Origin of the sequence: Leptospira kirschneri serovar Cynopteri str. 3522 CT, from assembly GCF_000243695.2 — a bacterium.
GTDB classification, from domain to species: Bacteria; Spirochaetota; Leptospiria; order Leptospirales; family Leptospiraceae; genus Leptospira; species Leptospira kirschneri.
Map to the genome: position 1 here is coordinate 1 of NZ_AHMN02000007.1, position 115,343 is coordinate 115,343.

General features: G+C 35.9%; 90 protein-coding genes, 5 pseudogenes and 1 riboswitch. Of the genes and pseudogenes, 58 read left to right on the top strand and 37 right to left on the bottom strand.

The features are described 5' to 3' along the window. A partial coding sequence (locus tag LEP1GSC049_RS217235) for a DUF1564 domain-containing protein (RefSeq protein ID WP_016560696.1) occupies positions 1 to 561 on the top strand: 561 nt, incomplete at its 5' end. Between the two features lie 190 nt (positions 562 to 751). Here LEP1GSC049_RS217235 and LEP1GSC049_RS217230 read toward each other — a convergent pair. Together LEP1GSC049_RS217230 and LEP1GSC049_RS217225 are read right to left on the bottom strand one after the other, a co-directional pair. Further along, positions 752 to 1,969, bottom strand: coding sequence for an MFS transporter (locus LEP1GSC049_RS217230; RefSeq protein ID WP_004750222.1), 1,218 nt, complete (start codon positions 1,967 to 1,969; stop codon positions 752 to 754). Then, entirely contained in the window at positions 1,944 to 2,621 is a 678-nt protein-coding gene (locus LEP1GSC049_RS217225; RefSeq protein WP_004750214.1) for a biliverdin-producing heme oxygenase, read from the bottom strand. Before LEP1GSC049_RS217225 ends, LEP1GSC049_RS217230 begins: the two co-directional genes overlap by 26 nt. Positions 2,622 to 3,623: 1,002 nt before the next feature. Here LEP1GSC049_RS217225 and LEP1GSC049_RS2000000227870 point away from each other — a divergent pair. The 3 genes from LEP1GSC049_RS2000000227870 to LEP1GSC049_RS217210 are packed head-to-tail and all read left to right on the top strand — an operon-like array spanning position 3,624 to position 6,819. Next, entirely contained in the window at positions 3,624 to 4,016 is a 393-nt protein-coding gene (locus LEP1GSC049_RS2000000227870) for a Fur family transcriptional regulator (RefSeq protein WP_004750161.1), read from the top strand. Next, positions 4,013 to 5,590, top strand: a complete 1,578-nt coding sequence (locus LEP1GSC049_RS217215; protein ID WP_016747936.1) for a hypothetical protein — start codon at positions 4,013 to 4,015, stop codon at positions 5,588 to 5,590. The genes LEP1GSC049_RS2000000227870 and LEP1GSC049_RS217215 overlap by 4 nt, the downstream gene beginning before the upstream one ends. Beyond that, positions 5,587 to 6,819, top strand: coding sequence for an AZOBR_p60025 family cell surface glycopolymer formation protein (locus tag LEP1GSC049_RS217210; RefSeq protein ID WP_004750174.1), 1,233 nt, complete (start codon positions 5,587 to 5,589; stop codon positions 6,817 to 6,819). The genes LEP1GSC049_RS217215 and LEP1GSC049_RS217210 overlap by 4 nt, the downstream gene beginning before the upstream one ends. A gap of 685 nt (positions 6,820 to 7,504) precedes the next feature. Here LEP1GSC049_RS217210 and LEP1GSC049_RS217205 read toward each other — a convergent pair. The 7 genes from LEP1GSC049_RS217205 to LEP1GSC049_RS217175 form a co-directional block, all read right to left on the bottom strand. Next, the gene (locus tag LEP1GSC049_RS217205; protein ID WP_004762765.1) at positions 7,505 to 9,088 is read right to left on the bottom strand and encodes a PDZ domain-containing protein; all 1,584 of its coding nucleotides are present in this window, start codon (positions 9,086 to 9,088) and stop codon (positions 7,505 to 7,507) included. Positions 9,089 to 9,102: 14 nt separating this feature from the next. Next, positions 9,103 to 10,617, bottom strand: coding sequence for a S1C family serine protease (locus LEP1GSC049_RS217200; RefSeq protein WP_004750207.1), 1,515 nt, complete (start codon positions 10,615 to 10,617; stop codon positions 9,103 to 9,105). Between the two features lie 38 nt (positions 10,618 to 10,655). Continuing rightward, on the bottom strand, positions 10,656 to 11,189 hold the full coding sequence (locus LEP1GSC049_RS217195) for an adenine phosphoribosyltransferase (protein ID WP_004759988.1): 534 nt from the start codon (positions 11,187 to 11,189) through the stop codon (positions 10,656 to 10,658). Between the two features lie 290 nt (positions 11,190 to 11,479). Beyond that, entirely contained in the window at positions 11,480 to 12,367 is an 888-nt protein-coding gene (gene htpX / locus LEP1GSC049_RS217190; protein WP_004750096.1) for a protease HtpX, read from the bottom strand. 416 nt (positions 12,368 to 12,783) lie between these two features. Next, positions 12,784 to 14,394, bottom strand: a complete 1,611-nt coding sequence (locus LEP1GSC049_RS217185) for a membrane protein (RefSeq protein ID WP_004768927.1) — start codon at positions 14,392 to 14,394, stop codon at positions 12,784 to 12,786. Continuing rightward, a complete protein-coding gene (locus LEP1GSC049_RS217180) occupies positions 14,391 to 14,861 on the bottom strand; it encodes a hypothetical protein (protein WP_004759846.1) in 471 nt (156 codons plus the stop codon). Before LEP1GSC049_RS217180 ends, LEP1GSC049_RS217185 begins: the two co-directional genes overlap by 4 nt. Continuing rightward, complete coding sequence (locus LEP1GSC049_RS217175; protein ID WP_004750263.1) at positions 14,854 to 16,743, bottom strand: polysaccharide biosynthesis protein; 1,890 nt, start codon at positions 16,741 to 16,743, stop codon at positions 14,854 to 14,856. The genes LEP1GSC049_RS217180 and LEP1GSC049_RS217175 overlap by 8 nt, the downstream gene beginning before the upstream one ends. A 141-nt stretch (positions 16,744 to 16,884) precedes the next feature. On the opposite strand from LEP1GSC049_RS217175, the gene LEP1GSC049_RS217170 reads away from it, so the two are divergent. Further along, positions 16,885 to 17,352: a hypothetical protein gene (locus LEP1GSC049_RS217170; protein WP_016747941.1), complete on the top strand. Its 468-nt coding sequence runs from the start codon at positions 16,885 to 16,887 to the stop codon at positions 17,350 to 17,352. 5 nt (positions 17,353 to 17,357) lie between these two features. On the opposite strand, the gene LEP1GSC049_RS217165 is transcribed toward LEP1GSC049_RS217170, so the two are convergent. After that, positions 17,358 to 19,481, bottom strand: a complete 2,124-nt coding sequence (locus LEP1GSC049_RS217165) for a hypothetical protein (protein ID WP_016560715.1) — start codon at positions 19,479 to 19,481, stop codon at positions 17,358 to 17,360. Between the two features lie 1,322 nt (positions 19,482 to 20,803). After that, positions 20,804 to 20,987, top strand: a riboswitch (cobalamin riboswitch). A gap of 266 nt (positions 20,988 to 21,253) precedes the next feature. On the opposite strand from LEP1GSC049_RS217165, the gene LEP1GSC049_RS217160 reads away from it, so the two are divergent. The 18 genes from LEP1GSC049_RS217160 to LEP1GSC049_RS217075 all read left to right on the top strand — a co-directional run bounded on the left by LEP1GSC049_RS217160 (position 21,254) and on the right by LEP1GSC049_RS217075 (position 38,863). Next, positions 21,254 to 22,432: a CbiX/SirB N-terminal domain-containing protein gene (locus LEP1GSC049_RS217160; protein ID WP_016560693.1), complete on the top strand. Its 1,179-nt coding sequence runs from the start codon at positions 21,254 to 21,256 to the stop codon at positions 22,430 to 22,432. Between the two features lie 18 nt (positions 22,433 to 22,450). Continuing rightward, complete coding sequence (locus tag LEP1GSC049_RS217155; protein ID WP_004762781.1) at positions 22,451 to 22,822, top strand: DUF3209 family protein; 372 nt, start codon at positions 22,451 to 22,453, stop codon at positions 22,820 to 22,822. Between the two features lie 5 nt (positions 22,823 to 22,827). After that, entirely contained in the window at positions 22,828 to 23,577 is a 750-nt protein-coding gene (locus LEP1GSC049_RS217150; RefSeq protein ID WP_004757394.1) for an FAD-dependent oxidoreductase, read from the top strand. Between the two features lie 3 nt (positions 23,578 to 23,580). Further along, positions 23,581 to 24,684 carry a cobalt-precorrin-5B (C(1))-methyltransferase gene (locus tag LEP1GSC049_RS217145; protein ID WP_004750179.1) on the top strand — a complete coding sequence of 368 codons (1,104 nt, stop codon included), beginning with the start codon at positions 23,581 to 23,583 and terminating at the stop codon, positions 24,682 to 24,684. Continuing rightward, complete coding sequence (gene cbiC, locus LEP1GSC049_RS217140; RefSeq protein WP_004762693.1) at positions 24,681 to 25,352, top strand: cobalt-precorrin-8 methylmutase; 672 nt, start codon at positions 24,681 to 24,683, stop codon at positions 25,350 to 25,352. Before LEP1GSC049_RS217145 ends, cbiC begins: the two co-directional genes overlap by 4 nt. Continuing rightward, complete coding sequence (locus tag LEP1GSC049_RS217135) at positions 25,349 to 26,584, top strand: bifunctional cobalt-precorrin-7 (C(5))-methyltransferase/cobalt-precorrin-6B (C(15))-methyltransferase (RefSeq protein WP_004762660.1); 1,236 nt, start codon at positions 25,349 to 25,351, stop codon at positions 26,582 to 26,584. Before cbiC ends, LEP1GSC049_RS217135 begins: the two co-directional genes overlap by 4 nt. 2 nt (positions 26,585 to 26,586) lie before the next feature. Beyond that, positions 26,587 to 27,345, top strand: coding sequence for a precorrin-2 C(20)-methyltransferase (gene cobI / locus LEP1GSC049_RS217130; protein WP_016560699.1), 759 nt, complete (start codon positions 26,587 to 26,589; stop codon positions 27,343 to 27,345). Further along, positions 27,332 to 28,489 carry a cobalt-precorrin 5A hydrolase gene (locus LEP1GSC049_RS217125; protein WP_004757445.1) on the top strand — a complete coding sequence of 386 codons (1,158 nt, stop codon included), beginning with the start codon at positions 27,332 to 27,334 and terminating at the stop codon, positions 28,487 to 28,489. The genes cobI and LEP1GSC049_RS217125 overlap by 14 nt, the downstream gene beginning before the upstream one ends. Next, entirely contained in the window at positions 28,486 to 30,003 is a 1,518-nt protein-coding gene (gene cobJ, locus LEP1GSC049_RS217120) for a precorrin-3B C(17)-methyltransferase (RefSeq protein WP_004757585.1), read from the top strand. The genes LEP1GSC049_RS217125 and cobJ overlap by 4 nt, the downstream gene beginning before the upstream one ends. Before the next feature lie 13 nt (positions 30,004 to 30,016). After that, a complete protein-coding gene (gene cobM / locus LEP1GSC049_RS217115; protein ID WP_004750132.1) occupies positions 30,017 to 30,781 on the top strand; it encodes a precorrin-4 C(11)-methyltransferase in 765 nt (254 codons plus the stop codon). Beyond that, the gene (gene cobO / locus LEP1GSC049_RS217110) at positions 30,778 to 31,314 is read left to right on the top strand and encodes a cob(I)yrinic acid a,c-diamide adenosyltransferase (RefSeq protein WP_004757409.1); all 537 of its coding nucleotides are present in this window, start codon (positions 30,778 to 30,780) and stop codon (positions 31,312 to 31,314) included. The genes cobM and cobO overlap by 4 nt, the downstream gene beginning before the upstream one ends. After that, on the top strand, positions 31,314 to 32,678 hold the full coding sequence (locus tag LEP1GSC049_RS217105) for a cobyrinic acid a,c-diamide synthase CobB (RefSeq protein WP_004762775.1): 1,365 nt from the start codon (positions 31,314 to 31,316) through the stop codon (positions 32,676 to 32,678). The genes cobO and LEP1GSC049_RS217105 overlap by 1 nt, the downstream gene beginning before the upstream one ends. Beyond that, positions 32,675 to 33,358, top strand: a complete 684-nt coding sequence (locus LEP1GSC049_RS217100) for an adenosylcobinamide amidohydrolase (RefSeq protein WP_004750203.1) — start codon at positions 32,675 to 32,677, stop codon at positions 33,356 to 33,358. The genes LEP1GSC049_RS217105 and LEP1GSC049_RS217100 overlap by 4 nt, the downstream gene beginning before the upstream one ends. Further along, positions 33,340 to 33,921, top strand: coding sequence for a bifunctional adenosylcobinamide kinase/adenosylcobinamide-phosphate guanylyltransferase (gene cobU / locus LEP1GSC049_RS217095; protein WP_004750248.1), 582 nt, complete (start codon positions 33,340 to 33,342; stop codon positions 33,919 to 33,921). The genes LEP1GSC049_RS217100 and cobU overlap by 19 nt, the downstream gene beginning before the upstream one ends. Further along, positions 33,918 to 36,509, top strand: coding sequence for a cobyric acid synthase (locus tag LEP1GSC049_RS217090; protein WP_016560744.1), 2,592 nt, complete (start codon positions 33,918 to 33,920; stop codon positions 36,507 to 36,509). The genes cobU and LEP1GSC049_RS217090 overlap by 4 nt, the downstream gene beginning before the upstream one ends. A 2-nt stretch (positions 36,510 to 36,511) precedes the next feature. Further along, positions 36,512 to 37,459, top strand: coding sequence for an adenosylcobinamide-phosphate synthase CbiB (gene cbiB / locus LEP1GSC049_RS217085; protein WP_016560759.1), 948 nt, complete (start codon positions 36,512 to 36,514; stop codon positions 37,457 to 37,459). 16 nt (positions 37,460 to 37,475) lie between these two features. Then, a complete protein-coding gene (locus LEP1GSC049_RS217080) occupies positions 37,476 to 38,087 on the top strand; it encodes a histidine phosphatase family protein (RefSeq protein ID WP_004750080.1) in 612 nt (203 codons plus the stop codon). Positions 38,088 to 38,521: 434 nt separating this feature from the next. After that, a complete protein-coding gene (locus LEP1GSC049_RS217075) occupies positions 38,522 to 38,863 on the top strand; it encodes a hypothetical protein (RefSeq protein ID WP_004757583.1) in 342 nt (113 codons plus the stop codon). 586 nt (positions 38,864 to 39,449) lie between these two features. On the opposite strand, the pseudogene LEP1GSC049_RS2000000227460 reads toward LEP1GSC049_RS217075, so the two are convergent. Both LEP1GSC049_RS2000000227460 and LEP1GSC049_RS2000000229250 read right to left on the bottom strand, forming a co-directional pair. Beyond that, positions 39,450 to 39,565 (bottom strand): annotated as a pseudogene (locus LEP1GSC049_RS2000000227460) (alpha/beta hydrolase); the annotation flags it as partial. A gap of 375 nt (positions 39,566 to 39,940) precedes the next feature. Continuing rightward, positions 39,941 to 40,742: pseudogene (locus tag LEP1GSC049_RS2000000229250) on the bottom strand (integrase core domain-containing protein); the annotation flags it as partial. Positions 40,743 to 41,013: 271 nt separating this feature from the next. On the opposite strand from LEP1GSC049_RS2000000229250, the gene LEP1GSC049_RS217070 reads away from it, so the two are divergent. The 12 genes and pseudogenes from LEP1GSC049_RS217070 to LEP1GSC049_RS217020 form a co-directional block, all read left to right on the top strand. Beyond that, the gene (locus tag LEP1GSC049_RS217070) at positions 41,014 to 41,514 is read left to right on the top strand and encodes an RNA polymerase sigma factor (protein ID WP_004750127.1); all 501 of its coding nucleotides are present in this window, start codon (positions 41,014 to 41,016) and stop codon (positions 41,512 to 41,514) included. Positions 41,515 to 41,532: 18 nt separating this feature from the next. Continuing rightward, positions 41,533 to 42,624 (top strand): FecR family protein, encoded by a 1,092-nt coding sequence (locus LEP1GSC049_RS217065; RefSeq protein WP_004750246.1) that lies wholly within the window; start codon positions 41,533 to 41,535, stop codon positions 42,622 to 42,624. Between the two features lie 64 nt (positions 42,625 to 42,688). Further along, a complete protein-coding gene (locus tag LEP1GSC049_RS217060; RefSeq protein ID WP_004750211.1) occupies positions 42,689 to 43,240 on the top strand; it encodes a HAMP domain-containing protein in 552 nt (183 codons plus the stop codon). A gap of 268 nt (positions 43,241 to 43,508) precedes the next feature. After that, positions 43,509 to 44,216, top strand: coding sequence for a FecR family protein (locus LEP1GSC049_RS217055; RefSeq protein ID WP_004750231.1), 708 nt, complete (start codon positions 43,509 to 43,511; stop codon positions 44,214 to 44,216). Positions 44,217 to 45,591: 1,375 nt separating this feature from the next. After that, positions 45,592 to 47,076, top strand: coding sequence for a SpoIIE family protein phosphatase (locus tag LEP1GSC049_RS217050; protein ID WP_016560732.1), 1,485 nt, complete (start codon positions 45,592 to 45,594; stop codon positions 47,074 to 47,076). Between the two features lie 2 nt (positions 47,077 to 47,078). After that, positions 47,079 to 48,536 (top strand): hypothetical protein, encoded by a 1,458-nt coding sequence (locus LEP1GSC049_RS217045; RefSeq protein ID WP_004759864.1) that lies wholly within the window; start codon positions 47,079 to 47,081, stop codon positions 48,534 to 48,536. Continuing rightward, positions 48,533 to 49,534, top strand: coding sequence for an LB_137 family protein (locus LEP1GSC049_RS217040; protein WP_004750251.1), 1,002 nt, complete (start codon positions 48,533 to 48,535; stop codon positions 49,532 to 49,534). Before LEP1GSC049_RS217045 ends, LEP1GSC049_RS217040 begins: the two co-directional genes overlap by 4 nt. A 10-nt stretch (positions 49,535 to 49,544) precedes the next feature. Then, positions 49,545 to 49,943: an STAS domain-containing protein gene (locus LEP1GSC049_RS217035; protein ID WP_004750244.1), complete on the top strand. Its 399-nt coding sequence runs from the start codon at positions 49,545 to 49,547 to the stop codon at positions 49,941 to 49,943. A 781-nt stretch (positions 49,944 to 50,724) separates the two neighbouring features. After that, the gene (locus LEP1GSC049_RS2000000228735) at positions 50,725 to 50,904 is read left to right on the top strand and encodes a transposase (protein ID WP_004750162.1); all 180 of its coding nucleotides are present in this window, start codon (positions 50,725 to 50,727) and stop codon (positions 50,902 to 50,904) included. After that, the gene (locus LEP1GSC049_RS217030) at positions 50,901 to 51,095 is read left to right on the top strand and encodes a hypothetical protein (RefSeq protein WP_004757356.1); all 195 of its coding nucleotides are present in this window, start codon (positions 50,901 to 50,903) and stop codon (positions 51,093 to 51,095) included. Before LEP1GSC049_RS2000000228735 ends, LEP1GSC049_RS217030 begins: the two co-directional genes overlap by 4 nt. A 544-nt stretch (positions 51,096 to 51,639) precedes the next feature. Further along, positions 51,640 to 52,881, top strand: coding sequence for a sigma factor sigX-regulated lipoprotein SrpA (srpA, locus tag LEP1GSC049_RS217025; RefSeq protein WP_004757695.1), 1,242 nt, complete (start codon positions 51,640 to 51,642; stop codon positions 52,879 to 52,881). 503 nt (positions 52,882 to 53,384) lie between these two features. After that, positions 53,385 to 53,513 (top strand): annotated as a pseudogene (locus LEP1GSC049_RS217020) (IS5 family transposase); the annotation flags it as partial. A gap of 162 nt (positions 53,514 to 53,675) precedes the next feature. On the opposite strand, the gene LEP1GSC049_RS217015 reads toward LEP1GSC049_RS217020, so the two are convergent. Next, complete coding sequence (locus tag LEP1GSC049_RS217015) at positions 53,676 to 54,068, bottom strand: hypothetical protein (protein ID WP_004750078.1); 393 nt, start codon at positions 54,066 to 54,068, stop codon at positions 53,676 to 53,678. 1,421 nt (positions 54,069 to 55,489) lie between these two features. After that, positions 55,490 to 57,085, bottom strand: a complete 1,596-nt coding sequence (locus LEP1GSC049_RS217010; protein WP_004757413.1) for an EAL domain-containing protein — start codon at positions 57,083 to 57,085, stop codon at positions 55,490 to 55,492. A gap of 1,275 nt (positions 57,086 to 58,360) precedes the next feature. On the opposite strand from LEP1GSC049_RS217010, the gene LEP1GSC049_RS217005 reads away from it, so the two are divergent. Both LEP1GSC049_RS217005 and LEP1GSC049_RS217000 read left to right on the top strand, forming a co-directional pair. Next, complete coding sequence (locus tag LEP1GSC049_RS217005; RefSeq protein WP_004750195.1) at positions 58,361 to 59,467, top strand: AraC family transcriptional regulator; 1,107 nt, start codon at positions 58,361 to 58,363, stop codon at positions 59,465 to 59,467. 284 nt (positions 59,468 to 59,751) lie between these two features. Then, complete coding sequence (locus LEP1GSC049_RS217000; protein ID WP_016560752.1) at positions 59,752 to 60,897, top strand: helix-turn-helix domain-containing protein; 1,146 nt, start codon at positions 59,752 to 59,754, stop codon at positions 60,895 to 60,897. A 1,249-nt stretch (positions 60,898 to 62,146) separates the two neighbouring features. Here LEP1GSC049_RS217000 and LEP1GSC049_RS216995 read toward each other — a convergent pair. Then, positions 62,147 to 62,710, bottom strand: a complete 564-nt coding sequence (locus LEP1GSC049_RS216995; RefSeq protein WP_004756506.1) for a FlgO family outer membrane protein — start codon at positions 62,708 to 62,710, stop codon at positions 62,147 to 62,149. Between the two features lie 79 nt (positions 62,711 to 62,789). After that, positions 62,790 to 64,016 (bottom strand): TraB/GumN family protein, encoded by a 1,227-nt coding sequence (locus LEP1GSC049_RS216990; RefSeq protein WP_004757417.1) that lies wholly within the window; start codon positions 64,014 to 64,016, stop codon positions 62,790 to 62,792. 171 nt (positions 64,017 to 64,187) lie between these two features. Here LEP1GSC049_RS216990 and LEP1GSC049_RS216985 point away from each other — a divergent pair, with 171 nt between their 5' ends. The 4 genes from LEP1GSC049_RS216985 to LEP1GSC049_RS216970 all read left to right on the top strand — a co-directional run bounded on the left by LEP1GSC049_RS216985 (position 64,188) and on the right by LEP1GSC049_RS216970 (position 67,101). After that, positions 64,188 to 64,694, top strand: coding sequence for a chemotaxis protein CheD (locus LEP1GSC049_RS216985; protein WP_000956231.1), 507 nt, complete (start codon positions 64,188 to 64,190; stop codon positions 64,692 to 64,694). Between the two features lie 5 nt (positions 64,695 to 64,699). Further along, entirely contained in the window at positions 64,700 to 65,551 is an 852-nt protein-coding gene (locus tag LEP1GSC049_RS216980) for an HDOD domain-containing protein (protein ID WP_004756443.1), read from the top strand. Then, complete coding sequence (locus LEP1GSC049_RS216975; protein ID WP_004757521.1) at positions 65,548 to 66,087, top strand: shikimate kinase; 540 nt, start codon at positions 65,548 to 65,550, stop codon at positions 66,085 to 66,087. The genes LEP1GSC049_RS216980 and LEP1GSC049_RS216975 overlap by 4 nt, the downstream gene beginning before the upstream one ends. Positions 66,088 to 66,201: 114 nt before the next feature. Then, the gene (locus LEP1GSC049_RS216970; RefSeq protein WP_004757493.1) at positions 66,202 to 67,101 is read left to right on the top strand and encodes a tyrosine-type recombinase/integrase; all 900 of its coding nucleotides are present in this window, start codon (positions 66,202 to 66,204) and stop codon (positions 67,099 to 67,101) included. 34 nt (positions 67,102 to 67,135) lie between these two features. Here the strand turns inward: LEP1GSC049_RS216970 and LEP1GSC049_RS216965 are convergent, their stop codons facing one another. From LEP1GSC049_RS216965 to LEP1GSC049_RS216950, 4 genes are all read right to left on the bottom strand, one after another. After that, positions 67,136 to 67,948, bottom strand: coding sequence for an SDR family NAD(P)-dependent oxidoreductase (locus tag LEP1GSC049_RS216965; RefSeq protein ID WP_004757391.1), 813 nt, complete (start codon positions 67,946 to 67,948; stop codon positions 67,136 to 67,138). 16 nt (positions 67,949 to 67,964) lie between these two features. Further along, positions 67,965 to 69,062: an MBL fold metallo-hydrolase gene (locus LEP1GSC049_RS216960; RefSeq protein ID WP_004756455.1), complete on the bottom strand. Its 1,098-nt coding sequence runs from the start codon at positions 69,060 to 69,062 to the stop codon at positions 67,965 to 67,967. 46 nt (positions 69,063 to 69,108) lie between these two features. Further along, positions 69,109 to 69,477: a SirB2 family protein gene (locus LEP1GSC049_RS216955; protein ID WP_004756275.1), complete on the bottom strand. Its 369-nt coding sequence runs from the start codon at positions 69,475 to 69,477 to the stop codon at positions 69,109 to 69,111. Between the two features lie 1,104 nt (positions 69,478 to 70,581). Then, positions 70,582 to 72,735, bottom strand: a complete 2,154-nt coding sequence (locus LEP1GSC049_RS216950; protein ID WP_016560750.1) for an adenylate/guanylate cyclase domain-containing protein — start codon at positions 72,733 to 72,735, stop codon at positions 70,582 to 70,584. Positions 72,736 to 72,893: 158 nt separating this feature from the next. Here LEP1GSC049_RS216950 and bcp point away from each other — a divergent pair, with 158 nt between their 5' ends. Further along, the gene (bcp, locus tag LEP1GSC049_RS216945) at positions 72,894 to 73,370 is read left to right on the top strand and encodes a thioredoxin-dependent thiol peroxidase (RefSeq protein WP_001283178.1); all 477 of its coding nucleotides are present in this window, start codon (positions 72,894 to 72,896) and stop codon (positions 73,368 to 73,370) included. Next, entirely contained in the window at positions 73,363 to 75,096 is a 1,734-nt protein-coding gene (locus LEP1GSC049_RS216940) for a M61 family metallopeptidase (RefSeq protein WP_016560735.1), read from the top strand. Before bcp ends, LEP1GSC049_RS216940 begins: the two co-directional genes overlap by 8 nt. 264 nt (positions 75,097 to 75,360) lie before the next feature. On the opposite strand, the gene LEP1GSC049_RS216935 is transcribed toward LEP1GSC049_RS216940, so the two are convergent. Further along, positions 75,361 to 76,110: an SDR family NAD(P)-dependent oxidoreductase gene (locus tag LEP1GSC049_RS216935; RefSeq protein ID WP_004767413.1), complete on the bottom strand. Its 750-nt coding sequence runs from the start codon at positions 76,108 to 76,110 to the stop codon at positions 75,361 to 75,363. A 68-nt stretch (positions 76,111 to 76,178) separates the two neighbouring features. On the opposite strand from LEP1GSC049_RS216935, the gene argB reads away from it, so the two are divergent. From argB to LEP1GSC049_RS2000000229355, 3 genes and pseudogenes are all read left to right on the top strand, one after another. Beyond that, positions 76,179 to 77,054 (top strand): acetylglutamate kinase, encoded by an 876-nt coding sequence (gene argB / locus LEP1GSC049_RS216930; RefSeq protein WP_004756398.1) that lies wholly within the window; start codon positions 76,179 to 76,181, stop codon positions 77,052 to 77,054. Between the two features lie 176 nt (positions 77,055 to 77,230). Then, the gene (locus tag LEP1GSC049_RS216925) at positions 77,231 to 78,976 is read left to right on the top strand and encodes a GAF domain-containing SpoIIE family protein phosphatase (protein ID WP_004783147.1); all 1,746 of its coding nucleotides are present in this window, start codon (positions 77,231 to 77,233) and stop codon (positions 78,974 to 78,976) included. Positions 78,977 to 79,165: 189 nt separating this feature from the next. Then, positions 79,166 to 79,240: pseudogene (locus LEP1GSC049_RS2000000229355) on the top strand (Imm7 family immunity protein); the annotation flags it as partial. A gap of 579 nt (positions 79,241 to 79,819) precedes the next feature. Here LEP1GSC049_RS2000000229355 and LEP1GSC049_RS216920 read toward each other — a convergent pair. Continuing rightward, positions 79,820 to 81,115 (bottom strand): ATP-dependent 6-phosphofructokinase, encoded by a 1,296-nt coding sequence (locus LEP1GSC049_RS216920; protein WP_004757673.1) that lies wholly within the window; start codon positions 81,113 to 81,115, stop codon positions 79,820 to 79,822. 111 nt (positions 81,116 to 81,226) lie between these two features. Between LEP1GSC049_RS216920 and LEP1GSC049_RS216915 the strand changes: the two genes are divergently transcribed. Beyond that, positions 81,227 to 82,159 (top strand): LIC_20087 family outer membrane protein, encoded by a 933-nt coding sequence (locus tag LEP1GSC049_RS216915; RefSeq protein ID WP_004756342.1) that lies wholly within the window; start codon positions 81,227 to 81,229, stop codon positions 82,157 to 82,159. Positions 82,160 to 82,779: 620 nt separating this feature from the next. On the opposite strand, the gene LEP1GSC049_RS216910 is transcribed toward LEP1GSC049_RS216915, so the two are convergent. The 6 genes and pseudogenes from LEP1GSC049_RS216910 to LEP1GSC049_RS216890 all read right to left on the bottom strand — a co-directional run. Next, positions 82,780 to 83,106, bottom strand: coding sequence for a hypothetical protein (locus LEP1GSC049_RS216910; RefSeq protein WP_004757542.1), 327 nt, complete (start codon positions 83,104 to 83,106; stop codon positions 82,780 to 82,782). Between the two features lie 108 nt (positions 83,107 to 83,214). After that, on the bottom strand, positions 83,215 to 86,958 hold the full coding sequence (metH, locus tag LEP1GSC049_RS216905) for a methionine synthase (protein WP_016560748.1): 3,744 nt from the start codon (positions 86,956 to 86,958) through the stop codon (positions 83,215 to 83,217). Positions 86,959 to 87,004: 46 nt separating this feature from the next. Continuing rightward, positions 87,005 to 87,304, bottom strand: a complete 300-nt coding sequence (locus LEP1GSC049_RS0205750; RefSeq protein WP_004759892.1) for an indolepyruvate ferredoxin oxidoreductase subunit alpha — start codon at positions 87,302 to 87,304, stop codon at positions 87,005 to 87,007. Positions 87,305 to 87,375: 71 nt separating this feature from the next. Next, a complete protein-coding gene (gene ahcY / locus LEP1GSC049_RS216900; protein ID WP_004756351.1) occupies positions 87,376 to 88,686 on the bottom strand; it encodes an adenosylhomocysteinase in 1,311 nt (436 codons plus the stop codon). A 1-nt stretch (position 88,687) separates the two neighbouring features. Next, on the bottom strand, positions 88,688 to 89,671 hold the full coding sequence (locus tag LEP1GSC049_RS216895; protein ID WP_016560749.1) for an ArsR/SmtB family transcription factor: 984 nt from the start codon (positions 89,669 to 89,671) through the stop codon (positions 88,688 to 88,690). Positions 89,672 to 90,047: 376 nt separating this feature from the next. Next, a pseudogene (locus LEP1GSC049_RS216890) lies at positions 90,048 to 90,925 on the bottom strand (IS4 family transposase); the annotation flags it as partial. Positions 90,926 to 91,487: 562 nt separating this feature from the next. On the opposite strand from LEP1GSC049_RS216890, the gene LEP1GSC049_RS216885 reads away from it, so the two are divergent. Continuing rightward, entirely contained in the window at positions 91,488 to 92,066 is a 579-nt protein-coding gene (locus tag LEP1GSC049_RS216885) for a TetR/AcrR family transcriptional regulator (RefSeq protein ID WP_016560721.1), read from the top strand. A gap of 342 nt (positions 92,067 to 92,408) precedes the next feature. Further along, a complete protein-coding gene (locus LEP1GSC049_RS216880; RefSeq protein WP_004757625.1) occupies positions 92,409 to 92,837 on the top strand; it encodes an acyl-CoA thioesterase in 429 nt (142 codons plus the stop codon). Between the two features lie 4 nt (positions 92,838 to 92,841). On the opposite strand, the gene LEP1GSC049_RS216875 is transcribed toward LEP1GSC049_RS216880, so the two are convergent. Further along, a complete protein-coding gene (locus tag LEP1GSC049_RS216875) occupies positions 92,842 to 93,651 on the bottom strand; it encodes a TIGR01458 family HAD-type hydrolase (RefSeq protein WP_004756306.1) in 810 nt (269 codons plus the stop codon). 742 nt (positions 93,652 to 94,393) lie between these two features. Between LEP1GSC049_RS216875 and LEP1GSC049_RS216870 the strand changes: the two genes are divergently transcribed. From LEP1GSC049_RS216870 to chrA, 4 genes are all read left to right on the top strand, one after another. After that, a complete protein-coding gene (locus tag LEP1GSC049_RS216870; RefSeq protein WP_000409183.1) occupies positions 94,394 to 94,909 on the top strand; it encodes an LB099 family protein in 516 nt (171 codons plus the stop codon). Between the two features lie 195 nt (positions 94,910 to 95,104). Further along, entirely contained in the window at positions 95,105 to 96,535 is a 1,431-nt protein-coding gene (locus LEP1GSC049_RS216865) for a polysaccharide deacetylase family protein (RefSeq protein ID WP_004756227.1), read from the top strand. 45 nt (positions 96,536 to 96,580) lie between these two features. Next, on the top strand, positions 96,581 to 97,327 hold the full coding sequence (locus LEP1GSC049_RS216860) for a class I SAM-dependent methyltransferase (protein WP_004757699.1): 747 nt from the start codon (positions 96,581 to 96,583) through the stop codon (positions 97,325 to 97,327). Beyond that, positions 97,324 to 98,697 (top strand): chromate efflux transporter, encoded by a 1,374-nt coding sequence (gene chrA / locus LEP1GSC049_RS216855; protein ID WP_004762668.1) that lies wholly within the window; start codon positions 97,324 to 97,326, stop codon positions 98,695 to 98,697. Before LEP1GSC049_RS216860 ends, chrA begins: the two co-directional genes overlap by 4 nt. Here chrA and LEP1GSC049_RS216850 read toward each other — a convergent pair. Continuing rightward, positions 98,688 to 101,627: an adenylate/guanylate cyclase domain-containing protein gene (locus LEP1GSC049_RS216850; RefSeq protein WP_016560731.1), complete on the bottom strand. Its 2,940-nt coding sequence runs from the start codon at positions 101,625 to 101,627 to the stop codon at positions 98,688 to 98,690. The genes chrA and LEP1GSC049_RS216850 overlap by 10 nt on opposite strands. Positions 101,628 to 101,789: 162 nt before the next feature. Between LEP1GSC049_RS216850 and LEP1GSC049_RS216845 the strand changes: the two genes are divergently transcribed. Genes LEP1GSC049_RS216845 through LEP1GSC049_RS216835 form a run of 3 tightly spaced genes read left to right on the top strand, consistent with a single transcriptional unit; the run spans position 101,790 to position 104,490 of the window. Then, positions 101,790 to 103,727 carry a long-chain fatty acid--CoA ligase gene (locus tag LEP1GSC049_RS216845; RefSeq protein WP_004756476.1) on the top strand — a complete coding sequence of 646 codons (1,938 nt, stop codon included), beginning with the start codon at positions 101,790 to 101,792 and terminating at the stop codon, positions 103,725 to 103,727. Positions 103,728 to 103,783: 56 nt separating this feature from the next. Further along, positions 103,784 to 104,197 carry a DoxX family membrane protein gene (locus LEP1GSC049_RS216840; RefSeq protein ID WP_004756268.1) on the top strand — a complete coding sequence of 138 codons (414 nt, stop codon included), beginning with the start codon at positions 103,784 to 103,786 and terminating at the stop codon, positions 104,195 to 104,197. A 53-nt stretch (positions 104,198 to 104,250) separates the two neighbouring features. Then, positions 104,251 to 104,490, top strand: coding sequence for a hypothetical protein (locus tag LEP1GSC049_RS216835; protein ID WP_002179960.1), 240 nt, complete (start codon positions 104,251 to 104,253; stop codon positions 104,488 to 104,490). Between the two features lie 787 nt (positions 104,491 to 105,277). On the opposite strand, the gene LEP1GSC049_RS216830 is transcribed toward LEP1GSC049_RS216835, so the two are convergent. The 7 genes from LEP1GSC049_RS216830 to LEP1GSC049_RS216800 form a co-directional block, all read right to left on the bottom strand. Next, a complete protein-coding gene (locus tag LEP1GSC049_RS216830) occupies positions 105,278 to 106,834 on the bottom strand; it encodes an NAD(P)/FAD-dependent oxidoreductase (RefSeq protein ID WP_004756473.1) in 1,557 nt (518 codons plus the stop codon). Positions 106,835 to 107,496: 662 nt separating this feature from the next. Then, complete coding sequence (locus LEP1GSC049_RS216825; RefSeq protein WP_025179116.1) at positions 107,497 to 107,976, bottom strand: hypothetical protein; 480 nt, start codon at positions 107,974 to 107,976, stop codon at positions 107,497 to 107,499. Between the two features lie 182 nt (positions 107,977 to 108,158). Next, a complete protein-coding gene (locus LEP1GSC049_RS216820) occupies positions 108,159 to 109,040 on the bottom strand; it encodes a mechanosensitive ion channel family protein (RefSeq protein ID WP_004756299.1) in 882 nt (293 codons plus the stop codon). Continuing rightward, positions 109,040 to 110,125: a 3-dehydroquinate synthase gene (aroB, locus tag LEP1GSC049_RS216815; RefSeq protein ID WP_016560690.1), complete on the bottom strand. Its 1,086-nt coding sequence runs from the start codon at positions 110,123 to 110,125 to the stop codon at positions 109,040 to 109,042. Before aroB ends, LEP1GSC049_RS216820 begins: the two co-directional genes overlap by 1 nt. Beyond that, positions 110,122 to 110,586 carry an NUDIX domain-containing protein gene (locus tag LEP1GSC049_RS216810; protein WP_004756253.1) on the bottom strand — a complete coding sequence of 155 codons (465 nt, stop codon included), beginning with the start codon at positions 110,584 to 110,586 and terminating at the stop codon, positions 110,122 to 110,124. The genes aroB and LEP1GSC049_RS216810 overlap by 4 nt, the downstream gene beginning before the upstream one ends. A gap of 288 nt (positions 110,587 to 110,874) precedes the next feature. Then, positions 110,875 to 111,288: an ExbD/TolR family protein gene (locus LEP1GSC049_RS216805; RefSeq protein ID WP_004756461.1), complete on the bottom strand. Its 414-nt coding sequence runs from the start codon at positions 111,286 to 111,288 to the stop codon at positions 110,875 to 110,877. Further along, positions 111,285 to 111,809 carry a MotA/TolQ/ExbB proton channel family protein gene (locus LEP1GSC049_RS216800; RefSeq protein WP_004757556.1) on the bottom strand — a complete coding sequence of 175 codons (525 nt, stop codon included), beginning with the start codon at positions 111,807 to 111,809 and terminating at the stop codon, positions 111,285 to 111,287. Before LEP1GSC049_RS216800 ends, LEP1GSC049_RS216805 begins: the two co-directional genes overlap by 4 nt. A gap of 626 nt (positions 111,810 to 112,435) precedes the next feature. On the opposite strand from LEP1GSC049_RS216800, the gene ubiE reads away from it, so the two are divergent. After that, positions 112,436 to 113,185 carry a bifunctional demethylmenaquinone methyltransferase/2-methoxy-6-polyprenyl-1,4-benzoquinol methylase UbiE gene (gene ubiE, locus LEP1GSC049_RS216795; RefSeq protein WP_016747955.1) on the top strand — a complete coding sequence of 250 codons (750 nt, stop codon included), beginning with the start codon at positions 112,436 to 112,438 and terminating at the stop codon, positions 113,183 to 113,185. 139 nt (positions 113,186 to 113,324) lie between these two features. Beyond that, positions 113,325 to 115,304: an LruC domain-containing protein gene (locus LEP1GSC049_RS216790; RefSeq protein WP_016560714.1), complete on the top strand. Its 1,980-nt coding sequence runs from the start codon at positions 113,325 to 113,327 to the stop codon at positions 115,302 to 115,304. Positions 115,305 to 115,343 lie beyond the last annotated feature (39 nt).

The window sequence follows — 115,343 nt, forward strand, 5'->3', positions numbered from 1 at the left end:
GTTGGAAAGTTCGAAGAACCGTTTTCTAGTATGGATATTCTTTTGTTGGATGACGGTCAAAAAATTGAATCTGCTTTGGTAGAAGATTCGTTTGGAACGGATTCTCTTTTGGTTCCAGATGTTTATTGGAATCGTTTGAATTTTCCAGAAAGAAAAGCTCTTCGGGGTAAACTTCCTTTTTTATTGAGGAAATATTCGAAGCAGATCGCTTCTATGAAACGCCTTCATGATCGGGCGGGTAAAATCAAATACAATCGGTGCGTTGGTAAAATGAAAAAGTTTAGTATTCGGGTTCATACTGGTGTTTGGGCGACTTTAGGTGTTTTAGCGGCGGCTCATGGTGTTTCGAGATGTTATCTTTTTAATTATATGCTTTGGTTGGAGGACCTGGGTGGAAAGGAGGATCTTTTTGTGAAAAGTTTAAACCTAGGAGTTCCTAGCTTTCACTGGACTTACAAAATGATCTGGAAAATTGACAGGAGACAAAATCTCATTTCGAGAGAATTACAATTTGAACCAAACCCAATGACGAATAAATATCCATATGATTTAACGTCGTGAAGTAATCAATGAAAAGCAATTGAAATTGAAACATTATGTTGCGATCTATCGAGAGTGAATTGGATTTTTTGTGTCTAAAGTTTAGAAATATGAAAATACCCTCTTACTAGAAAAATCAGCTTTTATTCAAAAACCAAATTTTCTGAGGATGAATGAAAAAAATGCACAATATTTTTAGAATATTCTAAAGTTATTTTTGATTAAGAATTTTATAGAATGGAATACTTATTAGAACGATTAAAATTTGAGCAGTTCCAAATACAAATGCGGTAGGGGAAGCTCCTATAAAAGGAGTCCAAGTGGTTGAAATCCGATCTAATCCTACCGAAGAAATCGGACCTAAAAAGAATCCGAGAGAACCAAATCCGGTTAAACTCGCCATTACGATTCCGTTATTCTCCCGATTACAAAGAGAAGAAGCAAGTCGTAGAGAAGTAGCAAACATCAAACCCGCTCCCAATCCGCAAAATAAAAGTGAAATTTCAATCCAAATGACGGATTGAAAAAAACCGGAAAGTGTTAGAGAAACACCGTAGATCAAAGACCCTATGGCGACTGGAAAATACTTACCGGTTTTTTGGGAAAGACGAATCGCAGGATAAGATAATAAAGCCATGGGTAAAAAAACTAAGGATAACATCTTTCCGGTTTCGGAAGGGTTGAGTGAAAATTCTTCTCGAAGGCGTAGATTGAGCGAACTCATAAAATATCCGGATGTAAAACGATCTAAAAATTGGAATGCAAGAGGAAACAAAAGAAGAGGGTGTGTTAAAAATAGAATCAAAGATTTTTTCCAAGAATGTTTTTCGGAAACTCTGAGCTTTTCGTCGGGAACAAATTGATATACAATCCAGCCAAGAAACAATAAAATTATTGAACCAAATTGAAACGGTAAAATTGGATTCAATTTTCCTAAAAAACCAAATGAAAGACCTACGGCTCCTCCAAAAGAAAGAAGCATTCCGGACAAGCCCATCAAGACTCCATTTCCGAATTTACTTTTAGAATTACCGTGTTCAAAATCTGCAACGGATGCGAGAAGCAATCCGATCACGAATACGTGCGCTCCTCCTTCCAAGAAACGTAGAAATAAAAGAGTAAAAAGAGTATCTGCATAAGGCAGAAGATTTAAAAGTAAGGCATCGAATCCGCAAAAAAGTATAATAATTTTTTTACGAGTCCCAAAAGAATCCGAAAGAAAACCGGCCACCGGGGAAAAAACAAAAGAGCCAAGCATCGCTATACTCAAAAACCAAGCAACTTCTTCGTTACCGGATTGAAATCTGTCCTTTACAATTTCCTTAAATACAGGAACAATCATAGTTACCGGAAGCATTGCCAAAAAAATCGCCACCGGTAAAAAATATGCGGACTTTTTAAAATCAACCTTTCCCAAGAACGGAGTCATACGTTTCCTTACCAATTGCGGAGATTAAGTCTTGTTCCAGTTCGGAAAAAATTCCCTGATTTAAAAGAAATACCTGTTTTGATTCGGCTAGAATAGATTGTTTTTCAGAATCGTCTATTGGTAGAGAGTCCAATGCGGCACGATAGTTTTGTTTGAATCCATTGATGTCTTGAATGGCAGGAAATTCGTAAAAAGAAATTCCTTTTCCTTCTGGAAGATTTAAGGCTCTGGCCGCTACTTTTTTTAAGATTTGTCCGCCGGAAAGATCTCCCAAATAACGAACGTAAGAATGAGCCGCTAAAAGTTCCGGTTGAGTTTCAGAAATTTTGCGAATTCTTTTCACATAATCTTGAGTTGCTGCACTTGGTTGACTATCGTTAGGTTTCCAAGTTCCATAAAAAAATTGAAGGTCTTCTAAAAGAGCATTTTTACGGTAGAGTTCTGGAAAATAAATCGACTTTAAAACCAGATTGTTCTTATTACGTTCTAACTCTTCTTCCATAGATTCATAAACATAATAGAACGCTTCTAGATGTCTTGCATAGGTTCCTTTTTCTAATATTCCTTTCATAAAACAACGAATGAAAGCAGAACTTTCTGCGGCTTTGTGTTCTTCGGATGTTCCTTCTCGTAAAATAACTGCTAAACTCATTTTGATTCTCCTGACAATACTGTGACAATTCTTATAAATTGATATTGAGAATCAAACTTATTTTTGGGAAAATATACCAGTTTTCTAAAAATGTGGGAACTCTTACAAATTGGGATTAGCGATTCTATATTCAATTTTAATGATGTGTGAAAAAACAAACTTTTGTGAAATGGACTGTTGAGCCTATGTCAGTTATTCACTTAAAAATTACGATAGAGTTTTGATCAGAATTTTGCTTTTGAAATGGGAATTTGTTTCAAAATTTAACGATACCATAAGTCTTATTCGAAGAATTAGATTGTAGGAATTCATATTTTCTTTTTTACAAGAGATTTTTTCCATTGGGAAAAATGTTAGAGGCTCAAATGATTCATAAAATAATTACTCAGAATTATAATCATAAATATCTAATATTTTGCACTGAAACAGTGTTTTAGATAAAAATTAAAGATACACAATTTTATGAGATCTTTAAGTGGCTCTATGCCTTCCTGGAATTTTTAGTCATTTTTCAGTAAAAATTTTTCCAGTGTAGGACCCATTTTCTTACAGCAAAAGTTTTACAAAGATTATACGCTATAGTTGTAACTCAAAAAAATCGTCTTCTTTCTTTAAAAGTTTATTCTAAAATTTAAAAGAAATCATTTTACTGGTTCCTCGAAAATTGAGTACCCATAAATATTGGGGCAATATCGGTTAACGTGTTTTCGGTCTGATCCAATGCGAACGCTATTCCAAACTAAAGCGTCTCGGGTCGCTCTGTAAATGTTCTATAACAAGTTAAATCCAGGAAAAAATTTTGTTTCTCAATATAAAACGTAATAGTTCCCACTATTAATGGTTTATGGATGTTACAATTGATAGAAACAAGTTACACCATAACTTCATTTCCAATTAAAAAAGTTCGTATCCTTAAAATAAAGAAGTTCCTACAAGGAAATGTTAATAGATTGACAGAAAAAACAAAAAGATCTGAAAATTTATAATAGTCGGTCGTATAACGTGGAAAATAAAAAGACAGTTCTTAGAAATACGAAACAGAAAGGAGAAATTCTGAAAGTTCTAGAAATGGCAAAAGGTCCACTTTCTATCAAAGAAATTTACGAACTTTCCCGAAAAAATCTAGACAATTTAGGAATCGCAACGGTTTACAGGACAGTCAACCATTTGATGGAAAATGGAAGCATTCATGAGATTCATCTTCCGGGAGAATCTTCCCGTTTCGAGGCGAGTAATCATCATCACCATCATTTTCATTGTAAACAATGTGACCGTGTATTTGACATTGAAATCTGCCCGATTCCTCTGGACAAAAGTCCAAAAGGTTTTACCGTGGACACCCATGAGATCATTCTCTATGGAACCTGTTCCGATTGCAATTCCAAGGCACGATGAATTCTGAAACCCGAATCAAAATTAGAATAATCTGGATCTTTTTACTCCTTTTACTTGGATTTTTATTTTTAGACCGAGTTCTATTCCCGATTGCACTTTTCGAATTTCCAAATGAACTCGAATGGGATACTTCTCCTTGGTACAACTTCCTTCATAAACGAAAAAACATTCATTTTGAAAAAGACGAAAAGGGAATCCTTATAACTGGAAGTAGTGTAGCTCTTTATTCTTCTTATCCGAAACAGATAACCGAAGAAATAAGAAACTCTAACCTAAAAGACGGAAAAAAATTTAGGGCTGAATTTTATTCTCATCCGGCCCTATCTCCTACGGATCTTTATTATTATTCGGACGATATTTTATCTAAAAAACCGGAATTGGTGGTCTACATACTCAATCCGGCAGATTTACAATTGGATTATATTCAAAAATTAGAATCTTCTGAAGTCCATTTCGACGAGCGGGCAAGAATAAAAGATTACAAAGTTCGCCACCAGAATCGTTTCATTTTTCCGGGAGAGTTCCTTGCAGATCATTGGAGAGATTATACAAAAGCGGAAATTTTTGCTCAGTTGACGAAAACATTTATACTGTTAAATCGGTTTAGAAATTTCTTATACGATCCTTGGACAGAATACATAGAACATCATACCAGAACCATGCGTTCTTATCATTACTACACAGGTTCCATACCTAAAGAAGGGATTTTTCTCCGAGGATGGACCCCACCTTCGTTTACGATTGAATGTGAACTCAAAGATGGAAAGTTGTCGGAAGATATTTTCACTCAGAAGCCGGGAATTCGAGTTCAAATCGAAGAAATAAATCCAAGTGAAAAACATCTAAACAGAGAACCGATTTTTTATGATCAAACCTTTTCTAAACCCGGATGGAAACCGCTTTTTCTCGATTTTAAAAAGAATTCATCCGTAGAGAATCTTAAATCGGTCATCTTAAAATTTACAGTTTCTCCTACTACAAGTTCCGACGAAGTAGACGCTAGAATTTTCGGAATTCCTGTTCACTACGGGATTCGTCTTCCTCAAAATTTTTGTAGAAAGGAAATTAGAACCGATATTTCTTATGATAGAATTCACGGTTTAGACGATGATCGAATCGAAACCATGTCTGATGAAGATTATCGGAAAGACTATGAAAAACGTCTTTATTTCAATCCAGAAAACGAAGGTGCCCTCAATCGTTTGAAAAAAATTCAAAAAAACAAAGAGATTTTAGGAAACGTAACTTACTTTACTTGGTCCGAAATTCAATTTTTGGAAAAGACAATTTCTAAATTTCGAACAAATGGTCAAAAATGGATCATCATCAATTCTCCCGAAAATCCGATCGAAAGTAAATATTATAAAAATGGAAACTGGTATCGTGGTTATCTTGAATTTTTAAATTCTTATAAAAACGATACGTACGGTTTTTACGATCTCAAAGATTCGATTCCGGATAAAAGATCGTTTTTAGATCCGCACCACCTAACATTTAACGCTGCAAAACGTAGCTCTTCTTTATATACAAACGTCATTTTGGATTTTTTAAACGTTTCGGAGCGGAAAAAATGATTCTGTTTTTTTCAAAAATGCGCGCTTTTTTTGAAAATCCTTTTTGGATTCTTCCTTTATTTATTACGTTATACGTTATTTGTTCCCTGTTGATTTGGAAAAAATACAATTGGAATCCAAGTTCGCAAATTAATTTTGGAAAACAATTCGTGGTTCAAAATACAGAAGAAACTCCGAAAGGTGCGGTTATTTTTTTAGGTCGTCCAGGTGATTTAGGAGCCGGTTATGACGGACAAATCTTTTATTATTATTCTAGAATGTTGAGCGGATTCCATTTAAATTGGCCCAAAGGTTTTGAAGAAAATATTCGAGCTCCTAGAATCGGTTATCCCCTTTTAGTTTCTGTTTTCGGTTGGTTCGGAACCTGGGGAACCGTATTTGGAATGTATTTCTTAAATTTATTTCTGATTTTGTTTTCCTGGTTCTTAGTCAGAGATTTATGCGGAGTAAAATATCGTGTCTATTCTAGTTTTTATTTATTTTCTCCTTTTCTTTTAGGAAGTTATACTCTTTTAGTCAGCGACGCAGTACTAACTGGACTTTTAGTAATTACGTTTTGGTTCTACAAAAAGGAAAAATGGATTTGGTTCTTTTTATTTGGTGGGCTTTCGATTTTGACAAAAGAACAGGCGTTTTTTTTACTCTTTCCTCTCGGTGTCCAATCTCTTTTGGAAAAAAAATGGAAAAACTCTATTCTGATCGTTTCTACTTTGTTATTACCGTTTTTTTGGGCTGCTTTTTTAAGAATTCAATTTCCGAATTGGTCTCCAACACGATTTACCGATTTTTTTACTCCGTTAGACGGGTTTGTAGGTTACTGGAAAGAAATCAACGAACCTTCTTTATTATCTTTTTTGCAAGTTCCAAATTTAAAAACGGGTCTTGTTCTTTTTGCTAAAAAGTTTTCTAGACTTCCTCTTTTTCTTTTATTTCTTGCGGGTTTGTTCGTATTTTGCAGTGGAAATTGGAAAAAGGGAATCGCAGGAAGACTTTCTTTTTTTCTGGTGATCTTTTCCGTTTTTTCCGCGGGTTATGTGTTGTATTGGTCTTCCTATGAAAACGTTTCTAGAATGTTTACGGTTTCGATCGCATTTTTGATTTTTTGGAAATTAGAAGACGATTCCATTGCGGATCTTTTCTATTGGATAGTTACAGGAAGTATTCTTTTGATTTTTTTGTTTAAACTTGCGTTTGTTTCTTCTATTCTTCCTTATGAAATCTGGAATTGACAGTATTTCATAAGGAAGTTTCTAAACAAATTTGATCAATAAAAAAACAAGTTTAAGAGCAGCTCATCTTTCATTTCAAATTAACGTGAAAGTTCGGTTATATGTTTATTACTCAGAGTTATATAATAAAGTACCCGATCTTTTACACTTCAGTAGTGTGAAATTCAGAGAAAGAAAACCGGGGCGAATCCGGCATTGCCGGACCGCGCTTTCAGCTCCGATCAACAAATTGAGGGTTTGTTTGAAAACAAAATCTTTTCCTGAATTCAATTTGTTGATCCCGCCTCAATCGCTTTCGCATTTGTTATGCCCTGCTCACGTTAAAATACGACCCATAATGCGCTTACATTTTTTGATTTTTTACACGAATTCAGAATTAGTATATTCAAATATTTTACTTTTTTAAAGCGATATTGTAGTGATGATCTTATTGTGTATTGGCGACAAGTAATAAATCAGACATTTCGGATTATTCTCTCAGAGAAATTTTAAATAACGCGAAAGGGAATCGGTGCGGAGGACTCAAGCAGAAGGCTGCCCGTAGCAAGCTAGATTTCGCTCCGGTTTTCTTACATAGAACTTACATTAAATATTTCATTATGAAATATAGATTTGTGATAGTTCTCACAACTTTGCGGAAAAATTCGGCGGAGTTAACATTAACCGAAATTTATATTTTCTAAAATCAATCTCCATTTTCCGAAAAGCGGATTTTATAACTTTTATAAATTCTTTCATTGATTTCCGGAAGTTTTTTTCGATTTAAAGCGATTTCGGTTCCATCATCCAAAGAGATCAAAGCGTATTCCGATTTACCATGTTTTATACTTTGTCTTAAATCTTGAACGGATTTTACGTTTTGACCGTCTATCTTTTCTACGATTTTAAAACTCAGATCGTGAAAACCGTTATTGGATTCGTCCGGAAGAACCTGAGATAGAAGAACGATCTTTCCTATATCATTCTCCTTTTCGTGAAACTTGTAGTAGTCGTAGAGATAAAGAAGTTTGCGATCCACTCTCGATCTCCAATCTTTTCCCCATTCTTCTAAAAGTGCTTCGGAAAGTTCTAGAAAAACAAAACCACCTTCTACAGCAAAATCGTTAGAAGCGGGAATATTTTTAAACGGAATTCGAACCGCAGAATAAGGAAATGGTTTCAATTTCATATTCAAACGAATCTTTTTCTTATCTCGTAATACTAAAATAGGAATTTCTTTGCCTAAAGAATATCCGAATGAATCACCTGTATGTGCTAAAAAGGAAAGAACTTGTTTCCCATATAAAGGATGTTCTATATATCCTTTGGAATCTACGTTTTTACCACCAAATTCTAAAATGATATCTTCTAATTTAAGTACACCACTTGCCGATGACCCTGGAATCACATCTGCTATTAAAATTCCAGAATCGGATTTTTCCATTCCATAATATTTTTTTACGGAACCGTCCGTAATCGGACGAAAACGAAATCCTTTATAACCGAAAATATCAGGACCGGAAGTAGTTAAGAATTTTTGAATGATAAAAGAAGGAATCATTCTGCCTGAATTTTTACCGGAAGTAAATTCGTACAAAATACCTGAAACCTTTCCGTTTTCGATCACTACTTCTCCGAAACCGTTCAAACCTTCGCTGGAACTTACATCTACAACCGGAAGTTCGACCTGACCCAGAGGCATTTGATCCATGTCCATACTCAAAAGTGAAACACTTGTAGTTTGGATTGAACCCGAATTATCGAGTTGATAAACGTTTGCTTGTTTTGGAAATACTACAATCGGAGAAAATTTAAGAGGAACTAAATCCTGGAAAAAATCCTTTTTTTCTACAAGAAGAAGTGCCAAGTTAGATTCCGGGTCAGTACGAAACACGGTCGCTTTTATTTCGGAATAGGAAGAATATTTTTTTACTTCTATTAAAGTTGCATTCGGCAAAAGAGAGTAGGGAATCAGGATTTGATTTTCCTCCGTAACGATTCCTACTCCTCTGCGAACCCTAGGATTTTTTTTCTTCCAAGGTTGATGATACTCCGGTTCTTGAAATGTAACTTTAATTTGAACGATACTTCTATGATATGTTTCCTGAACGGATAAAATCGAATTTTCTTTGGCGGATAGAAATTCTTTTTTTTTATCTGAACCAATTTCCTTCGTTTTAGAAGGATTTTTTTTAATGAGAATAAAATCAGATTCTTTTTTTGAAGAAGTTTCCGCCAAAATTCCGAAAGAAAAACAAACTAATATCGTTATGATCCAGATTCGTAACATTATAATTTCCTTAACTATTCGAGACCGTAAATTTTACGGATTTTTTCGTCCGCTTTTTCCGCTTCTTCACGATTTAGAATTAGAGGAACTTGAATATCTAAAAATTTCAAACGTAGATATTTGTCTTTGGATTCTTTTAGAATTTTTTTCAGATCTTTTAACTCTCCGACGGGTATTCCATTCACGGATTCTAAAATCATATTTACAAAATAATCTGAGGAAGAATTTACCGGATGAGAAAGTTTTCTATATAAAACCACGTCCGTTTTTTTAGTTCGATTGAGTCCATCTTCTATAAAATAAAAAAATCTATATAATAACTGACTTCCTCCAGAAGTGTTTCCGCTTCGACCCCAACTAGTGATCAAGTCTCGAGACATCTCTTGAAATAATAGCCCACCGATCATTTCGAAGTCATACGATCGATCGTATTGATTTCTCATAAAATCAAAATCGAACATACGACGAGCCGGAAAAGACACCGACATTTCTTTTCCTTCTCGATACAACTTAAAAGAAATTTTATCTCCCGCGTGTTTGTTATCTACGATTTCTACAAAGTCCACTCTTGCATCCTTGTCCTGCATAACGGTTCCGTTTTTACCAATTGGTTGTCCGTCAATTTCTAAAAGGAAATCTCCTTCTTTTAAATGATTTTCAGCGGAACCATTTTTTAAAACTCTAGAAACAAAAACACCTTCCAAGTGATCCGGAATTCCCTTTGCTTTTCTAAGAAATACGTTAAATGAATTGAGAGTTCTCACCCCTAATTCCACATATCCGTCGTATTTTCCGTCTTCAATATCCGTGAGAAAATGACGTATAACGTTCGTAGGAATGAGATAACCTATATTTTCTCCTTTGGTCGCTACTTGAAACGCAACTCCTACTACCTTGTCGTCTTGAATTGCGGGGCCTCCGGAATTTCCGGGATTGATCGCTGCGTCTACTTGCAGAACCAAATGACTATCCACCGCGGAATGAGAATAAACCGATTGATCTTTTCTAGATACGATTCCGCGAGTAACCGAAACTTTATTACCTCCGATCGGATAACCTACCACGATCAAAGGAGAATTGAGTTCCGGAATTTCTCCGAGTTGTAGATCTCTGGAATCTTTATAGAAATCCGGATTTTCCGCTTCTAAAACTGCCAAGTCACAATCGTGGGCTAAATGAAGAATTTTTACTCCGTACCATTCTGTTTGATTGTATCTCTGAACCTGAACGAATTTGGCGTTAGAAACTACGTGCGCGTTGGTTAGGATTCTTTTATTTCCGATTAAAAAACCAGTTCCAGAACCAGCCCGGACCGTGTCTGTCGTCCAAGGGGTAAACGGATTGACCGCTTGCGAATAAACTCGAATTTGTACGACTCCTTTTCTAAGTTCGTCGAAGGGTAATGGATTTTCAACGGCATAAATCCCCGACTGTATAAAAAGTACTAATCCAAACGAAAAAAATCGATCTGTATTTTTAAATAGGATTTTATTCCAAATTCTAAAAGAAAATGATAATATTGCCGTCAATGAAAATCTCCTTAATAACATTCGAATTTTAGAATTTTCTAATGACCTTCAAACTCACAAATCGAAAAAACCGGAATCTTGAGTTCTTCTTGAAGTTTTCTACGTCCTCCTAAATCAGGAAGATCTATAATTACTCCGGCTTCGTAAATTTCCGCTCCTAATTTTTTAAGAAGTTTCACCGCGGCAATCATGGTTCCACCGGTCGCGATCAAATCATCCATTAGAAGAATTTTATCTCCCGGCTGGACAGAATCTTTATGAATTTCGATCACGTCTTTTCCGTATTCTAAATCGTATTCTTCCGATACGGTTTCAGAAGGTAATTTTCCTTTTTTGCGTATGGGAATAAAACCTACTCCAAGTTGAAAGGCTAACGGAGCGCCTGTGAGAAAACCTCTGGCTTCGATTCCAGCTACTTTTGTAATTCCTTTCCCTTGATAACGGTTTACAAAGGTGCCAATAGTGAGCGCAAGCCCTTCTGGATCGAGTAAAAGAGAGGTTATATCACGAAATAAGATTCCGGGTTTTGGATAGTCAGGTATGGTTCTGATTTTGGATTTAACGATAGACATTTAAATTTTACGTCTCAAGATTTTTAATTTATACGGGTTCTATTCAAAAAATCCAATCCATTTCAAACAATTCTTTTTTGTCTTAAATACAAAAAAGCCCGGTGGATACCGGGCCCGTTTTATGTCTTTCGACTCACTTACAAAATCTTTTAGTACTTTAATTTGGAAAATTTCTATCAAATCCAATTACGTTTGGCGAAGAATTTCAACGTAAAACAAGCATTTGACGACATCTTTACTTTTGAATACTCACTGATAGAGGTTCCCTTAAGATTTTGTAATAAACGTATTCAATATCCCGAATTCTTCAAAGCGGCAATTCTTGCTTCTAAAGGAGGATGAGTAGAGAATAAGGCCATCCACTTGTTATGTCCGGATATTTTCATTGTAGCAAGAGCTTCTTTTCCCCTTTCGTCTTCTGGCGCGTCGAATGTGCGTTTTAGTTTTTCTAACGCGGCGATCATATTCTGGCGTCCTGCAAGTTTCGCTCCGCCTGCATCTGCACGATATTCTCTAGTTCTAGAAAAGTATGCTACTATAATCGATCCTAAAATACTGAATAAAATACTCAATACTATATTTGCAATCAAACGGACCGTATATTGAAGTTCATCTTTGACCATCGTACTGAGAGCGTAGCTGATAATTCTAGAGAAGAACATTACAAAAGCGTTAACAACTCCTTGGATTAGAGTCATAGTCACCATGTCTCCGTTCGCTACGTGTGCTAACTCATGTGCGAGTACTCCTTCCACTTCCGCGTTATCCATCGTTTGAAGTAGGCCGCTGGATACCGCTACTAAAGAACTAGATTTAGAAGGTCCAGTCGCAAACGCGTTTACTTCTGGAGAATGATAAATTCCTACTTCGGGCATCGGAAGATTGGCCGCTCTTGCAAGCCTTTCGACTCTGGAATACAATTCTCTTTCTGCTCCGGAAGCAGATCTAGGATCTATCACCTGCACTCCCATCATCATCTTCGCCATAAATTTGGACAGAAGCAATGATACGAACGCACCTCCCATTCCCCAAAGGAAACAGAATACGAGCAAAGAACTCAGATTGATTCCATTTGCATCCAGATACGGACCGATTCCAAGTACACTCGTTACGATTGAAATCGTAACGACCACGAGTATGTTGGTTAGTAAAAACAACCCAATTCGTTTAAACCACATTTAGGTTTCTCCTTATAATTCTATAAATACTATCTAAAGTTCTTTTTCTTTTAGATCTCACAATACAACTCATAAGAGCCATTGTATTTTAGTTTTTCAATACGATCTAACAACCGGAGTTCAGAAACAAAACTTAAATGACTCAAACTCAGTAAATAGTTCAAAAAAGATGTCTTTTGTTAGATCGATCGTCCAGTTTTTGAAATTGTGGGAACTATTTATTCCCAGACAAATTTCGTTTTTAGGAAATTTTCCGTTACAAATTACGAAATCATAACATTAAACGTTACTCCAATTCAATTACATCGTTTTTTTAAATTTGAATCCAATAAAGCTGTGGGAACTACCATATTTAAGTTTTACGGATTCAATTTCTATTTTTAGACCTAAAAAACGTATTTTTGGTTTGAATCAATTCAAACCTTTCTAGGTTCCTTTCGAAAAAAAGAAGCTAGTAAAAATAAAATTCCCAATAAAAGATAGGAGGTTACAAAAGAATTAAAACCAGGTTCAAATTGATTGAGAATATCATTTCCTCGGAGGGTAAAACCGTGGATGAATCCTGTAACTGCAAGAACAGCTGCAATCAAACAAGTAATCAAAGCCTTTTTGAAATCCCGATCGATTACAAAAACTGCGATCGAAGCCCAGATCATAGAAGAGATCAAAAAACCTTGTGACAAACTCAAAAGTCCTCCCATTGGATAAGGTAAAAATGGAAGGGAAAGAGGCACATCCGACATCCAAAGATGCGAAGTTTCTTTGACTCCAGCATTTTCTAAAATTCCAGCAATCGATCTATCTGCGTAGTTAAAAGTGGATTGAATGAGTAACACTCCCCAACCGGCAAGTGCAGGTAAGATTCCTATAACTACGGCGGGCGCGTGTCTACTTGGGGTTGCTTCAAATGCTTGAGATCCAATCACAATTCCAATCCAAAGAACGATCGCCATTCCGGCTTCTACAGGAATCAGGGCCTGTATAAAAGCCAAAAGTCCAAACAAGGCGACTAACGTCATAAATATTCCATTTAAAGTAGAATAACCGGCTCTTGCACCCAAAGCCTTCCAACCAGGATGACCGATATAGATCGTAGTCGGAAAAGGAGATCCGAAAAAGGAACCAACTATGGTTCCTATTCCATTTGCAAGAAGAGAATCTCTTGTGTTAAAAGAATCTCCACAAGCCTCCGCAGATTCTATGTTTTGTAAAGAGCCGATCACGTTGAAAATTCCCATAGGAATGATTACGGAGAGATATTCCCAAATGTCCGTAAGTCCCAAAGCAGAATATAAATCACCGATCGATAAAATTGGTAAGTAAAATCCTATCTGACTCGTAGAACCCTTCAATAACGCTGGATCCATGATCGGGTTTCCCCAAATCCCAGAACACCAAGCGAGAACGGTTCCTAAAACTACGGATACAAGTCCTCCTGGAAGACGAAATGGAAATACAACTCTTGCAAAATATTGTAATAAAATTACTCCGAAAGGAAGAAAGGCGATGAGGGGATTTTGAAACGTACGAACTAAAAAATCCATCGAAATAAAAGTGATTGCAATCCCGGCCAAAGAAGAAAGTAGCGCTGCTCTTGGGGTCACCTTACGAATTTTTTCAGCGATAAAAGAACCAAACATCTCTATCAATCCAGAAAGAAAACTTGCTACAAGTCCTACCTGCCATGCGGTTTTGTAATCTCCGGTTTTCTTATATACAGGAAGTATAATAAAGAATACAAATGCGAATAAAGAAACTGTGTTGATTCCGTAGGGTAAGGCGGTGACGTCGGATCTGTTTTCTTTTTTACCGAGACGATACGCCTGCCAGGAATAAAAAAGATTTCCAAGTAAAAGAGAAATTGCAGTTCCAGGAAGGATCACTTTATAAATAAAATCTCCAGGAACACCACAGAGTGTGGTTAACAAAAAAGAAAGAACTAAGATCTGAATTAAATTATCGATCATCAGACCGAAAAATCCGTCTAAATCTCCCGGCATAAACCATTTAAATTGATTCTGGTTCATTGTTTTGACTTACCCCCAAAATTCACTTGAATCACTTTGGGCGAATCTCCCTCTTCATTTTTTTTCTTTTCTGAAACTGTTTTTTCACCGGACGAAAGTTCTTTGAAAATCTCTTGTTCTTTTGTGAAAACTCTCATATTCGTCAAAGCCGTCTGGGTTTTATCAAAATAACGTAATATACAATCCCAAGGAATAAAAACCTCTTCCCAGGTATAACCAAATTGAAGTTCGGCGTAGATCCATTCTTCTCCAGGGTCCAAGTTTTTCACTCCCCCCTTAGAGCCGAATACTAAAACGATTCCTACTTCCCGTTCGTCTCCGACTAATCCGCGTTTACCGATTACCAATTGGGAATGAGGAAGGGCGTGTAAATAAAAAGTTCCAAATTTTTCCCAGTAAAGTTCAAATAAAGAACGTTTGAATTTTCGGAGAATCGAAATTTCTTCTTTCAGATTTTGTTTATCCATTTTGCAGATTTTGATCGGCGTTCGTCTCGTTCAAATAATCCCCGTGGATTTTGTATTCAGGAACCAAAGCCTTAAAAGCGAGAAAAATTTCTCTTTCCTTATTGGCTCTGGCCAAGGTTAGAAGTTCGTTAAATCTTGCTACAAATGTAGTGGCTTCTTGATTTTCCAAAGGAGCGGCGATTTTAATTTTTGGATGATGTGTTTTTTTAATCCCTTCTAAACCTAACAGAAGTTCTTCGAATAATTTTTCTCCCGGTCTAAGTCCAGTAAATTGAATCGGTATATCTACGTGAGGTCTAAGTCCACAAAGACGAATCATTTCTTCCGCAAGGTTTAGAATTTTTACGGGCTCTCCCATTTCAAGGATGAAAATCTCACCACATTCTCCCATACTCCCTGCTTGGAGTACAAGTTGAGTCGCTTCTGGTATCGTCATAAAGTAACGAATTACATCCGGATGTGTAACCGTAACTGGTCCTCCATTTGCGATCTGTTCTCTAAATCTGGGAATTACCGAACCGTTGGAACCCAAAACGTTTCCAAATCGTACCGTGATAAATTTGGTTCTTGTTTCTCTAGAAATATGTTGTAAATACAATTCGGCTGCTCGTTTAGACGCTCCCATAATATTTACCGGATTGACCGCTTTGTCCGTAGAAATAAGAACAAATCGTTCCACTCCCGAAATTCTAGAAATGTCCGCGATATTTTTTGTTCCGAGCACGTTATTCATCACGGCTTCGGTGGGATTGATTTCCATCATAGGAACGTGTTTGTAAGCCGCGGAATGGAAGACTACTTCCGGAGAATGTTTTTCAAAAATAGAACTGATTCTGGAAAGGTTTTTGATATCCGCTACGATTGGAACGAGTTCTATATTTTGACCTTGTAATTTTTTTCCTAATTCGTATTCGATTTCGTATAACGGAGTTTCTGCGGAATCTAAAAGAAGAATTCTAGAAGGTTCAAAAACCGCAACCTGTCTACAAAGTTCACTTCCGATCGAACCTCCAGCTCCGGTCACTAAAATGGACTTTCCTTTTAAATAAGAACGAATGGATTCTATTTCTAGATCTACTACCGGACGACCGAGTAGGTCTTCTACTTGAACCTCTCTCAATTGATTCAATCTAGGAGAATCGAAAAATAAAGAACCCAAGGAAGGAAGAATTTTGAATTTTACGTCTGTATGTTCAAAAGAACGAATCAATCGACTGATAAGTTTACCGTCTGGATTGCTCATCGCTATAATTACTTGTTTGACTCCGAAACGATTGATAATCTGTTCCGCCTGATCGATCTTAGCTAAAATTGGAATTCCTTGGATATGTGCCCCTATCTTTTGAACGTTATCATCTAAAAATCCGATCGGGTTGAGTTTAAGTTCGTTGTGTCTTCTAATTTCCGAAAGTAAAGTGGCACCCACTTTTCCTGCTCCCAGAATCAAAGTAGGAAGTCCTTCTTCCTTGGATTTTTTGAGAATATACTGATCTCTGAATACTCTCCAAGAAAAACTACGAATACATAAAAAACTTAAAAGGAGAAGTGTGTCTAAAACCGGAACCATTCTCGAAAGCTGTTCGAAACGATTATAAAACAAAAGTGCCGTGGTAGAAATGAGAGAAGAAAGAAGAGTTACTTTGATAATTTCCACAAGATCGTGAATAGAAGCGTACACCCAAATCGATCTGTAGATGTCAGATAGAATAAAAACGATTGATCGTACCGTAATAACGATCGCTAAAGAAACGAAGAACCTTTCCGGAGAAGCGAGAAAAATAAACGACTCAAAACGAATCCAATGTGCTAAAAAATAAGAGATCCCCATGAAGATCAGATCTAAAGGGAAGATCCACATTCTTCGATTCCACTGAGCGAACATGTAGGAAATAAAATCCGCTTGTTCTTAAAAGTCCAATCTTTTTGAAATGGTTCATTCCTATTTTTAAACGAATCGAAAAATGTGTTGCAGAAATTCTTTTCTTGCCTCACTCCAATAGTAGAATAAATCGGTTCTTATACCTTGAAAGAAATTATTATTAACCTCCAAGGAGATCTGGACTTTAAATTGGGAGAGATCATTCTTTCTAAATTAGAAGAACTCTCCGAGGCTCCACGTAGAGTTCTTTTAGACGCTTCCGGACTCGAGTCTGCTACCCTAGAAGGTACTTCTATACTCAATCAACTTCCAGAACGTTTTCCAAATTCTAAATTCGCGATTTGTTCTGTACCAACTGGAATTGAAATTTCTGTAAAAAGTGAAGATAAAATTTCAGTTTTTTCCGATAGAGATTCTGCAAAATTACATTTAAACACTAATTCCAAAGGGGAAGAAGTTTCTTCGTTTATTGAAGATATACTCGTTCACTGCCCTGTTTGTTTTCATCTTTTGAAAATTCGAATTTCTGGGAATTACGGCTGTCCCGTTTGTCATTCTAAGTTTTTTGTTACAAAGGACTGGCGCACTTCCGCCTTTGAAAGATTATTATAATATTCTTACATTTCTTCGAAAAATCGGATCGTTTCTACAACCTCTACCGGAACGTTCCCAGCTTGGAAGTAGGGGTTGTATCTTTTTTTGATTCCCGAAACGAGTCTTCTTTTTTTGGCTTCAAAAGAATCCATCGATTCTTTGAGAATGGGATGTTTTTGTAATTCGGTTCTTAGTTGAGGAGAAAAGGGAACGTATCGATTGAGTATGTCTCTGGCTACTCGATTGAGTCTGAGTTTTCCGGAGGACTCGAACAGAATCCAATACGAATAATCCGAGGCGAACATATCCTTTAGATTTTTTCTATATTTTAATAGTTGTTGATCGATTCCTTTTTTTGCATCGGGGGTAAGAGCGGGGGATTTTCGATAGTTCTCCAGATAGAGATAGTATTCGGAAGTTAGTGAAGGAGGAGAGGAATCTTTCCACTTTCTTCCTCGAACCGTTCTTTCCATTTCCCATCTAAATTCTCCTAAAGTCCTTGTAATCGCAAGAGTCATGTTCTCGTTCAGGATTTGCGGAAACACAAGTCTTCCTCTCGAACTAAGTCCGGAAGTAATTTCTTGCCATAAAACTCCTCTACTTCCGAACACGGGAAGTATGATACAATCTGGACAGATTTCTTTCATTGCAAGTTCCGGTTTGCCAGGAGTTTGTTCTGGTTCGAAAGAAATTTGTCTGTAAAAAAGATGTTTATCTATTTTATGAACGTGGTCCACGACCGAATTTATTTTTTCACGCGTGACTAAAAATGCGTCCGTTTCTCCATACATTTGATCTTCGGAAAGAATCGGATAAGCAAGATTTGGATTGGCGGAAACTCCGATCAGCCCGTTGAATAATAAATTGCTTAATTCCCAATCTAGAAGATGTAACAGATCTTCGATCCCACTGTCTCCTGCGTATTCGTCCGTTCCCGTTTTGCGGACCATAGAGGCTCGGACTTGTTCGTAGGATTGTGCGAGATGATTTCTGGAAGGAGTTTTTTTTCCGGAAAGTATTAGTCCTAGCCATTCCGGTAAAAAGTAAACCGCAAGTTTATGATCAGAGGGATATGGGTCTTGTGTGTCTTTGATTTTTTCTAGAGTTTCATAGAGTTGAACGATTCTTGTGGGAGAAAGTAAATTCTCGTCCATATAAAAGAAATATAAAAAGAGTAAAACTGGTTTTGGAACCGGAGAGATGTCCGATCTATATCTCGCATAACACGCCGAATAGAGTTCTATAAATGTCTGTATTTCTTCCGGTTTGTGTTCCTTTCGAACTAGACCAGGATGTTCTTTGAATGCTTGCACTCTTCTTTGAATTTCAGATGTACCAGAAGCACTTATAGAACCGTAGTTTAATATCTGAGACAAACTTCCTTGGAACTTGTCTGGTAAAGTAGAATCTTCTAAAATTCCTCCTCCCATTTGAATTCCACCCCAAGCCCTTGTTTTTTCAGAATCTTTTTCGGGAGCCGTTTCTACTTGAATACCTATATCGTTTCCGTTTAGGCTATAAATTTTTGCGTCAAAACGAATCCAATCTCTATCTTCTCCTAAATATAAAACGTGAATTTTATCTCCTGTAGAAACCGGAAATGAATGATAGAGTTTTTTTGTGAATACTTTTGCATGAATCGATTTTTGTACAAAGTCCGGTCCAGGAGGTCCAGAATACAAAAGACCGGGGAAGGCTTCTTCTCCATCGGTTAAGAATACTACCGGTAGTATTTTTTTTGGATGAGGACCTAGATCGTGTACGAGATGTTGCAATTTTTTGAATATGGTTGCGTCTCTCCAAGCGGGAAGTTCCCCTTGATGTGCAAGATAAATTGCAAGTTCTGGAAGAAATACTTCCTGAAACCAGGAAGAAGAATCAGCAATTTTTTGAAGAACGGAAACTCCAGCGTTATCTAAAAAGGAATGGATTTGAATTACGTCCCTTCCGTGCATGTAAGTAAGTGGCAATTTTTTTAGAATTTTCGCTCTTAGCGTAGCGCGGCGTGCAATGGAATTACGAAATCGTTTTTCTAGATAATATCCTGTAAGTAAAACTAGAGCTACAAAGATAGTTCCGTTGATGACCGGAATCCAAGAAAATTCCGGCCAGATAAGAACTGGACGTGCTTGGGCCAAAAAAAACATGCAAAATATATACGTTTCTTTTTTTGAGGGTCAAGCAGGATTCTTAGAGCTCTTTTCAAGAATCCTACAATTGAATTCCAAAACTTCGAACGATTCTATCTTAGATTGGATAAAGTGAGGTTTCAACTCTAAAAAGTAAATTTGATTTTGTTTATATCCTCCTTTTTAAAGATTTGTGTAAGATTATATCGTTTTTCGCAAACTCGTAGTTAGAGTTTTTACCAACCTGTTTGTTTCTACGAATTGATTCTATTTTGAATTTCTAAACCTTTTTATGTAATTTTTATCTTAATTTTAAGTATTTCAGTGACTTGATCAAACCGTAAAATATTCCCGATGTGGGAACTCATACAATTTCAGTTTACTTTAAAATTCTATCTTTTACCAACCGCGTAAAGTATAAGATTTTATGAACTTTTGAGTGATTCATCTTTCAATGAAAACTTGAAACGATCTGTTTTGTAAGATCAGAACGTTTGTAAAAGTATGAGTTCCTACATTCCCCAAATTTACCTGTAAAATTGTGATTTGTGATAGTTCCTACAAGTTAAGTCTCTTTGGGAAGTTTATGGATTTGTAAATCGTATTTTCATCGTTAGATTCAGTGGTAGTTCCCACAAATTATTATCAGGATGTAAATTGATACAAAGTTCCAAAACTACGGTTTCTACTCAAAACTACATGATAAAAGTATCCAACCTAATAATTTATACTTCAATCATGTAAATTTTTTATAAAGACCGGGCGTTATCGGACCGCGCTTTCAAGCTTCAGTCAATAAATTGCATGAAAGAAGCTTAATATAATATTTCGTTTTTAGTTACAATTTAGAACACGATCTGTCAAACACTGGTGATATACTTTATTACATAATTTTAAGTTAAACTTTTGCCTTTTCTGATTTTTATATTGAGTCCACATTTTCAGCAGAATGTTACTGATCTCTATAAAATTAGAGTTGTTGAAAAATTAATTCTCCATCTGTTTCTATTTTATGCAAATCGGCAATTGAAGCAGTTTTGTTAATCGCCACTATGGAATTTTTCAACAACTCTATTGAATACCGTTAATTCTATCACAAAACGCTGATTTTATGTAAAATATTAGGTACTTTATTATATAGTTATGAGTAATACTCAAGTATTATAAAATAAATTATAATTTTATAAAATTATTATATTATTTCAGATTTATTACTTAAGTATTTTAGCTTATTTCAAAAATATTTTTTCATAAAATTGATTTCCTAATTTGAAAATACAGTTTTTTCATATCGGATTAAAAAATATACTTCCCAAAAAAATCGTTTCCAGTCTTGCTGGAATCACAGTTTTTTCATAGGTTTATCTACATTACACATAGATAGGAAGACGGTTAAAATCCGTCACGGTATCCGCCGCTGTAAGAAGGACGAAAGACATACTAAGCCACTGGGACAACTACCTGGGAAGGCGTGTCGAGTAGAAAGATTTCAAGTCAGAATACGGCTTATGAAATTCCTGAAGTACGTTTCGACCTCGGAAATAAGGCGACCGTAACTTAAGCAAATTTTTACAATAAAAGAACGTTTTGGTTTTATTTAGGCAATCAAAACGTTAGTCGCTCTTGTTCCTTTAAAGAAAGAGATTTTATGTATATTGTTTATACGCAAATAAGTGATTTTGTCGAAATTCTATTTTACTCCTTCTTTGTAAAAAAAAGTTTCATAAAAATAGAATCAAATTTTCTTTTTTACCTCTTTCGAAAGGAACAGAAAAAGGCTTAAATAAAATATGAATGTTCCTGGAATTCTTATCATAGGACACGGAAGTAGAGAATCTACTTACGATGGAGAATTTAAGAAGTTCGTAGAAGGATACCAAAATCTTCACCCGAAATATGAAATCAGGACCGCATATGTAGAACTCTCAAAATCTGACGTCAAAACCGTACTTAGAGAATTTTCAAAGACACATAATAAAATATTGATATTTCCTTTATTTTTATTTGCTTCTAATCACGTCAAAAACGATATTTCTTTGGTTTTGTCCGATCTAAAACGAGAATTTGTTAATCATAGATTCATTTCCGCAATGCCTTTGGGAATACATTCAAACATTATAAATTTATTGCATATACGATCTAAACAAAACGAGTCGTTTAGAATCCAATCAAAAACCGCCGTGATCGTGGTAGGAAGGGGCGCCTCTGACGCCGATTCCAACGGAGACTTTTACAAAGCGGTTCGTTTTTTCGAGGAGTCTTCTTCTTTTCTTTTTGTAAAACCTTGTTTTATCGGAATTACAAAACCTCTCTTACAAGAAAGTTTAGAAATTTGTATAAAATTGAGGCCGGAACACATTCTGATTATTCCTTACTTTCTATTTTATGGAAAACTAATACAAAAGATTTCTCATATAGCCAAAGAATATTCGGAAAAATATCCTTGGATCAAAATCGAAACGGTTTCTCATTTTGGTCCAGATCCGATTTTGTATCCGATACTTGACGAAAAAATCTCACAGGCGCTTTCTGGTACAGCGACCCTACCTTGTGATAACTGTGAGTATAGAGTTTCTATTCCTGGACTCAAAAATAAAGTGGGCGGTTTGAACTCTCTTCTTTGGAGTATGAGACATTTGGAAACTCATACTCAGGCGGCTCCTCATGAGTTTCCTCATCGAAATTTTAAAAAACATATCTTTGTCTGCGATAGCGTGGATTGTGTAAATCAAGGTAGTATTTCTTTAATCCATAAAATCCGTTCCTTTATCAGAAAACACGAAAGACAATCTGAGTTTAGAGTTTCTAAAAGTTCTTGTTTGGGCAGATGTGGCGAAGGCCCGACCGTGGTAATTTATCCAGACGGAATTTGGTATCAAAGAGTAAGCGAAAACGACGCAGAAGAATTAGTCGCCGAACACTTGTTAAATGACAGATTGGTCACAAGACTTGTAGATAATATTATGTAGTAATTGAGGAGTATAACATTGGCATGTCACGAAATTGCCGCGTTGCGGTTGGGTATGATGAATTTAATTGGAATTAAAGATGAAGTCACAATTCGACATGAACAGTCTGAAATCGGAGTTGCGTTAGAATCTACTGGACCGATTCGTTCTTTGGCGGAGGCAAAAGATTTTGAATCGCTTATTAAGTTTTACGAAATATCTTTAACTGATTTAGAGGAAAGAATTTCAAAAATGAAAAAAGACGATCCCAAAATGGCGTATTATCGTTCTCTTTTAATCTTAACAAAAAAGATAGAATTCGAATTAAAAAATTCTGTTTTTATTTTTCAAAATTTCTTTCGGGATTTGGAAGAAATACACGATTTCGTCCACGAAATTTTTCCAACATAATCGACATGGCAAAATCTTCTAAAAGAGCCGAAATCAAAAATATTTGTAAAAAGAACGGCTCTGCGATAATCACTCTCGTTTCTAAAAACGGACCTCTTAACTTTTTAGGAGGTCAGTATGTAATTTTCAACTCCGGTCTTAAAACAAAAGACGGAAAAGAAATCAAACGGGCTTACTCCATTTTTTCTTCTGACACACAACAAGAAGAATTTCAAATTTGTATCCAACCGGTAACCGGTGGTCTTATATCTAATCATATTCCGAATCTTGCAATTGGTAGCGAGTTAGAATTTTCTGGTCCTTGGGGGAAATTTGTAGAAAATCCGAATTGGCCTAAAAAAGGGAAAATTCTTTTAATTGCTACCGATATTGGAATCACGACTATTCATTCCATTCTCCATTCTTTGCGATGGAGAGATAAACTTAAAGACACTTATGTGTTATGGTATCTTTTTCTTAAGGAGAAATCCATCTCCGTCCAAGAAATTTTAAAACGACTTCCAGAAGGATTCCATTTTTTGAATGTGATTTCCGTTTCTAAAATCAATCATCCAAATAGACCCGAAGAATGTATTCGTTCTCTTAAAGAAGAGTTAGTTGCCTTCGATTTTCCCCAAAGCGCCTTTTTAGCAGGAGACGGAAAATTAATTCGAGTTGCCCAAGACTTTCTTTTAAAAAGTGGATTGGACGAAAAATTCATAGGTACGGAAACGTTTTTTAATTCTACAAAAAAATCGGAGATAACAAGTCGTTAGACTATGGCCGCAAAAGAATTAAAGGAAGGTTTTACTACAGGCGCTTGTTCTGCAGCGGCGGCTAAAGCTGCGACTAGACTTTTATTAAATAGAAAGCCTGTCTTGGAAATTGAAACGACCCTTCCTAACAAAAGACAAGTTCTTTTTACGGTCAAACGTTGCCAACTTGAAGGAGAGATTGCAACCTGCAGTGTTGTTAAAGACGCAGGGGATGACCCTGATTGTACACACGGCGCCGAACTTACAGCACGAGTTCGCTTAACAAAAGAAAACAAAATCAAGTTAAAAGGTGGAGACGGTGTTGCCGTTGTTACGAAAGCGGGGCTCGGTCTTGAAATCGGCCAGTCTGCGATCAATCCTGTTCCCAGGAAGAACATCAGCGAGATGATTTTAGAAGAATTACAAGGTAGTTCGTTTAACGGCGCTGAGGTGGAAATAAGCGTTCCAGGTGGTCAGGAAATGGCTAAAAAAACTATGAATGAACGCCTAGGTTTGATAGGTGGGATTTCTATTTTAGGAACTACGGGTATAGTAAAACCTTATTCTACGGCCGCGTTTAAAGCAAGTGTTATACAAGCGATACAGATGGCCAGAGAATACGGTATTGATACGATCGTTCTCACGACGGGTGGTAAATCCGAAAAGTTTGCTATGGATCTATTACCAAATTTGAATGAACTTTCCTTTATCCAAGTAGGAGATTTTATCGGAACCGGTATAAAAACATCGGTTAAAGAATCAATTCATCACACGATCATCGTAGGAATGATTGGTAAATTATCTAAGATGGCGGACGGCGTGATGATGACTCATAGGGGTGGTTCTTCAGTAAATACTAAAATGTTGTCTATGATCGCTAGATCCATGGGAGTTCCGGAAGAGGTCGCAATCGAAATTCAAAATGCAAATACTGCAAGACACGTATTAGAAGTTTGTAAAGCAACTGGATACGAGATAATCACAACTAAAATCTGCGAAATCGTAGCCGAAAAATGTTCTCAACACGCCGGAACGAATATAATGATTTCTTGTTATATGGTGGATTTTGACGGAAAACTTTTAGGGAAGTGTGAAAATTTCTCTCAAAACGTTGGCTTAAATTTATGAACGATATGAGACAAATGACTAATCTAGGAAGAAATATCGAGAACAAATCTTTTTCGATTATTGACGAAGAAGCCGGAATTCATTCTTTTTCACAAGAAGAATGGGAAGTGGTCCGAAGAATTATACACGCGACCGCGGATTTTGATTATAAAAACATTACCAAAATTCATCCACAAGCGATCGATTCTGGAATCCAAGCGTTGAAAAAAGGATGTCCGATCGTATGTGACGTTCAGATGATTTTGGCCGGTCTGAATCCGGAAAGACTTAAAGTTTACGGTTGCAAAACATATTGTTTCATCTCGGACGAAGACGTAATCGAAAACGCTAAGAGAAAAAATTCTACCAGGGCCATCGAATCGATTCAAAAAGCAAATTCATTCAATCTTTTGAATGAGTCTCTGGTAGTGATAGGTAACGCGCCAACGGCTTTGCTCGAAATCGAAAGACTGATTCGTCAAGAAGGGATCAAGCCGGCTCTTATTGTGGGAGTTCCGGTGGGTTTTGTTTCCGCAAAAGAATCCAAAGAGACTATTCTAAGATTAGAATATTCTAATGCTCATTCGATTCCATATATTCTTACAATGGGTAGAAAAGGGGGAAGTACAATCGCGGTTGCGATTCTTCATGCACTTCTTTTGTTATCTTCTAAAAGAGGAGAAATATGAAGGCGGTTACTGTAATCGGTATGGGCGACGAAGGTTGTCCAGGATTATCGAGTATCGCGGTCAATGCGGTTGCCAAAGCTCAAATACTCGCAGGTGGTGAAAGGCATCTAGATTTTTTTCCCCAATTTTCCGGAGAAAAAATAGTATTCAAAGATGATTTGATCCAAGCTGTCAAAAAAATCGCAGAACTTTCTTCGGAACATACGATATGTGTTCTTGCATCCGGAGATCCTTTGTTTTTCGGAATCGGAAATTTGATCCGTAAAAAAGTAGGGTCTGAATACGTAGATTTTATTCCGGCACCCAGTTCCGTTCAACACGCGTTTGCAAAAATTGGAATCCCTTGGGACGACGCCAAAATTTTATCCTTACATGGAAGATCTTTAAAAGGACTGATTACTAAATTACAATTTCTTAATAAAGTTGCTTTGTTCACGGATAAAATCAATCATCCGAGGGAAATCGCTTCTTATTTATTGTCTTTTAAAGAATCTGAATGGACTGCGTTTGTATGCGAAAACTTAGGGGGAGAAAAAGAAAGGATTCGTAAATTTGACTTAAAATTGTTAAGCGAAGAGGAAGAAATTGATCCTTTAAACGTTTTGATTCTTATTAGAAATGAGACCGACTGGAAACCTCCTCCGGTTGTACCTAACGTTTCGGAGGAAAGTTATTCTAAACGAGTTCCCAAAAAAGGGCTGATCACTAAAAAGGAAGTCCGAATTCTTTCCATTGCATTCTTAAACATCCGAGAAGATAGTATAATCTGGGATATTGGAGCTGGCTCGGGTTCTGTGGCTATCGAAGCCGCACAAATCGCTAAAAACGGTAGATCCTATGCGATCGAAGTTGATCCTGAAGGAATCGAAATCTGTAAACAAAACATTTCTATTCAAAAGACGGATAACGTATATGTAGTTTCGGGAAAGGCTCCGGAAGTTTTAGAAAAACTTCCAGATCCAGACTGTGTCTTTATAGGCGGTTCCAACGGGGACATCTATGAGATTATTAGAATTTCCTTAAATAGGTTGTCTTCTCTAGGAAGTTTGGTAGTAAACGCAGTGACCATAGACAACGTTTCTCAAATTTATCAGAGTTTTAAAAAATTAAAACTTATACCCGAAGTAACCCTTTTAAACGTTTCTAGAGGACAAGTCCTAAAAGATTATCTTCGCTACGAGGCTCTTAATCCGATTCACATTTTTAAAGTTACAAAACCGGAGAAAACGTGAGTTTGAATCGATACGGAAAATTATACGGAGTGGGAGTAGGTCCAGGCGCCACCGATTTAATTACTCTAAGAGCCGTTCAAATTTTAAATTCGGTAGACGTATTAGCAATTCCTAAAACTAGTGAGCACCTAGAGCCATTTGCTTGGAGAGTTTGTTCTCCTATCGTACAAGAAAACTCTTCTCAAGAAAAATTACTTCTTCATTTCCCGATGACTAAGGACCCGAAAATTCTTATTCCTGCTTGGGACAAAGCATTTACAGAAATTGGTAAACGTCTGGAAAAAAAACTTAACGTTGCCTTTATTACTCAAGGTGATCCTTCCGTTTACAGTTCTTGGAGTTATCTTTTAGAAGAAGCAAATGATCGTTGGCCCGGAATCGAAATAGAAATTATTCCTGCGGTTTCGTCTATTACTGCAATTCCAGCCGTTCTTCAAATTCCTCTCGCGGATGGAAGAGAACGTTTCTGTGTAATTCCCGGAACTTATGGAATTGAGGAACTACCCGAACTTGTGAAACATTTCGATACGATCGTTCTTACAAAGGTGGGCCAGATTATTCCTCAGCTTATTGATACATTAAAAGAACTGAATATTATTAAAAATGCGAGTTACGTTTCTTATGCAACCACGGATAGACAAAAAATCGTCACAAATCTAGAAACGATTCAAAACGAAAGTTGTGACTATTTTTCGACGGTTATTTTATCGATTCGAAAACGGAAAGGTATACTTAGAGGTCAAAACTGTGAAACGGAGTAGAAAACAATATTCCGTTTTTGTAATTACAAAACACGGGTTAGAAATTGCTAAAAAAATTCAAGCCGTCTGGCAAGACGTGGACCTTTTTGTCTCCGCTAAGTTCATCCAAGACGCTCCATCAAATTCTAAACTACTTTCTCTTCCTATGGATAAAACGTTGCGAGAAACTTTTCGGGAATACGACTGTCACATTTTTATCATCAGCGTCGGCGCCGTAGTTCGTATGATCGCTCCTTTATTAGAAAATAAGAAAGTAGATCCCGCTGTTCTATGTGTTGATGATAAAGCCAAATTTTCAATTTGTGTTTTATCTGGTCACGTAGGAAGAGGAAACTTTTTTACAGAAAAACTTTCAAAAATATTAAATAACATTCCCGTGATTACTACCGCTTCCGACGTTTCTGAAACTTTAACAGTGGATATTTTAGGTAGGGAACTCGGCTGGACTTTGGAAAATCCGGATCGAAACGTAACTAAAGGTTGTGCGGCCGTAGTCAACGAAACAAAGGTCTTATTCGTTCAAGAGACTGGGGAACCGAATTGGTGGCCTCTGGACAAAACACTCCCTAAAGGAGTGGAATATGCGATTTCTCTAAATAATGTACGACCGGAGGATTATGAAATTCTTTTGATCGCCACTGATAGAAGTAACGTCCACAAGACACATAAAGAACATTATAAAAATTGTGTATTATATTATACTAAAACACTAATTCTAGGTTTAGGATGTGATCGAAATATTCCCTTTGAGACGGCAGAAAACGGAATTTATAAAATATTAGACGAAAACGGATTTGCGATCCAAAGCGTTCGTGCAATTGCAACGATCGATTTAAAAAAGGAAGAAACCGCCTTTCTAAAACTTTCTCAAAAATACGGATGGGAATTGATCTTTTTTTCTCCAGAAGAATTGGATCGTGTTTCTCAAGTGAAGTCTCCTTCCGAAACCGTAAAAGTTTTTACGGGAACAAAATCGGTGAGCGAGGCAGCGAGTCTTCTCGCTTCCGGTGCAGATTCTCTTCTGCTTACAAAACAAAAATATAAAGAGGCGCCTAACGGTAAAAATCTTACAGTCGCAATTTCCCGTATTCCACACCCTAAACGACCAAATTTGCACGGAAGTGTTTTAAAGGCAGACAAATGAAAAAAGGTAGGTTGAACATTGTAGGAATCGGACCAGGTAACGACGAACATATCACACCTGCTGCTTATTATGCGATCCAAGAAGCCGATCTTGTAATTGGTTACGTAACTTATGTAAATCTCATTAAACACCGATTAGTTGGCAAACAAGTAACTCAGACCGGGATGACAGAAGAAATAAGTAGAGCACAAGAGGCGGTTCACATCGCCAAAGAAGGTAAAATTGTCACTTTGATTTCTTCTGGAGACGCTGGTGTTTACGGAATGGCCGGGTTAGTCTTTGAAGTATTGAGAAAGATAGGATGGAAAAAAAAAGAATCTCCCGAGGTCAGAATCATTCCTGGTATAACCGCCGATAGTTCTTGTGCCTCTCTTATAGGAGCTCCTCTTGTTCATGATACGGCGAGAATTTCCCTCTCCGATCTTCTCACTCCTTGGTCTGTGATCGCAAATCGTTTAGAGTGTGCAGCGAAAAGTGATTTTGTAATTACTCTTTATAATCCCGCTTCTGGACGAAGACAAAGACAGATCGTAGAAGCTTCTGAAATTATTAAACGACATCGTTCTGGAAATACTCCGGTTGCTCTTATAAAAAGCGCTTATAGAAAACAACAAAATGTATTTCTTTCTGATTTAGACAACTTTTTAAATTACGAAATTGGAATGAACACTACTGTAATCGTAGGTTCTAGTAATACTTTTATCTATGAAGGTTTTATGATAACTCCCAGGGGTTATACGAACAAATATTCTTTGGAAGACGCAAGTCTAAAAGAAGGACAAAAAAAAGGTTTCTCTCTTCGTTCTACCGGAGATTTAAAAAATAGTACAAACTTAGAAAATACTTCTTTAAACTTGAACGTCACTAAAATCCGAGGAGCTTTTATCAAAAAGTTCACTTCCATCGTGAGCGATCAAGAAGAAGCGTCTAACGGTTCGGTTCCTGTCGCAGACGTAATGAAGTCTTTTACAACTATGGATCCTTCTACGATCCAATCTCAAGATTCTTCGGCAATCAAAGCGATCAAGGCGTTGGAGTTATTTTCTAAAATACAAGAAGAAAGTTCTAAAAAAAATTATAAACGATTGGAGTCTGAAAAAAACACGTTAGTCTACATAGGTAGACTAGGCGGAGCGATTCTTCTTAAAACTTTAGAGAAATTTTATATTCTAGGAAGATTAAAAAGTCCAATACGTTTCGAAGAATACGGATTTCAAGATCCTGGAGAATACCATAATAAATATTTGGAATTGAAAGTTCTCGATCCGGAAAAGATTTTAAATTTTCCGTTCGAATTTTCTATGTTTCTTCCGAACCAGATTTTGCCTGAAGAAATTTATGAAAAATTAGCTATCCATAGAAATTCTTCGATAAGCGAGCGCCTTCTAAATTACGTTTATGACAAAAGCGAAAAAGTTTTTTTAAATGGACAAGAATATACAGACGTTTCCTGGTTAGGGCTCGTTCCTTTGGAAGTGTGGAATTTAGTCCGAGGAATCCTTTTAAAATGTTAAAGAGTTCTATCTTATGAAAGTTTATATCATTGGAGCAGGTCCGGGAGATCCCGAACTAATCACGATTAAAGGTGCAAAGCTCGTAGAAACCTGTCCGATCATTCTTTATACTGGTTCACTTGTACCGAAAGCAGTGATCAAAAGGGCCAAAAAAGAGGCAATCGTATTAGATTCTTCGAATATGACTTTGGACGAAATTATTTCGATCATACTCTCCGCAAAAAATAACAACCAAGACGTGGCTAGGGTCCACACTGGAGATCCTTCCATCTTCGGCTCCATTGCGGAACAGATACGAAAATTAGATCTTTTGAATATTCAATATGAAATTGTTCCGGGAGTCAGTTCTTTTACCGCCGCTGCCGCTGTTTTAGGTAAAGAACTGACTCTTCCCGAAGTTTCTCAAACCATTATCATCACTCGTATCGCAGGAAGAACTCCGGTTCCGGAAAGGGAAAGGCTTGAAATTCTCGCTCAGTCTGGAGCGACTCTAACTCTTTTTTTAAGCGTTTTACATATTCGAACAATTGTAGAACGACTAAGCCCATATTACGGAGAAAAATGTCCAGTGGCAGTCATTCAAAAAGCGACTTGGCCCGAACAAAAAATCGTCACTGGAACGTTAGGCGATATTGTATCTAAAGTTAAAACGGAAAAGATCTCTTCTACGGCCATCATATTTATAGGTCCAATTTTGGATTGTGATGATTTTGCGGATTCTAGACTTTATTCGGCGGATTTTTCGCACCGTTTCAGAAAAGCAAAAAAGGATTTATGAATTCAGACGAAAAAAATTCTAAAGGACTTGTGATCGTTTATACAGGGAACGGCAAAGGAAAAACCACAGCTGCTTTGGGAATCGTATTCAGAGCCTTGGGTAGAGGACTGAAATGTGGAGTGGTCCAATTCTTAAAAGGTAAATGGGAAACCGGAGAAAAAATGTTCTCAGAAAAAATTCCAGAACTTGATTTTCACATTATGGGTTTGGGTTTTACCTGGGACAGCGAGAATCTAGACAAAGATAAAACAGCTGCAAGAATGGCTTGGGCGCTTTCCTCCAAGATGATTTTAAAAGAAAATTATAATGTTATAATACTCGATGAAATTACTTATGCATTTCATCACGGCTGGTTGAACGTGGAAGAGGTGATGGACACTCTAAAAAAAAGACGTAAAGATCTTCACGTGGTTATTACTGGAAGAAACTGTCCAAAAGTTTTGATGGACTATGCGGATCTAGTAAGCGTAGTCGAAGCCCAGAAACATCCGTATCAAAACGGAATTCCGGCGCAAAAAGGAATCGATTTTTAATGAATATTCAAATTCCCAGAATTGTAATCGGAGGTACGGGAAGTGGAGTTGGTAAAACCACGATCGTACTCGCACTTACTCAAATTTTCCGAAGAAAAGGTTTGAAAGTTGTAACCTTCAAATGTGGACCTGATTATTTGGATCCTACGTATCATTCTAGAGCTTCGCAAAACATCTGTCACAACTTAGACGGATGGCTGATGGGCAAAGAATCGGTTTTAAATACTTTTTATCAAGCGTGTCATAACGCAGACATTGCAGTCATAGAAGGTATGATGGGACTTTTTGACGGCCATTCTCCAAACTCCGAAGTCGGTTCTACTGCGGAAATTGCAAAGTGGCTCGCCTCACCCGTGTTAGTTGTTTTAGACACAAGTGGAATGGCAAGAACCGCTTCTGCGATTGTAAAAGGACTGAAAACATTCGACCCGGATCTCAATCTAGCAGGAGCCTTCGCTAATTTTACCGGAAGTCAATCCCATATTCAACTTTTGAAGGATACATCTACTGAAATTCCGATTTTAGGCGGGTTGTGCAAACATCCGGAACAAACGTTTCCAGAAAGACATTTAGGTTTGTATCCTGCATCTGAAGAAAATTTATCGGAAGAAAAATTTAATTTTTGGAGGGAAGAAGGAGAAAAAAATTTAGAAATAGATTCTATACTTAAAATCGCAAGTTCCGCTCCTGAAATTTCGATTCCGATTTCGACTATAAATACCGTTTCAAAACGTTGTAAAATCGGAATCGCCATGGATTCTGCGTTCTATTTTTATTATGAAGAAAATTTAATGCGACTTAGGCAAGCTGGAGCAGAGTTGGTATTTTTTTCTCCTATCTCTGATTCTAGGCTTCCTAATTTGGACGGGCTTTATTTTGGAGGTGGTTATCCAGAACTTTTCGCGTCGACCCTATCTAAAAACGAATCATTAATTAATTATATTCTAGAATTATCATATAAAAATATTCCAATTTATGCAGAATGCGGAGGATTGATGTATCTTTCCAAAGGAATCAAACTCGTCAAAGGAGATTTTTTCCCTATGCTCGGCCTAATTCCCGCAATTTCTATCATGGAGAAAAAATTAAAAGCCCTGGGTTATGTGGAAGTAACTACAAAAAAAGAAACAATTTTCGGAGAAGCCGGACTAAGATTTAGAGGTCACCAATTTCGCTATTCCGGCTTAGAATTAGACGAGTCTGATCCGATAGAACTCGTTTATAAACTTAGAAAAAGAAAAGGTGATCAAGTTAACGAAGAAGGTTATTCTAAAAATTCGGTTCTTGCCTCCTATATACATTCTCATTGGGCTTCCAATTCAAATTTGGCAGAGGGATTTGTTCAATCCTGTTTACGGAAATGATTCACGTTAAGAATTCTTGGCTCGAAGTAAATTTTAAAGAGCCACATAACGTTCTTAGTTGGGCCGTGATCGGGGGAGGTTGGAAAGAACAAGTAGATTGTGTTTTATGGCATCGAGTACGAGATGAAGATCTAACTCTGGAAGTAGATCCGATCGATTACTTTTATAGAAGTTTATTACATAAAAGAGAATCCAGGAATGGGGTTGGCTTTCTTACCAGTGTTTCCCTTGAAAATTATTCGGAAGTGATTTTAGAAAAACAAAATTTTAAAATCAGATCCGTTGTCACCGTAGGATTAGGAAATTCGGTTCGAGTTGGAGATCCACCGTTTCAATCAAATTCGTACGGAACGATCAATATACTCGTACAGTGTTCTGTCCCATTTGACCTGAACACTTCTTTAGAAGCGATTTCCCTCATTACAGAAGCAAGAACTCTAGCCGTATTGGAAGCGAGGATACAAAGTAAAACCGGACTTGTAACCGGCACCGGAACCGATTGTATCGCGTTTGCATCTCCTTCTCGTAGTTCAGAAAAACGTTATACTGGAAAACACACACTTTCGGGACATCTTATCGGAAAGGCGGTTTATCAATCAGTAAGTCAAGGAATTTCAAATTGGAAAAAAAACAAATTCAAAACAGAAACAAAAGAATACGAATGTCCACGATCACTTTGATTACGGGAGGTTGCAGAAGTGGTAAAAGTCGCTTTGCGCTTGAACTTGCAAAAGATATAAAAGGGCAAAAATATTTTATTGCAACTTGTCCCATCTTTGACGAGGAAATGAATCAAAGAATTCTAAAACATAAAAAAGAAAGAGATAATTCAGTATGGAAAACTATAGAAGAAGAATTCAATCTTTTAAATCTATTTAAATCCGAGTATTTTTTTAAGAAGTCGGTTGTAGTGGTCGATTGCTTGAGCCTCTGGATTAATAATTTATTATATAAATCTAAAATAGAAAAAAGGAAAATCGAAGAAGCTACGATCCAAAAAAATTGTACAGAACTTGTAGAACATATTAGAAAAACCAAGGTAAAACACGTTATATTTGTAAGTAGCGAAGTTGGACTTGGACTTGTTCCCGAAAATAAAACTAGCAGAATTTACAGAGACTTACTCGGTACCTGCAACCAAACAATAGCACATAACGCAGATAGTGTTTATTTTATGTCCAGCGGAATCCCTCTTAAAATAAAAGGACAAACAAAACAAAATCAAACGGTTCCGACTCAATGAACTTACCGAAACACGGAGGAAATTTGATCGAACTTTCAAAAAGGATAGGGTGCGATCCAAAAGAAATTTTGGATTTTTCCGCCAATATAAACCCATTAGGTTTTCCTGAATGGCTAAGACCCTTTTTACATTCCAAAATAGAAGATCTTATTTCTTATCCGGATCCAAATTATACTTCTTTAAAGAAAAAAATACATTCAAAATATGGAATAAGTCCAGAACAAATTGTTTTAGGGAACGGGGCTTCCGAACTTATACTTCAAATACCGTTTGTAGTCCAAGCGGATTATGCGTTAATCGCAGTTCCCTGTTACAGCGGATACAAAGAGGCGATCTTACTCCGAAAGATTCCTTGTGTTGAAGTCTTTCTTAAAGAAGAAAAACAATTTCGTTTAGATATGAACGAAATTAGGAATATTCTAAAGTCTAGGCCAAATCAAAGAGCCTTGGTTTTTTTAGGACATCCGAACAACCCCACGGGAGTAACACTTGATAAAATAGAAACTTTAAAACTCACACAAGAATTTCAAAATTCTGTTTTTGTAATAGACGAATCCTTTATTCATTTTTGTACAAAAGGATCTTCTTTTTTCAAAGATAAAACCGAGAATATGATTCTAATCCAATCTATGACTAAAATTCTCGCGCTTCCCGGTTTAAGAATTGGAATTTGTTATGCTTCCTCTTCTATTTGTTCTGAAATTTCTAAAAGACTCCCTACTTGGAACGTAAATAGTCTTGCTGCTTCGGTGTATGAAAAATCGATCTCCGATGAAGATTATATAAACAATTCAAAACAAAATATACAAGTATGGAAAGAAGATCTAATATATAATCTTTCTAATTTAGAATTTTTGAATTTATTTTCAGGTGAGTCTAATTTTATTCTAATTAAAATCTCAGATGATAGAAATATATCCGATCTAACCCAAGAATTACTTTTAAAATATAAGATTGCAGTGCGAAATTGTGAAAATTTTTCCGGACTATCTAAAAACTTTATCCGAATTGCGGTACGAACCCCTGAGGAAAATGAAAAAATTATAAATGCATTTTCAAATATATATTATGGAACTCCACAAAAACTAAAATCCAGAAAAAAAACTCCTTCTATTATGTTTCAAGGAACTGCGTCTAACGTTGGCAAAAGTATTCTAACCGCTGCTTTGTGTAGAATTCTCGCGCAGGATGGCATCAAAGTAGCTCCTTTTAAATCTCAAAATATGGCGCTCAATTCGTTTGTAACTTTAAATGGGGAAGAAATCGGTAGGGCGCAGGCATTACAAGCGCAAGCGGCCAAAATTATTCCCGATATACGAATGAATCCAATTCTACTTAAACCTTCTAGTGAAAAAGATTCGCAAGTAATCATCAACGGAAAACCGATAAACTCGATGAGTTTTAAAGACTACAATCAATACAAATCGATTGCGTTTGAAGAAGTAAAAAAGTCTTACGATTCCCTTTCATCAGAATATAATGTAATTATAATAGAAGGTGCAGGTAGCGCTTCCGAAGTAAATCTGAAAAAAAAAGATATAGTTAACATGAGAATGGCAGAATACGCAAAAGCAGATGTATTGTTGGTGGGAAACATAGATCATGGAGGATTATTTGGATCCATTTTAGGAACAATGGAAACACTGGCCGAATGGGAAAGAAAACTAGTTTTCGGTTTTATCATCAATCGTTTTAGGGGAGTAAAAGAACTTTTAAAAACAGGTATAAACTATATAGAGGAATATACAAATAGACCAGTCCTAGGAGTTGTTCCACATATTAAAGATCTTGAATTGCCTGAGGAAGATTCTTTAGAATTTAAATCTGGAACGTTAGACGATACTTCTGTATTGGAAGAAAGGTTAGACATTGTGCTGATCGATATTCCTAGGATTTCCAATCATACGGATATAGACGCGCTTAGAGTCGAACCAGATGTTAGAGTTAGAATCGTACGAACTGTAGAAGATTTAGGAGAACCCGACGTTTTGATTCTTCCTGGAAGTAAAAACGTAATCTCGGATTTGAATCATCTCTATGATATCGGTTTAGCGGATAGAATTTTTGCCTTATCTCGAAATCAAAAAACGGATATAATAGGGATCTGCGGAGGTTATCAAATGCTCGGGAAAAATATTTTCGATCCGTATCGTATTGAAAGTGATCAAGGTTCTATCCAGGGAATTTCACTTTTACAAATTGAAACCACATTAGAAAAAGATAAATCTCTAAAAAGAGTTTTCGCAACCCATATTCCAACAAAAACAGAAGTAGAAGGATACGAAATCCATCACGGTAAAACAAAATCCGTAGGTAATACGCGTGTTATACTTTTAAACGGAAAAGCTGAAGAACTAGGGCATAGTGATCCGACGGGAAGGATTTGGGGAACATACATTCACGGAATTTTTGACAAGGATCAATTTCGCAGAAAATATCTGGATCAAATCAGAATCCGGAAAGGAAAAACACCCTTAGTCGATGTTCAAGTCTCCTATAATTTAGAAAAATCTTTAGACAGATTAGCCGAGAACGTTAGGCACTCTTTAAATATGAATCTCATCTATCGTAAATTAGGGTTCGGCTAAAAATGCCTTGGAACGTCGCCGTATCCGTTCTTGTCGATTTGATTCTAGGAGATCCTAAAAACTTTCCTCATCCAGTAAGAGCGATTGGAAAGTTAGCCAGAGTTTTAGAAAAATTTTTTAGAAACAATTGTTCTTCGGAAGAAGTGGCTGGAATTTTGACCTCTTGCCTCGTATATTTAATTTCTTTTATTATACCATTTTTATTTGTACAACTTGCAAATCAACTTCATTGGATTTTAGGTGAACTTTTAACTGTAATGATCGTTTATACTACGATTGCGATCCGAGATATGATCGATCATAGTAAAGAAGTTTATGACGCGTTAGTGCAAACCGATCTTTCTCTGGCCCGTAAAAAAGTATCTAGAATTGTGGCGAGAGATGCAGAAAGTTTGAGTGAATCTGAAATCATTCGGGCCTGTGTGGAAAGTACCGCTGAAAACCTAGTAGATGGAATTACAGCTCCGCTTTTTTATGCAATTTTTGGCGGACCTGCATGGGCTCTGTTATATCGATCCATCAATACGTTAGACTCTCTTTTTGGATACAAAAACAAAAAGTATCTAAGATTCGGAAATTTTCCGGCAAGAATGGACGATTTAGCAAATTATTTACCTGCAAGAATTACATCTTATATACTTGTATTTGCATCTTTGTTTCTAGGTTACAATTTTAAAAATTCATTATATATTCTAAAAAGAGACGGAAAAAAACATCCAAGCCCAAATTCAGGTCTTACAGAAGCGGCTGTAGCAGGAGCTTTAGAAATACAATTAGGCGGAATTAATTTTTACGATGGGATTCAAAATATAAAACCGAAACTTGGGGACCGAAAAAAAGAATTTCAAATCGAACAAATACTTCAAACCAATAAGTTAATTTTACTATCTTCGATTTTAACCTTTACATTTTACGTTTTGATTTATTCAGGAGCGGTTTATCTTTTGTAAGGGTGGAATTCAAAAATTGAAAAGTACATTCAAAAAATCAAATATTATATACGTTTTCAGACACGGAGAAACAGATTGGAATCGGGAGGGCAGACTTCAAGGACATCTGGAAATACCGATCAACGAACAGGGAGAACTTCAGTCAAAGTCTTTAGCTTTAATTTTAAAACGTTTAGGAATCGAAGTTTTGTTGAGTAGTGATCTAAAAAGGGCCCAAGAAACGAGTCAAATTATATCTGACAAACTAAATCTAAATCCAATTTTTAATTCCGGCTTTAGAGAAGTATTTCTGGGAGACGGACAAGGGAAATTGATAAACGAAGTAGATTCTTATTTTGGAAAAAACTTTTGGAAGAAGTGGAATGATCATAATTCCATCTATGACACACTTCGATTTCCAAATGGAGAGTCAAAACAAGAGACGGATATCAGAGTACATCTTTCCTTAATGCGTATGATAAATCTATTTTCCAATCAAATTATAGCGTTATGCACACATGGTTTTGTCATGAAAAGGATGCTCAAAATTTATAAATCTAAAACAAAAAATACTTCAAATATTCAAAATATAGAATATATTCAATTTAGTTTTGAGGAAATCGAAACTGCCACGATCCATCCGTTGTAAAGTAGACTTAAAATAAGAAACTTCTATAAAACCTAAAAAAGAATCGTTCAATCAAATTTTGCATAAAATCCGTTGTTTTATGACCGTCACAAAAATTTCCGATTTCTGCAAACCACTGATCTTTATAAAATTGAGTACCATAATTTCTATCGTAAAATCCTGTAATAAATCAAATTTTTACAAAAATATTTGATAACTTAAAATTTGAGTCTAATCAGAAATAATAATATACTTTAAAAATTTGTTAAATACCTCCAGACAACATACATACTAGAGTAATAATTTCATTTTTAATAAATTAAAAAAGATATTGTTCAATTTAGATCGGTCATTATAATCATATAAAAAATCGGATTTAGTGAATCACTTTTATTTTTGTAAAGACAAAAGCGGAGATCAAAACATTACAAAAAAATCTTTCTTAGGTAAAACACATGAAACAAGAACTCAAAGCAAAAGATCTTTTGGAGATGCATCCAGATTCTTCAAAGGCAAAAGAGTTAGAGAAAAAACTAGATAATTTTATTGTGGTGGAAAAAAGTTTTTTCCGCATTACGAACCAAGCTTTTTTTGTAGGTCTTTTTTTTCTTATTTTAGGCCTCTATACTTTAAAAGCATTTCCAGATGCAAAAATATCAGAAGGGTTTGGAGGAATCAGTATTTATGGTCTTTTGATCGTCTCTGGAATCGTTTTAATGTCTTGGTTTAAAATGGGTGAGATTTTAAAGGTGCTCGCAGAGTTTATTGTTAAAACGAGAAACGGAGGTAATTCTTAATTAGAGTTGTTTTTGGGGCTTGAGCTTTTCAAAATTTCACTATAAAAACTTAATTTGTGGAGGCTTCCACAAATTAAGATACATTATGAATTTATAAACATTTACTTTCACGATTAGAGTTTCGTATTAACTCCTATTTGTGTTTTGGTTTATTTACAATTAATCTTAATTTAACATGAGCAGGGTATATGAAAACCGGGGTCAAATCCGACTTGCCACAGCGGGACCGGGCTTTTTTAGCTCAATTCAATAAATTATTGCATATAGAAAACATAATACAACAATCGCCTTTAGATTCAATTTAGAACGCGATCTGTCGAACGACTCATGGGGAGTGAGACGCTGAGTTTGAGAGAGCCATAACCTTACCCACAAGTATTTAGATTTCAATATAAATCTGTCGGAATTACGACAAATCCTCTGTAAAACTGAGTTTGTGAGAATCGTTCTGCTGAGCTTCCACGCATCGATCCCTTTCGCGTTAATTTAATTGCAAAATCCGAAAACTACGGCACTCAACTTCTCATAGTGTAACACGATTGAGTTAAGTGAGCGAGCCGCAAGCGAAGTTATATGTACTCATGGTTCAATTTTCTAATATTTCTTTTAGTTTCAAGGAAATCTCATCTGATTTATTTAAAATCATGAAATGTCCTCATCCTTTATAATGAATGCGTTTTTTATGAATCTAATTGGAAAAATATAAATGTTTCATTTATTTCTATAACTTTCGAGAAAAAGCAATTTTACGTAAACCTTGGCACAAAACGAAGTTCGAGTAAACTTAGTAAACAGACAAAACAATGTGCCGAAAGCCAGGTATTTTTCATTAGCAATTCCGAAGGTAACGGAATGTCACCTAACTAAATCGAATACGAATGACGAAAAATAGATAATAACAACCAAATATAGAAATATTATAAAAATATGTTATTCTATCAACCAAGCTTAACTCCTCCGTAAACTCAATGCAACAGGCAACTTCCGATAATGATAATTATGTCTTATAGCTAGAAAATTGGGAAGAACGTACCCGTACATACTTTACAAAATGAAACGTAAATATGTAACTCACGTTCAATGAATTGGCATAGGATTCTTATATTGCAACACTTTTCCAGTGAACATATCAATTACCCCGAGTACCCCGCTTTATGAAATATAATTCTTACATGTCGATCGGATATGTCCTCAAGTCCAACTGACTCATCAGCAAAGAGCGGAAGAAAGAAAGATGCGATGGCCAGCAAAATAAATATTACCTAAATCGTTCACTGGAAGTAACCACTACATTTGTTGGATAGAACGCCTCCGGAAGAATGGACTGAGATGTCTTTAGAGATTTTTTGTAATATGATTTTGGAAACGCATTCTTTAAAGCTTCATGAGGTCTGATGCAATTATACTCATATTGAAAATCATCAAAAGCTTTTTGCTGTTCCTCTAAAGAAGAACGAGGGAGACAAGCCGTTTCTTATTTCAAAGTCCGGTGCATTCTTTCATGGCGACCGTTTTGTTGAGGCGGCTTACCTGGTTGAATTCGCTCATGTCGAATCCCTAACTTTAACCACCAAACGGAAAGTTTTGTTAAACCTGCAAGAACTGAGCGAAGCAAATGGAGAACCGTTATCAGTCCGAATTGCATCCGGTTCCGTATTGAGTAAACAGCTTTGTAAAAACCGTAATAACGCTTTCTGTATTTGCTTTTGGAACTATTTCAGAACCTAAAAGAAAGTGACTATGCGTCCGTGATTGTTAACGGAGTACATCTTATTCCACCGCCTACTGTGAAGTTGCCTTTGAAATCTGCGCACCAGACATCGTTCGGACTCAGAATATGAGGGAAATGATAGACTGGTTTCATTTTCTTACGCAGAATTTGTGCTTTTTGAATGTAAAAAGTTATGAATCGATTCTTTTGTAATACGAAACCTGAATTTGAAAATCTCCAAAATGACCAATCTTAAATTCTCTTTTGAACTTAGGAAAAATGACAAAAAATCATACTGCTCCTTTCAAAAAAAACTATATTTTGCAAAAAATGAACACTCATCTTGTTAGCTTAGAAATAGAAGTAAGTACAAAGGAATTTACTTGAAATCGGGTTTCGCAATTTCAACTTAGTTCCAATGACCACTCGGAAGGATTTTATGGATGCTCTCTATCGAGAGTACAGTGGAAAAATCTTTGATTTTCTCTATAAATATAGTTCCGGGAATCCTGAAATCGCGATGGATCTGATGCAGGATACATTTCTGAATTTTTTCAGAAAATATTCCGATACAGATATAGACCAGGAACAGGCGATCCGTTTACTTTATACGATTGCTCGTAACCGTTCCATCAACTATTCCCGGAAGTTTTCCACGGTAAAGGAAAGTGGAAATTCCGAAATGCAGGAGTTTCAAGAACAAAAACTTTCTTTCGTTAGAAAGGCAGAACTAAAGGATTTAGAAGAACGTCTATTAGTCTGTTTGGACGAACTTGAAGAAGACGAAAAATATGCCTTGATTCTTCGATTTATGGAGGACTACAATCTGACTACCATAGCTGAAATTATGAGTATATCGGTATCAACTGCATCTCGTTTAATTGTCAAAGCGACAGCAAAAGTAACCGAAATCGCAGAAAAAAAGAATTTGAAACCCTGATCATAGAGTATAGATAAAATGGAAGAACCGGGAATAAAAAGGGAACAAAAGATTCAAGAAATTCTTTTCGAAGGAAAACAAAATGATCTTAGTCCTTCAATAGAATGGCTGGCCAAAAGTTTGAGCAATTCTTGGGTAGAATATTCTCCCCAAAAGTCAGACTTCGAATCTCTTTATGCCCAGGCCAACCTAAATTCTTCTAAAATACTTTCTTTTTCCGATTTTACAAAAAACAAACTCGTTTGGGGAATTTCAGCGGCGGCGATATTTCTTTTTGCAGTTACATTAGGATATTATTCTATTCTTAAGGATAGGCCTTCTCTCGGAATTGAAAAAGGAGGTGTAGAAATTTCACAAGTACAAGGAGAAGCCTACCTCACCTCCTCCGATCCGAAAGACAAAATTCTTTTAAAACCAGGAGTAAGAATCCAAGAAGGCCAGAGAGTAGTCACTGGTTCTGGGGCCATTCTGAACTTAAAAGTGTCCGATGGAATTGTAGTGAGAATACTTTCCGATTCGGAAGTTTCCTTTCGATTGATCGATCTTTCTACGCATTACAAAATTGGAATCGATTTAGAAAAGGGAGAATTATTAGCCCACATTCATAAAAATCTTAAAAAAGAAGAATTTATAGTTCGTTCCGAAAATTTAAGCGCAGAAGTACGAGGTACAAGTTTCAGTTTTCAAAATGTTCCGGGGCAAGGGACTAAAGTAGAAGTTTTAGAAGGTCGAGTAGCAGTCAGTACTCACGTAGAATCTCAAAAATCAGCTCCAGAAGGTGAACAAGTTCTGGAGCCAAATCAGGGAATTTTTGTAAATCAAAATGGTTTTGTTCGCAGCCATTTGAACGATTCCGAAAAAAATCGTTTAGAAACTGAGTTCGAAAAACTGCCAATTGAAAACATTCCTAGAGATAAAAACCGAATCTATTCAAACAGACAAGAGTTACTAACGGATTTCCAAAGATTAGAAAAAATTGTTTTGATCGATGGAAAAGAGATCGAAGGTGTAATCGTAGACATGGATGAAAAGGCGATGTACATTCAAACTCTTGAAAAAGAAATTGTCATTCGCAGAGAATCCGTCTCTGAAGTAATTCAACTCTACTAAAAACAAATTCTCTTTGACAGTCGGTCGGTAAGTCGGGATATTTAGTTCGCGAGGAACCTATTCCATGGCAATGGCAAAAGAAGACGCCGGTAAAAAAAGAATTTTTAGCAACTACATCGTAGATCGAGATTTCCAATTTAAGTTTTTATTGAATTACTCCTTACTCATTGTTTTTGGTCTTATTTTGACGTTAGGTTTTCTATACTGGTTAAATGATACTAAATTTGATAAAGGAGTTGTTTTTCGTTTGAGAAACGACCCTATTAAAGTGTATCAAAAAGGTTTCGAAGATCACAACGGAATAGAAAGGGAAAAGTTTGTGGAAAGGGAAATTTTTCTTCCGGATTACGATCACAAACTAGACATGTTTACAATTCAAGTAAAAGGAATATTATTTTTATCCGGTTTGTTTTTGGGAATGGCCACAATCTTTACCATAATCTATTCTCATAAAATGGCCGGACCTATTTACAATATCAAAAATCAACTTAGAAAATTAGCAGCGGGAGAAGAACCAGCTCGGAAGATCAAAATTCGAAAAGGAGACGAATTTCAAGAACTTGCAGATCTTCTCAATCAAGTCATTGAAACCAGAATCAACAATAAAAAAGGCTGAATTTTTTCCATTACTCGGGACTACATAATAGAATATCTACTTAATAGTTTACAATTCTATAACGTGAGTTCGACGTAAGAATCGCTTTCACATTGGATTCTATCAAAGTTACGTGAAACGATAATTTATGATAATTTTATAAAGCCCTGTTTCACAACAAGATAGGGATTTTATTTTATAATACTGAAATCTCGGATTACAAAAACAGTTTTTAAAGTTTGAAAATTAGTTGTAGATTTTTTAAGAAATCCGTGTAAATTTTTTCGATATGATTCATAACATTTTATTCCTTGCTGCTTTTTGTCTATTCCTACCTCAAATACTTTTTGCAGATGATGAAATTGCAATCGTACTTTTTGTAACCGGAAAGGTTCAGTATTCTCAAGCAGGAAAAACGGAAACACTTAAGAAAAATGTTATATTAACAAAAAACGCAAAAGTAGAAACTGGAGAAGGAAAAGCCGATTTACAATTAGGTGCAAACGCCGTAATCAGAATAGCCCCATTTACAAAAATTGAAATTGCAGAACTTTTTTCAGATAGCTCTAAAAACACTGCAAAACTTACTTTAGTTTCCGGTAAACTATTTACGAACGTCCAAAAATCTAATAAAAAGGAAGAATTAGAAATAAGTTCGGCCTCTTACACCGCTGGAGTTCGTGGAACTCAATTTGTAATCAGCGAAGAAAAAACGAAAGCTCCTAAAAATGAGGATTCGGATATTCCTGAAGGAGTTTTTGTCAATGAAGGAGAAGTTACAGTTCATCCTTCTTCAGGAAACGATTTGAATCTTCAAGCAGGAGAACAAGCATCTTGGAACGGTAAGGAATTATTAGCAGAGCCTCTCAAAGAATTTATGAAAGAAAAAATGAAGATCATTCAAAACTTCAAGGCGATTAAAAGTGAAAATTACGAAATGCTCAAAGGGCAAAAATTGAAAAATAAAGAACTTTTAGAAAACTTTCCTAAATCATAATTTCAAGTAAAAATTTTTCTATAAAAAGAAATAATCTTTAGAAATGATAAATTATAATAGTTAATATAAGAATCTTACATTTTTTGATTTAACGTGAGTTTGGTGTAAAAGAATCTTAATCTTCTTAAAATTAATAAAGTTATTGAAAGATTCCATAATTCAGATTAACAAAACTAAAACTATTTCAATTGATCGTTTTTATAAAACAGAAACAGGCGAGCGGTCAGTAACTTTCAATAACTCTAATGTAACGCGAATTCGACGTAAAAAAATCCGGGCGAATCCAGCCTTTACAAGCAAAGGCTGGACCGGGCTCTCAGCTCTGGTCAAGTTATTGTGAAACTACAGAATCAGATTCAATTTTTATAAAGTACTAATAACTTGACCTTACAACGCGCCTTATAGGAAGCGTTGTGCTTTAGTTCATTCATCGATCCCTTTCGCGTTATAACGAATTTACGTTAATGTAATAAATTCATTTTAAAAAACCTGATTTTCCGTAAAAATAAAAGTGTAGGAACTATTACATTTTTATTTACATTAATCTGAATTAGACCATGATTCATTTTTCTGAAAAAAGTTAGGGACTAACTAAACTTTGCAAGTCAAATAGAACTACAGTAAATCACGATTTTACGAACAAAATTCCAAAATTGTAGGAACTCATACTTTTAGAAAATTCTTTCTGATTTTCTTACACCGAATTTGCATTACATTACTTTTCAAGATTTCAGTTCTGGCATGAGAGCCGTGTTTATGGAAATGATTTAATACTTCCATAAAATGAATTTGAATCAAATAAAATTGAAAAATATATAATAAATTTATAATGCTTCTTCTATCAAGTTTAAGATTTCGTTTTTATTTATTTTTAAATAGAGTATTTTTTTATACTCTTAAAATGAGTTCTGAATTGTAAAATCAATGTATTAAAATAAAATTGCATCCTTCAAATGATTAAAATCAAAACTAGTTTGTAGAAATTTATTTTGAGTAATCGGATTTCGTAAGGAGAAACTTAAAAATTTTAAGATGAACGATTCTATTCTTGAGAAGCTTATTATAATTTCGGAAACATTACGATTCAAAATGTATAAAATCATTTTTGAATCATTGATTTCAAAATTTTGAATTGGAATGAAAAAGACTACGAATAATACATTAAGCCTATCTTAATTTACAAAAGGAAATTCTTTTTAATTTTTACCACTACAGAATATTGCGGATCTATGTCGTATCCGAATCGTCAAAAATTTTTTTACTTTTTTTGCAATGATTGTGGCTCAAGTGTATCATTCGGTGTTCAGAACAAAATGATTCACTTTATAGTATGCAATGATTTTGATTCATTCAAGAACGATAATCTATCTTGACCATGAAGAAATCACTTCGACTACAGATTATCGTCATTTATACGATTTTAACCGTTGTAAATCTTACTTTTGTAGCGGTCATGATTTTTGAAAATCAAACAGATCTTCTCATTTCCAATTTTACTTTAGAATCGGATCGTGTCGCTCGAGAAATTCTTAAAAAAATAGAATCTTACGGAAATATCAATTTTGAAAATTCCTCTCAAACCGACGAATTTCAAACCAAATTATTAAGTATAGGACTCACAAATTTTTCAGTCATTGCAGCAGAAGACAATTCTTTGGAAAAAACTCGCACCCTACTTTCCAACGGAATTACTGTGACTATATCTGATTTGAAAACAAAACTTACAAACATGAGTAACGCAAAAGCGGCTCTAAATACATCTTACGATATTGAACTCGACACAGACCATTTTATAGTTAATCTCATCTTTTATCTCAATCCTAAAACGTTTCTCATTTCCCAAATTAAAATGAAGGAAATGGTAGATCGGCTTAGATCCCTTTATATACAACTTGGATTGTTACTCATTTGGGGATTTGCCTTTCACATTCTTTTTGGAATTTTCCTTTATCGAAAGATCTTTGTTCGACTTTTTCTTTTAAAAGAAGTCAGCGAAACGATGGCTACCGGAAATTTAAATGCGAGAATTTCCTGGAACGTTTCAGCTCACGACGAGTTAGATGTATTAGGAAATACATTCAACGGAATGGCAGAGCAAATCTCTTCCCAATTCGATACTCTTAAACTCAAAAATGCTCAAATTCAAACGGAGTTAGAAATTGGTAAAAATGTTCAGGAATGTTTTCTTCCTGAAAAAAGAAAAAAATTCAATCTGATTAACGTAGAAATTATTTATCAACCAATGCGTGAAGTAAGTGGGGACATTTATGACATCATCGAAATCAGTGATACAAGAACTGCATTCTTTTTAGCGGACGCTACTGGACACGGAGTTTCTGCGGCTCTCATCACCTCTATCATTCACTATAATGTAGAAAATATCATGAAAGAGACCGTAAATCCGGCTCACATTTTCAATCGACTTAGCGACAATCTTTTTGAAACCTTACAAGGGACTTTTTTCGCCACAGGAATTTTTATTCTTTTTGAAAAAGAAGGAGGATACGCCTACTTCTGCAGCGCCGGACACAATCCAATCTATTACTATCGAAAAGAACAAAACAAAATCGTCGTATTAGAGTCAACGGGATTTGTTTTAGGAATCGGTATTCCGGATGAATATAGCGTTTTAAAAATTAAAACTTCTCCCGGAGATAAGATTCTAGTTTATACAGATGGTGTTTTAGACGCAGCCAATGAGACCACCGAACCATTTGGAGACGATCGTCTTTTAGCTGCTTTTCAAAAATATGCCACTCTACCAACAACGGAACTTACGGAAAAACTTCGGGAAGAAATTCATTCTTATGCAAACGTTTTTCCGGACGACGTTACTTTTGGAATTTTAGAGATCACTTAAAAATGAAAAAGAGCTTTTTCATCGCAATTATAGGATTTCTATTGATCGTTTTTTTTGGATTGATCGTACTGGATACAAAACTCTATGAATTAAAAGTCACTCTGGAAAAAAGAAAGCTATTCAATTTTTCTTTCTCGAGTGAAATTCTAAGATCTAAGTTCGAAAGTATTTTGTCCAATAGAGACAACATTCGAGCGGAGATGAATCTGAATAACTTACAAAGTTCCTTAATTGAAAGTAATCAATTAGAAACATTTAGCGTTGGAATTCTACAGAGTTTTGGTTCTGTTTTGATCAACGCGGTTCGTTTTGTCACTGGTAAACCTCCCATCGATTTCGAGATTAGTTCAACTAAAATCCGCCTGTTAGAACACGCCTTTGCTTTGGAAAGAAATCAAGCATACAAAGAGGCTTATCAAGCCTATGGAGAGTCGACAGACGCATTTGCCAAAGGAACGGACGAAAGCGGATTTATTCTTTTACACCAAGGTTTTTGTCTCGCTGTCCAAGGGGAATTTGATCATGCTCTCAAAGATTTAGAATCTGTTTTAGAAAATAATCCCGGAACCGTATTTGCAAACGACGCGGAAATTTTAATTGCGATCATACAAAGATCCAAACAAAGCGCTAAAGAAATTGAAGAAAATTTTGATAGTCCCGAATCCAGGGCAAGGGCCTATTTTGCAAAAGGGAACTACTCTAAAGTTTTAGAAGAATTTGCAAAATCCGATATGACTTCTGCGGAGATGAAATACATTCAAGGATATTCTTTAGAAAAGACTGGTAATCAAAACGCTGCCATCACCGAATATGCAAAACTTGCATTTTCCAATACCGACAAAGAAATTGCGATTAAGGCAAATCGCAGATTGATGATGTTGGGTCACTATTACAACGCAGGAAGTGAAATCGCAAAAATTTCGGATAAAAACGCCGAAAGGCTCGGAGACGCAAGCGAGGCCGCGGAAATCAAAGCGTCTTCCGAAAAATTAAAACATTCTAGCGCTGAGGAAAGTTTATTCAATTCTAATAAAACCGGACACACTGATGATGAAAAGAAAAGTCTCTTAAGCTCAGAATTACAAGCAGTGGTCACCAAGTCAGAAGCTTTCTTAAAAAAAGCGGAAGAAGAAACTAAGGCTGAAAGTAAAAATTACATTGCCATTCAAGTCACTGATTCTGTTCCAGTGTACGGAGATAAGATTATCATAAACGGAGACGAGACTAAACTTTTCTCGGCTCATTTTCCAATTACAATCGCAACTTATACGATTGATTCTATTGGTCTTATGAAGAATTCCATTAAAAATTCTCATAAACTTTTATTTGTTCAAAACAAAGAAAAGATTCCGTTCTTAAAAGCTATTTTTGAAGACGACCAATCCATTACCTTAATCGAAAAGAATTCTAAAAAGAAAATCAGTCTAAATTCTCCGATTCAAATCGAGTTGTCTAAATGAGAAAAACTTTAATTTACATTTTACTTTTTACTTTTCTAACAAGCCATTTATATTCACATAGAGTAATTTTAAAATCGGGAGAACAGCTTTCGGGAGATTTAAAAGAAACAGAGGGAACGTCGGATTATATTATTATCACAACCGAAGGTGAAGATATAAAAATTTTAAAAAAAGACATAGCTGAATTATTTTTCGAAGAGGAAGGAAATCTTCTTTGTATTCATTTTAAAGAACAATCAGAACCTAAATGTAGCCTAAAGGTCATTAAACTCAATACAAATACAGTTTATTATGTGGACGAGAATCGATATCTTAGAGCCTCTTTCAAAGATTTAGAATCGATCAGTATAGAGACACCTTCTACCAAAATTTTAGAGCAACTTTCTAAAACAGGTTTTCAAATACGGATCACGTCCAAAGATAAAAAGGAAATTTTATCCCTTATTCAAAGTGTAAATGAAAGCGGAATTTCGGTTCAAAACGAATCAGATCCAAACTCGGTTCTAATTCCAAAAGAAGAAATTGTTTCGGTATTTTATAAAGCGAGCCAAGAAAAAAAAGAAGAGCCCCCTCTTCCGAAAGAAAAAGAAATTCAACCCATTACAATTTTGGATTATTTAATTCCTGGTTACTATATTAAAAATCAAGGATATACAAAAAGTGGATATGCCCTGATGGGAGCCGCTGCATTTTTTGCCATAGGAAGTCTTTATGAATTTATAGAAGCAAAAAATGCAGAAGGGAAAACTCCTTTATTCGTTCCTCAAGGAGATGGTTCTATTCTTTGGATAGAACAGCCCAATGGAGAATTTAATAAACACAAAAACTTAAATCAACTTTTTCTAATATCTTTGATCTGTACTTATTTATTCAATACCGCAATAGTCACTTTCCCGGCTACATTCTCTTTTTTCTTTCAAGAAATGCCGGCAACCCCAAATCTACATTCGGTAGAAAAGGATCAGAAAATCGAAATGAAAATTAACATTAACTTTTAGGAAAACAAAAATGGAAGCAACAAACAATTCAAAAGATGAGTTATCCGTAGAGATTATATCCAATTCTCACGTAAATCATTTACTAAAACCTCATATGACGATCGTAAAAACGAGCGGGGAAGTAAATATTTTTTCTTCAAAGAAGCTCAAAGACTTATTCAATTCGAAAATTGATGAAGGAGCGAGAGTACTTCTATTGGATTTATCGTCTACAACGCATATAGACTCCTCAGGACTTGCAGTTCTTATCAGTACACAAGCCAAACTGATGAAACAACTGAAAGGTGCCTTAATCGTATATGCGATCCCTAGCTCGATTAATAAAATTTTCGAATTAACTCGACTGGATAAATTGATTACGATGTCGATCGATTTAGACGAAGCCTTAGATAAGGCAATGACATTTTGATCATCGCCTGTCTTTTCTCTGAACTCGAAGTCGATTTTTATTTCGGGTTCAGAAGAAATATCTAATACATTCAAAACAATATCAAAAATTTTCATTTTAAACTTTTGATATTTTATCTGGCCTTCTCGTTGGCATAAAAAGATTGTTTCTTCTAAACATTTCTCTACACTTTCGAAACCGATTCGTTTTCTCCACTTACTAAACTTGTTGGATCATGTTCGAGATATTCATTACCACAAGAATATTGCCAATAAGGATTTTCTAAATAAACTTCTATTACCTTTCATATACGCGTTAACCGACACTTTGTCATAACATTTACGGGTAATCAATTTTTAGGGAACAGTAACAATCGTATTTCTAAACCAAACTTCTCTGTGTAATACTTTTCGAGTTTTTCCCAGTATATTTTGTTCGCTATTTGATACAACAGATGTCTATGATTGAGGATCTGATAAAATCTGTTACGAAATCAGAGCCGGTCTCAAAACTGGTTGTACTTTTGAATCGTAATTAACGTGAGTTCGACGTAAGAAAATTGGGGCGAATCGCTCGCAAATTTCATAGTTAAAATGGCTCACGACCGCGCTTTTCGCTCCAATTCCTTCGGAATTTCCGCTACAATCGCTTTCGCATTTGTTATGCCGAACTCACGTTAATTATTTACTTGTGAAATGGACAAATATTATTCAGAGATACCGGATGGACTTTGGAAACAAATAGCCCCATTCATCCCGAAAGAAAAGGTAAATCCGAAAGGAGGTCACCAACACGATTAGTAATGGCAGGCATCATCTATCGAATGAAAACAGGCTGTCAGTGGCGTGCCATTCCGAATGAGTTTGGATCTGGCCAAACTTGTCACAGAAGATTTCAAGAATGGGAACGAGTAGGAGTATTCAAAAAGATTTACAGCGCGTCCCAAAACTCGTCGAGCGACAATAGAAGCGAGACGGCTTGAGTTTTTCGCTTTATCAGAAAGATCAAGCTGCAAGGTTCTATCCAGCCCCAGTTTTTTCCGTAAGAAAAAACTGGGGCTGGATAGGTTCTTATAAATCTATTTTAAAATATTATGATATAAAGAATCAAATAGCATGGGACTGGGCTTCGATGGATTCAGCAATGGTTAAAGCTTCCACAGGGGGAGCTTAACTGGGAAAAACCCTACAGACCGTGCTAAATTAGGGGTTAAACTGCATAATTCTTACAGATGGAAATGGAATTCCTTTGGCAATTGCGTTGACTGGAGCTAATGTTTATGACAAACACGGTGTAAAGGATACGTTGAATTCAATCCTAATATTTTCCGGAAAAAGAAGAAAGAAACCAAAACATCTTTGTTTAACGCGAGTTCGGCGTAAGTTTTTATAAAACTGAATTTTTCAAAAAAATGCGGGAACTACAGCAAATAATTAACTTTTACGCGGATTGTATTTTGGAATATATTTGGAACGATTTAAATTAATCTAGGTTTGGCGTAAGAACGTTAAAAAGTGGGAGTTCCCACTTTCGACTCTACGTAAAGCATCATTTTTATACACCTCTGTTAATAATCAGAATTTGAGTGCTGTTAAAAGCTAAATTTTCAACCAAAATCTTAAAATTTCACACCCGCTGGCACAAGCCCCTTACTTATTTCGTTAACACCATTAGAGGTTTAAATAATATGAAACAATGCAGATTGAACGTTAAGTTCATGACTCTTTTATCGTCAGCCTTAATTTTATTTGTAAGTTGTGCAAAAGGTAAAGACAATAAGAATGATTTATTGTTAGCGGCAATTTTGCTTAATGGTGGAACAAAGGCCGAGTTCCGCATTTCCAATATCAATACCCTTGTGGCAGCGCGCACTGCGGCAAATTCATCCCAATCTAGAATCGGAGAAAGTAACGCTTCTGCATTCCTAACGGATCTTGGCGGAGACAACCCTCAAAATTATGGAGACGGTGCAGCGGATGGTTTTAACGATCATTTTATCACGCCAGCTGCAATTTCTATCGGAGTATGCCAAGTTGTTGCTTATAAATCAGTAGCAAAAGGTGGACCGGCAAAAGGAAGTGAGACATTAGAAAATGCGAATTTTATAATGTTTGAATTATCGGGATCAAATGTTGTCCCAGGCGCAAAAATGTGTGGAAGTGGCTTTATGCCCATCGGATTACAAACCGGAGACAGTACTTTAAGTTCGGGTTTTCTTCCAATTACTCCATTTCCAGAAGCGGAAAAACAAGACTATGATCGAGTAGGAATCATCGCCAGAGACTTTACTTATTATTTTGACCCGAAAGATGTCCCTGAAAATTCATACCGTTATGTGGACTTGATTTTAAATGATCCTATTTCTAATATTGAGTCTCACCGAGCCTACGATGAAATTATCAGAGGCGACGTAAGTCCAAAACTTTTTAATAAAAATTGTCCGGAATCTTTTCTGAACTCTTCGAGTTATATCTACTCCGATTTGTTAAAATCGGGAGAAATGGAGAATCTCTCCTCAGGTAGTTGTATGATGACCGAATTAGCGATCGACGCAAATTCTGGTCATATACTTAAAGCTGCAGTTCCAGACATTCTTAACCCTTTCAGAGATCCTACAAGCGTGCTCAATCCACCATCTGTAGCAGGCGTTGAATTTGCTTCCCCCACACAAAAACTAAAATTCAAGACGCCGGCTTCCATCAATAATTTGGATATAAAAGATCCATACATATTGGTTGTAGATCTGGACTCTTCTAAAAAAGACGGGGGAAGTATTTTATTTAACGTTTCCATTGATAAAGTTCTTTTTTGGGACTCAACTTCGGCGGACAACGTCTTTTCTCCTCAGCTCGATGCTGGCGATAGTCCCAACGCAACGAGTGGAAACGATAATTTAACGAACACAGCTAGGAAAAATATGATCTTCCACTTACCAACGATCATCAGTAACTATAAGTAATTGAAACGAGATCGCCGTTGAAATAAGGAAATCTTCGTCCAATCAATTTCTGATTACAAAAGGTTTGTGAATAACACAGAAAGGAATCAAGTTTCCTTTCTGTGTTTTCAAATTTAACTTCGACTCGACTCAAAGTATATTTCCTTGGATACTTCTTTCTCCAAAATATTTTCTGGTTTTAATTGCTTGATCGATTCTTTCTTTCGCTATTTTGATATTCCTCTCTAAGAGTTTGTACAAACCTAATCGCCAAGTTGGTAGCAAACGTATTCCCCACGTAAAGAAATTAAAAACGTAGCAGTTCCCACAAAACTGAGAAATTGAAGTTTTTAATAGTTGTTGCTGATATGGGAACTACTACTTTTTCGACTTTCTTACGTCGAACTCGCGTTTGTTTAGATAAAGGTTATGATTTCAAAGATATAGAAGTTTTAATCAAAAGAAGAAACATTCGATCTCATATTAGGAAAAAAGCCCTCATCGGTAAATATAAAAGAAAACCTAGACATTGGGTCGTTGAAAGAGCTAACAGTTGGCACAATCGATTCAGGACTATCCTAATTCGTTGGGAAAGAAGATCTGAAAATTATCTCGCAAGCTCTATTATTGCTTTTAACTTTTTTGATAGGTAGTTTTGAGTTTTCTTCTGGTCTTATTTCTACTGGGTTTTTAGTGTTTTTTGATTCTTTCCTATAATTTTGTTTTTAACAGTTGTCTTTAGATTTTTATAGAAGTTTTTATTTTTAAAATTGGTTTTAAAAAAATTTCTTCTTTTCAATTAAACTCGTAAGTAATCAATATCCGTCTTTGATTAAATAATCCAAATGCAATCGAATATCAGATTCATCGTTTGAATTTTCAATAAAATCGTCACGAACAACTTTTTCGTTTAAAACCCGGGTCAATTCAGTATCGTTTTTAACAAGATATATCCCGTTAAAAATCGAATAATTTTCAATCCATAACTCCAGTTTTTTAGATTCAGAGAATATAATACATTTATGGTTCATACGAATCGAATCGGAAAGCATCTTTCTAAAATTGGTAAGATTGATAAACTCTTCATTTTCGATTCCATTTAAGTTTAAAATATATAATCCGATAAACTCCTCTAGAATAGATAAAATAATATCTCGAACATTCAAAATGGAACGATTATCTACAACTCCTGACAGCTTAATCAACATTACTTTGGCAGACACTCCATGTACATTGAATGTAACGAACTCATTACTAACTTGCATTCGCATTCCTCATATTTTAAATTTCATACTCTTGCGCATAAGATGTCTAACAAATCACTAATAATGGATTCAATACAAAAATCGATCCTACTTCGTCTAAAACTTAACTCGAGTATTATAAAATTAAATATATAGAATATTTAATTTTTTGAATAATCGAATTTCAACCAAGCATAGCTAACAGCTAAACTTTATCATTTTAACTCTTTTCTTGAAAAAAATTTAGGTTTGCTTTTAGTCGACAAAAACACATTTAAAATTAAACCTAAACTCAATTTGTAAAAAAGTTAATATCTAGAAAGGAACAGCTAAATGATTCCGAAAACAAAGTGTTTATTAAGATTTTTTTGATACAAATTTTCAAATTTACCACATTGAAACACTTTCTAAACTTTAATGTGTTTTCTAAAACATTTGACATAATTATAGTTTATAAAATTCAACGAACTCATTCGCAGCATTCTATAAAAGGACCACTTTTTTACGATTCGCCTTTTTATACTTACAAAATCTTCAGTTCATTTAGGATTTTATGTTTTTCTAACTTATCAATTCGAATTCGTAATTAGAATTCGAATACTTTATTTTGATAATTTCATAAACATTTACACTGGTAAAAAAGATTAATTCTTTTATCATCATTGAAAGAAACGCTCTAATTTTAGAATTTATAGATATTCAAAGAAAATACATCTAACAATGAAAAATTTTTATGATTGATCTTTATAAAACTTAGGAACTTAAGTTTTTTATAAAAACTAATCACAAAGTAAAATACTGGATACTTCTGTTATCTAGTTATGAGAATAGTATAAAAAGTTTACTAATTTCTAAATTAACGTGAATTCGTTATAACGCGAAAGGGATCGATGCGGGAAACTAAAGCAGAATGCTCTCTATCATAACCAGCCCTACAAGTTGAATAGGATTTTAGAATCAAAATTGAACTCAGCTCAACGGCTCTCTCAAACTAAAGCGTCTCGCTTCTTGAACTCAACACAACGCTCTCTATGGATCGCGTTGTGGGATAAAAAACGCACATTATTCAAGTGTTCCGACAAAAATGAGGTTTTTTACTTGCAAAAAGTATGTTTTTCTGATAGAGAAAAGTCCCTCAAGCCTTTCCTCCTGAATTGCGACCCATGGGAAGCAATTCATTGAGTTGCCACCCAAAATTAGGGAAAACTCATATAACGCTCTCTACGGATCGCGTTCTAAATTGAAACTTAAGGTGAAATATTGTATTACGTTTTCTGTATGCAATTTATTGACCAGAGCTAAAAAGCCTGGTCCAGCCCACCTATGACAAGCCGAATTCCGCCACATTTTCTTACGTTCCTGTTACGTTAAATTAGAAGCTTATTTTAAGAAGTGATCTGAAATTGAAAAGAAGACAAATCCGTAATCTGTGTAGGCTTTCCGTAATAAAATCCTTGTAAAAAATTCGCTCCGTAATCAATCGCAATACTTTCCAATTCAGCATTTTCGATTCCTTCAAAAACCATTTTCTTTCCAAGGGAAAAAAGAACCTGAGAAATCGCCTTTAAAACGCTTCTCTTACTTTGATTTGTATCTACTCCGATAATTAAACTTTTATCCAGTTTTACGTAATCACATTCAATTTTTTCAATTCTAGAAAAATTAGAATTCCCAATTCCAAAATCATCAATCGCAATCTGAAAACCAAAACGTTTTAAAATCGCCATTTGTTCAATAATGAGAGCAGTTTCTTCATAACGACTCTCTGTTATTTCAAGAACGACGGAACTAGGATGTAAGTTTAATTGCGAAAAGTAAGAAATTAAATTGTCTGCAAATTCAGGATTTTTCAATTGAAAAGGTGATATATTGATCGAGATCATAGGATTGAAAGAGAAAGAATTACTTTTTTGGATCTGAGACAAATCTAAAAGAGCGTTTTGAATTACCCAAGTGCCGATAGAACTGATCAGACCAGACTCCTCCGCCAAAGGAATAAAAATATCCGGACTGATCATTCCTTTGGCGGAATGATTCCAACGAGAAAGGGCTTCTAAAGAATGTAGGCTTTTATTTTCCGAATTTACGATTGGTTGATAATACAGTAAAAGTTCTTTTTTATGTACTGAATTTCTAAGGGATAAATATGTTGCGATCAAATTGGAAGAATCATTTTGATTTTGAGTTGAGTATCTACTAAAAGGAGAATCTATCACCTTTCTAAGATTTGCCCTTAAACCTTTGAGGATATTGAGGGGACTCGTATCTGCTTCGGAAGTGTGCAATCCTCCTATAGAAAGTTTTAAATGAAATTCATGATTGTCTATCTGAATTGTATTTTTCATGTAAGAGATCAAACTAGAAGGAATCCAGTTGATGTCTACGTCTGGTTTATTGATTTGATACGCAAAAAAAATTTGATTCGTAGAAATTCTAAGGCCTACGTTTTGACTATTAGTAATGGTCAAAAACTCAGTATGTAAATCTAAAAAAACCGCTTCATATATTTGAGTTTCATATTTATGAAGAAATGGATGATTATAAATTTCAATATTAATGAGATAAAAATACGTTTTTTCTAATTTTAAAGTGCGGACTAAATCATGTTTTAAAGATCGAAATCGTTGAATTCTATTTTTCTCTGTACTGGATAAATTGCGCGTAGATTCTATATGGGCGAGTACATAACCTCCTTTTGTATTGATTTCAAAATTAACTTTGTAGATTCGATCATTTTCGGATCGAACCATAAGTTGAATGTTTCTATCATTTTTGAATCTTCGAAACGTAGAAACATTAGAATTGCCATAATCAATGAATCTTTCGACTGCTTTTTTAAGTTTTGGATCTAAATCCAATAAAGGATTATAATTCGGTTCCGAATAAAGTTGTTTTCCCTCAAGATTATACAGCGAATAACTATATGTATCCGATGAAAGAGCTTTATTTTCAACGTAAAGATCGCTGTACTCAGAAATCATAGACTTATTATATAGTAAAATTTACTCCTTTCTTTTCATCTTATAATCTAAAGTTCAAAAGAAATTATCCAATCTCAGCAATCTACAAATAGGTTTTATCAAAATTTTCGAATTTATGGCTGAAAACAAAGTGTGCAAGATTACAAAACGGCAAATTTTTTAAATCAATTGTTTTCAAAGCAACTTTCTAAAAGACTAAATTCAATATTCAGAAACAAAAGCACGTTTACGTTTTAAACGATTCTGTTTAAAGCGGATGATTTCGTTTACTCTACTACTTATAGAGACTTACATTTCATAAAATTAGAGAGAATTTTTAGTTTTGAAACTATAAATTTTTTGGATGATTGAATTGCCGATAGTTATATAACGGTATCGCTAATTTTATGTTCAAGGGCCGATTTTCGTCAAAATTACAATTAGTCCCAACAGTTAGAAATCTGTAAAAGATCTCAAAAGCAAATCTTAAAAAAATAGAATACGACAAATCGTAATAAAACGATAAAATTAAACTTTTATTTCTCAAGCTGTTGAACAAATGGGCCGACAAAAACATTTTAATCTGCAAAATATATAAAGCGAATAGATCCATTTCTATTTTAAAGTAGCTTTGAATATTTTCTTGCTACGAATGAGAATTCACTCAAAGTTTATTATTTTCAAATCTAGGAAGTAAGATAAATTGACTTGTAAATAAATAAAATTCAAAATAAGTATCCTTGGATTCGACATGATTTCATTTATTTGACTATGAATCGCCTTAAATAAACAGAAATGATTCTTTTTAATTTCATGAATCAATAGAACGTTAGATACAATTGGACCTTTACTCAATTTGGTTTATCACTTTCGAAAACTCTAAAACAATTTTCAAAATGCTTAAACCGAAGTTAATAGGTTTTGAAGACTAATTAAAAAATGAAATGTTTTTATTTAAAATTGAATATCTTTATATTATAAATAGAAAAATTTAAAGTTAATTCAATGATAAGTGTTCAAATTTTTTACATAAAAAAGAAACTTTTCATCTCCTGAAACGATCTTTATCTATAAAGTTAATAATCAAAATAAAAGTATCCGCGAATATTAAAAATTTCTTTTACAATTTAAATGTCATTTTCACATTCGTATATAAAATGATTCCTTTAAATTGAAATCGGCTTCAATTTAAAAATGAATCTTAGGTGAGTTTGCTTAAACTTTTAATTTAAAGATGCATTTTGATTTTCTCGAAAAAATAAATGTAGGAAAACAAAAAGCGAACAATGGATTATGATGAATATTTTAGATTCGATATTAAATCAAGACATCTTATTAAGCTTAATAAGATTTGGTGCGGGCTTCGCTTTAGTTTTAGGAATTGGAAATTGGATTCGAGCAAGAAAACAAATCGATTATCTGGTCTCGTCAGTTTTAATCTTCACCGCAATCTTTCAATTTATAGATGAATCTGTTTTAAATACGATCCCTCAAACTTGGCTTCGTAAAGTTCTCTTTTTAATCGATATTGTCGCCTTAGCAGCGAGTGGGACCCTTATCTTTTTAATTTCCACTATGAGTTTTAAAAGATATTCGAAACTTCCTTTAATTTATTATTGGAACCTGATTGGCCCGTTGATTCTTAGCCTTCCAATTGCTACTTTTTACGAACAACAAGGAAGTAAAGAACTCGAATTTTTCTTGTTTGCAGCAGATTTATACGTATTCGTATATTTCGTCATTGCAGTTGCGAACATTTTCATCGACAAAAAATATGAATCCTCCGCGATAAGTTTTAAAACAATTCTTAGTTTAGTTATTTTAATTTCCCTTTGTATTCCTCTGGAAATTCTCGGAATCGTTTTTGAAAACAAATCTCTCATTTTACTTTCCAGTGTACACACTACATTTACTGTCATTTTCTATTATTTTTTAACCTTAATCCGCCCTAATTTGTTAGATATAATCTCTTCAGAATCTGGAAAAAACTTTGTCAAACGCTCTCTCTTACACGATGTAGACATAAACGCTCTCGAAAAAAGACTAATTCATATTATTAAAGAAGAAAGAATTTATTTAGATGAAGACATTCGTCTCCCAGATGTTTCGGAAGAACTTGGGATTTCTGTACATCAACTTTCTTTCTTTTTGAATAATCATCTAGGCGTAAATTTCAACAATTACATCAATCGATTTAGGGTAGAAGAAGCAAAGTCGATGCTTATCAATGACCCTTCTCGATCTGTGGTTTCTGTAGGAATTGCAGTTGGTTTTAATTCAAATTCTTCTTTTTATAAAGCTTTTCTCAAAGAGACCGGGATGTCTCCAAAACAATTTAGAGAAACTCAAACAAAAGTAATCCACTTTCAGTCTTCCTCTGCGGATATTCAATTTAGAAATTAAATTTTGTCTATGATTAAATTCAATCTAAGACGGAGTTTTCTAAGGTCATTTTGTCCTCCGTTCTTCTCAAAAAATTTCAAATTAATAGGACATCCTAAAATAGCATATCTGATATTTATAATTTTCCTATTTCTAAATTATATTTACCGATGACCGAATTCAAAATCGAGCGCTATAATAAAATCAGTGGAAATAAATCGCCTTAGTGAAACGCCAATGCCGCAAAAATTCCATAGAATGGCGGTTTTGCGTTTTCAAAAATTTTTTCGAGGGAATTCATTCTAATGTTCAATGCAAGTAATTTATACGGTGTTATATCTTCTCTATTTTCAGAAATGAACCTATTCTACGCCCATGCGGCCGGAGTTGGGACTGGAATCGTAATGGCGATCACGAAACTTTACACTGGGAGAAAAGACGAATTCAGTAAAGCTTATGGAACGATTCTTTTGAGCGTCAGTATTTTTTTGATGGCAAACAATAGAGTCATCTTTCCACAACAAACAGATCCAAGATTACTGAAAGACTCTTTGTTTTTAGGAATTTACTTTGGTTTAGTTTTGTATGCTTCTGCGGCGGTTTTAGTTTGTATGATGTTCATTCTGGATCGTCTTCAAAACCCTTGGTTTTACTGTAAACGATTGACTGCAATCATTCCACTTGCATTGATCGCTGCATTTTTTCTACCCGGTACAATTTATATCTGTTTTTGTGATTCAGTTGCAATTTTAATTACACTTTACACATCCGGCTGGTCCATTTATAAAATTCGCTCTTCTCAAAAGCCGAACGTTTTTTTTAACTTTCCTTTCGTAACGCTTGCGATTACTTCTTCTCTGATTTTGGATTTAATCGGAACTATAATTCAGTCTACGAAAATGCTTATGTTTTCCGAACTCATTCCTGGATTCATGATCGCTTATATTACTTTAATTGAACGTTTCTTTCCCGTACTTTTTAGCAAAGCTTATGGAGAATCCAACAAAGTATTGATGGATCAAGAACTTACTGATTTTTCGGATGATGATTTACTTGAGTCAGAAGAAGAAATTCAATCCGAATCTAGTAGAAATATTCTAGAAGGTGTAGAACTAGAAAAAATTGAAGAGAGAATTAATTCTTTCTTACAAGTAAGAGGTTATGCGGATGAAGAGCTCAGATTGCCTGATTTCGCTTCTTATTTAGGTCTTTCTACCCATCAAGCCTCATATTATCTCAATAAACATATGTCGATGAAATTCGCCGACTTTTTAAATATGAATCGAATTGAAGACGTTAAGCGAAATATTCGCAACAAGTCTCACATGAATTTACTTCAAATTGCCTTAGAATGTGGTTTTAATTCGGCTTCTTCATTTCACAGGGCTTGCGTAAAATTTACCGGTAAGTCTCCAAGAGAATTTAGAAAACTCATTAATTCCGATAATTAAAACCCTATTTTGATAATGAAAATAATTTTCTAATCGTTATTCAATGCTATTTAACGTGAGTTCGGCATAACAAATGCGAAAGCGATTATTATGCTGCGATCCACAGAGAGCAGCCCTGAGTTTTTTATTCGCCCCAATTTTCTTACGTCGAATTCACTTTATTTAAAGAATACTAGGATTTCCCACTAAAACAGAAATAGTGTTTTGCGCTTTAGTAAAAATTTACGGCATTCCATTGGATATAGAGACTATTAATCGTTAAGATGTTTTTCAGAATATTTTAGTAAATTCTAAATTTGTAATAGTTCCCCACAGATTACGTTTTTTCCGATTTTTAAATCTTTTTTTAATACAGAGCTTTGTAGTTTCCAGTACTTTCAAAAATCCGATCGTGCTCACAATGCAGAAAATGAATCTTGCTTCTTTTGTATCTCTTTTCATTTTTTTACTATTAGAACATATGAAAATAGTACCTGAGCGATTTTACAAAGACGCAGAAATTCTCAAAAAACTATCTCACTTGAAATTATTGGCTTTTTTGTAAGAGTTCCCACATTTCAAGTTTGAAACAGGCCCAGAATAGTATTATTTCATACGTCCCAGTAAAGTAAGTCAAGACGACTTACATTAAATTAACGTGAGTTTGGCATGAAAGGCCATCTTTATGAAAGTCAATCTTTATATAAAAAACAGAATGTAGGAACTATTACAAATCTGAACTTTATGGATCGATTCCTTAAATGTGGAAACTACCACAATTTATAAAATAGAAGTTATAACAATTGAACCTGTCGTATTTCAAGTGTGGGAACTATTACAAAACTTAGGTTTGTCTGTAAAATGATGTAGGAACTACTACTTTTTAAAAATTTTTTCTCAGTCGAACCCACATTAAACTGGGATTTAAATTTTGATGATGGCCGTAAAACAGCGATTTTGTACAAAATCTGATTGGAGTTTGTATTTTATAGTAGTTCCTACAATTTTCAAAGTTTAACTGATAAATCCACGATTTGTGAGAGTTCCCACATTTTCAAAATCTAATCGTAAAACATAGACATGTGTAGTTCCCAAATTTTATTTTTTACGGCAATTACAAGTTTTCGTAAGAGTTCCTACATCCATTTTTTCACAGTAAAACGAAATTTTAGGAAACAGATTCCTTACGTTGAACTCACGTTAAATTAGTATTTCAAAATATACGATTGAATTGTATTTAAGTTTTTTACTTAAAAAAGATTGAATGTTGTTATGGTTTTACAGAGCGATATTGATTGTATAGAGAATCGTCCGAATCAAAAACGGATTCTGTAACTGCAATAATTTCTCCCGACTGTAAAGATACAACCCTCAGTTGAAGTAAAAATGATTGGTCATCAAATTGTACCGTTCCCAAAAGTATCAAATCCGCTCCGGATAATCTTCCGATTTCTAAATTTTGACTGGAAAGTACCAATCCCGATTTTTGAAAACTTTGTTCGTCGATCAACCGCCCTAATTGGGATTTTTCTACTAGTAAAATTTTTCCAGGATCGTACATTTTGGATAGAAGTCGTGAGGAAATCGTCGTTCCTAAAGTTGTAATCACACCGTTTTCATTAAACAAAGGTAGAACGGCTAACTTAAATGTATTTTTCTTTTCAGTAGAAAAACTTTTGCCGCTAACTTCGATTTGTTTTTTTAATAAATCTGAAACTTCCTGTAATACTACATCTAAAGGTTTTGGAACTTGTTTTTTTTCAAAACGATGTCCGCTTGTACAATCAATTAAAAATGATAATAAAGAGAACATAATAAAAATGGAATATTTCATTTAAAATATTTTACCAAGCCGACTCGGTACCCCACCAAATTATATTTCACTACGTCGTAAACGGAAAGTATAAAAACAATTACATTAGTCCCCTAAGGACCCTAAATAGATCCGCGGTTACTATAAAAGTGCCTATACTACTTCCTATCTGAGGAAGCATAAACACTAGAAAAATTCGAATCACGTTATTTTTCCAATAACCTTTCCAGTGTTCCGAATCCTGCGCGATTTTTTCAAAATCTTCTACCAAAGGTTTACGCAACCAAGATTCACATAACGCAGCGACCCAACCCGGTTTGATGATCGGATTGAAATTACCTATTGGAGCCGCAAGAAAGGCAAGGATTACAGATAAAGGATGCGCCAGTGAAACAATTGCGCCTAACGCGGCAAGACCACCTTTGACCAAAATCCAACGCAGAATAAATTCCTGTCCCTGTTGTTTTCCTCCAAAATAAAAAACGGTCAAAATCAAACCCAAAAAAATTCCCGGAATCAACAGGCCTTTCCAACGATCTAAAATCGTTTTTTCCGGAAGTTCATCTAACTTGGAAATATCCTTTTCTTCTTGAACGTGACTCAAAATTCCTTGCAAGTGACCCGCTCCCACCACTGCAAAGACTTTTTTTCCTTCTTTTGCAGAGTCTCTAATCTTTTGAGCAAGATAAGAATCCCTTTCGTCTATGATTACGTTTTTAATTGACTCATAACGTTTTGGAAGTTGAGAAAAAAGATCTTTGAGGACGTCTTCGGATTTCATCTCTTCAATCTTTTCTTCCGATATATCCTCTTTTACAAAAAGAGAAGTCAAAAGCGCGGATAGAAGAAATAATCGATTGAAAATTCCTATGTTCCACCAGGCTCTTTTTAAAGTAGTAGAAACTTCCCGATCAATCGGAACGATTTTAGCGCCTATCTTTTCGCCCTCATGGATCGCCATTCTCATTTCATCTCCTGGACGAATGGAACCCTTCCCCAGTTTCTTTTGAAATGCCGAAAGGATAAGACTGGAAAGAAGAAGATACATCTTTCTTTCTTTAAAAACTTTGAATATATCCAGTTTCTTCCAGTGTTCACTGTCCTTTAAAGAACGCATTCTGGAATTACAAAGTTCGACACAAACCGTATCCGGTTTTTCTTTTCGAATGATCCTTTGCACCTCGTCTATACTTTTCTGGCTGATATGCGCTGTACCAAGAATCGTTACATTCGTTTTGCCTAATTTGAAAGTTTCGAACGGTTCTTGCGATTTTGAAACTTTTTTACGTTCCGACTTCGTTTTATCTTTAAGTATTACTTTTGCCATCCCAAAACAGAGTTTAAAATTGGGATCCGAGAGTAAAATGAAATTCTATCGTTTTTGAATTCAAATTCGTCTTTCTAATATTTACTATCTATAAAAAAGTATTGAAGAATTAAAGACCTTCGTATAGTGTTTTGTTGCTCTTTTAACACGAAAACGAATACCGGGATTCAAATGCTTACAAAAGGATCTAAAGTAGTTAATGTAGGAATCGCAGACATGCAGGGAGCACAGTCCCCCGAAATTTTGAGAACCACCTTAGGTTCCTGCATCGGCGTAGTATTTTATGCTCCTGATAAAAAAATAGGGGCAATGGCGCATTTTATGCTTTCTAAAGATCCAAGCGGAAAAGATTCGCAAAAGAATCCTTTTAAATACGCGGAAACCGCAATTCCACTTTTAATCAAGAAGATGAATGAAATGGGATGTAACCCAGGAGAATACTCAGTAAGACTTTTTGGAGGAGCCTCCATGTTTAAAGGAGTTCAATCCAGTTTCTTACAGAACATAGGAGAACAAAACATTCTTACCGCTAGAGCTATTTTAGAACAAAGTAAAATTCCTTTGATCTTAGAAGACGTCGGAGGAAACGACGGTAGAACGATCAGCCTATACTTGGACGATGGAAGGGTTCTTTTAAAAAAAGGCGGGTTTGAAAAGTATCTTTATAAGGTCAGGTAAAAAAGATGAAAGAAAAAATAGACCAACTCTTTTTAAACGACGCTCAACTTCCTAGAATTTCATCCGTAGTTACGAAAGTGATGCAGATGGTTGAAAAACAAGACGTTGCAATTCCAGACCTAGCCAAAGAAATTTCAAACGATCCTGGTTTGACCGCAGACGTAATTAAACTTTCCAATTCTGCTTATTATCGAGCTGCAAAACCAATCAAAACCGTACAAGAATCTTTAATGACTTTAGGAATCAAAACGGTAAAAGATATAATATTATTAACTGCAACCAGAGGAATTCTCAAAAAAGACCTCAAAGGTTATCAAGTAGATGCGGAAGATAACTGGATCCATTCGCTTACTGTAGCCGAACTTTCCAAAAGAATCTGTGAGCAAAAAAAACTAAAAGTAGGCTCGGACCTTGCGTTTACCGGAGGGCTTTTACACAATATAGGAAAAGTAATCCTTGCGGATTTTTTTCCTGCGGTGATTATCAATCTTAGAGAAGAGTTAAAAACTCATTCCGTATCCTTTGGAGAATTAGAAAAAAAACATTTTGGATATTCTCATGAAGAAGTAGGACAGAAACTATTAGAAAAATGGAATTTTCCAGAAGAATTAATCCACGTTACGCGAAATTACAGCCAACCCGAAAATGAAAAAGAATTTCCAGAATTGGTCTCTGTGATTCATGTTTCTCATTCCATTGCAGTAGCGGCCGGTGTGGGAATCGACATCGCGGGTTTAAGCATTCCAATTTCCAATAAAGCTTTGCAGATTTTAGAGATCTCGGATTCTGACTTACAAATGTATTATACGGTTCTTCCAGAAATACAAAAACATATCCGTGAGTTAATTCAGGCTTGAAAAAAAACTTCGCTCTGATTGGTCCCAGAGGAGTCGGAAAATCTAAAATTTCTCGTAAACTTTCTAAAATTACAGGGATGCCTGTAGTATCCACTGACATGATCGCAGTCTACGAGATTGGTGGAATGTCGATTCCTGAATTCATTCAAAAAAATGAAGGAGATTGGAGACCATTTCGAGATTTAGAATTTGAAATTCTTACCAAACTCAAAACCTCTCAAGGAATTATTTTAGATTGTGGGGGCGGCATTTTGTTTGATTTGGATACCAAAGGAAAAGAAATCTTAAGTAACCGTAAAACTACTCTTTTAAAATCCATTGCATTGGTTTTTGGTCTTTCCAGACCCACAGAAATTTTAGTGGAAAAGATTCAAAACGATCCTACCCGTCCTCCTTTGAATGCAATTCAGTCTTATCGTACTATTTTAGAGAGTCGGTTACCTCACTATCAAAGCATTTCGGATTATTATTTAGAAATAGACGATCTGAGAGTAGAAGAGATCTGTTCTAGAATTCTACAGAAAATCGAATATTGAATTGACACACTTTGGATATATTTGGTTCCCTTTTTTCAAAGCTTTTAAAAAAAGAATATCAAAATCGTATAAAGGCAACTAACGGCCTTAATACAATATGAACAGGGAATTAAGATGTCAGAATTGGAAGTGCCAAAAAAGAACAAACATTCTATCGAAAGACTGATCAAGATAATCCGTCAGCGAAATTATAAAAAAGCTACGGCTTATACTTACATGAAATACAACTTGGATTTTCTTCACTTTGCGGATAAGCCCGCGGAGAAAATCACAGTAAAAGATCTAAACCGTTATATGGATCATCTAAAGAAAAGGAAAGTATCCTCTTCTACGATTCAGATCAACGTAAGTTCCTTGAAAATGTTTTTCGAAGACGTCATGAAGATGAATTTATTCCAGGACTTTCAAAGACCCGTCCGAGAATACAACAATCCAAATGCGATCACTTATAAGGAGATGCAGAATATTTTAAAGGCTGCTTCTTCTAATGCAAAACATGAGTTGATGTGTGGTCTTGTTTATTTCGGAGGTCTTCGTGTAGGAGAATTGATTTCCCTTCGGTGGGCATATATAGATACAAGAAGAAAATCGATTCAAATTAAATCTCCGATTCTTTCTCAATCTAGAACCGTGGAAATTCCAGCCGAGTTAGGAACTTTGGTCAAGAAGTATGAAAGAGAAATTGCTAATTCTTCTTCCAACGCTTATCTGTTTCCAGGAAAAAGTTTAGGATCTCATACTACTTCTAGAAATGTAGAAAGAATTATTTCTGAAATCGGTAAAAATTCAGGTATTTCAAGTCCAGTCACAGTTTTTACTCTTAGACATAGCAGAGCTTTACATCTAATTGCGGATGGTTCTTCTTTAAATCAAGTGAAGGACTTTCTAGGTCATAAAACTCTGGCAAGTACCGAATCTTATTTACCAGTAAAGAAAAACCTAAGAGCTGCCGTTAGAGAAAAATCAAGACAAGATGCTCTTAAAAATATTCGTAAGAAATTTAAAACACGTTAAAAAAAATAAATATAGATTGAAGTGAGTTCTCTTCTTAACCCTTCTCTTTCACATAAGAAGATTGTTTTTTTAAACCTTTTTTTCGCAATATCGGACCCAAAATAAACGCACTTGCAGGAAAAAAATTTCCGATCTTTGCAAGAATTCCCCGACTACTTGGAATCAAAACTTCAAGAGGTTTTTTACTTAAAACCTTACCCAGAATGATTTTAGAAACCTCTTCCGCGGTTAAAAACGTATTTCCCGAAAAAGTCATTGAAGCCTGTTCATAATCCTTTTGTAAATCTAACATTGGAGTTTTGATTGCATCCGGGCAAACAACGGTTATGTGAACATTCTTTTCTTTTAATTCTTGAGCGATCGCAAGAGTAAAACCTCTCACTGCAAATTTTGAAGTAGAATATAAAGAAATTCCAGAAATAGGAGCCACCCCCGCCAAGGAAGCAATGTTTACTATATGCCCTGATCCAGTGGTTACCATTCTAATAGCGGCTTCCCTGGTTCCATACATAACACCCTTTGTATTGATGTCTATATGACGATCAATATGGTTTACAGGAATCTCGTAAATATAACCCGGTAAAAGATAACCGGCAACGTTCAAAAGTACATCGATCTTTCCCCATTTTTTGATCGCAAGATCCATTACTTTTTTCCAATCGCTGGGAGAAGTTACGTCTAGCTTAGAAACAATCACTCTATCTTTTTCATCTTTCCAAGGAGCCGCAAATTTTTTAAGCTCCTTTTCGTTGATGTCAGTGATCAAAATTGAATGTCCCGCCGCAAACGCTTCCTCGGCTAATTTTTTTCCAAGTCCACCTGCACATCCCGTAATAAATAAAATCATATTCTTTTTTCCTAATTTAGGTTATGGGGGAACCAAAAGACAATCTTCCGAAACTGAACGTGGGGGCCGTTCCCGGAAACAACCAATAACTTGTCATCTCGGAAGATGGCATAACGTTATAAAAATCAGGATTTCTAGAAGATACCCCCGCCATTTCCTTTTCTTGAACCATAGAAATGTATTGCTCCAATCCGATTTCGAGAGTATTTCCGTTTAATATGACTTCCATACCTGTCGCTTTTGCAAATCTTTTCACGCCTGGGATCCTAGAATTTAATGGAGAATAACTGTCCGCGCTCACTCCGTTTTCACTCGAAACAAAAATTCCTTCAGGAGTATGAACCACAAGGGAATGATTGCCTGCTGTATGTCCCGGTGTATTGATCAAAGCTACACCCTGGCCGAGTTCCACGTCTCCATCTAACACTAAAATACGGTCGCTTGCAACTCCTCCGGTTCCGTTGGGACAATACCAATCAGATTGAGGTGGAAGTAGTCCTTGAACCGAATCCCATTCTTTTCTCATGATTAAAAGTTTTGCATTTGGAAAATATCCTCTTTCCCCGTTTGCTCCTAACCATTTACGAATGTCTTGAGTATGTAGATGATCATAGGAAATATAATCGACTTTTTCGGGGGAAATTCCAGCGTCTTGTAAACATTCTTCTACCGTGTTTAAAATCGGAGCGATGATCTTTTTACCGATGGATTGAAAGGGTCCAAAACTTCCAGCGAGCCTTTTAAAAAAAGGAGTTTCCGCATTTGCATCTATATCGGAAGGAGAAAATAAAAGTGTTTTGATTCCATTTGAAGTTTTGTACTGAACGATAAATAATCGATTCAGAATGTGCATATACGGAGTGGGAAGACTATAAGCGTTCAAAAGCGCATAACGTGTAGGATAAGGAACCCTGACTAAATCATAGGATCTGTAAAATAACACTTGGGGACCAGAAAGCATCTTTTCTCTAAATTTGCGGGCCCTTTTACGAACGTCTTCCAGACGATCCACCGGATGTGGCAGATCTCTTGAACCTAAAAAATCCGAAATAGACTTAATTGAAGTATCTTTTTTTATCTTAGAAGTGGTCTTAGTTTTAGATGCTTTCGCCATTTATTTACTCCTTAGAGATTTTGTTATTAAAACTTATTTAAAAAAATTAAAACGGTTTATAACTTACGATATAAGCCACGAGAAGCCCTAACAAAGGAAAGCCGAACCAAAAAGTTTTTCCCAAAGTAGGTCTTTTATAAACCAAAGTCAGAAGTCCACCGTAAGCCAACCAGATTATAAATTTTGCAACTACCCAACCGGGCCAAGGCCAGATGATTCCAAGCCTTGCGAGCATTCCAAATCCACCTAATAAAATTAAAAAAAGACCGATTCCATGTGTGATCGCCACCATTTTACGATTGGCAAATTCTTTTGTACCACCGTTTAACACATGTAGGGTCACTCCTCCGAGTGCCGTAAAAAGCAGAAAGATTCCGAAAATGTGAATCATTTTATAGACTGTGTAAGAAATCATAGACTAGTTTTTCCTCATTCTAAATTGATACCGTTCAGAAAGTTCAAAACCCATGATTGTATTTTCGAAAAAACATAGGACTAAACATTTCCTAAGTCATGCAGCATCACCAATCTTTACGAAAGAACTGACTTTGGCAACGATTGTTTATGAAAAATATAAACTTTATTGAAACGTATAAAAAATTCAAAGAATTCTAAATTGAAATATTTTGAGATTTCTATGATTTCGTCGATTTGTTTGATTATTTTTTTATACAACCATCGATTTCAAAAGGTTAGAGCTTTAAAACGTTCATACTTAAATTAACAAAATCTATTTTCTATAACTTAAGAAACGAAGAAGATTTTTTGATTATTTTTATTTCTAATCATTTTTTACTAAAAAGACGCATAACTTTATATAGCTACTACTCGGATGAAAGAAAAGATACTGTCGTGAACTTGTTTTAAAAGTTAGAATACGGAAGCCAACAACCAGGTTAAAGGTGTCGTTTCAAGTAGTTTAACGTGAGCAGGGCATAACAAATGCGAAAGCGATTATTATGCTGCGATCCGTAGAGAGCCATAACCAACCCCACAAGTATTTGGATCTCAATATTAAATCTGTGGGAATTACGACAAATACTCTGTAAAACTGAGTTCCCACCCTTATTTTTGGGTGGGGTAACTCAATGAATTGCTTCCCATGGGTCGCAATTCAGGTGGAGAAATTCGGAAGACTTTTCTCTATCAGAAAAACATGCTTTTTGCAAGTAAAAAGACTCATTCTTGTCGGAACACTTGAAAAATGTGCGTTTTTGAGCCTTCTGATTCTAAAATCCTATTCAACTTGTGGGTAAGGTTATGGTAGAGAGCAGCACCTAAATTTGAAAAATTCCGAAGGAATTGGAGCGAAAAGAACTAAAGTAAAACGCTTTTTCAAGCTAAAGCGTCTCGCCTCTATAATAAATTATAATTAAAAGCGAAATATCACATTAAGTTTCTTTCATGCAATTTATTGACTAGAACTGAAAGTGCGGTCAGACAACGCCAATTCGCCCTACTTTCTTACGCAGAATTTTACATGATTGAAGTATAAACATTTTATTATATAGTGGATCGTTTACTTTTCTAGAAGATGTTGCACTCCAACCCAATTACCAACCGGAGGAGAAGTGATATATTCCTGACATCGTTTACGATAAAGAATTGGAACAATGTCTTCCGGAAAAACTTTGAGCGCCTGTTCGAAGTTGATCAAAGCTTCTTGAAAGTCGGCTACCTTGTACAAAATGATTCCTCTCGTAATTAAAGATAAAGTCGCATCTTTCAGTTTTCGTATAGGAGGTGCATCCGCTTCATAAATCTCATAGATGATGATCGGATCGGTCTTTCCTTTTACGACGACGGAATCAATTTCACGAATTGCAAGACTATCCGCGATGGTCATTGAAGAAAGTGTACTTTTAGTAATCAGTATATCCGCGCGATAGAGATTGGTTAGACTTTCCAAACGAGAAGCCACGTTTACCGTATCCCCAATAACGGTCGTATCCAATCTAGAACGGCTCCCCACGGTTCCGAGCATTAGATTTCCAGTATTGACTCCAATACCTATCTTTAATCCTTTAAAGTGAGAATCCTTTGCTTGTGCATTGATTGTTTGAACCTTTTTTTTCATTTCGATTGCGGCGAGAATTGCCTTATCTGCAGACGTTTGATGAGAACCATCCCCGGAAAATAAAGCCAAGATTCCGTCTCCCATAAACTTATCCACAAAACCTTCGTGTCTTTGAACGACCGGTTCCATACTCGCTAAATAATCGTTGATAAAACGGAAGTTTTCTTCCGGAGTCATCTGTTCTGAAATTGCAGTGAAAGAACGAATGTCTGTAAATAGAACACTCATTTCTTTCAAAACCGAATCTCCTAGATTGACTTCCACTGCTGAATTTTTTCCGAGAACGTTTAAAAATTGAACCGGAACAAAACGAAAGAATGCGTTTTTTTGTCTCGCTAGTTCTAACTTTTGCTGACTGAGTTCTATGTTTAAGTCTTCTGATTGACGATACAAAGAAATGAATCTGTTGGCTAAGATAGTGGTCAACGCGACTACAAAAAGAAAATAAGCGAACTGAGTAAAACGAATTCCGGATTGAAAAAATATGGAATCGATCACGTCGTAGACCGCAATAAAAACTACGGTGAACATGCTAGTCGCAAGAAGAACGGCGTCTTTTTTACGAAGATAAACCGCTTTACTCATAAAATAAAGAAGATAAACAAGAGTGGGAAGTATGGAAATCTGCCAAAGTCTCAGACTTGTCATGGTATAACGAAACGGCTCTACTAGTGTAGTCAAAGCAATCACTACGTTTAATATTAAAATTGCAAATAACACTTTTGAAAACTTAGCCCTTCCATAAAAGTAGTCCTGCATAAACAGAAGAAACAAAGGAGCCAAAAGAGAAACAGAAGAATATTCAATTCTTGTAATCCAGGTAGTATCGTAGATCACTTCAAACGCAGTACTAGATCTTGAAAGAGAATATAACGCCATAAAAACGCTGAAGATTCCGAAATAGAGATTGTATAGGTCCTCTCTTCTTTTTACGTAGATCAAAAGATGATAAAGACCAAAAAAGACGTATATCGTATTCAGACAAAGATTGATTAAGGTGGAAATTTCTCCCGAAAGTTTTTGTTCGGTTGTAATAGAATAGTCTCCGTCTATATAAAAACCTAGATCCACGTTTTTAGATAAAAAAGAAGCGGGAGCGTCCCCAATCAAACGAAACGTCAGAAGATTTTCCCCCGATCTTAAAAGACTAGAATCTACGGGAAGACGAAAACTACGAATCGTTCTTCTTAAAATCATTTCTTTGCGAGAAACATCTAAATGAATTTCTTGAGTTAAGGAATGATCATTTAAAAATATTTCCCAATTTTCTCCGATGGATTCCAAATACAAAAAGATCGGTTTATAAACTTTTGTTTTTTGGAAATCTTCTTGGATATGAAATCTAGTTTGTAGAGTATATTCTTTCAAACCGGTTCCGACTGAGGTTTCGAAAATTTCGTTTAATACGATTGGGAAGTTAGAAATTTTTTTAGATTTCGGAAAAGTAGAATCAATTCCATTCAAATATTCTTTTTGAAAACCCTCGACTGCAATCCAGTTTCCTTTTCTCAAATCGATTGGTTTCCAAGAATCTTGACTTTCAGCAAGGATCCAAAAAGGTATGATTACACAAAAAAAGAATAGAATCGTTTTCAAAGTAAATGTTTTCCGTTTGAGAAAATGTGATTTTTAATAGAAAAGTATATAAATTAGAAGTCGAGGTTGTCTAATTTTCAACATTTTTATTCGAAACTTTGACATGATCTTTCGGAAAATCAATTGTATTCTATATTTTTACTTTGGAGGAAATTAAAATGTCAGATCCATTATTAGGAACGAATCTTCCCGAGATTAGTTTGGAAAGTACGGAAGGTAAAAGAGTAAAACTTCCGGAAGATATTCAAGGCTCTTGGACCCTTCTCTATTTTTATCCCAAAGACGACACTCCCGGCTGTACCAAACAAGCCTGCAACTATCGAGATAATATGGGAGAATTTAAAAAGATAGGAGCAAAAGTTTACGGAATCAGTTTAGATGCTTTAGATTCTCACGGACAATTTATCCAAAAGTATTCTTTGAATTTTCCTCTTTTATCGGATCCGGATCATAAACTCAGCGAAGCTTTGGGAGTATATGGCGATCAAGAATGGAAAGGAAAAGTTTTCAAAGGACTTTCCAGAGATTCCTTTTTAGTTTCTCCGGATGGAAAGATCCAAAAGGTTTGGAGAAAAGTTGACCCGACAACTACGGTACAAGATACTCTTCAGGAGATTTCCAAGTCCATTGTATAAACTTCATTTTGTAATTCAGGAATATCAACTTACGGGACACTATCTTCAAGTCGAATTGGAGGTAGAGTCCTCTCAAAACGAAACCGTTTTTTGTCTACCCGTTTGGTCTCCCGGATCTTATATGGTTCGAGATTATTCTAGGCATATTCATAAACTAGAAACTTTTACTGTTGGAAAAAATGGAAAAAATCTAGAAATTTCACAAATCGGTCTGGACTCTTGGAAAATTCGAAGTGAAGGAAAACCTTTTCATCTGCGTTATGTGGTCTATGGTTATGATTATTCGGTTCGTTCCAATTATTTTACAACAGAGTTCTGTATTTTACATCCGCCTGCTTTGTTTTTATATCCGAAAGACCAAGTAGTTTCGGAAATTACATTAGAAATTTCGAATGATCTTCCATTTGAATTTTGTCACTCCGGTTTAAACGGTAAGGGTAAAAAACGTTTTTCTAAAAATTTAGATGAGTTTTTAGACACACCCATTCTATTGTCCAATCGAGAGGCGATTTCTTTTCAAGCGGGAGAATGTGATCATGAAATTGTACTCGAGGGAGAATTATCCAAATCCGTTCAAAAAACCCTAATCCCAGATCTTCAAAAAATCACAGCGGAACAAATCCGTTCGATGGGAGTCTCACCAAACACTCGTTATTTGTTTATTTTAATTCTTTCAGAAGGGGCCTACGGTGGTTTAGAACATCTAAATTCTTCCGTAAATATGTATGATCCTTTGAAAGCCATTTCAAAAGACGGATACTTAAAACTTCTGGAACTTTTATCCCACGAATACTTTCACCTATGGAACGTTAAACGAATTCGTCCAATTGCTTTAGGACCTTTCGATTATCAAAAACCTAGTTTAACAAAAGAGTTATGGATCGCGGAAGGGATCACTTCCTTTTACGACGCGTATTTTTTAGTTAGAACCAAACATCTCAATCCGGAATCCTATCTTGCAAAAGTTATGGAAGATTTACAAAGTTTAGAAAAATCGGAGGGGGAATCTTGGATGAGTCTTGAAGATTCTTCTTTTACCGCTTGGACCAAATTTTACAATCGTCCGAACGATCCCAATGCCAATAACACAGGAATTTCCTATTACGTCAAAGGCGGGATTTTAGCTCTTGCTATGAATCTTCATCTTTTATCGGAAACCTCCGGAAAATATTCTCTTTTAGACGTGATGAACGAAGTCTATCAATCCTTTCATGTAGGTAAAAATAGAGGCTTTACAAAAATTGAATTTTTTGAAGCCGCAAAAAAGCGCACCGGAATCGATCTAAAATTAGAATTCGGAGATTATCTGGATAAACCGATTTCAATTCCGATCGAAAAGTATCTTCATAAAATTGGTGTTAAACGATTAGATTCCAATCCTGGAATAGAACTCGGTTTTGGAACTAGAGATGAAAGAGGTTATCTTTTTATCAATAAAATCGATTGGAAGTTTTTAGATGTTTCCGTAGATTTAAGTTTAGGTGACGAATGGATCGCTTTGAATGGGATTCGGATTCATTCTGGAAATAGAAAGGATCTTCTAAAACAGTGTAAAACGGGAGAAAAGATAGAACTTTTAATTTCGAGAAAGGGTAAAATTCTCAAACGTAAAATGAAACTTTCCAAAAGATTCCAAACGAGCCAATTTAAATTTGAAGATCATCTTTCCGAAGAACAAACTAAATTACGAAATCTTTTTTTCGGATCTAGTAGTTCTAAATCTTAAGTCGATTTTAAAACTGATTTTATTGTTCTGGATTTTATAGTTATTTCCAAATGTGGGAACTACAGAAAGTTTATTAGAAATTTCTAAAGTATTATCGTTTTTGTATTTTGAGGTTTCGACAAACTTTAAAAGTATGAGTTCCTACAATTTTAGAATTTGTTCGTAAAATCGTGATTTTGAAGTAGTTCTTACATTTTAGGAATCGAGATACTTTTTTCAGAAAAATGAATCGTGGTCAGACGTAGCAAAACAATCTTCTTTGATTTAAATTGCAGTAATACCTCCGTCAACGGTCCAATTGGCGCCGTTGATATAAGAAGATTCCTTGTTTAACAAAAAAGAAACTACCCTTGCAATTTCGTAAGTAGATGCGATTTTACGCGTAGGTGTCATTTGAATGATTTTATTTCTATGGTCGGGAACTTGATCTTCTTGGATTCCCATCGAGGTTTCTATATAACCAGGACTTACGGCGTTTGAAGTAATTCCAAAAGGACCCCATTCATCAGAAATAGATTTTACAAAGCCGATCAAAGAATGTTTCGAAGCGGAATATGCAACCGAGTTTGCAGAACCTACGACAGATAATGATGAAGCAATGAATACCAATCTACCTAGTTGCAACTTTTTGAATTTAGGAAGAATCAATTTCACAATCTGAAATGCAGATCTTATATTTACCGAAAAAATTCGATCCCACTCTTCTAAACTAACATCGGTGATTTTATGATAAGGCCCTCCATATCCCGCACAATGAACAAAACCGTAAGGATTTTGATTTTGAGAAGAAATTAAACTCTCCCACTGAGAAAGTACATTTGTAAGGTCCTGTTCGTTTGTTAAATCCACGTTTAAAAAAAATTCTCCCGAAAAAGTTTCTTTGGGAGATTGAATATCTAAATTCGTTACGGAATAACCTTCCGATAGAAGTAACTTTACGATAGCTCTTCCTAAACCTCCACTTCCTCCCGTCAGAATGATATTTTCTTTTTGAGTTGGTGCCTGATTTTTCAAAGTCAACCTCGAACCTACATTCGTATTTCTAGATGACAGAGAAAGACACAAGGATTCTTTTGTTTCTCATGGAAAAACTTTTGGAAAGAGTTAATCATATTCTAGAAGCTCTTCCTTATATCACTCAGTACTCTGGCAAAACGGTCGTGATCAAATACGGCGGGGCGGCAATGGCAAAAGCCGATCTCAAGGAATCTTTTGCAAAAGATATTGTTCTTCTAAAATATGTAGGCATTCATCCGGTAATCGTCCACGGAGGTGGTCCCGAAATCAACAGGCTCTTGGACAACTTGAAAATCCCAACCGAATTTGTTCACGGTCATAGAGTTACAGACGTTCAAACGATGGAAATCGTGGAAATGGTTTTGACCGGTAAGGTAAATAAACAAATTGTTTCTTTGATCAATTCTCAAGGTGGAAAAGCGGTAGGAATTTCCGGTAAAGACGGTAATCTCGCAAAAGCAATTAAGGCTCCAGTCGAAATCGAATTGGAAGGAAAAGAAAAACAACTTTTTGACGTCGGACTTGTAGGAAAAATCGAATCCGTAAATCCCGAAATTCTTCATAACCTCCAAAAGGAAGGTTTTATTCCGGTCATTTCTCCGGTCGCTGAAAACTCAGAAGGAGAAAGTCTAAACATCAACGCGGATACGTTTGCAGGTGAAATTGCAGGCGCCTTAAAAGCGGAGAAATTGATTCTACTTACAGATACTCAAGGGATTCTAATCGATAATCAATTGGTAACCGGACTCAATCGAAGTAAAGTAAAAGATTATATTCGTAAGGGAGAAATCTCAGGGGGTATGATTCCCAAAGTAGAATGTTGTCTAACAGCAATCGATCAAGGAGTTCGTAGAACCCATATCATAGACGGAAGAGTCGCTCATTCCATTTTGATTGAAATTTTTACGGATCAAGGAATCGGCTCTCTGATCGAATCGTAGTTGGTTCGTATTATTTTCAAAAAAATTTATATTCATTGAGTAAGATTCTTTGTAGATTTTGTTTTCTCTCTAAGTTTTCAATTACGCCGTTAGCGTTGAAACTCCTTGACAGATAAAACTTTCTTGTGTCCAATGATCGAATTCTTTTAAAGAATCATCTATCACACACCACCAATATGAGTGAAAGGCAGCTATCCTTATCTTTAATTTCCGATATAACGGCGAGAATCAATTCGACCGACGATCTGGATGAGTTACTTGGTATTATCATAGAAACCACAAAAGACGTTCTCAATACGGAAGGTTGTTCCCTTCTTTTATATGATCAAAACGAAGACTGTCTAGTATTCAACGTTGCAAAAGGAACCAAAGGAGATTCTTTAACGGAATTGAAAGTTCCAAGAGGTAAAGGAATTGCAGGAATGGTTCTAGAAACATTGGAACCCGTAATCGTAAACGACGCCGCAAACGATCCCAGGATTTATAGAAACATTGACGAGACGGTGGGTTTTGTAACCAACAATCTAATCTGCGTTCCGATGAGCACCCAAGGAGAAATTCAAGGAGTTTTAGAAGCCGTTAATTCTCTCGAAAGAAATGAATTCACAAAAAGAGATATTAAGATTCTTCAATATCTTTCTGATCTCGCCGCAATCGCGATCAGAAATAGAAGACTGATCCGAGATTTAAAAAGCAGAGCCAACGAACTAGATTGTTTATTTCAACTCAGTCAGGCGATCTCGAATATTTCTGAAATGGATCAATTTTTGAATCTAATCGTAAACTCGATTTCGGAAGTCATGAATGCGGAAAGAGTTTCTTTAGTTTTTTTCAATTCGAAAACTGGAAAATACGAACTCAAAAAAAGTATCGGCTTTAGTCTTGAAGATCAGGAACATTTTATCAATGAAAAGGAAGGAGTCATTCAAAGAATTATCGAAACCGGAAATCCAATTCTGGTTCAAAATATATCCACGGTAGAAGATTGGTTTCGCCCTGAAAGATATAAAACGAAATCCTTCATTTCAGTTCCGATTCGTTTGGATGGAAAGATTATTGGAATTTTAAATGCGGCCGATAAAAAATCTGGAAACAGTTTTGACAATGCTGATCAAAACATTTTAAGCACAATTTCTAATCAAATTGCAGAAGCTTATAATTCCCTACTTTCCAAAGAACAAAAGGAAAAATTGAATTTGATTTATAGAGACATGCAGATCGCCTCTCAAATTCAATTGAATTCCTTGCCAAATATTCCTAAAAAAATCCAAGGCCTAGAATTAGAAACTAGTTATACAGCTTCCAGAGAAATCGGCGGAGACTTTTATGATCTGATTTATCACAATCCGGACGAGGTAAGCGTTCTTATCGCAGACGTTTCTGGAAAAGGAATTGCCGCCGCGCTTTTTATGGAATTTTCCAAAACGATCATAGCGGGAGAAGTTTCCAGAAATTCTTCGACTAGCATCAGTTTGATGAGCGCCAACCGAATTATCCAGGAAAAATCAGGATACTTTATGTTTGTCACCGTAATGCTCGTAAGAATCAATATGGCCAAACGAAAGATTCGTTATTCTAGCGCAGGTCACAACGAACAAATTCTTTATAAAACCAAAGAAAACAAGGTAATGAGTCTTTCCGGTAAAGGAATGCCTCTCGGAATCAAAGAATCCGAAATTGACGAACATGAAATTGATTATTCCTCCGGAGACCTTTTGGTTCTTTATACGGACGGAGTCAGCGAAGCGATGAACGAATCCAATGAGATGTACGGCCTCGAAAATCTGATCAAACTTATAGAACGAAACGGAGAAATGCCTCTCGGCGCCTTAAAAGAACTCATCATAGATACTACTGACTCGTTTAGAGGAGACGCGGCACCTCACGACGATTATACGCTTTTTATGATTCGACTTCCGTAAACGAGACGTGATATAGTATATTCTACTTTTATAAACTGATTGAGGACAATTATGATCCTTTTCTTTTTAACTTGAGTTCGAAAATTACTGATCTTTATAAAATCGAGTATCGTTAATCCTTATCACGAAGTGCCGTTTAATGCAAGTTCGATGAAATTCTATGCGAAAGTGATTGAGGCACAGAACGCTCTCTATCATAACCTTACCCACAAGTATTTAGATTTCAATATTAAATCTGTGGGAATTACGACAAATCCTCTGTAAAACTGAGTTCCCACCCTTATTTTTGGGTGGGGGTGGAGGTGGAGAAATTCGGAAGACTTTTCTCTATCAGAAAAACATGCTTTTTGCAAGTAAAAAGACTCATTCTTGTCGGAACACTTGAAAAATGTGCGTTTTTGAGCCTAAAACGCTTTCGCAAAAAGCGTTTTGCTGAGTTCAATTTTGATTCTAAAATCCTATTCAACTTGTGGGTAAGGTTATGGCTCTCTATGGATCGCGTTTGAAACTCAGCAGAACGCTCTCTATGGATCGCGTTCTATATTATGACTTAAGATGATTGTTATATAATGTTTTCTGTATATAATTTATTGACCAGAGCTAAAGAGTCGGATTCACCCCGGTGGTTTTCTTATGTCGAACTCACGTTAAATATTCATTTTTCATGATTGGAATTTGTATGAGTTGTTCTTGATAATGGAAAGTGAAACTTTGTATTCTAATTTTCGCGCGAAGAATACAAAAAGTTGATTCTACTTTTTTGAATCTAAGAGTTTGTCAAACAAATGTAGAAACAAAACGACACACTTTCGTTTTATAAAAATGTGGAAACTCATTCAAAAATTATTTGGCCAACATATGAGCCGGCTGACCCGTAGAAGCCAAAAGTGATCTCCAAAGAGTACTTCGATCCGGTTGTAAAACTTTTCTTTCCTGAATTGCAACTGAAATCGGAAGATGGGTAAACACGTTGTTCCACATTCCCACCACCATATCCGTTTTTCCCGCCATACCGGCGTGTACAGCATTCTGAGCCAGAAAACCGCAAAATACAGAATCTTCTGCGTTAGCCGGAATTGATCGAATAATATAACTAGGATCGATATACTTAATATTTACCGGAATGTTTTCCTTTTTAAAAAACTCTGTCATCGTATCTTTTAGAAAAAGTCCGATGTCTTTGAGTTTTAAATTTCCGGAAGAATCTCTTTCCTCCGTAGAATCAAAAAATTTTTGACCGGCCCCTTCCGCTACGATGATAACGGCGTGCCCTTTTTTTAGGATTCTTTTTTTGAGATCGTCCAAAAAGGCCTCGTTTCCAAACAGATCAAAGTCCACTTCTGGAATCAGACAATAATTTACGTTTCTAGAAGCTAAAGCCGCGTTGACCGCAATAAATCCAGAATGACGTCCCATCAACTTTACAAGTCCAATTCCATTTGGTGCTCCCTTTGCTTCCACGTGGGCACATTCTACCGCTTCCATTGCTTTGGAAAACGCAGTAGAAAAACCGAATGTTTTTTGTACGTAGTTGATGTCGTTATCGATCGTTTTAGGAATTCCTATTACGGAAATTTTTTCTTTCCTTTTTGCGATTTCATCCACGATTGTTCTAGCACCTCTGAGTGTTCCGTCTCCTCCGATACAAAAAAGTATTTTTACTCCATAAAAACTAAGACTATCCACCATTTCTTCGGGAGATTGATTTCCTCTTGAAGAAGATAACATAGATCCACCTTCATCTACGATATGCGCTACTTTTTCCGGAGTGAGTTCGATCGGTTGATGAGAATATCTTTTTACAAGACCTTGGTACCCATAAGGAAAACCTAATATTCTGGAAACTCCGTAACGATAATAAAGTTCCATTACGATTCCACGGATCACGTCGTTGATTCCGGGACAAAGTCCTCCACAAGTAACAATTCCTGCTGTTACTTCCTGAGGTTTAAAATAGATTTTTTCTCTAGGACCGGCCTGTTCGAAAAAATCAGGACCTTCTTGGACATAAGAATCCCAATCCTCTTCAGATTGAAATACCGTTCTGAATATCAGTCTGGAAGTATCACTCGTATAATACTCATAGCCCGCCGGACTAGGGATTGAACATTCTCCAAAACTTTGAATCTTTGTTTCCATGATCGGCTCCTTATAGTTTATCTTCGAGAATTCCGGTAAAAATCATTTTATTTTACAATTTTATACTGACAGTACTGTTTTACTTTCATAGTCTTACAGATAGAACGTTTTATGAACAAAAAAAGATTCTTTATACTGTCTTTATTTTTGATTCTATTTGGAGTTTCTATTTTTTCAGTAGAAAATCCTTCGTTCAGTTCGTTCGAACCGTATCATCTTTCCCGCAATTTCGATCTCAATCGTCAAAAATATCTGCAAGTTATCGCAATTCCTTATAAAGATCCGATGGAACTCAAACTAGGACCGGAAAACAATTCTATTTCCGGTAAAGAGTCGATAGAAACTAATTTTATACAAACTCCTGGACTTTCTTTTTCCGGAATGTTTCAACCTTTTTTATTTTCCGTAGTTCCAAGAGAAAGAATTCAGTTTTTACCAGTTTCCGAAGCCATTTTTGTAAATGATGTTTCATCTCGAAATGGCAGGCTGGTTTCGGGGGCCTTCTCCGAAAAAAGAACGATGGATCGTATTACGGATTCTAGAAATCAAATTCCTGGTTTCGGTTTAACAAGTTGGAATTCAAACTCTCTTCAAAATGGAAGTAGTTCCGGAGTTATGTTTCTTTATATGAAACGCCACGCCGGATTAGAAATGGATTTTAATGCAAGAATGATCGGTAATCAGGCAGGCCTTGCATTTTTAGAATCTGCTAGATCCACGATCGCATTTAACTACTCCGTGTTTCCAGAAATCGGAGAAAGTTCTAAAATGAATTTCTTTCTTCAGTTTTCCAGTATCAAACGATTTCAAGATAAGGGTTTAAGTTATGGAGAACCCGGAAATAATTTTCGCGGCATGAAATCCTACGAATACTATCTAAATCCGGGTATTTCTTTTTCATCCAGAAACTTAAGTTTAGAAGGTATGATTCGGGTTCCAGTTCCAATTGCAGCCCAACTTGGAGGAGAACAACATCAATGGATGCAGGACGTTCAAGGAATTCTTGGAATCAAATATAGTTTTTCGGAAACTTCTTCTAAGTAAAAAACATTTTGAGCTTTCTTTCGTTATTGATGTATCGTTCAATCTTATCTACATGGATTGAACTTGATCGTGTTGTAATACAATGCGAGTTAGTTTGTAATAGAATTTTTTTTTCCTAAAGTAGGAGTTCCTACGTTTTACAGATTATCTAACCTGAATTCGATGTAAGAAAACTATAATTCTGAAAAAAATTGGGATCTGGACTTTGTAGATCGATTCTTTAAATGTAGGAACTATTGCAAAATTTTGTTCGGAAAAGTATGATTTAAAATCGCAAAAAAGATAAAAGAGACGTAATCTGTAGGAACTACCACAATTTAAAAAATAGAAGTTTATAACTTGTCGTATTCAAGTGTGGAACTACTGGTAAATCCACGATTTGTGAGAGTTCCCACAGATTAAGTCACATTACGGGCCTTTAAATATCCATTTTTCGTGATCGAAAATTGTAAGAGTTCCTACATTTTCAAAATCTAACCGTAAAACATAGACATGTGGTAGTTCCACACGGCAATTTCAAGGTTTTGTGAGAGTTCCCACATACATTTTTTCAGGTAAAACAAAACTTTAGGAAACAGATTCCTTATACTAAACTCACGTTAATATAAACGATTTCTAATTTACACAATACCTTGTTTTTTTAAAGAGAACGTAAGATCCATCTTATTGATCAGATGTTTTGCCCTTCCAAAACGAATCGTACGCTCCGGTCCTGCGTTCTGATTTGTATGATAAATTTCTAAACAAGTTTCAATTACCGGACAAGAACGATCCGTACAACCGATTTCGGTAATTTTTAAAATTTCGTTTCCTTGGAGTTTCAGAGACGTTCTAAGCCAGGAAATTAACATTGGATGAAACGAAAATTCTTCGGTAGCTTTACGAATTTCCGAATATACAGGGCCGTGATCGTGTACCGAAGAAAAATTAGAAACCGTAGGACTCATACTTTTTTAATTAGACTAAAAATTACGTCCAAATTCTCAAAAGATATTCACAAAACTTAATTTTACTTCATCAAAAAGAATAAATTAGCAGAACAGATTCTTATATTCTCAACTCACCGCAGAAATTACAAGAGGATCATAGGCTAAATTTGGGGCCAACCAACGTTCTACCACTTCTATACTCATTTCTTTTCGTTTTGCATAATCTTCGATCTGATCCCGGTTGATTTTTGCTACTGCAAAATATTTTGACTTAGGATGTGCAAAATAAAGCCCACTGACCGAACTTGCAGGCCACATTGCAAAGTGTTCCGTTAGAGTGATCCCGGTATTTTTTTCCACTTGCAACAAATCGAATAGAGTTCTTTTTTCAGTATGATCGGGAGAAGCTGGATATCCCGCCGCAGGACGAATTCCTCTATATTTTTCACGGATTAGATCCTCCGGAGAAAGATTCTCGTTCTTATCGTAACCCCAATATTCTTTTCGAACTTTATAGTGCATGTATTCCGCAAACGCTTCCGCAAAACGATCGCCTAACGCCTTCGCCATGATAGAATTATAATCGTCTTGATTATTTTCAAACCCTTTCGCAAATTCCTCCACACCATGTCCAGCAGTGACAGCAAAACCTCCTATATAATCGATTCTTCCGGATTCTTTCGGAGCCACGTAGTCCGCCAAACAGTAATTAGGTTCTGTTTCATCTTGTTTTTGAATCTGCTGACGAAGAGTATGAAATACAGTCAACAATTTGGAACGATTCTCGTCCTCATAAACTTCTATATCGTCTCTTACTGAATTTGCGGGAAAAATTCCAATCACACCTTTAGTCTTAAAAAGTTTTCCGCTTGTGATCGTCTGCATCAACTTTTGTGCGTCCGCAAAAAGTTCCCTCGCTTGTTTTCCGGTCGTTTCACTTTCTAAGATCGCAGGGTATCTTCCTTTGAGTTCCCAAGCGGTAAAAAAAGGAGTCCAATCAATAAACGGAACCAACGTTTCTAAAGATACTTCCTCGTCAAAAACCTTGATTCCGACAAAAGAAGGTTTATCTATGACGGTCGTAGACCAATCAATCGGATCACGATTTTCTCTAGCCTGTTCTAGAGAGATCAATTTACGTTCCGCTCTTGTATTGAAATAATTTTCCCGAGCGATTTTTTGATCTTCTTTTACTTTTTGAAAATACGCTTCGTGTAGATCCGGATGTAACAACTGGTTCACTACGTTTACAACTCGAGAAGCGTCTAGTACGTGTACAACCGGGTGATCATAAACCGGTGCAATTTTAACTGCAGTATGAGCGGAACTTGTAGTCGCTCCTCCGATCAACAAAGGAATTTCTAAACCAATTCGTTTCATTTCGGATGCTACATGAACCATTTCATCCAAAGAAGGAGTAATTAAACCGGAAAGACCGATGATGCTCGCGTTATGCTTCCTTGCTTCTTCTAAAATTTTATCGGAAGGGACCATTACACCTAGATCGATCACTTCGTAGTTATTGCATGCAAGAACTACTCCTACGATATTCTTTCCGATATCGTGAACATCCCCTTTGACAGTCGCGATCAAAAACTTAGGACGTTCCACAACTTCTTCTGATTGGTTCTTTTCTTCTTCCATAAACGGCAAAAGATAAGCCACGGATTTTTTCATAACCCTCGCACTTTTTACTACCTGAGGAAGGAACATCTTTCCGGCACCGAACAATTCTCCTACGATCTTCATTCCATCCATCAAAGGACCTTCGATGACGGTTAATGGACGTCCATATTTAAGCCTAGCTTCTTCCGTATCTTGATCGATGTATTCTACGATTCCTTTGACTAGAGCGTGAGAAAGCCTTTCTTCAACAGAAGTGCCTTCCCTCCAGGCTTCTTCTTTTTTTTCGGTTTTGTCTCCGGCAGATTTTACACTCTCCGCAAACTCTACAAGACGTTCAGTTGCATCTGGTCTTCTGTTTAAAATTACATCTTCAACATATTCTAATAGATCTTTTGGAATTTCTTCGTAAACTGCGAGCATTCCCGCGTTTACAATGGCCATGTCGAGTCCGGCCCCGATCGCATGATACAAAAATACGGAGTGCATCGCCTCTCTGACAGGATTGTTTCCTCGAAAAGAAAAAGAAACGTTAGATAAACCGCCAGATACCTTTGCACCGGGACAAAGTTTTTTGATTTCTCGGACCGCTTCTATAAAGTCCATCGCGTAATTGTTATGTTCTTCGATCCCGGTGGCAACGGTGAGAATATTCGGATCAAATATAATATCAGTCGGACTAAAACTCGCCTTTGTCACAAGAAGGTCATATGCTCTTTTACAAATTCGCACCTTATCTTCTTTAGTTGCGGCCTGTCCCTGTTCGTCGAAGGCCATTACGATTGCAGAAGCTCCGTATTTCTGGATTTTTTTAGCATATTCTAAAAATTTATCCTCTCCTTCTTTTAAAGAAATGGAATTTACGATCGGTTTTCCTTGGATACATTTTAAGCCCTCTTCTAAAACGCTCCACTTGGAAGAATCAATCATAAACGGAACCTTAGCAATATCCGGTTCACCTGCGATCAGATTTAAGAAATGTCTCATAGACGCTTCCCCGTCTAACAAGGCTTCGTCGAAATTAATGTCGATTATGTTGGCTCCAGCATCTACTTGTTGTAAGGCGACGGAAACGGCTTCGTCGAAGTTTCCTTCTATGATTAGTTTTTTGAATCTAGGAGATCCAGTAACGTTAGTTCTTTCGCCTACTAATAAAAATCCTTTATCGGGAGTGATGTTCAAAGGCTCCAGTCCTGAAAGCCTAGTCACTTCTTCTATTTTGGGAAGGGCTCTAGGTTTTTTCCCTCGAACCGCTTTGGCTGCCGCCTCTATATGTTCCGGAGTGGTTCCGCAACAACCTCCGGCAATGTTCAACCAGCCCGAACTTGCAAATTCTTGAATGTATTTTCCAAATTCTTCCGGAGTTTGATCGTATCCACCAAACGCGTTTGGCAACCCCGCATTCGGATAACAACTGATATAACAGGGTGAAACTCTTGCCAGTTCTTCGATATAAGGGCGCATTTCGTCAGCTCCGAGAGCACAATTAATTCCCACGGAAAGAGGATTACAATGTGCAATAGAATTATAAAACGCTTCCACGGTTTGACCGGAAAGAGTTCTTCCAGAGGCATCCGTAATCGTCACGGAAAGACAAACCGGAATTCTAACTTGCAAATCTTCAAATACTTGTTCAATCGCAAAGATCGCCGCTTTTAAATTCAAAGTATCAATGTTTGTTTCTGGAAGAAGTAAATCCACACCTGATTCTACAAGTGCGCGTGCTTGTTCATAAAACGTGGCAACTAAATCATCAAAAGTCACCGCACGAAACGCGGGATTATTTACATCCGGAGAAAGAGTTGCCGTTTTAGTAGTCGGACCAATCGCTCCCGCAATCAAACAAGGATGATCAGGATTGGTTTTTTGAAACTTCATGATCGCATTACGCGCGCAAACGACTGCGGCTTTGTTTAAATCCGAGACTAGAAATTCAGTCTTATAATCGCTCTGAGAAATTTGGTTGGAACTGAACGTGTTCGTTTCTACGATATTAGCTCCGGCTTCTAAAAATTTTAAATGGATCGATTCGATTACGTCTGGTCTGGTTAAACAAAGAAGTTCGTTATTTCCTTTTAGAGGATGGGGGTGATTTTTAAGAATCTCTCCTCTAAAATCCTCTTCTTGCAGGGAAAATCTTTGAATCATAGTGCCCATTGCGCCGTCTATGACTAAAATTTGTTTTTCGAGAAAAGAAAGCAGTTCCTTAGAGGAAGAATTTGTATAATTTTGAACCTTATAAGCCATAGATAAACTTCTTTGATAATTTTAAAAAACAGTATAACTTTATATTCTAATATTCAGGATTTATACATCCCTCTTTTTTAAGAGGAATTTTTACGTCTAGAATTGTAGGACAACATTTCGCTTTTTGAGCGTTTATATCGATCCAATCCCGCCAGACAAAAGGCACTTCATAATCCGGATAAATCGCCTCTACCGGACATTCCGGTCTGCATTTATTACAATCAATGCAGACGGAAGGTTCGATATATAAACAGTCGGTTCCTTCTCGAAAAGCTTCCACGGGACAAACCGCAGCGCAATATGTATATTTACAATTCCTGCAAAGTCCTGTAACAACATAAGCCATTGTTTTTCGAGATTTTCCAAGACGGACAAAGGATCATAAATCAAAAGTCCGTCATTTGGAAAAATTTAGGATCAATATCTATAATGATCCGGTTTGAAAGGCCCGTTGATAGGAACTCCCAAATAGTCCGCTTGTTTTTGGTTCAGTTTTGTTAAACGAACTCCCAACTGTTCGAGGTGAAGAGCGGCCACCTTCTCGTCCAAATGTTTTGGAAGAGTGTAAACGCCTAACTCGTATTTGTTGTTGTAAAGTTCGATCTGAGCTAATACCTGATTGGTAAACGAACAAGACATTACAAAAGAAGGATGGCCGGTAGCACAACCTAAATTTACAAGACGACCTTCCGCAAGAACGATGATAGATTTACCATCTGGGAAAGTGTATTTGTCTACTTGAGGTTTGATCTCTTTTTTAGTTACACCTTTTTCGCCGTTCAGTCTGGACATTTGAATTTCTGTGTCGAAGTGCCCAATGTTACAGAGAATCGCTCCGTCTTTCATCGCTTTCATGTGTTCTAGGGTAATGATGTCATCATTACCGGTTGCTGTTACTACGATGTCTACTTGTTCGATGATGTCTTCTACACGAAGAACTTGATACCCTTCCATAGAAGCTTGAAGAGCACAGATCGGATCGATTTCAGTTACGATCACTCTTGCACCAAAGTTACGAAGAGAAGCCGCAGAACCTTTACCTACGTCTCCAAAACCGCAGACCAAAGCTACTTTACCAGCGAGCATAACGTCTGTTGCTCTTTTGATTCCGTCTGCGAGAGATTCACGACATCCGTATAAATTGTCAAATTTGGATTTAGTAACGGAGTCGTTTACGTTAAAAGCAGGAACTTTTAATTCTCCTTTTTTGAGAAGTTTGTAAAGACTCTTAACGCCCGTAGTGGTCTCTTCGGAAATACCTCGGATTTCGCTTAACAATTTAGGATATTTTTCATGGATGTAAGCAGTAAGGTCTCCTCCGTCATCGAGAATCATGTTTGGTCCCTTGTCTCCAAAGAAGATGGTCTGTTCAATACACCACCAATATTCTTCTTCGGTTTCGCCCTTCCAAGCGAAGACGGGAATCCCAGCCTTAGCGATCGCAGCAGCGGCATGATCTTGAGTTGAAAAGATATTGCAAGAAGACCATCTCACTTCCGCTCCCAGTTCCGTCAGGGTTTCGATTAGTACCGCAGTCTGGATCGTCATGTGAAGGGATCCGGCGATTCTTGCGCCAGCCAAAGGTTTTTTACCTTTGTACTCTTGTCTTAACGCCATAAGGCCCGGCATTTCTTTTTCCGCCAGAATGATCTCTTGTCTTCCCCACTCAGCTTGGGAGAGATCTTTTACTTTATAGCTTAAGCCTTTTTCTTGTGTTGTTGCGGACATTTTAGTCCTCCTTTTTCTTTGCTTGAATGATCAAAATTTTAAAAACATTATCCGTATCAAATTCTTCGTAAGAAATAACTCTAAAACCGGAAAGTTCCAGCCAGTCTTGTAAAAGTGAATAATCAAATCCCAACCAAAGATCAGAAAAACTATCTCTCATAAACTCTTGGTTGTGTTTTTTCAAATCTACGAGACAAAAGGTCCCGCCAGACTTTAGAATTTTATAAATTTCGCGAATAACTGCAGGTGGATTGGAAAGATGATGAAGCACCATCGAAGCGACTACTGCGTCAGACTTCTCTTTGGTGTAAGAAGTCACGTTTTCTAAAGGAGAACGGATAAAAGATACGTGAGAATTTCCCGCAAATGCAACCTCCGCCTCTTCCAACATCTTAGGAGAAGAATCAATTCCGATTACCTGATCCGATTTTGTCAAAAGATAAGGAATTAAACCTCCGGGGCCGCAACCCAGATCGTAAATTAACGAGGAAGAATCCGGTAAATAAGAAAGAATCTTTTTGCGATAAATTGCAGGATCTAATACATCCTTTTGAATCGATTCCCAGTCGTGTGCTACATTATTAAAATAGAATGTGTTTTTTTGATCTCTTCTGGAAAGAATTTCCGAAATTTGGGTTTGGTCTTCCGATCGATACGGAAGGTCTTCTTTATAATTCAGAAGAAGTTCGGTAATTTCCGAAGAAAAAACGGGGCTTTTCTTTTCTTCCGGAATCCGGTAATAAACCCAAGAACCTTCTCTTTCCGGAATTAAAAAACCCGCGTCGGTTAAAATTTTGAGATGTCGGGAAACTCTAGATTGTCCCATTCTCAAAACCTCTGTAATTTCCTGTACATTTAAAGGGGATAGGGATAAAATGTGTAGAATTCGAATTCTAGTTTCATCCGAAAGCGCTTTAAGTGCGGAAAGAATCTGTTTGGGACCATTTCCAGAATGAGTTTTGGCTTCTAAGAGTTGCTCCACCAAGGATAAGATATCAAGATATCTTGATATCTGCAAGATTTTTTTACGAATTCAAGCGCCTTTACCCAGAAAATGAACGTGTTTTAAACGCTTTTTACTTTTAAAATTGTATGAGCTCCTACAATTTTAAGGATTTCTCTGTAAAATCAAGATTTGCAGTAGTTCCTACAAATGAATGAACTTACAGTTTCTAAACATTCATTTTTTAGAATTTAGTCCCTACAGATTTTTTATTGATTGGCATTGGTTTACTGCTTCTTATAAAATTGGGCGAATAATAAACTCAGGTGCAACGAGGGTCGTCGTTGTAGCTCGCAAATTTCATACTTAAAATGGCTCACGACCGATCCGTAGAGAGCCATAACCCCTTACCCACAAGTCAGGCTTTGGTAAGTAATTTAAACATAAACCCATTTCCATAGCTCTCATAAGGCCTTTAAAAATTACCAGTGGTCCAGGAGGAGCGTCGGATTTACGATCCAAGTATCCACCTAATTTGGCAATCCAGCTCAAAACGGAATCCAAATCGGGTTCTTTGTTAGGTGGTTTTGGAGTTTCAAAAATCCTACAATAAATCCCTTTCCATTCAAAAGGTTCGAATAGAAGGGACGCTTTTAAACCGGGAATATTTCTACCTAAGAATGTTAACATCATAACTCTCCAAGCAACGATAGCGCAGACTGCAATACAAGCTTTGAATCGATCTCCAAATTTAAATTGAGTGGATTCAATATTACATCCAGACTTTAAAACCTTAAAGAATATCTCGATCCCCCAACGGCTTTTGTAATATGCGATCATTCTTTTTACATCGTCTGAATTGTGAATAGGAATGGTGGTTAGAAATTTCCAATCGATGGATTCTTCCTCGGGTCCGTCTACTTCAGTTGCGGTTAACGCATACATATCAATATTTTCTAATTTCTTATATTGAGGGGATTTTATCGTTAGCTTTTCAAATCGAAGTTCAATGGTTGCTTCCCTTGCTTCTTTTCCTTTCTTCCTTGGCACAGTAATCGTATATGTATGTGCAGGCTCCAAAGTTTCAAGATAGGACCAAGAACATCCTCCACCTTCTATCCTCCTTTCGTGATTTGCACGTATAAGCATATCAGGAGCGTTTTCGCCAGCAACTACGTATTTCTGGAATAGCTCGTATATATCCGCTTCTCTATCGCAGATATATACGTATTTAGAATCGGATTCTCTTGCAAATTCACAGAGGGCCCTGTATCCTTGGAGCCACTTTACGCTTTCCTATGAATCGCGTTAAAGAACTCAACACAACGCTTTCCTATGGGTCGCGTTGTGGGGTGGGAACTCAGTTTTACAGAGGATTTGTCGTAATTCCCACAGATTTAATATTGAAATCTAAATACTTGTGGGTAAGGTGGTAGAGAGCGTTTCATTGAGTTCTTTTTGCTCCAATTCCTTCGGAATTTTTCAAGCTCAGGTGCTGTTTTCTGTGGATCGCAGCATAATAATCGCTTTCGCTTTCGCATTTGTTATGCCGAACTCACGTTATCTTAAAAACCATACTACAAAGTAAACCCCTTCACGTTAAATTGTGTAGTTCATCATGAAACTCCTAGATTATTTTTAGAGTGATTCCATAAATTTTACTTGAAATTTAATATGACCAGTCGTATTAAATTTAAAAAATATCGCAAATTTTAATTACACAAGTTTGTTTGAGCGCAAAATATTAGGTATTCTGTTATAGAGCTATCAGTAAAAGTAAAGAATTTCCAAACTCTATAAAATTTTATTCCAGTATAAAAAATTTAGAAAACATCAAACAATGCTTTAACTTAAAAAAATGAAAATTTCTGCAACTCAATCCGCGATTAAAAGAAAATCTATACTTCAAACAGGAATTCATCTCATCCGACAAAACGGTTCCACCGTTGGAATCCAAGAAGTCACAAACAAGGCGAAAATTCCTAAAGGATCTTTTTATAATTATTTTTCTTCTAAAGATCAATTTTTAATCGAAGCTTTAGAAGAATATACACAAAACGCGATCCTTTGGAACAATCAAACTCTAGAAAAAGGAAAACGAAAACTATCCTATCTATACGAACAAAAAATAATCTTAGAAAAGAAATTTTTGAAAGGCGGTATTTCCTGTCTAATCAATGTACTTTCTCAATGTTCTTCTCCAAAAGAACAAAAACTGAGAAACAAACTAAAACTCTCTTTGGATTCTATCTCAAAAGGAATTTTAGATTCTCTTCGATTGGATCCTAAAAATTATTCTAAAGAAATTTTAATTCATATTCAGGTTTTAGAATCTTCTTGGAGAGGTGCAATGCTTCTTGCAAAAGCTACAGGTGACCCGTCTTATCTCGAAAATTTTTTATCTGTTCATCGAAAACTTATCAAAGAGTTTCTATAAAATGATTTTTATATTAGAATTGTTGAAAAATTCCATAGTGGCGATTGACAAAACTGCTTCCATCGATCGTTTTCATGAAATAAAACGAACGGAGCATTTATTTTTAAACGACTTCATTCTATTCTCATAACTATATAATAAAGTATCTAATATTTTACATAGAATCAGCGTTTTATGATAGAATTAACGGTACTCAATTTTATAGAGATCAGTAATAGTCGTCAAACAGGGATTTTGCGGGAGAATTTTACTTGGTCATTCCAAAGTTATCTAAAAAATTTCAAGACACAAGTTTACTAAAAATTCAACTACATAAGGTATATTAAATATTAGGGAATTAGAATGAAATCGGAAGAATTAACCGAAATTAGAAAAGAACATTCGACACAAATTGTAATTCGATGGGATGAATTAGACCCAAACGGCCATGTGAATAATAAAAATTTTCAAGGCTACCTAGACGAGGCTCGGATGAGAGCCATGCGCGATTGGGGTTTTTCTATGGAAAAACTAAAAACTCAAAATTTTGGGCCAGTGATTCTTTCGATCCAGTTAGATTTTAAAAAGGAAATCAATTATCCGGAAACGATCTTGATCGAATCCGATCTATTTTTGAAAACCACTACTCGCGCCGTATTTCAACAAAGAATCATCTGTCAGAGCAATCAGACGATTTCGTGTAACGCGAGTACAGATTGGGTAATTCTAAACCTAAATTCAAAACGACCTGCTAAATTTTTAGAAGCGATTGGTATAGAAAAACCAATTTAAGTTTTTAGATCGTTTGAAAGAAAGAAATTAAAGAGCCTATATTCTCCCAAACGGCATCGGGAGAGATATTTGAACTTTTTAATATTCCATCTCTATATTTCCCGGTTTTTACGAGAACTCCTCGAATACCACAGGCTTGTGCACCTCCTACGTCAGAATCCAGATCGTCTCCTATCATGATCGTCTCAGAAGCTTCCGCAGAAATTATTTTTAAAGCAGCATTAAAAAATGTTCCCGAAGGTTTACCTATAATTTCGGCTTTAATCCCTGTAGCGTATTCAATTCCGGACACAAAAGCGCCTATGTCCAACATCAATCCTTCTTTTGTCTGCCAAAACTTACCTTTATGAAGAGCGATCAACCTGGCTCCGTTTTTCACTTTCTGAAAAATTTCATTTAAAATTTGATAGTTCCATTCTTCCCCTATGTCTCCGACTAACACCGCTTCAGGGGTCTTAGATTCTAAGTTAACTTTTTCCAAATCGTCTTGAATTTCTTTTTTGATAACGAAAAAAGTTTTTGGATTTCCTGTTTCTCGGATGTATTCTCCAGCGGCTCTAGGTGAATTCAGAATTTTTTCTTCTTCTGCCGAAATCCCTAAATCATTTAAGAATTCCGAAAGTTCCTTTCTCGATTTTGTAGTAGTATTCGTCAAAAACAGATAAGGTATATGATTCTTTTTTAAATAAGAAACTACTTCAGACGCACCTGGAAGAGCAGTATTTCCGGTATACAATACTCCGTCTAAATCCAATAATACGTTTCGGATTTTTACATTTGTTTCTTTTTGTGGGAAGGTATTTTCACCCGTCATGATATACTATTCTAACGCATTTTTTGTTTTTTGGGATTCTCTATTTTAAAATTTTTTACTAAAGCGTATTCTATTTTTCTAAATCGTATACTCGTACTAAACTCAGCTTTTTAATATAAAAATAAAACCTCATTTTTTTATTTTAAATTTCTAAACAAGTTATATGGAATTTGGTAAACTTCTAAAAAGTATACAACCTCTAGTTCTTTAAAATTTAGATGAAAAGATTCATTCTTTTCTATTTTTAAATCTAAAAATTAGAAATTTCAAAATTAACAAACCAAAATTACGATTTTCATACTACAAATAACGGCCCTTAAATTCATTTTATTTTCTCAAAACTTGATAGAGACAAGGAGCACAACTGTAAAAGAAACGCTCCATTTCTTTTGCAGTATAGACACTTCCGTCTACTAAAATTGCATTTTGACAAACCAAAAACAGACGGCTGTTAGGCGATAAATCAGTCAACTTCCCTTACAAAAAAACAATCCATCTTCTGTCAACAACTGTTATACGACTCCATCAATCCTCTAAAATACGAATTTGAATTTATATAAGAAATGTATTTTAGTTAGTAAGTGTCGAATTACTTCAGTGTATTTTCAAAAACAAGAAATACATTCGAGAAATTCTTTTCAAATTCGGAAAAATGTTTTCAAGTTAACCATATTATGATAAGTATTGTTCTTAAGTTTGAAGAGTTTATATTCTTCGGCTAATTTAATGAGCGTAAAAAAATATGGAAATCTACGAAAAAGAAAAACGGAAACTACTTTCAGCATCGACACCGGAGCAGTACATCGAGTTATCCATCAAATCGAAACTGACCGGTCCTAAAAAATCTAGTATCACATCCGAATGGCTTACGTCTACCGGGTATACGATCGACGATATTAAGTACGCAAGAAACCGACATCCCTTCTGGAGAAAGAAGAGAAATCAAGGTTCTTACGAACGTAATAGCAAACGTCTGGAACAACACAATTACTACAGATCCGATCAGAAGATCGTCTGGGATAAAACCAAGTTAGCTAAATTCTTTGATCTCAATTCTAAAGGTTTAACTGATCATGAGTTGGCAAAAAATTTTAGAACTTCTATCCCGGCAGTGAATCATATACGCAGGAAGTTTCGCTTTGCTTCCGAACTTCTAAGACTCGACAAACAAAAACCGGCAAAGGGTGGTATCTTAAAACTTTGCACCCATAGCGAATCGGTCTTAAAGAGGTTGATCCGGGAAAAAGAAGGGAAATAAATTCTCTTCTTTTGGGAAACTTCTTCTAGTCCCCGGTCTTAAGATCGGGGCTATCTTCTTTTATTCATCCAAATTTATTCGGAAATGGTTCTTCACTTTTTGTTTTTTAAACAATAGGAATTCTACTCCGGGAATCGCTTGCCGTAGAAAAGTGAGATAAAACACTAACCGAATACTCTTGTCCCGGATTTTTGAATGCAAACAACAACTTCTAAAATTCGTTTTAATTTTAAAACGTTAATTTTTTTCTATCTTATTCGAAATCGAAACTGTAAAGTATCTAGATTTCCTTCCCGCGTTATGCGAAATTATTTGTTCACTTGTGTAATTCTTTGTATTTTAGTTCCTTCCATTCTCTTTTCTTCCCCCGTAGACGATTTTCTCAATCCCGAAAAAAAAAGAAAAACGAGCACTACAACTTCTTCTCGAGATACAATTTCTAAAAAAAATCCACAGGAAAAAAAAGATTTAGACTCACCACCTAGTTCCAAAATATCGGATCAAAATTCTAAAATTACAAACCCATCGGAACAAATCTCTAAGGATATTTCTAAATCCAAAAAGAAAAAATACGAAGACGCGATCCCTACCGTTAAAGACGACACTCCACCTACTCCGAGTTATACGATTCAATCCGAATCCGTTTCGGGTGGTGGTGTTCCGGTTCTTTGTTATCATCATCTCGCGCCTCAAGGCGGTCCTATGGGCGGTTACAATCTTCATCCAAATCTTTTAGAAGAACAGTTTAAATTTTTGAAAGCCGCCGGTTATCAAACGGTTCGTTTGGATCAATTTTATTCTTATATCAACGGTAAAAAACCTTCCGACTTTCCAGATAAACCTATCCTTTTGACTTTTGACGACGGTTCCAAAACCCACTGGGAAGTTTTAGTTCCATTACTGAAAAAATATGGTTTCACCGCTTCTATATTTATTTATCCATCGATCATTTCTTCGGGTAAAAAATATTACATGACCTGGGATCAGTTGAATAACGCTTTGGATAGTGGTGTTTTAGATCTGGGTTCTCATACGTTATACCACCCCAAACTTCCAACGATGAGTCGCGCCTTAATTCGAAAACAACTTTTAGAATCCAAACAAATTTTAGAAACTAAAACCGGTAGAAAGGTGATCGATCTCGCTTATCCTTTTGGCCTTTTCGATCCTAGAGTAATTGAAGAAGCCAAAGCGATCGGCTATAGAATGGCGTTTACGGTAAATCCTGGAAAGAATCTGCCAGGAACACCCGTTTATAACATCCATAGATCTTTGGTTCCTTGGGGACAGTCTCAGTCCGCATTTAACTCCATTTTGACGATGGCTCCTCCTCCTAAAATTTCCATTTCTATCCAAGACGGTTCCTGGGTAAAAGCGGGTCAGGAATTTAAAATTCATCTCGAAGGAGTTCAACCGGAGTCTGTAACCATCCAAATCAAAAGTAAAAACGTAATTTCAGAAGTTCAATTTCCGGATTTTACCGTTAAAATTCCCGACTTTTCTAGAAAGTCCACGTTTCTTCCTATGATGATACAAGCTAAAACGAAAGAAGGAAAACAAATTCAATACCAATATCTTTTTATCAATCAAAAAGAATTTAAGAAACATCCGGACGGCACTTTTTAAATTCCTACTTGAGTTTTATATTATGATCTCTGAATATTTACGAGTATGAATTTCAGAGATCATTTTTCTTCCCACTCTTCTTTTTATTCTGAATTTAGACCCGGTTATCCTAAGGATCTATTTTATTATCTCAAAAGTTTGTCCCCTAATGGCAAAATAGTCTGGGATTGTGGTACTGGAACCGGTCAAGCGGCGGTTTCTCTAGGAGAATTTTTCGAAAAAGTAATTGCGAGTGATCCTAGTGAAAATCAAATCGCAAACGCAGAACCTCATCAAAACGTCGAATATAGGGTTTGTAAAGCAGAAAATTCTATATTAAGAAATCATGAAGTAGATTTGATTACGGTGGCACAAGCGTTTCACTGGTTTGATTTTGAACCATTTTATAGAGAAGTGATTCGAGTCGGAAAGAAAAAAGGAATTCTCGCAATCTGGGGTTATGGGCTACATTCGATTTCTTTTGAAATTGATCGGCTCGTTGATAAACTCTACGTAGAAATTGTGGGTTCGTATTGGCCTCCAGAAAGAAAATACGTAGAAGAAAAATACAAAAACATTCCTTTTCCCTTTGAGGAAATTGTTCCTCCTCATTTTAGTATGAAGGAAGAATGGAACGTGGATCAATTATTGGGTTATCTCAGGACCTGGTCCAGCGTTCAAAAATACATTCAAAAAAATGAATCCGATCCGGTACTTTTAATCGAAGAAGATATTCGAAATTCTTGGGGTCCGGCTCAGACAAAAACAGTAGAATGGCCTCTCTTTTTTAAAATCGGGAGACTTCCAGGTTGATTCCTTCATTTGGAGAAACGATTCGTTTTTGGTTTCGGTTAGGCTGGTTCAGTTTCGGCGGTCCCGCGGGACAAATTAATCTTATGTATCAAACCCTCGTAGAAGAAAAAAAATGGATCGATGAAGATCAATTCCGCCATGCACTAAACTACTGTATGTTTCTTCCGGGTCCGGAGGCACAACAACTCGCAACGTATTTAGGTTGGATCTTACACGGAACCGCAGGAGGAATTTTTGCCGGTCTTTTTTTTATCCTTCCCTCCGTTTTCATTTTTATAGGAATTAGTATATTCTACTTTTATTATGGATCTGCATCATTAGTGATTTTGTTTTTCAACGGAGTCAAACCAGCAATATTATCTGTCATTTTTATGGCATTTACAAACTTGGTTTTTAAAAGTATTAAATCCAATGGACAAATTTTTTGTTTTTTACTCACTTCTATCGGTATTTTATTTTTTTCAATTCCCTATCCGTATCTTCTTTTGTTCGCTATGTTTTGCGGTTTCGTTTCGTTTTATTTCAATAAAAATAATGTTACACTACCACAAATAGATACTCCGTCCGTTACTTCTTCAAAAAGATCCGAAAATACTACTTCCCTAGAGAAAGTCGATCTACAAACAAATTTAAAAATTAAACATTTAGAATATTTTGAATATTCTGAAATTCTTAAACAATTAAGTCGTGCAGTAACAATCGGTTTAATTCTTTGGACGTTACCTCTTCTTTGGATTTTATTATTTTTAAAAAAAGAATTCTTATTTTGGAAAGAATTGATTTTATTTTTTTCTAAAACCGCTTTAATCACGTTTGGCGGAGCATATGCAATCTTACCTAGTGTTGCCGATTTTGCAACCCACCAAGCCCATTGGATCAGTGCCAACGAAATGATAGACTCCATTGCCTTTGGCGAAAGTACGCCGGGACCACTGGTAATGGTGTTAACGTTCGTGGGTTTTTTAGCCGGTGCAAATCGTTTCGGTTCTATTTCTTACGGTTTATTGGGGCTTTTGTTAACCGCGTATTATACGTTTTTACCTTCTTTTATATTGATTTTAGGAGGTGCAAGTATAGTCGAAAAATCAAAAGAATCCGATCTGTTAAAAAGCGCTTTCAGTTACGTAAGCGTTTGTGTATGCGGAGTGATTTTTTATCTCACGATTTTTTTTGCGAAATCGATTTTAATTGAACCTTCAACCAATTGGGAACTCTGGGTTCAACATCCATTGACTCAAACAAAATATTTTTCCTTTTTTTGGACGGCACTTGGTGTTCTTTTTTTAAAACTTAAAAAAGAATATTCTATTTTCTGGATATTCTTTAGTGGGATCTTTTTTTTAGGAATCGATCTGATTTTTCATTTATGAGTTCTAGTATACACTCCGTCCCAATTTTTTTCCGGAGGATTTCGTTTATATTCTTCACAACGTTCAATTAAAAGGATTGCCGCCTTGTCCTTAATACCTTTTGTAATCTGCGAACTTTCAAATAATTCCTGGGCCAAAGACCATTCTCGATTGAGATACGCTTCAAAACCTTTAGAAAACTCTAATACAGAAGCCTCCAATCTTTCCGGAACGTTATCCGCTCTTCCAATGAGTTCATAAAGTTGAACCGATTCGTTTTTTCCTTTGACTCGAACCACATCCAAAAGCCTGGTAAAAAATTCTTCCTTAATTTCGCGTTGAACGGATTCACTTACTAAAATACTAACCCCATAGTCTTTACCGGCGGCTTCGAGTCTTGCCGCAAGATTTACCGCGTCCCCCATCATCGTATAAGCCGAAATAGAATCGGTTCCCATAAAACCCACTTTTGCAAGACCCGTATTAAGCCCGATTCTGATCTGCATTTCTTGTGCTTCTGCAATATAAACCTTCTTTGCTTTCCATTCCTGTCTGAGTCTTTCAAGGGTTTCAATCATTTCGACTGCAGCACGCGCCGCTTTGATGCAGTGTTCGTCCACTTCCACGGGTGCATTGAATATCCCTACGATAGCATCTCCGATATATTTATCCAAAACTCCTTCGTGTTTTTTCAAAATCAGTGTCATAGCCGAAAGATATTCGTTTAACAAAGACGCCAATTCGATAGAAGTTAACTTTTCGCTAATATTCGAAAAATTTGCTACGTCCGAAAAAAAAGCGGTGATTCTTTTTTCACTTCCGCGTCTGAGAGCCGTTAGATCGACCATCGCTTCTTTGACCACCACTGGATCAATCATCGTCCCTAATATATTTTTGATTTTTTCTCTTTCCTTTAAACCGGTGACCATAGAATTTAAAGCTACCGTAAGAGTTCCAAACTCATCCTTACCTCCCTGTTCAAATTGAACTTCCAAATTTCCTTGACCCACTTCTTTTGCGTGAAATATGATCCGTTTGATTTTTTGAACCACAAAACCGGAAATTAAAATCGCAAATATAAGAGAGGCTACACAAATTAGTAAGGCAGTGGCAACCGACGAATTTTTATTTTTTTGAATCGTTTCCAATCCTTCGGTACGATCCACTATGGTTCTTGAAACTCCGGAGAGATTTGCAGATAATATCGTCGAACTTACATCGTCTCCAGATTCTACAATTAGAGGTTTAGAATCCAAGTTCCAAAGAATTTCTTCCGCTTCTACTCTTGAATGCGAAACGATTCCGTAAGAAATTAACTTTTTAAGTTGAGGAGTTGGAGTTTCACTTTTACCGGAATAAATCCATTCCCGGATAGATTTCCATCTTTCCTTGGATAAATTCTGTTCCTTGGGATACTTTAGATAATCGGAATAATTTCCGGAATTCTGACTAAATCGTAATACGATCAGATCCTCTAGTCCTGCGTCTCTAAGCTCGCCTAACGCGTCTATGAGAACGTCTTTTTCGTTTTGGATCGGGAAGGAAATCTCCGTTTTGACAGAACGAACTCGCTCAGGCACATTCAATTTTTTTGATGTTTCTTTAAGATTCTTTTTATCTTCGGAATATTCATTTTTAAACGTTTCAAATACCGTCCGTCTTTCCTCAATTAGTTTAGAATAACGAGCGTAGAGATCCTTGAAAGTTTTATCCCTAAAAGGAGGAATCGGAGGTTTTTTCTCCTTTAATTCTTGTACCCTTTTTTTTAGAGGAACCACGAGATCTCGAACTTTGAGAACAATACTAGCATCCTGTTGCAGATAATGTTTTGCAAAATCCGGCAATTCCTTTTTAAGCCGATTGGCTCGTTGAGTAGAATTTTGATTTTTAAAAATAGGAGAATACAATACCTGTAGTTCCATTTTACCAATTGTGTACGAATTTTTATTCGTATCTTGTGAAAAGTCCAAGGAAAGAATTTTTGAAATTGAATCCTTCAGACTTACGTCTATATCGTTTAAAAATATATTAGAATTAATTGAAACTTCTGGTTTAAAAATTTTCGTATCGAAAGAAGGAATCAAATTTCCTCGGCTTTGATTGAAGGCCACAGGAAAAGTCTGAATCCTATATTGGGACATGTTGAGCCCGAGTTCTTCTATCTTCTTATGTTGTTTAGGGAGTGAAAGTTCTAAAATAGATCGATCCAGTTGGTTTCTGATTTTTTCGACTCCTTTCTTTAAATGATCCATTTCCTCTTCTAAATTTTGTTTTTCTTTTTCAGAAGTTTTTTCTGAAACGCGCAATTCCTCCAATTTTTGTTTCTGTTCATTCAAATCCGCTTCTAAAACAACAACTTGATGAGCCATATTCTTGAGTTTAGAATACGTTTCATCTGAAATAGCAAGACCATTCGGATCTTTTAATAAAAGTTTAGTATTTTTTTCAAGTTCGTCTATATCCGTTTTAGAAAGATAAACAGAATAGTATGTTTCTTTAATGGATGACTTACGTTCTTTTCCTAAAACTCCGAAAAGTTTCGTTTTAAATCCGAAAAGGTTAAGTTCTTTCGTTTCCTGAGTGACTACTTTTGTTCTATACTTACGTAGAGCTTGACTTTGGCGTTTGACCTTTTCTCGAAACGATTCTACACGAATCAAACTACTGGAAAGATTTTCCAATTCGAGCACTAAACCGGAAATATAATGTCTGGAGATAGAAGCTTCTTTTTCATAACTCCATGTAAGAATTTCGGTTTGTTGGTGCACGTCGATCGCGGTAAGGACCATAACCGTAAACGCAATTAAAGTTCCGGTAAAGATGGCAAGTTTGGCTCGGATTCCCAAATAAAAAAGATTCCTAAAATGGCCAATCCATTCGAATTGATTTCGGATTTTTTTTAGAAGAAACGACGTTTGCGATTCTTCCGGCTCAATCTGATTTGTAATCACTGGGACGTCCTTTGTTTGAAAGATCTAATGTGTAAGTTTCAAAACGATCTTTCAGTATAAAGAATTTTAAAAAACGGTAAATTCGATTTTTTATTTAGGAATGAATTTAGATTCAAAAATTTTCTCGACTGAATTCAAGGTTTTCATAAAGTTCTCTCCTCTATGAAAACCGCCACCATTCCAAAAATTCAATCCAAAACCCTATACAACGTTATGAAAGCTTCTGCGGAAACTTTTGCAGATTCGACCGCACAATACTATAAACCCGACGGTAAAAATTATCAGGCAAATAGTTTCAAAAACCTTTATGAAACAGTACAACAAATCGGCTGCGGATTGATCTCTTTAGGTATAGAACCGGGGACTCCGATCGGTTTGATCGCAGACTCAGGAGCTCGTTGGCTTTGGTGTAGTATGGGAATCACAAACATAGGTTGTGTAGACGTGCCGAGAGGAACGGATTCTACTTTGGATGACCTTCGTTATATTCTCAATCACGCGGAATGTTCGATTGCTTTTTTAGAAAACGAAACCGCCTTAAAAAAAGTTTTAAGTCAAAAATCCGAATTCCCTCATCTCAAAAAGATCATATTGTCCGATCAGAAAGGAACACTTGAAGATACAGAATCTTTTGAAATCATTTTGTTAAACGACTTAATTGAAAAAGGTAAAACTTGGATACAAAACAAAGGAAAGGATGAGTTTCATAAAAGAGGTTCGGCAATCCGAGAGGAAGATCTGGCTACGATCGTCTATACATCAGGTACAACTGGAAAACCCAAGGGAGTGATGTTAACTCACAAAAACATAGTGTTTAACGTAGACAGCGCTTTACAAGGAGAAGATCTAAACGTATATCCAACCGACAGGAGTATGGCGTATCTTCCTCCTTGGCATATCGCGGAAAGACTTGTGGAAACTGTTTGTATTCGTGCGGGAGGAGCAGAAGCATTCACTTCCATCTCTACATTAAGTCAAGATCTGGCGGATATTAAACCTACATTGTTACTTTCGGTTCCTAGAGTTTGGGAAAGTCTTTATAATAAGATCCATGATAAAGTAAGAAATTCCTCTCCGGTTCAACAGGCTTTATTCGGAGCGTTTAAGGAAATTGCAATTACGTATTACAAACATCTTTCTAGGTTGCAGGATTTAGAATATTCCTTAGTGGAACAATCTACGTTCGCCTCTTTATGGCAGAAGTTAATTTCACTTTGGATTGTGATCCTCCTTTGGATTCCGAATCAGATTTCACAACTCGCCTTCAATAAAATCAAACAAGGATTAGGCGGGGAATTGAGATTCGCACTTTCCGGAGCCGGTGCTTTACCTCAGTACATCGACACGTTTTTTAACGCGATCGGAATTCCAATTTTAGAAGGTTATGGAATGACAGAGTTATCGGGTATTTCTACAAGAAGAATATTCGGAGAAATTACTGTGGGAACTCTAGGTCGTTGTATTCCAGGAGTTCAAATCAAACTAATGGACGAAAAAGGAAATGAAATCACTAAACCCGGAATCAAAGGAATCGCTTGGCATAAAGGAGATCACGTGATGAAGGGTTATTATAAAGAACCCGAAAAAACGAAAGAGATTTTGAGTTCGGACGGATGGTTGAATTCTGGAGATCTTTTAGCTTGGACGACTTCGGGAGAATTAAAATATTCCGGGAGAGCCAAAGATACGATTGTACTTTTAGGCGGAGAAAATTTAGAACCGGAACCGATCGAATTCGCTCTGGTTCGAAGTAGGTTCATACAACAAGCGATGGTAGTCGGTCACGACCAAAAAACACTTGGAGCCTTGATCGTTCCGGACAAGGAAACTTTAGAAAAATATCTAAAAGAATTTAAGTCTAAAATGTTAAATGAAGTAGAAAATTTAAATGGAGACTCGGATATAATTACACTTTTTAAAAATGAAATCAAAACGTTTGTATCAAGTGAAAACGGTTTTAAGAACTTTGAGAAAGTTTCTAATTTTAGAATTCTAAATAAGAAGTTTGAGCCTGGAGATGAATTGACGCAAACGATGAAAATCAAACGAAACATAGTAGCGGATAAATATAAAAAAGAAATAGAAGAAATGTATCGGTAAATGTAACCCTTTAGAGATAAATCCGAAGGTTTCAAAGAATCTAAGGAGAAACCTTCTTGTTTACGATCGATTCTTTTAAAAAAAAAATATTGCTCAATTGTTTGCGTGGTATTGTAGCGTTTACGTTTTTGCAGACGCTATTTTATAAATTTACAGGAGCTTCGGAATCCGTTGCGATTTTTTCCAAACTTGGAATGGAACCATGGGGAAGAATCGGAACGGGTATTTTGGAATTTATCGTTTCAATTCTTTTGTTTATACCTGGTTGGAATTGGCTGGGTTCTTTATTTGGGTTGATTCTTATGTCTGGCGCGATTCTTTCCCATGTGTTCGTAATCGGAATTGAACAAGAAAACGACGGAGGATTGCTTTTTTTTCTAGCACTGGGAAATGCAGTTATATGTACACTACTTTTGTGGCAGGAAAAAGAAACTCTAACGAGGATTTTGCGAAAGCACTTTCAAAAATAAGCTTTTCTAGAATCTTAAACTCATTAAACTTTCAATAAAGACGGAGGATTTTTATGGGAGAAGAACAGGCAAAAATTCACGCTTTGAATAAAATCGTTTCCATCATCGATGAAAAAGCTTCCATCTACAAAAACGAAAGAAAATCAATGCCTTCTGCGCGTGCAATAGCCGAAAAAAAACTGATTTTAGATTTAATAGACGACGGAATGAAACTCGCTAAAACGATCCAACCAAAACCAACGGATTTAATTCAAGATCTAGAAAAGCTCAATAAGCAATTTATGAATTTATAATATTATATAAAACTTTTATAGTAAGAATTAAAAAAACTACTTCAATTCTCTATTTCAATACAACGGGAACAGATGGAGAATTAATTCTCAACGACTCTAATACAAATTGTTCTTTCTAAAAACGGAGTTCCTATTGAATAGAGTTCGACGTAAAAAAATTAGGGCGAATCTGGCTTGCCACAGGCAGCCGGACCAGGCTCTTTAGCTTCGGTCAAGTTATTGTAAAACTACAGAATCAGATTCAATTTTCATAAAATGCTAATAACTTGATCCTAAAACGCGACCCTTAGGAAAGCGCTTTGCTGAGTTAACGCGATTCATAGAGAGTGTTGTGTTGAGTTTACAACGCGACCTGTCGAACGACCCATGGGGAGTGAGATGCTGAGTTCATTCATCGATCCCTTTCGCATTATATCAAACTCACATTAAGTTAACTTTATTTACGCTTTCGAATATTATGATAATATTGTTGCAAAAACTAGAATATGGAATATTTTCTTTAAAACTCCGAATTAGATGCAATTTTTGGGAACTTTTATATCTTTGCAAAATAAATCGTTAACTTTTAGCATCATTTTGATATGATGAGTAGATTTATTCTTAACTTTGGTTTTTAACTAACGTGAGTTCGTGGAGGAATTCATGATTCATTTTTCTAAAAAAGTTGTGATCTCGATTCCTAAAATGTGGAAACTCTCACAAATCACGATTTTACGAACAAATTCTTAAATTGTAGGAACTCATACTTTTAGAAAATTCTTTCTCGTTTTCTTACGTATAGTTCACATTAACTATTTGCCAAAACACATGCAGTTGCGGATCTGATTCCGTCCATCGCCGCAGAAACGATCCCGCCCGCATAACCCGCACCTTCCCCACATGGATAAAGTCCTTGAATGCGAACATGTTGTAAAGAATTAGGATCTCTGGGAATACAGACGGGGGAAGAAGTTCTCGTCTCCGGAGCGTGAACGACTGCCTCGTTTGTCAGATAACCTTTCATAGAGTGATCAAATTCCTGAAAACCTTTTTGCAAAGATTGATAAACAAAACGAGGAAGAACCTCGTCTAACACAACCGATGTGATTCCGGGAGTATAAGAAGTTTTAGGTAAATCGATAGATAATCTGCCTTGAACAAAATCCACAAGTTTTTGTGCCGGAGCTTTTTGTGTGCGGCCACCCGCAACCCAGGCTTTTCTCTCGATCTCTTTTTGAAACTCCATCGCAGCTAAAGGACCGAATTTAGAGAAAGGTTTAAAATCTTCCGGCCTCAACTCTACGACAATTCCGGAGTTTGCAGAAGGCCTTGCTCTTTTAGAAGAAGACCATCCATTTGTGACTATTTCCTCAGGTTTTGTCGCACAGGCAGCAATTACACCACCAGGACACATACAAAAAGAATACACTCCTCTTCCATCCACCCGTTTTACGATATTGTAAGGAGAAGGAGGAAGATAAGTGTTTTTCACATCACATTTATATTGAATAGAATCAATTAAAGACTGATGATGTTCCACTCTAACACCTACGGCAATCGGTTTTAGTTCTATTTCAATTCCTTTTTGATGAAGTAATTCGAAAACGTCCCTTGCAGAATGTCCAGTAGCTAGAATTATATTTTTTGCATATATTTTATCTCCGTCTTTCGTAATCACCCCTTGAAATTGGTTTCCGTTTAACAGTAAATCGGTGACCCTCTTTTCAAAATGGACCTCTCCTCCCATTTCTATGATTTTTTCTCGGATGTTTTTTACAATTTTGGGGAGCTTATTGGTTCCTATATGGGGATGAGCTTCTACGAGAATGTCTTTGTTTGCCCCAAAACCTACGAGCCATTCTAAAATTTGACGAACATTTCCTCTTTTTTTAGATCTGGTATAAAGTTTGCCATCCGAGTATGTTCCTGCCCCGCCTTCTCCAAAACAATAGTTTGAATCTTCGTTTACGTTATGATGAATATTAACTTCTTTGAGATCAAAAGGACGTTTCATCACATCCTTACCTCTTTCTAAAAGAATCGGTTTTAAACCGGAAAGAATCAGTTGAAGGCAAGCGAAAAGACCCGCCGGCCCTGCGCCGACTACAATCACCTCTTTAGCGTTAGACACATCGGAAAAATCAGGAAGAACAATCTGTTTTTCTACATAATCCTCTCCGATAAAAACCAAAACTTTCAGATTGAAGTAGATCGTTTTTTGTCTTGCATCGATGGAACGACTCAGAATTTCGATATGACGAATTTCTTGTATTTCGATTTTTAAAGTTTTAGAAAGGAACGTCTTGAGAGTTTCATACTCGCCCGCAACTTCCGGAACCACACGAATCTGAAGTTCTTGTATCATAATTATACTTCTTTTTAAAAAAAGGACTTAAGAACAATCTCAATTTATAGATTTAAAAACGGAAGCGTGGTTTTTACTAAACATTTTTGTATGATACTACTCGGACGTATAAATAGAATACTTGGGTTAGATTGTTTCAAAAATTTGAATGTTTTAGTCCTGCTCTAAAATGCCGTAAATCCCGAATTTACAGCATTTTTTAATAACCACTATTTATTTCGCAAATTCGGCCGTTACTCATAACCATATAATAAAGTATCTAATATTTTGCATGAAATCAGTGTTTTGTAATAAAATTGAGTATCTTTAAGTTTTAGTCGCAAAACACTGTGTTGCTCAGAATCAATATAACAAAACTCCCGATCCAATATAGTTTACACTTTAATCCTGTAAATTCAGTATAAAAGAAATCGTGGTTGCCGGACCTCGCCTTTAATCCCGATCAAAAAATTGTATGAAAGAAATTTAATAAACAACATTATATCTTCAGTTACAATTTATTATAAAACACGATCTGTCAAATGATCCATAGAGAGTGAGACGGCTTTAGTTTGAAAGAGCGTTCTGCTGAGTTCCCCACCTCAATCGCTTTCAAATTGGATTATACTAAATTCAGGTTGAAACTACTCTTGATTTTCAAAAAAAACGGGGCTAAAACATTTCTATCTATTTTGAGTTTTGATTATCAGTGTTAATAACTCTTGAAATTTTTCATTTTGAAAATCATGATACAGAGCTGACTCTCCTGGAATTATATAAATCATTCCATGATCCAAAATTTGTAATCTTCTGCCATGATCAAAATCAACAAGAATTCCTATGCTTGGAAGAGTCGCGTAATAAGAATTCCATCCTTTTTTTAATTTTGGAATTTCTTTTGCAATCCATTTCCAAACGGGAGAATCTTCTGTACATTCTATATCCATCCTGTAGGGCCGACCTTCCAATTGATAACTTATATGAATTTTTTTAGGGATAGAAAGTTCTATTTCAGAATCACAAAACTGTAAAAAAGGAAAAACCAAAATGAAATAAAAAAATCGGATCATCAATTTGTAAAAAACAAATTTCACTTTTAAAAATCCAAGAAACAAAGTATTTACCTCAAACTCTACAACAACAGAGCGTCTAATCTTTTGCACTCAAACAGCTCTTTGTAGCGAAGATTTGTGGGATTAGTAAAATCAAATTTCTAAGTGGAATCGCCGTGTCATTCAATAAAAAATCGTTTTTTACTATAAGTTTTAAGATAAAAACCTGGTTCAAACCTCGAACTTTAGATGTCCTATTATACAGCTTTATAAAAAGCACATGAATCAATATATTATAAAATTCTAATTCCTGGAAACTGCTTAAATTCTTTTAAAATTTGGTGAGAGATTTTAGTTTTCATATCCCTTCTTCCCCTAACGTGAGTTAAATATCGCAGAGAAAAAAGAATACCACCTTCTTCTAAAGAAAGATAAACGATCGGAGACGTTTTGCCGAGACGAACCAGATAATTTTTAGAAAGTTCCTGAAGAGTATAATCGATCGTTCCTTGATCTATAATCGCGTTATTACGGATAATTCCGTTTAAAAGTTCTTCCGCTTTTTCAAAATCGGAATCGTATGGAATCTTAATTCTCATCTCATCCCATACGTAGTTCATCTTGTCTTTTACGACAATCACCTGACGTAAAATCACAAAATGATTCGGAAAATGAACCAGACGGTTTGTGGATTGATCCGATTTAGGATCGGAAGAAATCTCCATCAGAGTGAAACGATTCATTCCTATATTGATAACATCTCCTCGCACTCCTTCGATTTCTATACGATCTCCTACTTCAAAACCATTGCTTCCGTGGATAAAAAACCAACCTACAAAGTTAAGCGTAATATCCTTTAAAGAAATAACGATACCGGCTCCAGCCAAACCCATCACGGTCGGAAGATAAGAAAGACCCGAAAAAACTACCGGTAAAAGAATCACCAAACCCAAAACCACAAAGGACATCCTAGCCATTTTTCTGCGGTTATAACGAGAAGTAACGTCTACTGTAGGTTTGAAAAAATCGAGAACTATTATGATAACTTTATAAGAAAGAATCAAAAAAATAATAAAATAAACGATGAGAATCAATTCTTCGGAAAGACTTCTCTCCTTGGTTTTCAAAAGTACGAACGGATTGATACCCTGAAAAAAATTGACTACAAATTCCATTAAATACCTTTTTGTTTACGAATTGCTAATATAATATCTTCCGAATCTATGGGAATATCAAAAACGGGAGAACCGGGGCTTTTCAAAAGAACAAAACGGATCGAGCCGCCCACGTTTTTTTTATCGTGAAGCATATGTTTGGCGAGTTGTTTAGATTTTAATTTCGTCTGAAATGGAAGTCCGTAATTTTTCAGAGATTCTATTGTTTCTTTTGTAGTGATAGGATCGAGCCCAGAATGTTGTTCGCTTAACAATAACGCCGTCACAAGACCGATCGCAACCGCTTCTCCGTGGGAATATTTTTTATATTTCGTAACAGATTCGATCGCATGAGCCGTAGTATGTCCTAAATTTAAAATTTTACGAAGTCCGGTTTCTTTTTCGTCGTTTGAAACTACATCCGCTTTAAAACGAACCGATTCGGCGATCAGATATGGAAGAATTGTAGAATCTATATTCAAATCTTTGAATGAATGAATCTTCACATTTTCCCAGTATTCCCCTCCAGAAAGAAGTGAATGTTTGATAATTTCAGCTTGACCACATCTCCATTCCCGATCCGGAAGAGTGGACAAAACAGACAAAGGAGCAAACACAAACTCTGGTTGATAAAAGGAACCGATCATATTCTTTCCGAAATCCGCATTGACCGCGACTTTTCCACCTACCGAAGAATCCACACACGCAAGTAGAGTTGTAGGAATTTGAACAAATCGGATTCCCCTCAAATAAGTAGAGGCAATAAAACCGGCAAAATCACCCACAACCCCGCCCCCAAATGCAAGAATCAAAGATTTACGATCCGCACCGTATTCAATAAGTTGATTATATACTTCTCCGGTTCGATCGATGTGTTTAGACTTTTCTCCTCCTTTGATATAAATCGTTTTGATGGGAATAGAAGATAACTCCCTTTCTAAATATTTAGAATAGATAGAATGAATCGATTTTTCCGTGATTAAAAAAACGGAAGTGATTCCTGGAAGTTTTGCAATCTCTTCCGACAAACCGGAAAGATCCGAATGAAGATGAACAGGAACGGACTTGTGTTCCGTATTTACCGGAACGGTTTCGATAAGACTCATTTTTTTTCTGATACCCAGATACTTTTGATAAACGGCGCGGATTTAAAATCACCTTCTAAAAGAAAGGATTTGATGTCTGGCCTAAGATCCATTTCACGAATTGCCGCCGAAGAAAAATAACCGAAACCAGTAATCGCCTTTTCATTCAAATTGAGCTCCGGAATTTCCTTTTTGACGTTCACAGAAAAAACAAGTTGAATGAGATGTCTTTTTCCGCCGGGTTCTATGGATTCATTTAAAAGTAAAAAAGAAGCCGATTTCATTTCAAGAGAAAGTTCTTCTTTAAGCTCTCTTTTGAGAGCATCTTCTGCGCTTTCTCCGAATTCAATTCCACCTCCTGGTAAAAGCCAGTAGTAGGAATCCTTTTTCTTTTGTTGAATGAGTAGAATTTCGTTTTGAGAATTTTCGATCAGAGCTGCGACTCTAACACGCAGCCCCTTCTTTTTAAAGAAAAAATCCATTCTAGTTCAATTGTCGTCCTTTATCTTGATTTGGAAAGACTGGTTTTCTTACTTAACATGAGTTTGTCGTAAGAAAATTTAGGCGAATCCGGGCTCTTTAGCTCTGATCAATAAATTGTTTATAGGAAACATGATACAACAATCCTCTTTATTTCAATATAGCACGCGATCCGTAGGGTTTTTCCCGGTTAACTCCCACTTTAACCATTCCGAATTCATCGAAGCTCAATTCCATGCTATCTTATCCTTCACATCATAAAATTTTAAAATGGATTAAAAAAATAAAGACTATTCTTTTTTGATTGCAATATGAAGTTCTTTTAAATTAGAATTTTTTAAACTATTCAGCATAAATACAAACTTACCGTAATCCACTTTTTCGTCGCCGTAAATCCATACAATTTGATTCTTAAATTCGCTTTCGGAAACAAGTTGTACCCAGGCGTTTTCCGTAAAGTTTTGTTCCGCATAACGTAAATTCCCATCTTTCAAAAGAAATATTTCTTTTTTAGTTCCACTACCGCTCGATTCCGCTTTACCTTTAGGAAGATTAACGGGTAAGGAATGGGCTTCCTTTTGAAAACTCATCGCAACCATCACAAAAATCAAAAGAATAAAAACCACATCTAACATACTAGTCATGTCGAGGGTGGAATCTTCGTTTTCTAAAAGACGTTTTCTTTTTTGGGATTTTTGTTTCATTCTGAAGTTTTAACCGAAACGTTTTCAGAATCGACTGAGAATTTCAATTCTATCTCCGTTTTATGAAGTACAACTTTCAAATATTGAAACCCTAGAAGAGAGGGAATCGAAACACAAAGACCTTGAATCGTAGTATTTAAAGCGAGCCTAATTCCTTCTGAAAAAATTTCTAAACTGACCGAACCTGCATTTTTCATTTCCTCGAAAGCTACTGAAATTCCGATTACCGTTCCGAGAAGTCCGAGCATGGTAGCAATGCCTGCTAGATTTCGAATCCAAGAAATCATCGTTTCCGGAACGAAAAATTCTTTGATAAAAAATTCTTCCGGGTCTTCGAATAGAAACTTTAAATCTATATTTCGTTTCTCTTTGTTTGTATTGTCATCTTGAAGTCTCAATAAGATTTTTCTTTTAAGAACCGGAAGAAAGGTGCGAACCCGAATAAAGAGGCCTAGATTGATAAAACTTACGATTAAGATGAGAACAGAAACCCACCCACCTTTTGCCAATAAAAATTCCACAAAAATCCCCCGAATCTAAAGGCAGATTGTTATTTCCTTTTTCTTTGTCATTCCAAACCTGACTTATTTGTTTCGCAAAACCTATTTCTTACTTTAGGACTCTATAATAGAATACGGATATTTTATGTTGAAAAATGAATTCTCCATCCGTTTCTAACTTATGGTATTTAATTTTATAAGAATCGGTAAAACGGTTTCGTGTCAAATGGATTGTTTTTACGTTTTTGATTTGTATAGAGACTTACTGCTCGAACATATGAAAACAATAATTATTCTTAAACCTGTTTCAAAACTTAAAATGTGGATCTCGCACAAAAAAGCCAACAATTTCAGTTAGATATAATTTTTTGAGGATTTGTAAATCGACCATTCATTTTCTGGTACTACTTTTATACGTCCGAGTAGTAAGAAATAAATTTTTTACAATCCGTTGATAAATTCACAACAAAATGTAATAGTTCCCACATTTTAAGATTATTACAAATTTTCAGAAATTTTACAAATCAGAGATCAAAACCTAAAGTAATAGTTCCTACAACTATAAATTCATTTTAGAATTTCTATCCTTACGTCTTTATCGTAAAAACTCTACTTGCCAAACATAAATAAACCATTTCATTAACCGTATGTCTGGATTTCAAATGCCTCAGGCCGATTTTAAGGCCGGGTTTGTTCGGGAAAATTTTAATAAAATCGCAAAAAAATATGATCGATTCAACGATTGGAATAGCTTTCTACTTCATCGAGTTTGGAAAAATAGTTTGGTGCAGGAAGTTGAAAATAATTTTTCCGGCCACTTGCATGTATTAGATCTTTGTTGTGGAACTGGAGATATTTCTTTACGTTTGGGAAATTCTTCCTTCGTAGATCATGTGACCTGTGTGGACTTTTCGGAAAATATGTTGGAAATAGCGAAGACCAGACTTGAAAAACAAGCTCAAAAAGGTAGAATCCATTTTGAACTTGGAGACGCCACAAAACTGATTCAGTTTCAAAATTCTCAATTTGATGTGGTTTCAATCGGCTTTGGTCTTCGTAATGTAGATGATCTTTCCAAAGCAATCGGAGAAATTTTTCGGGTTTTAAAACCGGGAGGAATGTTTCTCAATTTAGACGTAGGAAAAGTCAAAAATCCTTGGATTCGTTGGATCGCTGATTTTTATTTTTTTAGAATCGTTCCGATTTTAGGTTATATTCTTTGGGGAGGGAAAAATGAAATGTTTGATTATCTTCCTGTTTCTTCCCTATCCTATCCGGATCAGGAAACTTTAAAGTCGATTTTTGAAAAAGAAGGTTTTCAAGAAGTACGATATAAAAATTTTGTTTTTGGGAATGCAACACTTCACGTCGCCAAAAAACCTTCTAAAAAAACATGAAATTAATTTAAAATGCCGTTAAAGGCAAAAAAAATCTTTCTTGAAACTAAAAAATCACCTATAATTCCCTCCTCGAATAGTATTGAACGTTGAGTACTCTTCGTCTTTTATTTCAATTATAAAAAAGGGATATAGAGTTATGAAGAAAATTCTAATATTATTGATTGCTTTAAGCTTTGTAGTCTTTGGTTGCAGTCATAAGAAAAAAGGAATATTACTTCCATTTCTGACTTTACTCAATCAAGACGCGGGTGCATCTACAGCTAAGTCCGAATCTAGTGCCGGAACCGCAACAGCTTCCAACGGAGGGAGTGTGGTGATTGTGGATAATACTGGAAGCGGAAATAATACAGGCGGCGCACTAATTCCAAACAACAATAGCGATTCCTCCTCAAATACTACCAATTCTCAAACTTCTGGAAACAATTCTTCTAGTTCTTCCTCCGGAAACTCGAATAGCTCTTCTTCCGGAAATGATACAAACTCTGGAAGTACAAGTGTAGGCTCTAATTCCGATTCTGGATCATCTAACACAGGTTCCGGTTCTAATACAGGTTCTAACTCTTCTTCCGGAGGTGATACAAACTCTGGAAGTACAAGTGTAGATTCTAATTCCGATTCTGGATCATCTAACACAAGTTCTAACTCTTCTTCCGGAAATGATACAAACTCTGGGAGTACAAGTGTAGGTTCTAATTCCGATTCTGGATCATCTAACACAAGTTCTGGTTCTAATACAGGTTCTAATTCTTCTTCCGGAAATGATACAAATACAGGAGCAGGTTCAAATAATGGTTCCTCTTCGAATTCTACTCCTCCTTCTCAAGTAATTACAGGTGTAATTACTGTAAACGATCAAATAGGAAGTATTCCTTTTACGTATAACACTGTGCAAACGATTCCCCTAAATATAGTTGTAACGGATAAACAATCCAAACCTATCTCTGGGGCTACGGTGATCGTTTCAGACAATGCAGGACATATCTTATTTCAAGGAATTTCAAACAACGTAGGAAAAGTTTCCGGAACCATTACTGTAGAAACCGCAGTAGGTCAAATCACTCTTGAGATTACGGCAGGAGGAGAATCCATCTCTAACTTAATCAATCTGATCAACGTAGTCGGAATTAATCGAGAAATCAAATATGAAATTTTACTTCCCGCTGTTGCAACTGCACCAACGGATACGGACAAGGACGGTGTTCCGGACACGTTAGATACATATCCTCAAGATCCAACTCGTTCTTCTTTAATACGAATTCCAGCAGAAGGAATAAGCACTGTAGCGTATGAGGATTTATATCCAAGCGCGGGAGACGCAGACTTAAACGATTATGTACTCCACATTCATAACGAAGAAGACCTAAACGCAGCAGGAGACGTAATTCGACTGAGAGGAACTTATCAACACGTGGCGCGAGGTGCAGGATACAAACATACTTTCTTTTTAAAACTTCCCGTAGCGGTAGGAGCTACGTTTTCTAGAAAAGTGGTAAGAGACGACGGCAAAGTAGTTACAGATCTAACCACAAAAACGGTTTCTTCATCGGATCTAAATCAAGGAATTCAAATCCATGAAGAATCCAATAAAACCACATCTAATCCAAACGTAAATCCGGGAGGAGTATATAAACCTGGACATATAGCAACGATCGAAATCGTATTTAATTCTCCTGTTAAAAAAACCGTGCTTGGAAATTATCCCTACGACATCTTTATTAAAGTAACCAATACCGGAAAAGAAATTCATTTTCCGGGGCTTTATAAAAACGCAAACGGAACAGATAAGTATTTAGATTCTAACAATTTTCCATGGGCGATTTTAGTTCCAGGGGCTTGGAAATATCCGTATGAGGGTTTGGACATTCGTAAGGACGCACAAAGCGGTTATAAAGAATTCAATCTTTGGGTGGCATCTAATGGAACCTCTTACAAAGACTGGTATAAACATATCACCAATCAAGCAAAGGTATTTCCGGTTCCGGACGAAGATTCAGAATTGATGGGATTCTTGCTCCACTCCATGAAAAAGAACGCGATTCTTATAGCAATTTTATTGATCGGCGCAGGGGCAGCAGTAGCATATATTTTGAAAAGAAGAACACTTTCTCAAACTTAATCGATTAACAAATAAAGGAGTATATTCCGATATTTTAAA

What these genes read in the sequence shown, in the direction of transcription:
- LEP1GSC049_RS217230 (WP_004750222.1), bottom strand. Translation starts at nt 1,969, where the DNA reads ATGACTCCGTTCTTGGGAAAGGTTGATTTTAAAAAGTCCGCATATTTT.
- LEP1GSC049_RS217225 (WP_004750214.1), bottom strand. Translation starts at nt 2,621, where the DNA reads ATGAGTTTAGCAGTTATTTTACGAGAAGGAACATCCGAAGAACACAAA.
- LEP1GSC049_RS217215 (WP_016747936.1), top strand. Translation starts at nt 4,013, where the DNA reads ATGAATTCTGAAACCCGAATCAAAATTAGAATAATCTGGATCTTTTTA.
- LEP1GSC049_RS217210 (WP_004750174.1), top strand. Translation starts at nt 5,587, where the DNA reads ATGATTCTGTTTTTTTCAAAAATGCGCGCTTTTTTTGAAAATCCTTTT.
- LEP1GSC049_RS217205 (WP_004762765.1), bottom strand. Translation starts at nt 9,088, where the DNA reads ATGTTACGAATCTGGATCATAACGATATTAGTTTGTTTTTCTTTCGGA.
- LEP1GSC049_RS217195 (WP_004759988.1), bottom strand. Translation starts at nt 11,189, where the DNA reads ATGTCTATCGTTAAATCCAAAATCAGAACCATACCTGACTATCCAAAA.
- htpX (WP_004750096.1), bottom strand. Translation starts at nt 12,367, where the DNA reads ATGTGGTTTAAACGAATTGGGTTGTTTTTACTAACCAACATACTCGTG.
- LEP1GSC049_RS217185 (WP_004768927.1), bottom strand. Translation starts at nt 14,394, where the DNA reads ATGAACCAGAATCAATTTAAATGGTTTATGCCGGGAGATTTAGACGGA.
- LEP1GSC049_RS217180 (WP_004759846.1), bottom strand. Translation starts at nt 14,861, where the DNA reads ATGGATAAACAAAATCTGAAAGAAGAAATTTCGATTCTCCGAAAATTC.
- LEP1GSC049_RS217175 (WP_004750263.1), bottom strand. Translation starts at nt 16,743, where the DNA reads ATGTTCGCTCAGTGGAATCGAAGAATGTGGATCTTCCCTTTAGATCTG.
- LEP1GSC049_RS217165 (WP_016560715.1), bottom strand. Translation starts at nt 19,481, where the DNA reads ATGTTTTTTTTGGCCCAAGCACGTCCAGTTCTTATCTGGCCGGAATTT.
- LEP1GSC049_RS217160 (WP_016560693.1), top strand. Translation starts at nt 21,254, where the DNA reads ATGAATGTTCCTGGAATTCTTATCATAGGACACGGAAGTAGAGAATCT.
- LEP1GSC049_RS217150 (WP_004757394.1), top strand. Translation starts at nt 22,828, where the DNA reads ATGGCAAAATCTTCTAAAAGAGCCGAAATCAAAAATATTTGTAAAAAG.
- LEP1GSC049_RS217145 (WP_004750179.1), top strand. Translation starts at nt 23,581, where the DNA reads ATGGCCGCAAAAGAATTAAAGGAAGGTTTTACTACAGGCGCTTGTTCT.
- cbiC (WP_004762693.1), top strand. Translation starts at nt 24,681, where the DNA reads ATGAACGATATGAGACAAATGACTAATCTAGGAAGAAATATCGAGAAC.
- LEP1GSC049_RS217135 (WP_004762660.1), top strand. Translation starts at nt 25,349, where the DNA reads ATGAAGGCGGTTACTGTAATCGGTATGGGCGACGAAGGTTGTCCAGGA.
- cobJ (WP_004757585.1), top strand. Translation starts at nt 28,486, where the DNA reads ATGAAAAAAGGTAGGTTGAACATTGTAGGAATCGGACCAGGTAACGAC.
- cobM (WP_004750132.1), top strand. Translation starts at nt 30,017, where the DNA reads ATGAAAGTTTATATCATTGGAGCAGGTCCGGGAGATCCCGAACTAATC.
- cobO (WP_004757409.1), top strand. Translation starts at nt 30,778, where the DNA reads ATGAATTCAGACGAAAAAAATTCTAAAGGACTTGTGATCGTTTATACA.
- LEP1GSC049_RS217105 (WP_004762775.1), top strand. Translation starts at nt 31,314, where the DNA reads ATGAATATTCAAATTCCCAGAATTGTAATCGGAGGTACGGGAAGTGGA.
- LEP1GSC049_RS217100 (WP_004750203.1), top strand. Translation starts at nt 32,675, where the DNA reads ATGATTCACGTTAAGAATTCTTGGCTCGAAGTAAATTTTAAAGAGCCA.
- cobU (WP_004750248.1), top strand. Translation starts at nt 33,340, where the DNA reads ATGTCCACGATCACTTTGATTACGGGAGGTTGCAGAAGTGGTAAAAGT.
- LEP1GSC049_RS217090 (WP_016560744.1), top strand. Translation starts at nt 33,918, where the DNA reads ATGAACTTACCGAAACACGGAGGAAATTTGATCGAACTTTCAAAAAGG.
- cbiB (WP_016560759.1), top strand. Translation starts at nt 36,512, where the DNA reads ATGCCTTGGAACGTCGCCGTATCCGTTCTTGTCGATTTGATTCTAGGA.
- LEP1GSC049_RS217075 (WP_004757583.1), top strand. Translation starts at nt 38,522, where the DNA reads ATGAAACAAGAACTCAAAGCAAAAGATCTTTTGGAGATGCATCCAGAT.
- LEP1GSC049_RS217070 (WP_004750127.1), top strand. Translation starts at nt 41,014, where the DNA reads ATGGATGCTCTCTATCGAGAGTACAGTGGAAAAATCTTTGATTTTCTC.
- LEP1GSC049_RS217065 (WP_004750246.1), top strand. Translation starts at nt 41,533, where the DNA reads ATGGAAGAACCGGGAATAAAAAGGGAACAAAAGATTCAAGAAATTCTT.
- LEP1GSC049_RS217060 (WP_004750211.1), top strand. Translation starts at nt 42,689, where the DNA reads ATGGCAATGGCAAAAGAAGACGCCGGTAAAAAAAGAATTTTTAGCAAC.
- LEP1GSC049_RS217055 (WP_004750231.1), top strand. Translation starts at nt 43,509, where the DNA reads ATGATTCATAACATTTTATTCCTTGCTGCTTTTTGTCTATTCCTACCT.
- LEP1GSC049_RS217050 (WP_016560732.1), top strand. Translation starts at nt 45,592, where the DNA reads ATGAAGAAATCACTTCGACTACAGATTATCGTCATTTATACGATTTTA.
- LEP1GSC049_RS217045 (WP_004759864.1), top strand. Translation starts at nt 47,079, where the DNA reads ATGAAAAAGAGCTTTTTCATCGCAATTATAGGATTTCTATTGATCGTT.
- LEP1GSC049_RS217040 (WP_004750251.1), top strand. Translation starts at nt 48,533, where the DNA reads ATGAGAAAAACTTTAATTTACATTTTACTTTTTACTTTTCTAACAAGC.
- LEP1GSC049_RS217035 (WP_004750244.1), top strand. Translation starts at nt 49,545, where the DNA reads ATGGAAGCAACAAACAATTCAAAAGATGAGTTATCCGTAGAGATTATA.
- LEP1GSC049_RS2000000228735 (WP_004750162.1), top strand. Translation starts at nt 50,725, where the DNA reads ATGGCAGGCATCATCTATCGAATGAAAACAGGCTGTCAGTGGCGTGCC.
- srpA (WP_004757695.1), top strand. Translation starts at nt 51,640, where the DNA reads ATGACTCTTTTATCGTCAGCCTTAATTTTATTTGTAAGTTGTGCAAAA.
- LEP1GSC049_RS217015 (WP_004750078.1), bottom strand. Translation starts at nt 54,068, where the DNA reads ATGTTGATTAAGCTGTCAGGAGTTGTAGATAATCGTTCCATTTTGAAT.
- LEP1GSC049_RS217010 (WP_004757413.1), bottom strand. Translation starts at nt 57,085, where the DNA reads ATGATTTCTGAGTACAGCGATCTTTACGTTGAAAATAAAGCTCTTTCA.
- LEP1GSC049_RS217005 (WP_004750195.1), top strand. Translation starts at nt 58,361, where the DNA reads ATGAATATTTTAGATTCGATATTAAATCAAGACATCTTATTAAGCTTA.
- LEP1GSC049_RS217000 (WP_016560752.1), top strand. Translation starts at nt 59,752, where the DNA reads ATGTTCAATGCAAGTAATTTATACGGTGTTATATCTTCTCTATTTTCA.
- LEP1GSC049_RS216995 (WP_004756506.1), bottom strand. Translation starts at nt 62,710, where the DNA reads ATGAAATATTCCATTTTTATTATGTTCTCTTTATTATCATTTTTAATT.
- LEP1GSC049_RS216990 (WP_004757417.1), bottom strand. Translation starts at nt 64,016, where the DNA reads ATGGCAAAAGTAATACTTAAAGATAAAACGAAGTCGGAACGTAAAAAA.
- LEP1GSC049_RS216985 (WP_000956231.1), top strand. Translation starts at nt 64,188, where the DNA reads ATGCTTACAAAAGGATCTAAAGTAGTTAATGTAGGAATCGCAGACATG.
- LEP1GSC049_RS216980 (WP_004756443.1), top strand. Translation starts at nt 64,700, where the DNA reads ATGAAAGAAAAAATAGACCAACTCTTTTTAAACGACGCTCAACTTCCT.
- LEP1GSC049_RS216970 (WP_004757493.1), top strand. Translation starts at nt 66,202, where the DNA reads ATGTCAGAATTGGAAGTGCCAAAAAAGAACAAACATTCTATCGAAAGA.
- LEP1GSC049_RS216965 (WP_004757391.1), bottom strand. Translation starts at nt 67,948, where the DNA reads ATGATTTTATTTATTACGGGATGTGCAGGTGGACTTGGAAAAAAATTA.
- LEP1GSC049_RS216960 (WP_004756455.1), bottom strand. Translation starts at nt 69,062, where the DNA reads ATGGCGAAAGCATCTAAAACTAAGACCACTTCTAAGATAAAAAAAGAT.
- LEP1GSC049_RS216955 (WP_004756275.1), bottom strand. Translation starts at nt 69,477, where the DNA reads ATGATTTCTTACACAGTCTATAAAATGATTCACATTTTCGGAATCTTT.
- bcp (WP_001283178.1), top strand. Translation starts at nt 72,894, where the DNA reads ATGTCAGATCCATTATTAGGAACGAATCTTCCCGAGATTAGTTTGGAA.
- argB (WP_004756398.1), top strand. Translation starts at nt 76,179, where the DNA reads ATGGAAAAACTTTTGGAAAGAGTTAATCATATTCTAGAAGCTCTTCCT.
- LEP1GSC049_RS216925 (WP_004783147.1), top strand. Translation starts at nt 77,231, where the DNA reads ATGAGTGAAAGGCAGCTATCCTTATCTTTAATTTCCGATATAACGGCG.
- LEP1GSC049_RS216920 (WP_004757673.1), bottom strand. Translation starts at nt 81,115, where the DNA reads ATGGAAACAAAGATTCAAAGTTTTGGAGAATGTTCAATCCCTAGTCCG.
- LEP1GSC049_RS216915 (WP_004756342.1), top strand. Translation starts at nt 81,227, where the DNA reads ATGAACAAAAAAAGATTCTTTATACTGTCTTTATTTTTGATTCTATTT.
- LEP1GSC049_RS216910 (WP_004757542.1), bottom strand. Translation starts at nt 83,106, where the DNA reads ATGAGTCCTACGGTTTCTAATTTTTCTTCGGTACACGATCACGGCCCT.
- metH (WP_016560748.1), bottom strand. Translation starts at nt 86,958, where the DNA reads ATGGCTTATAAGGTTCAAAATTATACAAATTCTTCCTCTAAGGAACTG.
- LEP1GSC049_RS0205750 (WP_004759892.1), bottom strand. Translation starts at nt 87,304, where the DNA reads ATGGCTTATGTTGTTACAGGACTTTGCAGGAATTGTAAATATACATAT.
- ahcY (WP_004756351.1), bottom strand. Translation starts at nt 88,686, where the DNA reads ATGTCCGCAACAACACAAGAAAAAGGCTTAAGCTATAAAGTAAAAGAT.
- LEP1GSC049_RS216885 (WP_016560721.1), top strand. Translation starts at nt 91,488, where the DNA reads ATGAAAATTTCTGCAACTCAATCCGCGATTAAAAGAAAATCTATACTT.
- LEP1GSC049_RS216880 (WP_004757625.1), top strand. Translation starts at nt 92,409, where the DNA reads ATGAAATCGGAAGAATTAACCGAAATTAGAAAAGAACATTCGACACAA.
- LEP1GSC049_RS216875 (WP_004756306.1), bottom strand. Translation starts at nt 93,651, where the DNA reads ATGACGGGTGAAAATACCTTCCCACAAAAAGAAACAAATGTAAAAATC.
- LEP1GSC049_RS216870 (WP_000409183.1), top strand. Translation starts at nt 94,394, where the DNA reads ATGGAAATCTACGAAAAAGAAAAACGGAAACTACTTTCAGCATCGACA.
- LEP1GSC049_RS216865 (WP_004756227.1), top strand. Translation starts at nt 95,105, where the DNA reads ATGCAAACAACAACTTCTAAAATTCGTTTTAATTTTAAAACGTTAATT.
- LEP1GSC049_RS216860 (WP_004757699.1), top strand. Translation starts at nt 96,581, where the DNA reads ATGAATTTCAGAGATCATTTTTCTTCCCACTCTTCTTTTTATTCTGAA.
- LEP1GSC049_RS216845 (WP_004756476.1), top strand. Translation starts at nt 101,790, where the DNA reads ATGAAAACCGCCACCATTCCAAAAATTCAATCCAAAACCCTATACAAC.
- LEP1GSC049_RS216835 (WP_002179960.1), top strand. Translation starts at nt 104,251, where the DNA reads ATGGGAGAAGAACAGGCAAAAATTCACGCTTTGAATAAAATCGTTTCC.
- LEP1GSC049_RS216830 (WP_004756473.1), bottom strand. Translation starts at nt 106,834, where the DNA reads ATGATACAAGAACTTCAGATTCGTGTGGTTCCGGAAGTTGCGGGCGAG.
- LEP1GSC049_RS216820 (WP_004756299.1), bottom strand. Translation starts at nt 109,040, where the DNA reads ATGGAATTTGTAGTCAATTTTTTTCAGGGTATCAATCCGTTCGTACTT.
- aroB (WP_016560690.1), bottom strand. Translation starts at nt 110,125, where the DNA reads ATGAGTCTTATCGAAACCGTTCCGGTAAATACGGAACACAAGTCCGTT.
- LEP1GSC049_RS216810 (WP_004756253.1), bottom strand. Translation starts at nt 110,586, where the DNA reads ATGGATTTTTTCTTTAAAAAGAAGGGGCTGCGTGTTAGAGTCGCAGCT.
- LEP1GSC049_RS216805 (WP_004756461.1), bottom strand. Translation starts at nt 111,288, where the DNA reads ATGAAACAAAAATCCCAAAAAAGAAAACGTCTTTTAGAAAACGAAGAT.
- ubiE (WP_016747955.1), top strand. Translation starts at nt 112,436, where the DNA reads ATGTCTGGATTTCAAATGCCTCAGGCCGATTTTAAGGCCGGGTTTGTT.
- LEP1GSC049_RS216790 (WP_016560714.1), top strand. Translation starts at nt 113,325, where the DNA reads ATGAAGAAAATTCTAATATTATTGATTGCTTTAAGCTTTGTAGTCTTT.